Source organism: Devosia sp., assembly GCF_028290625.1.
Taxonomy (GTDB): domain Bacteria; phylum Pseudomonadota; class Alphaproteobacteria; order Rhizobiales; family Devosiaceae; genus Devosia.
Genome location: NZ_JAQGJM010000008.1, coordinates 169,818 through 283,997, shown reverse-complemented (window position 1 = coordinate 283,997; position 114,180 = coordinate 169,818). Strand labels below are relative to the sequence as shown.

105 protein-coding genes (2 of these 105 running past the window's edge) are annotated in these 114,180 nt (G+C 63.5%); 38 read left to right on the top strand and 67 right to left on the bottom strand.

Annotation, left to right across the window (positions count from 1 at the left end; translation table 11 throughout):
* Together JWR51_RS03495 and JWR51_RS03490 are read right to left on the bottom strand one after the other, a co-directional pair.
* A protein-coding gene (locus JWR51_RS03495; RefSeq protein ID WP_299743711.1) for a CHASE3 domain-containing protein crosses the window boundary here: on the bottom strand, positions 1-302 show its beginning. 1,120 nt of this gene lie to the left of the window's left edge; the window shows 302 of its 1,422 coding nt (coding positions 1-302); the start codon lies at positions 300-302; its stop codon lies beyond the left edge, outside the window.
* A 94-nt stretch (positions 303-396) separates the two neighbouring features.
* Entirely contained in the window at positions 397-1,152 is a 756-nt protein-coding gene (locus JWR51_RS03490) for a Crp/Fnr family transcriptional regulator (RefSeq protein WP_299743709.1), read from the bottom strand.
* A gap of 104 nt (positions 1,153-1,256) precedes the next feature.
* Between JWR51_RS03490 and JWR51_RS03485 the strand changes: the two genes are divergently transcribed.
* Entirely contained in the window at positions 1,257-1,619 is a 363-nt protein-coding gene (locus tag JWR51_RS03485; protein WP_299743707.1) for a hypothetical protein, read from the top strand.
* Positions 1,620-1,621: 2 nt separating this feature from the next.
* On the opposite strand, the gene JWR51_RS03480 is transcribed toward JWR51_RS03485, so the two are convergent.
* Positions 1,622-2,194, bottom strand: a complete 573-nt coding sequence (locus JWR51_RS03480) for an RNA polymerase sigma factor (protein WP_299743842.1) — start codon at positions 2,192-2,194, stop codon at positions 1,622-1,624.
* Positions 2,195-2,207: 13 nt separating this feature from the next.
* Positions 2,208-2,429 carry a NepR family anti-sigma factor gene (locus tag JWR51_RS03475; protein ID WP_299743704.1) on the bottom strand — a complete coding sequence of 74 codons (222 nt, stop codon included), beginning with the start codon at positions 2,427-2,429 and terminating at the stop codon, positions 2,208-2,210.
* 147 nt (positions 2,430-2,576) lie between these two features.
* Here JWR51_RS03475 and JWR51_RS03470 point away from each other — a divergent pair, with 147 nt between their 5' ends.
* From JWR51_RS03470 to JWR51_RS03460, 3 genes are all read left to right on the top strand, one after another.
* Positions 2,577-3,371 carry a response regulator gene (locus JWR51_RS03470; protein ID WP_299743702.1) on the top strand — a complete coding sequence of 265 codons (795 nt, stop codon included), beginning with the start codon at positions 2,577-2,579 and terminating at the stop codon, positions 3,369-3,371.
* Positions 3,372-3,497: 126 nt separating this feature from the next.
* Positions 3,498-3,662 (top strand): DUF1328 domain-containing protein, encoded by a 165-nt coding sequence (locus tag JWR51_RS03465; protein WP_299743699.1) that lies wholly within the window; start codon positions 3,498-3,500, stop codon positions 3,660-3,662.
* 113 nt (positions 3,663-3,775) lie between these two features.
* Positions 3,776-4,750, top strand: coding sequence for a PAS domain-containing sensor histidine kinase (locus tag JWR51_RS03460; RefSeq protein WP_299743696.1), 975 nt, complete (start codon positions 3,776-3,778; stop codon positions 4,748-4,750).
* Here JWR51_RS03460 and JWR51_RS03455 read toward each other — a convergent pair.
* Positions 4,747-5,532, bottom strand: coding sequence for a YdcF family protein (locus JWR51_RS03455; RefSeq protein WP_299743693.1), 786 nt, complete (start codon positions 5,530-5,532; stop codon positions 4,747-4,749). The two genes, JWR51_RS03460 and JWR51_RS03455, sit on opposite strands and share 4 nt — an antisense overlap.
* Positions 5,533-5,684: 152 nt before the next feature.
* Here JWR51_RS03455 and JWR51_RS03450 point away from each other — a divergent pair, with 152 nt between their 5' ends.
* The 6 genes from JWR51_RS03450 to JWR51_RS03425 all read left to right on the top strand — a co-directional run bounded on the left by JWR51_RS03450 (position 5,685) and on the right by JWR51_RS03425 (position 10,580).
* A complete protein-coding gene (locus JWR51_RS03450) occupies positions 5,685-6,482 on the top strand; it encodes an amino acid ABC transporter ATP-binding protein (protein WP_299743691.1) in 798 nt (265 codons plus the stop codon).
* A 90-nt stretch (positions 6,483-6,572) separates the two neighbouring features.
* Positions 6,573-7,319 carry a transporter substrate-binding domain-containing protein gene (locus tag JWR51_RS03445; protein ID WP_299743688.1) on the top strand — a complete coding sequence of 249 codons (747 nt, stop codon included), beginning with the start codon at positions 6,573-6,575 and terminating at the stop codon, positions 7,317-7,319.
* 229 nt (positions 7,320-7,548) lie between these two features.
* Positions 7,549-8,397 (top strand): ABC transporter permease subunit, encoded by an 849-nt coding sequence (locus tag JWR51_RS03440; protein ID WP_299743685.1) that lies wholly within the window; start codon positions 7,549-7,551, stop codon positions 8,395-8,397.
* On the top strand, positions 8,397-9,131 hold the full coding sequence (locus JWR51_RS03435) for an ABC transporter permease subunit (protein WP_299743682.1): 735 nt from the start codon (positions 8,397-8,399) through the stop codon (positions 9,129-9,131). Before JWR51_RS03440 ends, JWR51_RS03435 begins: the two co-directional genes overlap by 1 nt.
* Before the next feature lie 7 nt (positions 9,132-9,138).
* Positions 9,139-9,429 carry an MTH1187 family thiamine-binding protein gene (locus tag JWR51_RS03430; protein ID WP_299743679.1) on the top strand — a complete coding sequence of 97 codons (291 nt, stop codon included), beginning with the start codon at positions 9,139-9,141 and terminating at the stop codon, positions 9,427-9,429.
* A gap of 8 nt (positions 9,430-9,437) precedes the next feature.
* The gene (locus JWR51_RS03425) at positions 9,438-10,580 is read left to right on the top strand and encodes a M14 family metallopeptidase (RefSeq protein WP_299743676.1); all 1,143 of its coding nucleotides are present in this window, start codon (positions 9,438-9,440) and stop codon (positions 10,578-10,580) included.
* Positions 10,581-10,774: 194 nt separating this feature from the next.
* Here JWR51_RS03425 and JWR51_RS03420 read toward each other — a convergent pair whose 3' ends face one another.
* The 5 genes from JWR51_RS03420 to JWR51_RS03400 form a co-directional block, all read right to left on the bottom strand.
* Positions 10,775-13,159, bottom strand: a complete 2,385-nt coding sequence (locus tag JWR51_RS03420; protein ID WP_299743674.1) for a bifunctional diguanylate cyclase/phosphodiesterase — start codon at positions 13,157-13,159, stop codon at positions 10,775-10,777.
* Between the two features lie 104 nt (positions 13,160-13,263).
* Positions 13,264-14,760: an ATP-binding protein gene (locus JWR51_RS03415; protein WP_299743672.1), complete on the bottom strand. Its 1,497-nt coding sequence runs from the start codon at positions 14,758-14,760 to the stop codon at positions 13,264-13,266.
* Positions 14,761-15,012: 252 nt separating this feature from the next.
* Positions 15,013-16,224 carry a mannonate dehydratase gene (uxuA, locus tag JWR51_RS03410; protein WP_299743670.1) on the bottom strand — a complete coding sequence of 404 codons (1,212 nt, stop codon included), beginning with the start codon at positions 16,222-16,224 and terminating at the stop codon, positions 15,013-15,015.
* A 60-nt stretch (positions 16,225-16,284) separates the two neighbouring features.
* The gene (locus JWR51_RS03405) at positions 16,285-16,644 is read right to left on the bottom strand and encodes a DUF4326 domain-containing protein (RefSeq protein ID WP_299743668.1); all 360 of its coding nucleotides are present in this window, start codon (positions 16,642-16,644) and stop codon (positions 16,285-16,287) included.
* On the bottom strand, positions 16,641-17,255 hold the full coding sequence (locus JWR51_RS03400; RefSeq protein WP_299743665.1) for a trimeric intracellular cation channel family protein: 615 nt from the start codon (positions 17,253-17,255) through the stop codon (positions 16,641-16,643). Before JWR51_RS03400 ends, JWR51_RS03405 begins: the two co-directional genes overlap by 4 nt.
* Positions 17,256-17,331: 76 nt before the next feature.
* On the opposite strand from JWR51_RS03400, the gene JWR51_RS03395 reads away from it, so the two are divergent.
* Positions 17,332-17,952, top strand: coding sequence for a hypothetical protein (locus JWR51_RS03395; protein ID WP_299743662.1), 621 nt, complete (start codon positions 17,332-17,334; stop codon positions 17,950-17,952).
* Between the two features lie 133 nt (positions 17,953-18,085).
* Here JWR51_RS03395 and JWR51_RS03390 read toward each other — a convergent pair whose 3' ends face one another.
* The 8 genes from JWR51_RS03390 to JWR51_RS03355 all read right to left on the bottom strand — a co-directional run bounded on the left by JWR51_RS03390 (position 18,086) and on the right by JWR51_RS03355 (position 24,593).
* Complete coding sequence (locus JWR51_RS03390; protein WP_299743660.1) at positions 18,086-18,415, bottom strand: cupin domain-containing protein; 330 nt, start codon at positions 18,413-18,415, stop codon at positions 18,086-18,088.
* A 2-nt stretch (positions 18,416-18,417) separates the two neighbouring features.
* Positions 18,418-19,176, bottom strand: coding sequence for a 2-dehydro-3-deoxy-D-gluconate 5-dehydrogenase KduD (gene kduD / locus JWR51_RS03385; RefSeq protein ID WP_299743839.1), 759 nt, complete (start codon positions 19,174-19,176; stop codon positions 18,418-18,420).
* The gene (kduI, locus tag JWR51_RS03380) at positions 19,173-20,015 is read right to left on the bottom strand and encodes a 5-dehydro-4-deoxy-D-glucuronate isomerase (protein ID WP_299743657.1); all 843 of its coding nucleotides are present in this window, start codon (positions 20,013-20,015) and stop codon (positions 19,173-19,175) included. Before kduI ends, kduD begins: the two co-directional genes overlap by 4 nt.
* A gap of 212 nt (positions 20,016-20,227) precedes the next feature.
* Complete coding sequence (lpdA, locus tag JWR51_RS03375; protein WP_299743654.1) at positions 20,228-21,637, bottom strand: dihydrolipoyl dehydrogenase; 1,410 nt, start codon at positions 21,635-21,637, stop codon at positions 20,228-20,230.
* A 19-nt stretch (positions 21,638-21,656) separates the two neighbouring features.
* Positions 21,657-22,289 carry a LysE family transporter gene (locus JWR51_RS03370; RefSeq protein WP_299743652.1) on the bottom strand — a complete coding sequence of 211 codons (633 nt, stop codon included), beginning with the start codon at positions 22,287-22,289 and terminating at the stop codon, positions 21,657-21,659.
* 302 nt (positions 22,290-22,591) lie between these two features.
* The gene (locus JWR51_RS03365) at positions 22,592-23,083 is read right to left on the bottom strand and encodes a hypothetical protein (RefSeq protein WP_299743649.1); all 492 of its coding nucleotides are present in this window, start codon (positions 23,081-23,083) and stop codon (positions 22,592-22,594) included.
* A gap of 59 nt (positions 23,084-23,142) precedes the next feature.
* Complete coding sequence (locus JWR51_RS03360; RefSeq protein WP_299743647.1) at positions 23,143-23,592, bottom strand: hypothetical protein; 450 nt, start codon at positions 23,590-23,592, stop codon at positions 23,143-23,145.
* A gap of 242 nt (positions 23,593-23,834) precedes the next feature.
* Complete coding sequence (locus tag JWR51_RS03355) at positions 23,835-24,593, bottom strand: SDR family oxidoreductase (protein WP_299743644.1); 759 nt, start codon at positions 24,591-24,593, stop codon at positions 23,835-23,837.
* A 43-nt stretch (positions 24,594-24,636) separates the two neighbouring features.
* Between JWR51_RS03355 and JWR51_RS03350 the strand changes: the two genes are divergently transcribed.
* A complete protein-coding gene (locus tag JWR51_RS03350; protein ID WP_299743641.1) occupies positions 24,637-25,305 on the top strand; it encodes a hypothetical protein in 669 nt (222 codons plus the stop codon).
* Between the two features lie 12 nt (positions 25,306-25,317).
* Here the strand turns inward: JWR51_RS03350 and odhB are convergent, their stop codons facing one another.
* The 9 genes from odhB to JWR51_RS03305 form a co-directional block, all read right to left on the bottom strand.
* Positions 25,318-26,622, bottom strand: coding sequence for a 2-oxoglutarate dehydrogenase complex dihydrolipoyllysine-residue succinyltransferase (gene odhB / locus JWR51_RS03345; RefSeq protein WP_299743639.1), 1,305 nt, complete (start codon positions 26,620-26,622; stop codon positions 25,318-25,320).
* A gap of 97 nt (positions 26,623-26,719) precedes the next feature.
* On the bottom strand, positions 26,720-29,719 hold the full coding sequence (locus tag JWR51_RS03340) for a 2-oxoglutarate dehydrogenase E1 component (RefSeq protein WP_299743638.1): 3,000 nt from the start codon (positions 29,717-29,719) through the stop codon (positions 26,720-26,722).
* A 196-nt stretch (positions 29,720-29,915) separates the two neighbouring features.
* Complete coding sequence (gene sucD / locus JWR51_RS03335) at positions 29,916-30,824, bottom strand: succinate--CoA ligase subunit alpha (protein WP_299743635.1); 909 nt, start codon at positions 30,822-30,824, stop codon at positions 29,916-29,918.
* 8 nt (positions 30,825-30,832) lie between these two features.
* On the bottom strand, positions 30,833-31,204 hold the full coding sequence (locus JWR51_RS03330) for a cupin domain-containing protein (RefSeq protein ID WP_299743633.1): 372 nt from the start codon (positions 31,202-31,204) through the stop codon (positions 30,833-30,835).
* 4 nt (positions 31,205-31,208) lie between these two features.
* Entirely contained in the window at positions 31,209-32,402 is a 1,194-nt protein-coding gene (gene sucC, locus JWR51_RS03325) for an ADP-forming succinate--CoA ligase subunit beta (RefSeq protein WP_299743631.1), read from the bottom strand.
* Between the two features lie 139 nt (positions 32,403-32,541).
* On the bottom strand, positions 32,542-33,504 hold the full coding sequence (gene mdh / locus JWR51_RS03320; protein WP_299743629.1) for a malate dehydrogenase: 963 nt from the start codon (positions 33,502-33,504) through the stop codon (positions 32,542-32,544).
* A gap of 115 nt (positions 33,505-33,619) precedes the next feature.
* Complete coding sequence (gene zapE, locus JWR51_RS03315) at positions 33,620-34,774, bottom strand: cell division protein ZapE (protein WP_299743627.1); 1,155 nt, start codon at positions 34,772-34,774, stop codon at positions 33,620-33,622.
* A gap of 139 nt (positions 34,775-34,913) precedes the next feature.
* Entirely contained in the window at positions 34,914-35,477 is a 564-nt protein-coding gene (locus JWR51_RS03310) for an AprI/Inh family metalloprotease inhibitor (RefSeq protein ID WP_299743625.1), read from the bottom strand.
* A gap of 198 nt (positions 35,478-35,675) precedes the next feature.
* Positions 35,676-35,903, bottom strand: a complete 228-nt coding sequence (locus JWR51_RS03305) for a hypothetical protein (RefSeq protein WP_299743622.1) — start codon at positions 35,901-35,903, stop codon at positions 35,676-35,678.
* Between the two features lie 191 nt (positions 35,904-36,094).
* Between JWR51_RS03305 and JWR51_RS03300 the strand changes: the two genes are divergently transcribed.
* From JWR51_RS03300 to JWR51_RS03285, 4 genes are all read left to right on the top strand, one after another.
* A complete protein-coding gene (locus JWR51_RS03300; protein ID WP_299743619.1) occupies positions 36,095-37,201 on the top strand; it encodes a microcin C ABC transporter permease YejB in 1,107 nt (368 codons plus the stop codon).
* A complete protein-coding gene (locus JWR51_RS03295; protein WP_299743617.1) occupies positions 37,198-38,337 on the top strand; it encodes an ABC transporter permease in 1,140 nt (379 codons plus the stop codon). The genes JWR51_RS03300 and JWR51_RS03295 overlap by 4 nt, the downstream gene beginning before the upstream one ends.
* A complete protein-coding gene (locus JWR51_RS03290; protein WP_299743613.1) occupies positions 38,334-39,923 on the top strand; it encodes an ABC transporter ATP-binding protein in 1,590 nt (529 codons plus the stop codon). The genes JWR51_RS03295 and JWR51_RS03290 overlap by 4 nt, the downstream gene beginning before the upstream one ends.
* Before the next feature lie 89 nt (positions 39,924-40,012).
* Entirely contained in the window at positions 40,013-41,863 is a 1,851-nt protein-coding gene (locus tag JWR51_RS03285) for an extracellular solute-binding protein (protein ID WP_299743610.1), read from the top strand.
* Between the two features lie 135 nt (positions 41,864-41,998).
* Here the strand turns inward: JWR51_RS03285 and JWR51_RS03280 are convergent, their stop codons facing one another.
* The 4 genes from JWR51_RS03280 to JWR51_RS03265 all read right to left on the bottom strand — a co-directional run bounded on the left by JWR51_RS03280 (position 41,999) and on the right by JWR51_RS03265 (position 51,806).
* A complete protein-coding gene (locus tag JWR51_RS03280; RefSeq protein ID WP_299743607.1) occupies positions 41,999-46,357 on the bottom strand; it encodes a translocation/assembly module TamB domain-containing protein in 4,359 nt (1,452 codons plus the stop codon).
* The gene (locus JWR51_RS03275) at positions 46,354-48,252 is read right to left on the bottom strand and encodes an autotransporter assembly complex family protein (protein ID WP_299743604.1); all 1,899 of its coding nucleotides are present in this window, start codon (positions 48,250-48,252) and stop codon (positions 46,354-46,356) included. Before JWR51_RS03275 ends, JWR51_RS03280 begins: the two co-directional genes overlap by 4 nt.
* Before the next feature lie 414 nt (positions 48,253-48,666).
* Positions 48,667-50,616 (bottom strand): MacB family efflux pump subunit, encoded by a 1,950-nt coding sequence (locus tag JWR51_RS03270; RefSeq protein WP_299743601.1) that lies wholly within the window; start codon positions 50,614-50,616, stop codon positions 48,667-48,669.
* Positions 50,616-51,806 carry an efflux RND transporter periplasmic adaptor subunit gene (locus JWR51_RS03265; protein ID WP_299743598.1) on the bottom strand — a complete coding sequence of 397 codons (1,191 nt, stop codon included), beginning with the start codon at positions 51,804-51,806 and terminating at the stop codon, positions 50,616-50,618. Before JWR51_RS03265 ends, JWR51_RS03270 begins: the two co-directional genes overlap by 1 nt.
* 320 nt (positions 51,807-52,126) lie before the next feature.
* Here JWR51_RS03265 and JWR51_RS03260 point away from each other — a divergent pair, with 320 nt between their 5' ends.
* From JWR51_RS03260 to JWR51_RS03245, 4 genes are all read left to right on the top strand, one after another.
* Positions 52,127-52,900, top strand: coding sequence for an SDR family NAD(P)-dependent oxidoreductase (locus tag JWR51_RS03260; protein ID WP_299743595.1), 774 nt, complete (start codon positions 52,127-52,129; stop codon positions 52,898-52,900).
* 203 nt (positions 52,901-53,103) lie between these two features.
* Complete coding sequence (locus JWR51_RS03255) at positions 53,104-55,350, top strand: ATP-binding protein (RefSeq protein ID WP_299743592.1); 2,247 nt, start codon at positions 53,104-53,106, stop codon at positions 55,348-55,350.
* Positions 55,347-56,003: a response regulator transcription factor gene (locus tag JWR51_RS03250; RefSeq protein ID WP_299743590.1), complete on the top strand. Its 657-nt coding sequence runs from the start codon at positions 55,347-55,349 to the stop codon at positions 56,001-56,003. The genes JWR51_RS03255 and JWR51_RS03250 overlap by 4 nt, the downstream gene beginning before the upstream one ends.
* An 18-nt stretch (positions 56,004-56,021) precedes the next feature.
* Entirely contained in the window at positions 56,022-56,156 is a 135-nt protein-coding gene (locus JWR51_RS03245; RefSeq protein WP_299743588.1) for a hypothetical protein, read from the top strand.
* Here the strand turns inward: JWR51_RS03245 and JWR51_RS03240 are convergent.
* Positions 56,137-57,171, bottom strand: coding sequence for an Ldh family oxidoreductase (locus tag JWR51_RS03240; RefSeq protein WP_299743586.1), 1,035 nt, complete (start codon positions 57,169-57,171; stop codon positions 56,137-56,139). The genes JWR51_RS03245 and JWR51_RS03240 overlap by 20 nt on opposite strands.
* 77 nt (positions 57,172-57,248) lie before the next feature.
* Here JWR51_RS03240 and JWR51_RS03235 point away from each other — a divergent pair, with 77 nt between their 5' ends.
* The 4 genes from JWR51_RS03235 to JWR51_RS03220 all read left to right on the top strand — a co-directional run bounded on the left by JWR51_RS03235 (position 57,249) and on the right by JWR51_RS03220 (position 61,338).
* Positions 57,249-58,151 (top strand): aromatic ring-hydroxylating dioxygenase subunit alpha, encoded by a 903-nt coding sequence (locus JWR51_RS03235; protein WP_299743583.1) that lies wholly within the window; start codon positions 57,249-57,251, stop codon positions 58,149-58,151.
* A gap of 236 nt (positions 58,152-58,387) precedes the next feature.
* Entirely contained in the window at positions 58,388-60,145 is a 1,758-nt protein-coding gene (locus JWR51_RS03230; protein ID WP_299743580.1) for a Rieske 2Fe-2S domain-containing protein, read from the top strand.
* Between the two features lie 2 nt (positions 60,146-60,147).
* On the top strand, positions 60,148-60,795 hold the full coding sequence (locus JWR51_RS03225) for a glutathione S-transferase family protein (RefSeq protein WP_299743577.1): 648 nt from the start codon (positions 60,148-60,150) through the stop codon (positions 60,793-60,795).
* 12 nt (positions 60,796-60,807) lie between these two features.
* Complete coding sequence (locus tag JWR51_RS03220; protein WP_299743574.1) at positions 60,808-61,338, top strand: AAA family ATPase; 531 nt, start codon at positions 60,808-60,810, stop codon at positions 61,336-61,338.
* A gap of 143 nt (positions 61,339-61,481) precedes the next feature.
* Here JWR51_RS03220 and JWR51_RS03215 read toward each other — a convergent pair whose 3' ends face one another.
* The 4 genes from JWR51_RS03215 to epmA all read right to left on the bottom strand — a co-directional run bounded on the left by JWR51_RS03215 (position 61,482) and on the right by epmA (position 64,609).
* On the bottom strand, positions 61,482-61,958 hold the full coding sequence (locus JWR51_RS03215; RefSeq protein ID WP_299743572.1) for an SRPBCC family protein: 477 nt from the start codon (positions 61,956-61,958) through the stop codon (positions 61,482-61,484).
* Positions 61,955-62,299: a helix-turn-helix transcriptional regulator gene (locus tag JWR51_RS03210; RefSeq protein ID WP_299743569.1), complete on the bottom strand. Its 345-nt coding sequence runs from the start codon at positions 62,297-62,299 to the stop codon at positions 61,955-61,957. Before JWR51_RS03210 ends, JWR51_RS03215 begins: the two co-directional genes overlap by 4 nt.
* Positions 62,300-62,504: 205 nt before the next feature.
* Positions 62,505-63,563 (bottom strand): lysine-2,3-aminomutase-like protein, encoded by a 1,059-nt coding sequence (locus tag JWR51_RS03205; RefSeq protein ID WP_299743566.1) that lies wholly within the window; start codon positions 63,561-63,563, stop codon positions 62,505-62,507.
* Positions 63,560-64,609, bottom strand: a complete 1,050-nt coding sequence (gene epmA, locus JWR51_RS03200; protein ID WP_299743836.1) for an EF-P lysine aminoacylase EpmA — start codon at positions 64,607-64,609, stop codon at positions 63,560-63,562. The genes JWR51_RS03205 and epmA overlap by 4 nt, the downstream gene beginning before the upstream one ends.
* Before the next feature lie 148 nt (positions 64,610-64,757).
* Here epmA and efp point away from each other — a divergent pair, with 148 nt between their 5' ends.
* Positions 64,758-65,327 (top strand): elongation factor P, encoded by a 570-nt coding sequence (gene efp, locus JWR51_RS03195; protein ID WP_299743564.1) that lies wholly within the window; start codon positions 64,758-64,760, stop codon positions 65,325-65,327.
* On the opposite strand, the gene JWR51_RS03190 is transcribed toward efp, so the two are convergent.
* Both JWR51_RS03190 and JWR51_RS03185 read right to left on the bottom strand, forming a co-directional pair.
* Positions 65,324-65,548, bottom strand: a complete 225-nt coding sequence (locus JWR51_RS03190; RefSeq protein WP_299743561.1) for a DUF2934 domain-containing protein — start codon at positions 65,546-65,548, stop codon at positions 65,324-65,326. The genes efp and JWR51_RS03190 overlap by 4 nt on opposite strands.
* A 57-nt stretch (positions 65,549-65,605) precedes the next feature.
* Positions 65,606-66,097, bottom strand: coding sequence for a ferritin-like domain-containing protein (locus tag JWR51_RS03185; RefSeq protein ID WP_299743558.1), 492 nt, complete (start codon positions 66,095-66,097; stop codon positions 65,606-65,608).
* Positions 66,098-66,280: 183 nt separating this feature from the next.
* On the opposite strand from JWR51_RS03185, the gene murB reads away from it, so the two are divergent.
* The gene (gene murB, locus JWR51_RS03180; protein ID WP_299743555.1) at positions 66,281-67,288 is read left to right on the top strand and encodes a UDP-N-acetylmuramate dehydrogenase; all 1,008 of its coding nucleotides are present in this window, start codon (positions 66,281-66,283) and stop codon (positions 67,286-67,288) included.
* On the opposite strand, the gene JWR51_RS03175 is transcribed toward murB, so the two are convergent.
* Positions 67,285-69,219 carry a DUF5054 domain-containing protein gene (locus JWR51_RS03175; RefSeq protein WP_299743552.1) on the bottom strand — a complete coding sequence of 645 codons (1,935 nt, stop codon included), beginning with the start codon at positions 69,217-69,219 and terminating at the stop codon, positions 67,285-67,287. The two genes, murB and JWR51_RS03175, sit on opposite strands and share 4 nt — an antisense overlap.
* Here JWR51_RS03175 and JWR51_RS03170 point away from each other — a divergent pair.
* Both JWR51_RS03170 and JWR51_RS03165 read left to right on the top strand, forming a co-directional pair.
* Positions 69,218-69,379, top strand: coding sequence for a hypothetical protein (locus JWR51_RS03170; protein WP_299743549.1), 162 nt, complete (start codon positions 69,218-69,220; stop codon positions 69,377-69,379). The two genes, JWR51_RS03175 and JWR51_RS03170, sit on opposite strands and share 2 nt — an antisense overlap.
* 31 nt (positions 69,380-69,410) lie before the next feature.
* Positions 69,411-70,547, top strand: coding sequence for an acyltransferase (locus JWR51_RS03165; RefSeq protein WP_299743546.1), 1,137 nt, complete (start codon positions 69,411-69,413; stop codon positions 70,545-70,547).
* Here JWR51_RS03165 and JWR51_RS03160 read toward each other — a convergent pair.
* Genes JWR51_RS03160 through JWR51_RS03125 form a run of 8 tightly spaced genes read right to left on the bottom strand, consistent with a single transcriptional unit; the run spans position 70,544 to position 79,416 of the window.
* Positions 70,544-72,208 (bottom strand): Na/Pi cotransporter family protein, encoded by a 1,665-nt coding sequence (locus JWR51_RS03160; protein WP_299743543.1) that lies wholly within the window; start codon positions 72,206-72,208, stop codon positions 70,544-70,546. The two genes, JWR51_RS03165 and JWR51_RS03160, sit on opposite strands and share 4 nt — an antisense overlap.
* Positions 72,209-72,227: 19 nt before the next feature.
* Complete coding sequence (locus tag JWR51_RS03155) at positions 72,228-73,046, bottom strand: inositol monophosphatase family protein (protein ID WP_299743833.1); 819 nt, start codon at positions 73,044-73,046, stop codon at positions 72,228-72,230.
* Positions 73,046-74,047, bottom strand: a complete 1,002-nt coding sequence (locus JWR51_RS03150) for a LacI family DNA-binding transcriptional regulator (protein WP_299743540.1) — start codon at positions 74,045-74,047, stop codon at positions 73,046-73,048. The genes JWR51_RS03155 and JWR51_RS03150 overlap by 1 nt, the downstream gene beginning before the upstream one ends.
* Positions 74,044-74,802 carry a glycerophosphodiester phosphodiesterase gene (locus tag JWR51_RS03145; RefSeq protein ID WP_299743537.1) on the bottom strand — a complete coding sequence of 253 codons (759 nt, stop codon included), beginning with the start codon at positions 74,800-74,802 and terminating at the stop codon, positions 74,044-74,046. Before JWR51_RS03145 ends, JWR51_RS03150 begins: the two co-directional genes overlap by 4 nt.
* The gene (locus tag JWR51_RS03140; protein WP_299743533.1) at positions 74,799-75,857 is read right to left on the bottom strand and encodes an ABC transporter ATP-binding protein; all 1,059 of its coding nucleotides are present in this window, start codon (positions 75,855-75,857) and stop codon (positions 74,799-74,801) included. The genes JWR51_RS03145 and JWR51_RS03140 overlap by 4 nt, the downstream gene beginning before the upstream one ends.
* A complete protein-coding gene (locus JWR51_RS03135) occupies positions 75,857-76,699 on the bottom strand; it encodes a carbohydrate ABC transporter permease (RefSeq protein ID WP_299743530.1) in 843 nt (280 codons plus the stop codon). Before JWR51_RS03135 ends, JWR51_RS03140 begins: the two co-directional genes overlap by 1 nt.
* 2 nt (positions 76,700-76,701) lie before the next feature.
* Positions 76,702-78,006, bottom strand: a complete 1,305-nt coding sequence (locus tag JWR51_RS03130; protein ID WP_299743527.1) for a sugar ABC transporter permease — start codon at positions 78,004-78,006, stop codon at positions 76,702-76,704.
* A gap of 60 nt (positions 78,007-78,066) precedes the next feature.
* On the bottom strand, positions 78,067-79,416 hold the full coding sequence (locus JWR51_RS03125) for an extracellular solute-binding protein (protein ID WP_299743525.1): 1,350 nt from the start codon (positions 79,414-79,416) through the stop codon (positions 78,067-78,069).
* A 368-nt stretch (positions 79,417-79,784) separates the two neighbouring features.
* Here JWR51_RS03125 and JWR51_RS03120 point away from each other — a divergent pair, with 368 nt between their 5' ends.
* On the top strand, positions 79,785-80,501 hold the full coding sequence (locus JWR51_RS03120; RefSeq protein WP_299743522.1) for a class I SAM-dependent methyltransferase: 717 nt from the start codon (positions 79,785-79,787) through the stop codon (positions 80,499-80,501).
* A gap of 149 nt (positions 80,502-80,650) precedes the next feature.
* On the opposite strand, the gene JWR51_RS03115 is transcribed toward JWR51_RS03120, so the two are convergent.
* The 10 genes from JWR51_RS03115 to JWR51_RS03070 all read right to left on the bottom strand — a co-directional run bounded on the left by JWR51_RS03115 (position 80,651) and on the right by JWR51_RS03070 (position 93,658).
* Positions 80,651-81,298, bottom strand: a complete 648-nt coding sequence (locus JWR51_RS03115; RefSeq protein WP_299743519.1) for a ThuA domain-containing protein — start codon at positions 81,296-81,298, stop codon at positions 80,651-80,653.
* Complete coding sequence (locus JWR51_RS03110; protein ID WP_299743516.1) at positions 81,295-82,995, bottom strand: acyltransferase; 1,701 nt, start codon at positions 82,993-82,995, stop codon at positions 81,295-81,297. Before JWR51_RS03110 ends, JWR51_RS03115 begins: the two co-directional genes overlap by 4 nt.
* The gene (locus JWR51_RS03105) at positions 82,992-84,002 is read right to left on the bottom strand and encodes a hydroxyacid dehydrogenase (protein ID WP_299743513.1); all 1,011 of its coding nucleotides are present in this window, start codon (positions 84,000-84,002) and stop codon (positions 82,992-82,994) included. The genes JWR51_RS03110 and JWR51_RS03105 overlap by 4 nt, the downstream gene beginning before the upstream one ends.
* Positions 83,999-85,852, bottom strand: a complete 1,854-nt coding sequence (locus JWR51_RS03100) for a DUF2264 domain-containing protein (RefSeq protein WP_299743510.1) — start codon at positions 85,850-85,852, stop codon at positions 83,999-84,001. Before JWR51_RS03100 ends, JWR51_RS03105 begins: the two co-directional genes overlap by 4 nt.
* On the bottom strand, positions 85,853-86,887 hold the full coding sequence (locus JWR51_RS03095) for an oligopeptide/dipeptide ABC transporter ATP-binding protein (protein ID WP_299743507.1): 1,035 nt from the start codon (positions 86,885-86,887) through the stop codon (positions 85,853-85,855). It lies immediately after the preceding gene.
* Positions 86,884-87,927, bottom strand: coding sequence for an ABC transporter ATP-binding protein (locus JWR51_RS03090; protein ID WP_299743504.1), 1,044 nt, complete (start codon positions 87,925-87,927; stop codon positions 86,884-86,886). The genes JWR51_RS03095 and JWR51_RS03090 overlap by 4 nt, the downstream gene beginning before the upstream one ends.
* Positions 87,902-89,026 (bottom strand): ABC transporter permease, encoded by a 1,125-nt coding sequence (locus JWR51_RS03085; RefSeq protein ID WP_299743830.1) that lies wholly within the window; start codon positions 89,024-89,026, stop codon positions 87,902-87,904. Before JWR51_RS03085 ends, JWR51_RS03090 begins: the two co-directional genes overlap by 26 nt.
* Before the next feature lie 14 nt (positions 89,027-89,040).
* Complete coding sequence (locus JWR51_RS03080; protein ID WP_299743502.1) at positions 89,041-90,030, bottom strand: ABC transporter permease; 990 nt, start codon at positions 90,028-90,030, stop codon at positions 89,041-89,043.
* A 246-nt stretch (positions 90,031-90,276) separates the two neighbouring features.
* Positions 90,277-92,199, bottom strand: a complete 1,923-nt coding sequence (locus JWR51_RS03075; protein ID WP_299743499.1) for an ABC transporter substrate-binding protein — start codon at positions 92,197-92,199, stop codon at positions 90,277-90,279.
* 457 nt (positions 92,200-92,656) lie between these two features.
* Positions 92,657-93,658, bottom strand: coding sequence for a LacI family DNA-binding transcriptional regulator (locus JWR51_RS03070; protein ID WP_299743496.1), 1,002 nt, complete (start codon positions 93,656-93,658; stop codon positions 92,657-92,659).
* Between the two features lie 357 nt (positions 93,659-94,015).
* Between JWR51_RS03070 and JWR51_RS03065 the strand changes: the two genes are divergently transcribed.
* A complete protein-coding gene (locus JWR51_RS03065; protein ID WP_299743493.1) occupies positions 94,016-98,221 on the top strand; it encodes a response regulator in 4,206 nt (1,401 codons plus the stop codon).
* Positions 98,222-98,280: 59 nt separating this feature from the next.
* Here JWR51_RS03065 and JWR51_RS03060 read toward each other — a convergent pair whose 3' ends face one another.
* The 3 genes from JWR51_RS03060 to JWR51_RS03050 form a co-directional block, all read right to left on the bottom strand.
* Positions 98,281-99,624, bottom strand: a complete 1,344-nt coding sequence (locus tag JWR51_RS03060) for a cytochrome c (RefSeq protein WP_299743490.1) — start codon at positions 99,622-99,624, stop codon at positions 98,281-98,283.
* Between the two features lie 66 nt (positions 99,625-99,690).
* Positions 99,691-101,943 (bottom strand): molybdopterin cofactor-binding domain-containing protein, encoded by a 2,253-nt coding sequence (locus JWR51_RS03055; RefSeq protein WP_299743487.1) that lies wholly within the window; start codon positions 101,941-101,943, stop codon positions 99,691-99,693.
* Positions 101,944-101,953: 10 nt separating this feature from the next.
* The gene (locus tag JWR51_RS03050) at positions 101,954-102,412 is read right to left on the bottom strand and encodes a (2Fe-2S)-binding protein (RefSeq protein ID WP_299743485.1); all 459 of its coding nucleotides are present in this window, start codon (positions 102,410-102,412) and stop codon (positions 101,954-101,956) included.
* A 278-nt stretch (positions 102,413-102,690) separates the two neighbouring features.
* On the opposite strand from JWR51_RS03050, the gene JWR51_RS03045 reads away from it, so the two are divergent.
* From JWR51_RS03045 to soxA, 6 genes are read left to right on the top strand one after another with little or no spacing between them, the layout of a single operon-like run.
* Positions 102,691-103,005 (top strand): c-type cytochrome, encoded by a 315-nt coding sequence (locus tag JWR51_RS03045; protein WP_299743482.1) that lies wholly within the window; start codon positions 102,691-102,693, stop codon positions 103,003-103,005.
* Positions 103,002-104,276, top strand: a complete 1,275-nt coding sequence (locus JWR51_RS03040) for an NAD(P)/FAD-dependent oxidoreductase (protein ID WP_299743480.1) — start codon at positions 103,002-103,004, stop codon at positions 104,274-104,276. Before JWR51_RS03045 ends, JWR51_RS03040 begins: the two co-directional genes overlap by 4 nt.
* 17 nt (positions 104,277-104,293) lie before the next feature.
* A complete protein-coding gene (soxX, locus tag JWR51_RS03035; RefSeq protein ID WP_299743477.1) occupies positions 104,294-104,689 on the top strand; it encodes a sulfur oxidation c-type cytochrome SoxX in 396 nt (131 codons plus the stop codon).
* A 1-nt stretch (position 104,690) separates the two neighbouring features.
* On the top strand, positions 104,691-105,167 hold the full coding sequence (locus JWR51_RS03030) for a thiosulfate oxidation carrier protein SoxY (RefSeq protein ID WP_299743474.1): 477 nt from the start codon (positions 104,691-104,693) through the stop codon (positions 105,165-105,167).
* A 9-nt stretch (positions 105,168-105,176) separates the two neighbouring features.
* Positions 105,177-105,497, top strand: coding sequence for a thiosulfate oxidation carrier complex protein SoxZ (gene soxZ, locus JWR51_RS03025; RefSeq protein WP_299743471.1), 321 nt, complete (start codon positions 105,177-105,179; stop codon positions 105,495-105,497).
* Positions 105,494-106,282 carry a sulfur oxidation c-type cytochrome SoxA gene (gene soxA / locus JWR51_RS03020; RefSeq protein ID WP_299743468.1) on the top strand — a complete coding sequence of 263 codons (789 nt, stop codon included), beginning with the start codon at positions 105,494-105,496 and terminating at the stop codon, positions 106,280-106,282. Before soxZ ends, soxA begins: the two co-directional genes overlap by 4 nt.
* Here soxA and JWR51_RS03015 read toward each other — a convergent pair.
* The 3 genes from JWR51_RS03015 to JWR51_RS03005 form a co-directional block, all read right to left on the bottom strand.
* Positions 106,279-106,860, bottom strand: coding sequence for a nucleotidyltransferase family protein (locus JWR51_RS03015; protein WP_299743465.1), 582 nt, complete (start codon positions 106,858-106,860; stop codon positions 106,279-106,281). The two genes, soxA and JWR51_RS03015, sit on opposite strands and share 4 nt — an antisense overlap.
* Entirely contained in the window at positions 106,860-107,981 is a 1,122-nt protein-coding gene (locus JWR51_RS03010) for an XdhC family protein (RefSeq protein WP_299743464.1), read from the bottom strand. Before JWR51_RS03010 ends, JWR51_RS03015 begins: the two co-directional genes overlap by 1 nt.
* A gap of 105 nt (positions 107,982-108,086) precedes the next feature.
* Entirely contained in the window at positions 108,087-109,079 is a 993-nt protein-coding gene (locus tag JWR51_RS03005) for a substrate-binding domain-containing protein (protein ID WP_299743461.1), read from the bottom strand.
* A gap of 273 nt (positions 109,080-109,352) precedes the next feature.
* Between JWR51_RS03005 and JWR51_RS03000 the strand changes: the two genes are divergently transcribed.
* On the top strand, positions 109,353-110,093 hold the full coding sequence (locus JWR51_RS03000; RefSeq protein WP_299743458.1) for an ATP-binding cassette domain-containing protein: 741 nt from the start codon (positions 109,353-109,355) through the stop codon (positions 110,091-110,093).
* Between the two features lie 4 nt (positions 110,094-110,097).
* Positions 110,098-111,096, top strand: coding sequence for an ABC transporter permease (locus JWR51_RS02995; RefSeq protein WP_299743455.1), 999 nt, complete (start codon positions 110,098-110,100; stop codon positions 111,094-111,096).
* Between the two features lie 40 nt (positions 111,097-111,136).
* Here JWR51_RS02995 and JWR51_RS02990 read toward each other — a convergent pair whose 3' ends face one another.
* The 4 genes in view from JWR51_RS02990 to JWR51_RS02975 are tightly spaced (at most 31 nt apart) and all read right to left on the bottom strand, a layout consistent with a single transcriptional unit that may run on beyond the window.
* Entirely contained in the window at positions 111,137-112,039 is a 903-nt protein-coding gene (locus JWR51_RS02990; protein WP_299743452.1) for an NAD(P)-dependent oxidoreductase, read from the bottom strand.
* 31 nt (positions 112,040-112,070) lie between these two features.
* Positions 112,071-112,727, bottom strand: a complete 657-nt coding sequence (gene otnC / locus JWR51_RS02985) for a 3-oxo-tetronate 4-phosphate decarboxylase (protein ID WP_299743449.1) — start codon at positions 112,725-112,727, stop codon at positions 112,071-112,073.
* The gene (otnK, locus tag JWR51_RS02980; RefSeq protein WP_299743445.1) at positions 112,720-113,988 is read right to left on the bottom strand and encodes a 3-oxo-tetronate kinase; all 1,269 of its coding nucleotides are present in this window, start codon (positions 113,986-113,988) and stop codon (positions 112,720-112,722) included. Before otnK ends, otnC begins: the two co-directional genes overlap by 8 nt.
* Positions 113,989-114,006: 18 nt before the next feature.
* Positions 114,007-114,180, bottom strand: partial view of a LacI family DNA-binding transcriptional regulator gene (locus tag JWR51_RS02975; protein ID WP_299743443.1) — the final stretch only. It continues 849 nt past the right edge of the window; only the last 174 of its 1,023 coding nucleotides appear in the window; its start codon lies beyond the right edge, outside the window; its stop codon occupies positions 114,007-114,009.

Below are 114,180 nucleotides of genomic sequence, written 5' to 3'. Positions count from 1 at the left end.
CTTGTGTCGATGGTGGACGACGCCCGCTCGTAGGGCTCCAGATAGTCTTCGTTGCCGGTCAGCAGGTAACCACGCTGATTGCTCTCGGCTTCGCTGAGCGCAATAGTCAATTCGCGCGCCTGGTTGCGAACCTCGTAGCTGCGCAGCACGTCGTTCATCTGGCTATCGACGCCCTGCACCAGGAACAGCGCTGACAGGCCCGCTACCACCACCAGGGCCAGCGACACAAGCGTGGCAAAGTGCTGCCCAGCCTTACGAACGGGCCTGACTGCCGGCTGTGCTGAACTGGTCGTCGTGCTCATGCGCTCCGCCCGTTGCGCCCCAACTTTGCCGTCTCGTGGCCCAAGCATAGCTGCCGTGTAGCCGGTGCCAATGGCCGTTTTGAGGCCAGTGATTTCAAATCAGCGGCCGCTTGCGCTCGGGCAGGCCGTCCCATTCGGCGATCTGCATCAGCCCGTCCACGTCAAGCACTTCGCAGGCGCGATCATGCCAGCGGATCAGCTTGCGGTCCGCCAGCTTGCGCAGCGTCTTGTTGGTATGAACGATCGACAGCCCGAGGGTATCGGCGACATGCGATTGGCTGATCGGAATGTGCAGCGTCCGGCTGCCATCCAGCCCCACCGCCGCCGCCCGCTGATGCAGGAACGCGATCAGATAGGCCGCCCGTTCCATCGCCGTGCGCCGCCCCAGGCTCAGCAGGTGATCGTCCAGCATGCGCTCCTCGCGCGAGGCCAGCCAAGTGATATCGAAGCCCAGCCCCGGATGGTTGCGGAACAATTCGTCGAGCCGGTCACGCTGGAAGACGCACAGCACCACCGGCGATAGCGCCTCCACCGAGTGCTCCATCTCCCCGATGATCGACCCCTGCAATCCGAGCAGGTCGCCTGGCAGCATGTAGTTGAGAATCTGCCGCCGCCCGTCCGGCAGGGTCTTGTAGCGGAACGCCCAGCCCGACAGCAGCGTGTACATATGTGCGCTATGCGCACCTTCGGCCAGCAGCGTCGTGCCGGTCTCGGCTTGCAATTCCCCGGCCTTGAACGATGAGATGAACTTGAGTTCGGCCGGCTCGAACGCCCGGAAATGCGGCATGGCGCGCAGCGGGCACTCTTCGCACGGCACGCGGCGGCCGGGGCTGGGCAGCACTATGCTCACGCTCTGACCTCGACCGCGTAAAAGCGTACGGTCATGTCATACTTAAATGACAGTTCACGCCCTTGAGGCGCATGAGACGGTTCAACATTGGCGCGGAATCTTTCATGCTTACTGGCCAAACGGTCCTCATCGTCGAGAGCGAATTCCTGATCGCGCTGGATATCCAGCGCTGTCTGGAGGCATTTGGCGCCACCCAGACCGTGTTTGCGCGCAACCCCGCCGAGGCGCTCGGCGCCATCGACCGCTGGCCCAGTTTCAGCCTGGCTTTGGTCGAGGTCCGTCACCAGCATTGTGACGATGCCGCCTTGCTGCGCGGGCTGAAAGATGCCGGCATCAAACTGGTCCTGCTGACCGCCGACACCACGCTGCGCCGCGGCCATTCCGACTTTCCCGCCGCGCCCGTGGTCATGAAGCCGTTCCTGGAGGAAGACTTGGCGAGCGCCCTGAAGCAGGCGCTCGCCAGCTGATCTCAGAATGAGTGATTGTGGGTCGTCACCTGCGTCGCCACGGCATCGGGGCCGTAATCGGCTTCACCGCTGACCTTGAGGATATCCTGCAACCGCGTGCGTGCCCGGCTCACCCGGCTTTTCATCGTACCGACGGCACAATCGCAGATTTCGGCAGCCTCTTCATAGGAGAACCCCGAAGCCCCGATCAGGATCACCGCTTCGCGCTGGTCGTCGGGCAACTGGGCCAGCGCCTTCTTGAAGTCCTGCAGATCCATCGAACCGTATTGCGGCGGATGCACCGACAGCCGCTCGGTGAACGCCCCGTCGCTATCCTGCACTTCACGGCCACGCTTGCGCATCTGGCTATAGAATTCGTTGCGCAGGATGGTGAACAGCCAGGCCTTGATATTGGTGCCCATCTCGAAGCTGGTCTGCTTGGCCCAGGCCTTCATTACGGTGTCCTGCACCAGATCATCGGCCTTGTCATGCTTACCCGTCAGCGATACCGCGAAGGCGCGCAGGCTGGGCAGTGTGGACAGCATCTCTCGCTTGAACGAAGTTGGTTCGGCGGCGATTTTTTCGACGCGCGTCATCTCTGTCATGGCGCTATTCCCCGCCACGAGTTGCGTCTTTGGATTTCTGCGCCTGCTCGGCGCTATCGAGTTTTTCGAGGAGATCGAGCAATTGCTCGGGCACGCCCTCGTCCTGAACCGAGCCGTAGAGTGCACGCAGCCGCGAGCCGATATCCGTATTGGGACCCAAGCCGTCGTCCGCCCGCCCCGCCTGCACCCGCGTACGCTGCTGGGACACAATGTCTTCCTTTATCATACCGTGAAAACCGCCAGATGTGTTTTGATTTGCCCGCATTCAAGCTGGAAATGCGCCCGCCGCAAAAAAGTTCCCTCGCAGAGTGGAACTTTCGCCCTGTCCTATCGTTAATCGGTTTCGCATAGCGTCACTGGGGAGTTAGTTTACATGACTTTGTCAACGCGGATCGCTCCGCACCTGCCGTATTTGCGGCGGTTCTCGCGGGCCACCACTGGCTCGCAAACGTCCGGCGATGCCTATGTGGCCGCCACCCTCGAAGCGCTGATCGCCGATATTTCGCTCTTCCCCGAAGCGAGCAACGATCGCATCGCGCTCTATAAGCTATTCTCGGCGCTGTTTTCCTCGTCAGCCGTGCGCGTGCCCGAACCCACCTCGTCCTATGCGTGGGAAAAGCGGGCCGCCGCCAATTTGGCCAACCTCGCCGCCCGTCCGCGCCAGGCTTTCCTCCTGGTCGCCGTCGAGGGTTTCACCCACCCTCAGGCCGCTGAAATCCTGTCGGTATCCGACAAGGAATTCGGCTCCCTGCTCGATGAAGCGTCCGTGGAAATCTCGCGCCAAGTTGCGACCGAGATCATGATCATCGAGGACGAACCCTTGATCGCCATGGACATCGAGCAGCTTGTCGAAAGCCTCGGCCATAAGGTGGTGAGCGTTGCCCGCACCCACAAGGAAGCCGTCAACCTGTTCAACCAGACCCAGCCGCGCATGATCCTGGCCGATATCCAGCTCGCCGATGGCAGCTCGGGCATCGATGCGGTCAACGACATCCTCAACCACCATTCGGTGCCGGTCATTTTCATCACCGCCTTCCCCGAGCGGCTGCTGACTGGTGAACGCCCCGAGCCCACATTCCTCGTCACCAAGCCGTTCAATCCGGACATGGTCAAGGCTCTGATCAGCCAGGCGCTGTTCTTCGATGAAGGCTCGCGCACCGCGGCCTAAGAGACCCGCACGATCACGTTTTGCAGAAGGCCGGGATTTCCCCGGCCTTTTTCATTGCCCCTCGGAACCGCCCGCTAGCGCCGCCCGTTGTTCTCCCACACTTGAAGCGTACGGTAGGAGACACAAATGCTGTACTACGCGCTTGTCTTTCTGGTGATCGCGCTGATCGCCGGCGTTCTCGGGTTTGGCGGCATTGCTGGCGCGTCGGCCGGCATCGCGCAAATCCTGTTCTTCCTGTTCCTGGCCTTCCTCGTCATCTCGCTGATCATCGGCTTTGTCCGGCGTGTCTAAGGTTAGCCATGCTCAGGCCGATATCCTGACCTCTTACGCCATGAGCGGCTTCGCCTCCCGGCGAGCCGCTTTTCTTTCCAGCGTCCAGCCTGTTTTAGTCGAGGTTCTGGACCATGCCCCAGCTATCGGCCGATAATCCACCACCCAGTCGGCTCCGCGCATTGTCGATCGGCCTGCGCGCCCGGGGCGTTGCCATCCTGCATCAGGATGCCGAGGGGCGTTACGATCTGGCGGAAAACCTGCCGCTGGCCTGGCCCGCCGATATCATCGGCAAGACCGATGCCGAAATCCTGCCGCCCCTGCTGGCCGATCACATCACCAGCGCCCGCCGGCAATGCGTGGCCACCGGCCTTGAGCAGATCATCGATTTCGAACTGCCCGAGCCGACGCGCCGCCGCCGTTTCGAAGCCCGCTTCAGCCCCGATACCCCCGGCGTGGTCATCACCCTGTTCGACATTACCGACGAGCGCAATCGCGAGGTCGCGGTCACGACGCTGCTGCGCGAAGTCAGCCACCGCTCCAAGAACCTCTTGGCCATCGTGCAGTCCGTCGCCATGCAGACCGCCCATCATAGCGGAGACATCAAGGACTTCCTCGACAAGTTCCGCGGGCGCCTTCACGCCCTCTCCAGCACGCAGGACCTGGTCACCGAGAGCAATTGGCGCGGCACCCATTTCCAGACCCTGGTCATGTCCCAACTCGCCCGCGTTAGTCCCGCCGTGCTCAAGGACACCCGCATTACCGGCGACAACCCCCTGCTCGGCCCCAATGCCAGCCTGCACATTGGCCTGGCCATCCATGAACTGGCCGCCAATGCCGTCATCCACGGCGCGCTGGCCGAGGAACAGGCTGGCCATGTCTGGGTCAACGCGCAGATCGAAAAAGCCGCCGGCCTGCCCGAACAGTTGATCATCGAATGGCAGGAAACCGGCATCGACACCCAGCAAGTCCGCCAGGCGCCCCGCTTCGGCACCATGGTGCTCGAACGCATCGTGCCCCTCTCTGTCGGCGGCAGTGCCCATTTCGAGATCGACGATGACAAGGTGCGCTACCGGCTGGCCGTGCCGTCCGATCAGTTCGAGCCTTAGGGCCCGGGAAAAATCTCGTCGATTTTTCCCGTCCAGTCATACACAGCCAGCCCGACCCATTCGCGAATTGCGGTTGTCGTGGTCATCAGATTGTCCACCGGATTGGTGACGTCCACGCCAAATCCCTCCAACCCGCTACTGCGATAATCGGTTGGCCAGGACAGAACCTCAATCCCCGCTTTGCGGAACAGCCCCATCGAACGCGGCATATGAAACGCCGACGTGACCAACAGCTTGGGGCCCTCGATCCCCGCCAGCAGGCTCTTGCTGAATTCGGCATTTTCCTCGGTATTGCGCGCCTGGTTCTCCAGCACCTGCCGATCCTGCGGGATACCCATGCCAAGGAAAAACCGCTGCGCCGTCTCCGCCTCGGGCTCACCGCCATCCATCAGCACCGCCATGCCGCCACTGATGACGATCTTGGCCTCGGGATAAAGCTGCGCCAGCCGCAGAGTCTCGGCAAAGCGGTCTCCCGCCAGATTAAACTCGCTGATCTGCCGCGCCGCGCTGATCGGCCCGTTCGTGGCCCCACCCAGCAGGATGATGGCGCCGACATGTTCCGGCCAAGCCGGACGCTCGAACCGCTCTTCCAGCGGCCGGATGAGCAAGGCCCCGGTCGTCGTGAAGCTCGACACCGCCAGCACCAGCACGCCGAGCACCGCGACAATGACACCGGACTTGCGGAATCGGATCGCTAGCAGCAGGCCCAACACGATCAGCAACAGCGACGCCGCCAGAGGCTGCGCCACGGTCCAGAATATTTTGGCGACGATCAGGAACATGGCTCATCCATAGCTAACCCACAGCGCGGTTTCTCTATCATGCATTTGGTGCTTGCTATCTCCCCCGCTTTTGCTTTTCTTGGAGCGGGAACGATTGCCAGCCGAAAAAATGAGCAATCCCCATCAGGAATGGCGACAGGCAGACTTTGAGTATGACGCAATCGGCGCCGGAAACGGCGAGCAAGCCCAATGTCGTGTCCATCCGCGACCTGCATAAATCCTTCGGCGAGCTCGAAGTGCTCAAGGGCATTTCCTTTGACGCCCGCGAAGGCGAAGTCGTCGCGCTGATCGGCTCGTCCGGCTCCGGCAAGTCCACCCTGCTGCGCTGCATCAACATGCTCGAAGTGCCCAACCAGGGAACCGTCGCCATCGACGGCGAAGAAATCCGGCTGCGCGGCAAGGGCCATGACAGACGCATCGGCGACGAGCGCCAGATCCACCGCATCCGCTCCGAGCTCGGCATGGTGTTCCAGTCATTCAACCTCTGGGCGCACATGACCATCCTCGAAAACGTCATGGAAGCACCCTTGGTGGTGCAGAAGCGCCCCCGCCCCGAAGTCGAGGCCGAGGCTCTGGCCATGCTGGCCAAGGTCGGCATTCGGGAAAAGGCCGGCGCCTATCCGGCCCAGCTCTCGGGCGGACAGCAGCAGCGCGCCGCCATCGCCCGTGCCCTCTGCATCAATCCGCGCGTCATGCTGTTCGATGAGCCCACCTCCGCGCTCGATCCTGAGCTGGAAGTCGAAGTGCTGCGCGTCATCAAGATCCTGGCCGATGAAGGCCGCACCATGGTGCTGGTCACCCACGATATGGAATTCGCCCGCTCTGTGTCCGATCGGGTCATTTTCCTGCATCAGGGCCTGATCGAAGAGGAAGGCACCCCCGATCAGGTATTCGGCGCCACGCGCTCGCCGCGCCTCAAACAGTTCCTCAATGCTGCCAACCACGAGTGACTTGCCCACGCGATCACTGCGGCTCAGCCTTGGCGACAAGCCCGGTCAACGGGCGACCATAAGAAAAGTCATTCAACGGAGAACCACATAATGAAGAAGATCCTCCTCGCCGCAGCGGCCATTCTGGCCCTGTCCGGCGTCGCCCAGGCCCAGGATACCGTGCGCATCGCCACCGAAGGCGCCTATGCGCCGTGGAATTTCCTCGACGACGCCGGCAAGCCGGCCGGCTACGAAATTGACCTGGCCAATGCCATCTGCGCCAAGGCCGGCTTCACCTGCGAAATCCTGACCAATGAGTGGGATTCGATCATTCCGAACCTGGTCGCGGGCAACTATGACGTGATCATGGCCGGCATGTCGGTCACCGACGAGCGCAAGCAGACCGTCGATTTCGCCGATGAGTACAAGCCCGTCGATCCATCGCGCTTCGTCGCCCTCCCCAACGCAGGCATCGACTTTGCGGCCCTCAAGGGCAAGCGCGTCGGTGCCCAGGGCGGTACCATCCAGGAAGGCTACGCGCAGGAGCATTTCGCCGCTGACAACACCGTCGTCGCCTTCGGTACTGCCGACCAGGCCATGGCCGATCTGGCCGCCGGCAATCTCGACATCATCCTGGCCGATGGCGCCTATCTCGAACCCATCGTGGCCACCGGCCAAGTCGAGTTCGTCGGCGAGCCCGTGGAAATCGGCGGCGGTGTCGCCCCCGCTCTGCGCAAGGACGAAGGCGAGCTCAAGGGCAAGATCAACGAAGCCCTGACCGCGCTGAAGGCCGACGGCACCGTCGATACCCTGATCGCCAAGTGGTTCGACGGCGCCGGCCCGTTCTACAAGAAGTAAGCTGTGGCCCCATCCCACCCCTCATCCGCCCTACGGGCACCTTCTCCCCCAAGGGGAGAAGGTGGCTCGGTGGATGAGATAAACTCGAAACCCACCCTCGCCCCCTTGCGGGAGAGGGTGGCTTGCTCCGCGTTCAGCGGGGTAAGCCGGGTGAGGGGTTCTATCCACTCACGAAATTGCTAGCTTCGACCTCAAGCCCGAATATCACCACACCGAGACCCCACGCCCAATGTTCGATTTCCTGCCCCAATGGATGCGCGACGGCCTCGGCGACGACGTGCTCTTCTGGCTGGGCTATCTGACCAATGGCAAGCACCTGACCTGGTATGCGAGCCTGCAGTTCACCGTCTTCGCCGCCGTTTTCGGCAGCCTCCTCGCAGTGACGTTCGGCCTCCTCGGCGCTACCCTCAAGAACTCCACCTTTCCCCCCGCGCGGCTGATCGGCACTATCTATGCCTCGATCGTGCGCGGCGTGCCCGATGTGCTGTTCTTCATCTTCTTCCCGCTGGCCTTCGAGCAGAGCGTCGAATGGGTCATGGCCAGCCAGGTCTGCACCCCCGAAACCCTCGCCGCCCAATCCGCCGCGTGGCCCCCCTGCAAAGAAGCCAACTGGCTGCTCAGCACCCCCGAATATCTGGTGATGGCAAGCGTTTCCCTCGGCATCATCTACGGCGCCTTTGCCACCAACGTGATCCACGGCGCCCTGCGCGCGGTGCCCAAGGGCCAGCTCGAAGCCGCCCGCGCCTATGGCATGAGTGCCAGCCAGGTGCTGTGGCGCATCCATATCCGCCAGATGTGGGTCTATGCCCTGCCCGGCCTCTCGAATGTGTGGATGCTGATCATCAAGGCGACCTCGCTGCTGTCGCTGCTGCAGATCGCCGATATCGTGCTCTGGGCCGATCGCCTCGGCGCCCCCAATTTCCTCAAAAGCGTGGGCCTGGTGCATGACGACTGGCGCTGGCGCTATTACCTGGTGCTGTTCGTGTTCTACATCCTCGTGACGCTGGTTTCCGAAAAGGGCTTCAACGTGTTGATGCGCTGGGCCGGCCGTGGCATTTTGGACGAGAGCCGCCGCTGATGGACATTTTCCTCAACGAACTGGCCGCCTTCGCCCCCGCCGCGCTCTTCAACATCTATTTTGCCGCCGCCTCGATTCCCGTCGGCTTCGTGCTGGCGGTGCTGTTCGCGCTGGGTAAAGGCTCGCCCAATCCGTGGATTTCGCGCCTGTCGCGCGCCTATATCTATGCCTTCCGTGGCTCGCCTTTGTTCATCCAGTTCTTCATGTTCTATTCGCTGGCACTGTCGCTCAATATCAGCCTGTGGAAGCCTTGGGGCGTATCCGGCTGGGTGCTGCACCCGCTCTTCATCGGCCCCGTCGTGCTGATCCTCAACACCGCCGCCTATTCGGCCGAAATCTTCTACGGCGCCCTGCGCGCGGTGCCGCGCGGCGAAACCGAAGCCGCCCGCGCCTATGGCATGAGCCGCTGGCAGCAGTTCCGCTCAGTTACCTGGCCCAACATGATCCGCCTGGCCTGGCCCGCCTACACCAATGAAGTGGTGTTCCTGTTCCACGCCACCGCCATCGTCTATTTCGCCCTGCCGGTCATCGACAACCAGATGGACCTGCTGGTCACCGCAAAGTCGCGCTTCGAAAAGGACTACAACACGTTCCTGCATTTCTCGGTCGCGGCGCTGTATTTCCTCGCCGTGTCGCTGGTGGTGTTTTTCCTCTTCGGCCTGGTCTACAAACGCCTGATGCGTCACATGCCCGTGCAGCCGCGCATGCGCTTCGCCCCCAAATGGATCAGGTAGCCCCATCATGAAGATCATCGCCGATCTGTGCATCGTCCCGATGGGCGTCGGGCCATCGGTATCGCGTTACATCCGCGACGTGCGCGATATCATTGAGGCCTCCGGCCTCGTCCATGTCATGCACGCCAATGGCACCAATATCGAAGGCGAAATGGCGGCGGTCACCGCCGTGGTGGAAGCCTGCTGCGCCCGGCTGACCGAGCTTGGCGTCGAACGCGTGTTCTGCACCCTGGTGTTCTCGACCCGCACCGACAAGCCCCAGACCATGGCCGACAAACTCGCCGCCATCGCCGATTAGAGACCGTCATGACCTTCACGCAGCACCAGACCACCCTCATCGGCGACGCCCCCGGGACGGCCACCACGCTCTATAGCTACACCGCCGGCCCTGCCGACGCGGCCATCAAGGTTCACCTGCAAGCCGCGCTCCATGCCGATGAGCAGCCCGGCACCATGGCCTTGCATCACCTGCTGCCCATGCTGCGCGATGCCGATGCGGCCGGCCAGCTCAAGGCGCGTTTCGTGGCTTTCCCCTCGGTCAATCCGCTCGGCCTCGCCAATGGCTCGCTGCGCCACCATATCGGCCGCTACGACACCCAGACCGGCCTCAACTACAACCGCCGCTGGCCCGATCTCTATCCCGCCATCGCCGATGCCATTGCGGGCAAACTGACCAGCGACGCCGCCACCAATACCAGGCTTATCCGCGCGGCAGTCGCCGCCTTCATCGCCACCCAGCGCCCCACTTCGGCCGCTCAGCAGCTTCGCCTCATCACCCTGCAGTCCGCCCACGACGCCGACATCGTGCTCGACCTGCATTGCGACGACGACAGCCTCAAACACATTTTCACCTCGCCCGAACTGATGCCCGGCCTGCAGGATCTCGCCGACTGGTTCGGCTCCGAGGCCACCCTCACCGCCGAAGACAGCGGCGGCGGCTCTTTCGATGAGGTCCTGCCCCTGCTCTACCGCAAGGCTCAGCGCGCCAATCCCGGTTTTCCCATCTCCATGGCCTCGGAAACCGCCACCCTGGAATATCGCGGCCAGGCCGATGTGTTCGATGCCATCGGCCATGCCGACGCGCAGGCCCTGTTCAATTTCTTCGCCGACCGCGGCCTGATCGCCGCCGATCCCGGCCCGCGCCCAAAGCCTGCCCCAGCGCCAGTTCCCTTCGAAGCCACCGAAGTCCTGCGCGTCGATGCGCCGGGCCTCCTCGCCTACCACGTCGCCTTGGGTGACCGGGTCACCAAGGGCCAACCCGTCGCCGATCTCATCGCCATGGACGGCCCCGAAGCCTTCCTCTCCCGCCGCCCGATTTTGGCCGGCACCGACGGCTTCATCCTGTCCCGCGCCTCCGCAAAGTACGTGAAGCGCGGGAGTTCGATTGCCAAGATTGTGGGGACGGAGCCGTTGCCCACAAGGACGGGTGGATATTTGCTGGAAGACTAATGTCAGACCGGTGAGAGGTGGTTCCCCACCCACAAGAGGGAGGGAGAAGTAGGTCCTCTCCCCACTCACTGTCCTTCCCGCGGACTTGATCCGCGGGCCACTCTCCGCTCACACCGTGTTGAAAAAGGCCCGCGGATCAAGTCCGCGGGAAGGCCGGTGGGTGGGGTTAGCCCAAGCGACCAGCCGGACCGGCCCTACCCCGCCAACTGTGTCAAAACCGCCTCCGCCTCCGCCTTCACCAGCCGCGCCCGCGTCGGCACCGTGGTCAGCAGATAGTGCGGCAACTCGATCGCATCCAGGGGCCGGGCGAAATAGAACCCCTGCAACTGATGACAAGCTATCCCACTGAGGAACTCAGCCTGCTCCCTGGTCTCCACGCCCTCGGCGGTAATCTTGAGCTTGAGCGTCTTGCCCAGCGACGCGATCGCCTTGAGAATATCGCGCGCCACCGGATCGGTGCTGGATGCCTCGACGAACGAACGGTCGATCTTGATCTTGTCGAACGGGAACTTCAGCAGATAGCTCAGGCTGGAATAGCCCGTGCCGAAATCGTCCATGGCGATGGTGACGCCGAGCGCGCGGATTTCCGCGAGCTTCTCGGTCACTTCGTCGAGGCTCTCCATCAACAGCCCCTCGGTAATCTCAATCTCCAGCCGCTCCGGCGCGATGCCCGATAGCGACAGCGCCCGCTCGACCACCAGCGCGATGTCCGAGCGCCGAAAATGCTTGGCCGACAGGTTGACCGCCACCGTCAGGTGATCGGGCCAGGTCGCGGCCGCCATGCAGGCCTGCAGAATGGTCCAGTCGCCGACCTCGACGATCAGGTTGGATTGCTCGGCGATCGGAATGAATTCGGCCGGTTGCACCAGTCCGCGGATCGGGTGGTTCCAGCGCACCAGCGCCTCGAATCCGGTCGGCTGGCCATCCACGGCCGATACCAACGGCTGGTAATGCAGCACCAATTCATTATTGCCGATGGCGTCGCGCAGTTCCACCTCCAGCAGGCGCCGCTCGCGCGCCTCGCTGTCCATCTGGCTCTCGAAAAACCGGAACACGCTGCGCCCGTCCGCCTTGGCGCGATACAGCGCCAGGTCGGCGTTACGCAAAATCTCGTCGGGACGCGTGCCGTTTATCGGCGCAAGCGCGATGCCGATGCTGACCCCGATCGAGACGAACTCACCGTCGATATCATAGGGTTTCTTGACGTCCTCCAGCAGCCGCGCCGCGACCGTGGCGACGTTCTCGGCCATCGCGTCGTTGGGCAGGATGATGGCGAATTCGTCGCCGCCCAGCCGCGCCACCACATCCGTATCGCGTACCGACCGCTGCACGCGTCGGGCCACCTGCACCAAAAGCTTGTCGCCGATCATGTGGCCGCGTGTATCGTTGACCGATTTGAACTGGTCCAGATCCAGATACAGCACCGAAAACGGCGCGCCATAACGCTCCAGCCTTGCGACCGCCTGGTTGAGCTGTTCGGTAAACTTGGTGCGGTTGAGCAGCCCCGTCATCGGGTCGTGATGCGCCAGCTTGGTGATGCGCCGCTCGGCGATCTTGCGCTCGCTCACGTCCGAGCCGGTGCCGATATAGCCGAGATAGACGCCGCTATCGTCGAAGGCCGGTTTGCCAGTCAGGTTCCACCAGCATTCCTGCCCGCCCGCCGTCACCCGCAATTCGACATCCTGGAACGTCTGCCGGTCCGCCACGTCGAACTCGACCTGCGCCATCAGCGGGTCCTCAGGCGGGGTGATGCAGGCCAGGAAATGCACGAAATCGGCGCCCAGCAGCGCCTCCTCGGTCACCCCGGTGGCCGCCGTGAAGCCGCCCGAAATCCGGTTGATCCGCCCGCTCTCGTCAAAGCCCCAGATCCAGTCCGAAGTATTCTGTTCGAATTCGCGCAGTAGCAGCCCGATGATCTGGCGCTTTTCCTGCACCTGGCCTTCGGATACGCGATGATCGATGAACGAGCGCGCATGGCGAAACGCAATCGCCATCATGATGATCGAAAAGCCCGCCAGCAGCGGCACCTGCACCCACAGGTCGGGCACGCTGTGCAATCCCGCCACCGACCAGAATGCCCCCACCAGCAGCGGCAGCGTGAAGGCGATGAAAGCCTGCGGATAATTGACCATCGCCATCATCGAGATGCACATCAGCCCGCCGACGCCGATCGTGGCAGCGCTGCGCACCAGCGCGCTGTCCCCGACCGGCAAGATGTTGAGCGTCGCGCCCCATAGCCCGCCCAGCGCGATGGCAAAGCAGATGGCCTTGATGACAGCGGCGAGCGGAAACCCCAAAGTGGTCGGCGGCGCTGATCGGCGCGCCATCACCGTGGCCGCACCATAGATCAGGTTGAGCGCCAAAAGGCACGCCAGCAGCGGCGCAAACCGCGCCGTGCCCCAAGTCAGTATCAGGAAGATGGCGCTGACCACCAGTGATCCCGCCAGCAGCGCCGGCGTCGTCTGGCCCACCGAGCGCAATTGTTGCCGCAACAGCTTGTTGCGGACTGGAACCGCCAGTTTATCCGCGCCAATCAGCCGATCGATCATTCCGTTGACCGACGAAATCAGGCCAAGCATGACTGACAGTCCTGGGACACTCATGACAAGACCATGCCGCACAGCGTTTAATATTGCGTATGCACAATGATCGGGACTTCTTGCCAGCCTTACAACAATCGCAGTTAACGCCTGTTAATTTCGGATCGCTTCCCACCGCCGCCGCGTGCCGCCTTCAGACCCGTGATCGCCGCCTTCACCCGGGCCGCGTCGAGCGGCTTCATCACCACCCCATCGGCGCCTGCAGCCAGGGCCCTGGTGCGTTCCGACAGTATCGAGATCATGAAGACCGGGATCGCCGCCGTCGCAGGGTCCGATTTCAGCGCCGCCAGCACGTCCCAGCCATCGAAACCCGGCATCAGGATATCGAGGAAAATCGCCGTCGGCCTCACCGTCCGCGCAATCTGCAGCGCCGATTGCGGCGCATCGGTGCAGATCGGCACATAGCCCTCCTTGAGGAACAGCCGCTCGGCCAGTTCCAGGAAATTGCGATCGTCATCGACCACCAGCAGCCGCTCGCGCGTATCGTCGATGACGACCGCATCGGCCAACGCCACGCTGGGCACGCTGGTCTCCGCATCGATTTCGTCGAGGAATGCCTGCTCGTCCGCGCTCGGGCCCCGATGCATCACGGCCGGCAGTGTTTCCTCCGGCGTCGCCTGCGCGACCCTGATCGGCAGGCGGATGACAAAGCGGCTGCCTTTGCCCAATTCACTCTCGACCGAAATACCACCACCCATCAGCCGGCACAGGTTCTGGCTCAGCGCCAGCCCCAGCCCGGCGCCACCATGGCTCGCGCCCATTCTGGTGAACCTGGAAAACAGCACGCGCTGCTGCTCGCGTGAGATCCCGATGCCGGTATCGGCCACCGCCACCTCGATCCCGTCGCCCTCGCGCCGCACCGACAGCGTCACCCTGCCGTTCCGGGTGAATTTGGTCGCATTCGACAGCAGGTTGAAAATCGCCTGCCGCAGCTTGCCTGCGTCCAAGTGGACCGTGCCCAGACTGGCCCCGCGCTCGACCACCAGCACATTGGCATTTTGCGCCGCCAGCGGCCGCGCCGTCGCCTCCAGCTGGTCGATCAGCGTGTTGAGGTCGACATCGGCCAGGTGCAGCGCCATCTTGCCGGTCTCGATCCGGGAAATGTCCAGGATGTCATTGGCCATCGCCAGCAGCTGCTTGCCCGCCGCGCTGATCCGCTGCAGGTCGGCAATCTGCTGACCGTGCCCGTCCAGTTCAGCGTCCTGCAACAGCATTTCCGAATAGCCAAGCACCGCATTGAGCGGCGTGCGCAGTTCATGGCTCATCTTGGCCAGGAATTCCGACTTGGCCCCATTGGCCCGCTCGGCTTCGTCCCTCGCTGCCGCCAGCTTGTTCGCCCTGTCCTGCTGCCGCTCGATCTCCTCGATCAGCTCGGCCTGGCGCCTGGCCATGCGCACATAATGGCCCACCATCACGATCACGCAGACACCAGCGCCCACCACCGACAGCACGAGCCACCGCGAACCGACGCCGCCATACACCACCGCGAAACCCAGATTGACCACGCTCGCCAGCGCCAGCAGCGCATGGGCCCACGGCAGCAGCTTCGGCAGCGCCCGAAATTTCGCCAATGCTCCCATAAGCCGTCTCGCTACCCGCTCGGCGCGACATTGGCCCCAACCCTTTTAGAACTCGTAAAGGATTGGTTGCAGAGTGAAGTGACTGGGGATTGCGGTGAAAACCGCCCCTCATCCGCCCTTCGGGCACCTTCTCCCGCAGGGGGAGAAGGGAAAGAACCGAGTCTCCTCAGTCGTTACCCCTCTCCCCTTGCGGGAGAGGGACAGATCATTCTGCGTTCAGCAGAATGATCTGGGTGAGGGGTTGCGATGCCCCTAAACCCCCAATACCCCATGCTCCAGCGCCGCCATCACGCCGCGCAGTTCCGCCAGCCCCTTCATCCGTCCGATGGTCGGATAACCAGGCTGCGAGCGCCGGCCGAGATCGTCCAGAATATCCTGCCCATGGTCCGGCCGCATCGGGATGATGTGATCCGCCCGCCCCGCCGCCTTGCGCTTTTTCTCCTCGCGCACGATCGCCGCGATCAGCGCCACCATGTCGGTATCGCCGCCCAAATGCTCAGCCTCGTAGAACGAGCCCACCATATCGCTGTTGTCGCGCTTGACGTTGCGCAGGTGCAGGAAGTGCACCTTGTCGCCCAGCCGCTCCATTATTCCCGGCAGATCGTTATCCGGCCGCGCGCCCAGCGAGCCCGAGCACAGCGTCATCCCGTTGGCGGGGTTGTCCACCGCGTCCAGCATGGACTTGTAATCAGCTTCCGTCGACATCACCCGCGGCAGTCCCAGCAGTGCGAACGGCGGATCATCCGGATGGCAGCACAGCCGCACCCCGAGGTCTTCTGCCGTCGGCACTACCGCCTCAAGGAAATCCACGAAATTGGCCCGCAGCCGCTCGGCCGAAATACGATCGTATTCGCTCAAATGCTGCCGCACGTCGTCGAGGCTCATCGACTCAGTCGATCCGGGCAGCCCCATGGTCACATTGCGCGCCAGGGCCTTCTTGCCCGCCTCGTCCAGCGCCCCAAACCGCCGCGCGGCCTCATCTGCGATGGCATTGGTATAGTCGGCGCCTGCGCCGGGCCGGTCCAGGATATGGATATCGAAGGCGGCGAAATCATTGATGTCGAAGCGCATGCAGGAGCCGCCGTTTGGCAGGTTCCAGCGCAAGTCGGTGCGGGTCCAGTCCAGCACCGGCATGAAATTGTAGCAGATCACTTCGACGCCGCTGTCGCGCAGGTTGCGCATTGAAATCTTGTAGTTCTCGATATGGGCGCGCCACTCGCCCTTCTGCTTCTTCATGTCCTCGGTGACGGGCAGGCTTTCCACCACGTCCCAGGTCAGCCCCGATGCCGTGCCGTCCTTGCGCGTACCGATTTCACGATGCCGCTTGGCGATCTCCTCGGGGCTCCACACCACCCCGTTGGGCACATGGTGCAGCGCGCTGACCACGCCCACGGCGCCGACCTGGGTGATATCGTCGATCGAGGTAATATCGGCTGGCCCGAACCACCGCCACGTCTGTCGCACGACAAAGACTCCATTCTTGTATGGTAGTGCTTTGCCACACCGGCCTGCGCCGATAAAGCGCTATTCGCCGTTTGCCAGCGCGATCAGCCTATCGGCATGGCACGGTGTGCCCGCCTTGCACCAGCAGGCCAGGTTCCGCCCCGCCAGTTCCGCCTTGATGACCGCCAGCTCCGGCGGTGGTCCCGGCGACAATTCCGGATCGAGCGTCCCGTTCACCCAGCGCCCATAGCGCCTGACGGCCTCCGCCTGGGCCGCGCCCTTGCCCACGCCCAGTTCCGCCATCACCTCGGCAATGGTGAACGGGTTGCCCCACTTGCCCGGCCGAGCCACGCTCTGTGCCGGTAATCCATTGAGCGCCAATGAACTGCCCTGCAGGTCGAACCCGGCCTTTCTCGACAGAACCAGCCGCTGTGGTTTCATCGCAAATCCTTGTCATAGACGAATTTCGGCATCTCCCATTTGAAGAAGATCGCCAGCACCCGCATGGTAAACCCGATCGCGCCGGCCACCACGATCATCACATCCGCATGCCCGCCCCACTGCAAGCCAAAGTAATAGATCGCGCCCGTCACCGCCGAGCACGTGGCGTAGAGCTCGCCACTGAACACGAGTGGAACGTCGTTGCACAGTACATCGCGCAAAATCCCGCCGGTGATCCCCGTCAGCATGCCCGCCACGATGACGATCATCGGATGCACGCCCATCGCCATGCCCACATTGCAGCCGATAATGGAAAACACCACAAGGCCCAGCGCATCCAGTAGCAGGAACGGCCAGCGCAGCCGGTCGACCACCCGCGCAATGGCAATGGTCAGCAACGCCGCCCCGCAACTGATCAGCAGCAGGTAGGGATTTTCCACCCAGCTCAGCGGGTAATGCCCGAGGATGATATCGCGCGCCGAGCCACCTCCGAGCGCCGTCACGCAGGCCAGCACGCAGACCCCGAACCAATCCATCTTGCGCCGCCCGGCAGCCAGCGCCGCCGTCATCGCTTCGACGGTAATGGCGACATAGAAAATCACGGTGAGCATGAACTATCCTTGGCGTGGAAACCGGGTTGCCGCCGCTCCGTTACCAATGGAGAGTTCGACGTCTTAGGAGTTGGTCATGCGAAAACCCCAGAGCGTCAAGGCCCTTGAAACCTTCGGCCGCGTCCGCCTGTCGGAAAACTTCTTCATGCGCGATTTTCTCTATTCCGAAATCGCCATCATCAACGGCTTCCAGAACCTCCCCGACGATCCCGATCTCGCCATCGCCGCCGGCAAAGTGCTCTGCGAAACCCTGCTCGAACCGCTACAAGCCCGCTTCGGCCGGCTCTCGGTGCGCTCGGCCTATCGCTCGCCCGAGGTCAACCATTTCGGCAATATCAACAGGCTGAACTGCGGCAGCAACGAAGGCAATTTTGCCGGCCACATCTGGGACCGTCGCGACGCCGCCGACCGCATGGGCGCCACCGCCTGCATCATCGTCAACCGCTTCATCCCCTACTACGAACGCACCGGCGATTGGGAAGCCATGGCCTGGTGGGTCCACGACCACTTGCCTTATTCCGATATGGAATTCTTCCCCAAATTCGCGGCTTTCAACCTGCAATGGCGGGAAGAGCCGATACGGGGGATTTACAGTTTCATCCCGCCGAGGCGTGGGAGATTGACGGAGCCGGGGAAGGCGAACTGGGCGGGGAAGCATGAGCAGGCTTACGCCGCGATGCTGGATGAAATTGGGTAAGCCTCAAGACTCCCCACCCACTGTCCCTCCCGCGGACTTGATCCGCGGGCCCCTCTCAACACGGCACAAGCGGCCAAAGGCCCGCGGATCAAGTCCGCGGGAAGGGCGGTGGTTTGGGTAGATCGCATTCTAGCTAAAGAAAATCCGCCCGCGCCGGCGTAAACACATCCACCAACCGCCCCGCCTCCAGCGCCTTCACTCCATGCACCAACCCGCTGGGGACAATGAAACTCCCCCCGGTCCCCACAACCTGGGTCACCCCGTCAATGGTCACCTCAAAGCTCCCCTCGGCAACATAGCTCACCTGCACATGCGGATGGCTATGCAGCGCCCCCACCGCACCCGCCTCGAACCCGAACTCCACCTGCATCAGCTCCGGCGTGTGGATCAGCACTCGCCGCCGATTTCCCGTCGCCACTTCGATCCAGGCCGCATCACCCGCCTGCGCAAAAACCTTGTCCATGCTCACCTCGCCAACCAGCCCCCGTCCACCGGCACCACAGCGCCGTGCATATATCCCGCCGCCCGCGACAGCAGGAATACCGCCGCGTCGCCGATATCGCTCGGCTCGCCCCAGCGCCCCGCCGGTATTCGTGCCAAAATCCCTGCCGACCGATCGGCATCCGCGCGCAGCGCCGTGGTATTATTGCTCTCGATATAGCCGGGCGCGATGGCGTTCACATTGATCCCGCGCGCCGCCCACTCATTGGCCAACAGCCGCGTAACGCCCAAAACACCGTGCTTGGACGCCGTATAACTCGCGACCCGAATGCCGCCCTGAAAGCTCAGCATCGAGGCGATATTGACGATCTTCCCCGCCCGCCCTGCGGCCAGAACTTTGCGTCCAAACGCCTGGCACAAAAAGAACATCGCCTTGAGATTGACGTCCATCACCTCGTCCCAATCGGCCTCGGTGAAATCCACCGCGTCGACGCGCTTGATGATACCGGCATTATTCACCAGCCCATCGATCGGCCCATGCGCCTCCCAGGCCCGTTCGAACATTTCCGGCGCGCCGCTCGACAGGTCCGCGCTCACCGGCACGAACTCCGCGCCAATCGCCGCCATCAATCCCGCCGTCTCATCCAGCGATGAGCGTCCAACGCCGATCACCCGTCCACCGGCCCGACCGATCGACACCGCAATCCCTTGCCCGATCCCGGTATTGGCGCCCGTCACCAGAACCGCCTTGCCCTCAAGGCTGAACGCCGACAAATCCATCAGCGCAGTTCTTCCATCGCCACCTTGTCAACGTCGGTATAGTCGACATTGTCGCCCGCCATCGCCCAGATGAAGGTATAGCTTGCGGTCCCCACCCCCGAATGGATCGACCAGGACGGCGACAAAACCGCCTCCTCGTTCTTGACCATCAGGTGCCGCGTCTCGTCATATTCGCCCATCAGGTGCACCACCCGCGCGTCATCGGCGAGATCGAAGTACAGATACGCCTCGCTGCGCCGGTCGTGATAATGGCTCGGCATGGTGTTCCACACCGATCCCGCCGCCAGCGTCGTCATCCCAACCACCAATTGGCAGGTCTTGGCGCCTTCAGGATGGATAAACTGGAAGATCGAGCGTTCATTGCTCGTCGCCTGGCTCCCCAGATCGACCCGCTTGGCATCGTCGATCTTGATGAGTTTGCTCGGATGGCTCGCATGCGCCGGCGCGCTGATCAGGTAAAACTTGGCCGGCTCGTCCGCATCGTCCGAAGCAAAGCTCACCGCCTTGGCGCCCATTCCCACATAAAGCATATCCCGCGCCGCCAGCTTATGGCTCGCGCCATCGACGCTGATGCTCCCGGCCCCACCGATGTTGACCGCGATCAGCTCCCGCCGATCCAGAAAATTGGCCGTCCCAGTCGGCTTGATCGCCTCCAGCGCCAGCGCGGTGCCACCGGGCGTCGCCCCGCCGATGGCCAGCCGGTCATAGTGCGAATAGGTCCAGTTCACCCCACCCAGCGTGAACAATTCCTCGATCAAAAAGTGCTCGCGCAGCTCGTCGGTATTCATCGTCGCGGCGCTGACCGGGTCGATGGCAAAGCGGATTTCGAAATCGGTGGTCATGCGGAGCTCCTCAGCGCGTGCCCCGCCCTTCTAGCCTGCGGCCATCTGGTATGGAAGACGGAGGGCGCAAGAAACTCTCACCCATCCCACCCACCGGCCTTCCCGCGGGCTTGACCCGCGGGCCTCTCGCCGCTTGTGCCGAGTGGAAAGCGACCCGCGGATCAAGTCCGCGGGCAGCACCGTGGATTGGCCTTCAGGGGGGGTTCTCCTGCCTAAATATGGATCGCGCCATCCTCGAGCGACAGTGCCGCCTCGCGCACCGCTTCCGACAGTGTCGGATGCGCATGCGTGGTCCGCGACAGGTCTTCGGCCGAACCCGAGAACTCCATCAGCACCACCAGTTCGTGGATCATCTCGCCGGCATTCTTGCCCACGATATGAGCGCCCAGCACCCGGTCGGTCTCGACATCCGCCAAAATCTTGACGAAGCCCTGCGTCGCCAGCATCGCCTTGGCGCGGCCATTGGCGGTGAACGGGAACTTGCCGATCTTGTAGTTGATGCCCTCGGCCTTGAGTTCGTCCTCGGTCTTGCCGACCGTGGCGATTTCCGGATTGGTGTACACCACCGCCGGCATTGCCGCGTAGTTCACATGCCCGGCCTGCCCATTGAGAATCTCGGCCACCGCAATGCCCTCGTCCTCAGCCTTGTGCGCCAGCATCGGCCCGGCGATCACATCGCCAATGGCATAGATGCCATCCACCGAAGTCTTGAACTGCGCATCGACGCGCACGCGCCCACGCTCGTCCAGCGCCACGCCGACGATATCCAGCCCCAGCCCGTCGGTGAACGGCTTCCGCCCGATCGCCACCAGCGCCACGTCGGCATCCAGCAGCTCCATGTCGCCGCCCTTGGCCGGCTCGATCCGCACCTTGAGCGAGCCATCATCCTGCTTGTCGATGCCCGCGACCTTGCTCGACAGCTTGAATTCCATGCCCTGCTTTTGCAGCATGCGCTGGAATTGCCGCGCCACTTCGCTGTCCATGCCCGGCAAAATCCGGTCGAGGAACTCGACCACGGTCACCTGCGACCCCAGCCGCGCCCAGACCGAACCCAGTTCCAGCCCGATCACGCCCGCGCCGATCACCAGCAGGCGCTTCGGCACCTTGTCCAGGTTCAGCGCCCCGGTCGAAGTCACGATCTGCTTCTCGTCGATTTCGATTCCCGGCAGGTTGGCGGAAACCGACCCCGAGGCGATGACGATGTTCTTGGTCTCAATCTCGGTGCGTGCGCCATTCTCGGGCGTCACGAATACCTTGCCCGGCGCCGCAATGGTGCCGATGCCGCGGAACGTGGTGATCTTGTTTTTCTTGAACAGATAATCCACCCCGCCCACATTGGCGGCCACCGTGTCGATCTTGTGGTTCATCATCTGTGGCAGGTTCAGCACCGGCGCCGGAATATCGATCCCCAGCGCCTTGAAGCCGTGGCCGGCCTCCTCGAACATTTCGCTGGCATGCAGCAGCGCCTTGGAGGGGATGCAGCCGATATTGAGGCAGGTGCCTCCCAGCGTGCTCCACTTCTCCACCACCGCAACCTTCATCCCCAGTTGGGCCGCACGGATTGCCGCGACATAGCCGCCCGGACCCGAGCCGATGATGGTGAGATCGAACGCGTCTGCCATGATGGAAAGCCCCAAACTGCTAGTGCTGCTGTGCCACTGCTACACGAATGGCCAGTAAAATGAATGTAATGCCGGTGACACGATTAAACCACCGGCCCAGACGGAAAAAGCCCTGTCGCACGCTAGCCGTCGTAAAGAAAATCGACACCAGCGCAAACCAGGCAAAAAGCATCATGCTCATGCACAGCACATAGAACACCTTGATGTCGCCGCCGGTATGCGCGGACACGAGCGTGGTGAACAGCGCGAGGAAAAACAGCACCGCCTTGGGGTTGAGCAGGTTGGTCAAAAAACCCAGGCCGAACGCCGCCCAATCGCTGCGCCGCGCCTCGCTCTCATCCCCAATGATCGGCGGCGTCGGCGCTGGACTGCGCAGCGCCGCGATCGCCAGCCACACCAGATAAGCGGCGCCCGCCCATTTCAAAATGTTGAACAGCAGCAGCGACTGCCCCACGATCACGCCAACGCCCAGCAGCGTGTAACTGCCATGCACCAGGATCGAGGTGGCGATCCCCGCCGAGGTGAACAAAGCCGCCCGCCGATCCTGCGCAATCGATTGCCGCAGCACCATGGCGAAATCCGCGCCCGGAATGACCGCATTGATGGCGAATGCCAGCATCAGGCCGGCAAATTCAAACCATGGAAAGCTCATCGGACCACCGCGCAGTTATGACGATCCATACCTATACGGGGCGTCGCTGGGGCGAAAGCCGAAATCCGGCGGTCTCATCAGCCCATTCTGCACGTAGAAAGCGGATGGGGCACTCCAGCCGACTGCATTTTCTCTCCAGCCGCTGGCGCTCCTGCTTACCCAAATCTCACACCTGTCCTTCCCGCGGGCTTGACCCGCGGGCCACTGGCCGCTTGTGCCATACCGATAGAGGCCCGCGGATCAAGTCCGCGGGAAGGCAGGGGGTGGGGATGAATCGCGTGCTGATGCTAGAAAGCCAGCCGCTACCTTGCACACCCGGCAAAAGTGAACACATCGCCCGGATCGGCGTCATTAAACTCGCGCCGATAGCTCGAATACCACATCGCCGAGGTCAGTTGTGGCAACAGGATCTGCAGCGGTGCCGGCGCCAGATCATTGCTCGCCAGCACGCTGATGCCGTTCACCATCTCGGTATAGACCACCGCTTCCCACAGGCGGCAGGTCTGCACCTTCTTGGCGTCGGCCTTAGGATCGCAGGGGCCTTCCAAAGCGCCCCAGGATTGCGCGTAACCGTTCGGCTGCCACACGTCGCCGCGCAGCACCACGCCGGATTTGGGCAGGGTCATGGTGAAGGCGGCGGTCTGGTTGACCATCGCCGAAACCGGCACTTCATGAAATTCGATGATCCAGTCGCTGCCCGGCTGATCGTAGCGCGCATTCACCAGCGGGCACTCTGCTCCCAATGCCGGCGCGATCACTCCCGCCACCACCAACAACGCCCCCAACAGCCGCATCGCCGCCCTCCCCGCGATGATGAGCTTATCGCATCGGCGCCGTCCGCCAAGTCATGCTTTCACTGCGAGGCGATTTCCTGGGCCTTTTTTAATGGGCCCGACAACTGTTTATCGATATCCATCGCCCCGCCCTCGACCTCGGCCAGGAAGTTGCGACAAAACTCCTCCTTGTCCCCGGCCTGGTTATAGGCGGCCATGATCTGCGCCCCGCCATAAGTCTCGGCCGTTTCAAGCTGCCCCGGCGCGCCGCCACCCAGCCGCTCGATCACCCGGTCGGCTAGGTCCAGAAATCCCACATTGCGCAGATACCAGTTGTCGCCGGCTTCCTCATAGGCGCCGTCAAGCCCGGTGGTTTCGTAGCAATGCGAGGTCATCGCCGAAACGATGGCGGCCGAGGCGTGAAACGCCATCAACTCACCGACCAGCTTGGCGTCGCCGTCCTGCCCCTTGGCCACCCCGCCCGTCAGCACCACCATCGCCACGCATGCAACCGCTCTCAAACCCGTCAACCAAACCACTCCGGAACACTCAACCCGCGCCATAGCACCTTTAGGGGGCTGATACCGGCAAAACCTTGCCCGCTTGTTGCTGTGCACCGGTTGGGCCATCACTTTTGCACGAGATAATCGGCAAATTCGCCTAGCCGAATCGATGTAGCGGCCTCCCTGCCGCCCAGCGCCCCTCCCTTCGCTGCCCCTTGCGGGGAGGGGTCTCTTCAACGAACGCAAGACCGACGGCGGCAACCAATCGCCTAGGGCGCGATCCCCCGGCCGCCCGTCACATTGATCACCGAGCCGGTGGTGTAACTGGCCTCATCCGACAGCAGCCACAAAATCGCCCTCGCCACCTCCTCCGCCGTGCCCGGCCGCGGGATCGGCAGCGATGGTCCAAGCCGGCTTGCCCGGTCCGGATCGCCACCCGCCGCATGGATATCGGTGGCTATAATGCCCGGCCGTACGCCATTGACCCGAATACCGTCGCCCGCCACTTCCAGCGCCAGCCCGACGGTGAAGCTGTCGATGGCGCCCTTGGCCGCCGCGTAATCCACATAGGTATTGGGTGCGCCCAGCTTGGCCGCCGCTGACGTCACATTGACGATGGCCCCGCCCTGCCCGCCGAACTTGGTCGACATCCGCCGCACTGCGCGCCCGGCGCATAGGATCGACCCGAACGTATTGACCGCGAAAATCCGCTGCAACCGCGCCAGGTCCAAATCCTCGACCCGAATGCTGGGCTCGATCGTCCCAGCGTTATTGACCAGTCCCGCCAGCCTCCCCATGCGATCGGCCGCGGCGAAAATATGGTCGATATCCGCCTCCAGCGTCACATCGCCCCGCACCGCCACGGCCTCGCCACCCTTGCCATGGACCGTCGCGCAAACTCGCTCCGCCGCTTCGACATTGCCCGCATAATTGACGATGACCCCATAACCCCGCTCCGCCGCCAACACCGCCGTCGCCGCGCCAATCCCGCGCGACCCGCCGGTAACGATCAGAACCTTGTCAGACATCGCCAAATCTCCCTGGATGTGTACAGTCTAGGACGTAATGTTGATGGGCGCACCCCTCTCCGCACCTCCCCAGGGTCGAGATGCAGCCGCTTTCGTCGTCGCCAAAAGGATCTGCGTTCCGATGCCCCACTCCACGACACGCTTGAGCTGTGCCTGCGGCCAGTTCCACCTTGAGGTCATCGGCGAGCCGCTCATCAACGCGGAATGTCATTGCACGAGTTGCCGAGAGGCTGGCGCCCGGCTCGCTTCCGTACCACCAGCCTTTCCACTCCAGGAAGCCAATGGCGGAACCCACTATCTGCTCTACCGAAAGGATCGCGTTCGCTTTCCAGACGGCACCCAAAACCTCGTCCAGTTTCACCTGACGCCGACCTCGCCCACCCGGCGCGTGCTCGCCAACTGTTGCAACACCCCCATCTTCACCGAATTCAAGAACGGCCACTGGCTGAGCCTCTATGCCGGGCTCTGGGCCGGGAAGCCTCTGCCCCCGCTCAACCTGCGCACCCAGACCGGCGACCTGCCACCGGGTACTGAGCTCACTGGCGATATCCCCGCTGGCGCAATGGCAACCGCCGGGTTCTACGCCAAGTTGCTCGGCTCCTGGATCGCCATGGGCTTTCGGGTGCCAACCATCGCCGTCACCGGCGATATCAAGGCCCGACAGCCGCCCAAACAAAAAAAGGCGCGGTCACCCGCGCCCTTTCAAAAATGAATGTGTCGACCGTTACAGGTCCAGCACCAGCCGCTCCGGCGCCTCAAGGCTTTCCTTGACGCGCACGAGGAAGGTAACAGCTTCCTTGCCGTCGACCACGCGGTGATCATAGCTCAGCGCCAGATACATCATCGGCCGTACGACCACTTCGCCATTCACGGCAATCGGCCGCTCTTGGATCTTGTGCATGCCCAGAATGCCCGACTGCGGCGCATTCAAAATCGGCGTCGACATCAGCGAGCCATATACACCACCATTGGAGATGGTGAAGGTGCCGCCCTGCATATCGGCCATCGACAACTGTCCGTCGCGCGCCTTCTTGCCAAGCACGTTGATCGACTTCTCGATCTCGGCGATCGACATCGTATCGGCATTGCGCACGACAGGCACGACCAGGCCCTTTTCGGTGCCCACGGCCACGCCAATGTGGGCGTAGTTCTTGTAGATCAGGTCGTCGCCATCGATCTCGGCATTGATCGAGGGGATTTCCTTGAGCGCATGCACCACGGCCTTGGTGAAAAAGCCCATGAAGCCGAGCTTGACGCCATGCTTCTTCTCGAACAACTCCTTGTAGGAATTGCGCAAATCCATCACCGGCTTCATGTCCACCTCGTTGAAAGTGGTCAGCATGGCGGCGGTGTTCTGGGCATCCTTCAGGCGGCGCGCAATGGTCTGGCGCAGCCGGGTCATCTTGACCCGCTCTTCGCGCGATGCGTCGTCGGCAGCGACCGGTGCACGTGGCGCGGCGGGAGCTTTGGGGGCCTCGACGGGCTTCGTGACTTCAGCGACCGCGGGCACCGCAGCCTGGGCTGCAGGCGCAGCCGGCGGCGTCAGCGGACGGCTCAAAGCTGCCAGCACGTCTTCCTTGAGCACCTGCCCGCGCTTGCCCGAACCTTCGATTTCCGAGCCGTTGATGTCGTTCTCGTTGATCAGCTTCTGCGCCGCCGGAGCCGGTGGCATCGTGGTGCCATTGACCGGGGCTGCGCCGGCCACAGCCGGCTTGATCGGCTCAGGGCCAGCGGCATTCGCCGCCGGAACGGCCGCCTTGGCCTCGACCGGCTTGGGTGTCACCACCGCACCGGCACCACCGATGGCGCCCAGCAATGCGCCGACGTCAACCGTGTCGCCCGGATTGGCCGCAATGGCTTCCAGCACGCCGGCTGCGGGGGCCGGCACTTCGATGGTGACCTTGTCGGTCTCCAGCTCGACCAGTGGTTCGTCGGCAGCGACGGTGTCGCCCACCTTCTTGAACCATTGCCCGATCGTGGCTTCGGTAACGCTCTCGCCCAGGGTCGGCACCCGGATTTCGGTCGACATAATTGGCAGGTCCTTTTTTTATGTCTCAAGCGCCCCTGAGCGGGACGCTACAAATTAGCGCGCAATGATGGCACTTTGAAGCGCCATCATTGGCTTGTTAGCTGGCATACGCCTCATCGAGGAACGCTTGCAACTGGGCCAAGTGCGTGCGCATCAGGCCCGTCGCGGTCGAGGCCGAGGCCGGCCGGCCGACATAGCGCACGCGCTGACCGTTGCGGCCCATCTGGTCGAACACCCATTCCACATAGGGCTGGATGAACGCCCAGGCGCCCATGTTCTTCGGCTCTTCCTGGCACCAGACGATGTCTGCATTGGGGAAGCGGTTCAATTCGTCCAGCAACGCCTTGGCGGGGAACGGATAAAGCTGCTCCAGCCGCAGCAGATAGACATCGTTGATGCCCTTCTTCTCGCGGTCCTCCAAGAGGTCATAATAGACCTTGCCGGTGCAGACCACGACGCGGCGGATCTTGTCGTCGCTCGCCAGCCGCACCGTCGTCTTGGGCGCGCCGGGCGCTTCGGCATCGTCCCACAATAGGCGATGGAAGCACGAATCCGGCCCCATTTCGTTGAGGCCCGAGGTGGCTCGCTTGTGGCGCAGCAAGCTCTTCGGCGTCATCAGGATCAGCGGCTTGCGGAAATCGCGGGTCACCTGGCGGCGCAGGGCGTGGAAATAGTTCGCCGGCGTCGTGCAGTTGGCAACCTGCATATTGTCTTCCGCGCAGAGCTGCAGGAAGCGCTCGGGACGCGCGGAGGAATGCTCCGGGCCCTGCCCTTCATAACCATGCGGCAGCAGCATCACGAGGCCGCTCATGCGGAACCACTTGCGCTCGCCCGAGGAGATGAACTGGTCGATCACTACCTGCGCGCCATTCACGAAATCGCCGAACTGGGCTTCCCAGATCGTCAGCGCCTTCGGTTCGGCCAGCGAATAGCCATACTCAAAGCCCAGCACCGCCTCTTCCGAGAGCATCGAGTTGATGACTTCGTAGCGGCTCTGGTCTTCGGAGAGGTTATTGAGCGGCGTATAGGTGTGGTCGTCCACCTGGTCGTTCAGCACCGAATGGCGCTGGCTGAAGGTGCCGCGTTCCACGTCCTGGCCGCTGAGGCGCACCGGGTGCCCCTCGGTGACCAGCGTGCCGAATGCCAGCGCTTCCGCCGTCGCCCAGTCGATCCCCTCGCCCGCCTCGATCGCAGCCAGGCGATTGTCCATGAACCGCTTGACCGTCTTGTGGACGTTGAAATCGGCCGGCACATAGCTCAGCTTGGCGCCCAGCTTGGCCAGCGTATCGATCGCCACGCCGGTATCGCCGCGGCGCGGGCCTTCCTGCTCGGCCGGACGCAGGTCCCTCCAGGCACCATCGAGCCAGTCGGCCTTGTTGGGGCGATAGTCCTGCCCAGCCTGGAATTCGCCTTCCAGATGCGCGCGCCAGCCGGCCTTCTGCTCTTCGAGCTGCTCGGCCGTCAGCAAGCCTTCGGCGATCAGCTTTTCCGAATAGATCTCCAGCGTCGTCTTGTGCGCGCGGATCTTGGAATACATCATCGGCTGGGTGAACGAAGGCTCGTCGCCTTCGTTGTGCCCGAAGCGGCGATAGCAGAACATGTCGATCACCACCGGGCGACCGAACTTCTGGCGGAATTCCACGGCGATCTTGGCGGCGAACACCACCGCTTCCGGGTCATCCCCGTTCACATGCAGCACCGGCGCTTCGATCATCTTGGCCACATCGGTCGGATAGGGCGAAGAGCGCGAATAGAGCGGGCTGGTGGTGAAGCCGATCTGGTTATTGATGACGAAGTGGATCGAGCCGCCCGTACGATGGCCCTTGAGGCCCGACAACCCCAGGCATTCGGCGATCACGCCCTGCCCGGCAAACGCCGCATCGCCATGCAGCAGCAGCGGCAGCACCATGGAGCGGTCCGGCTTGCCGTCGGTGGCAATATTGATCAGCTTGTTGTCCGGCGAGATATGCTGGTCCTGCTTGGCGCGCGCCTTGCCCAGCACCACCGGATCGACGATCTCCAAATGGCTGGGGTTCGCCGTCAGCGACAGATGCACCTTGTTGCCATCGAACTCGCGGTCCGACGAAGCGCCCAGGTGATACTTGACGTCGCCCGAACCTTCCACGTCCTCGGGATAGTAAGCGCCGCCCTTGAACTCATGGAACAGCGCGCGGTGCGGCTTGTGCATCACCTGCGTCAGAACGTTCAGCCGCCCGCGATGCGCCATGCCCAGGACGATGTCCTTGATGCCCATGGCGCCGCCGCGCTTGATGATCTGCTCCAGCGCCGGGATCAGCGATTCCGAGCCATCGAGGCCAAACCGCTTGGTGCCGGTGAACTTGACGTCGAGGAACTTCTCAAAGCCCTCGGCCTCGATCAGCTTGGACAGGATCGCCTTCTTGCCCTCGGGCGTGAAGGTGATTTCCTTCTCCGGTCCCTCGATACGCTCCTGAATCCACTGCTTGGCTTCGGGATCGGAGATATGCATGAATTCGATGCCGACCGTGCCGCAATAGGTGCGTTCCAGGATCGCCAGCATTTCGGGGATCGTGGCGTATTCCAGCCCCAGATAGTTATCGATGAAAATCTTGCGGCTGAAATCAGCCTCGGTGAAGCCATAGCTGCGCGGATCGAGTTCCGGCGCCGGCTCGTCGGCCTTGAGCTTGAGCGGGTCGAGATCGGCATGCAGATGCCCGCGCATGCGATAGGCACGGATCATCATGATGGCGCGGATGCTGTCGCGCGTCGCCTGCAGCACATCGGCCGCCGTCGCTGCGGGAGCGCCAGTGGCTTCGGCCTTCTTGGCCATGACCTTTTCGGTCTTGATGGCGATTTCGCCCCAGTTGCCGTCCAGCGCGCTGACCAGTTCGCCATTGGCGCTCTGCGGCCAGTCCTTGCGGCCCCAGCTCGGGCCATCAGCGCTCTTCTTGGCGTCGCTACCGGTATCGTCCAGCTTGCCGAAAAAGCTCGCCCAGGTCGGATCGACGCTGGACGGATCAGCCTTGAAGCTGGAATAGAGTTGCTCGATGTAGTCGGCGTTCCCACCATAGAGGAACGAGGTCAGCAAGAACGTGTCGTTCTTTTCCTGTCGTGTCATCGCTTTTTGTCGCGAGGCCCACGCCCCGCCATCCTTCTGAACGGGCCGGGTAACTCCGGCCACATGCGGTCATTGCGTTTGAACCGGATACTGCCCGCACATCCTTAGTATCCTGTTACCGGCCACAACGCGCCGGGTGCGCGTTGCCTATCATTCAATTGTGACCGCAATGATGAATTGCATCACACGGTCGAGTTTAACCCTTCAAGACTTCGGCAAGGGTCTTGCCGATGCGTGCCGGCGACTTGGACACCTTGATGCCCGCCGCTTCCATCGCGGCGATCTTGTCTTCAGCGCCGCCCTTACCACCCGAAATTACGGCGCCAGCATGGCCCATCGTGCGCCCGGCCGGTGCCGTCAGGCCCGCGATGAAGCCGGCCATCGGCTTCTTGCGGCCCTTCTTGGCCTCGTCGATCAGGAACTGCGCGGCGTCTTCCTCGGCGGAACCGCCGATTTCGCCGATCATGATGATCGATTTCGTTGCTTCGTCGGCGAGGAACATTTCGAGGATATCGATGAACTCGGTGCCCTTGACAGGGTCGCCGCCGATCCCGACAGCGGTGGTCTGGCCAAGGCCTTCATTGGTGGTCTGGAACACTGCCTCATAGGTAAGCGTGCCCGAGCGGGAAACAATGCCCACCGACCCCTTCGAGAAGATCGAACCCGGCATGATGCCGATCTTGCATTCTTCCGGCGTCAGCACGCCCGGGCAGTTCGGCCCGAGCAGGCGAGACTTGGAGCCTTCCAGCCGCGCCTTGACCCGCACCATGTCGAGCACCGGAATGCCTTCGGTGATGCACACGATCAGCGGAATTTCCGCCTCGATGGCTTCGATGATGGCTGCGGCCGCCCCCGGAGGCGGCACATAGACGACCGATGCCGTCGCGCCAGTGCGCTCCTTGCCCTCGGCGACCGACGCGAACACCGGCAGCGATGCCGAAGCATCCACGCCGCTGGTCCAGGTCTCGCCGGCCTTCTTGGGGTTCACCCCGCCCACCATCTGGGTGCCGTAGTAGGCCAGCGCCTGTTCGGTGTGGAACGTCCCGGTCTTGCCGGTCAGCCCCTGCACGAGAACCTTGGTGTCTTTATTGACCAGAATGGACATGGATTTTCCTACAGTCGATTGAGTTCGGTGACGGTCAGCGCGCTTGTCGCATTGCCGGTATTGAGCGTCGTCGAAGGTTCCACCATGAGCACGATCGGCTCATGGGTCAGCGCGCGTGGCCTGTGCTCGGTGGCCTTGGGCACGACGAGGAATTCGCCCTCGCCCAGTTCCACCACGCCGTCGCGAAAATCGATGGCGATGCGGCCCTTGAGCACGAGGAACGCTTCGTCCTCTTGCTCGTGCGCGTGCCAGTCAAAGACTTCGCCGAACTTGGCGATCTTGACTTGGCTGTCGTTGACATCGCCGGCGATATGGGGCTGCCACACACCCTTGATGCCAGCCTCGGCCGCCTCGACCAGGTTGATCTTGCGGGGGGCCATCGGCCTAGCCCTTCACCGCCGCCACGATCTTCTGTGCGGCGTCATCGAGATCGTCAGCCGAAATCACGTTCAACCCGCTCTGGTTGAGGATTTCCTTGCCTTCCTTAACGCGCGTGCCTTCCAGCCGCACGACGAGAGGCACCTGCAGTCCGACTTCCTTGACTGCGGCGATCACGCCCTCGGCGATGACGTCGCAGCGCATGATGCCGCCAAAGATATTGACCAGGATGCCTTCAACTGCCGGATCGGCGGTGATGATCTTGAACGCTGCCGTCACCTTCTCCTTGGTGGCGCCGCCGCCAACGTCGAGGAAGTTCGCCGGCTCCGCGCCATAGAGCTTGATGATGTCCATGGTCGACATGGCGAGGCCCGCCCCATTGACCATGCAGCCGATGTTTCCATCCAGCGCCACGTAGGCCAGGTCGAACTTGGACGCTTCGATTTCCTTGGCGTCTTCTTCGCTGAGGTCGCGCAGCTCGGCCAGCTCGGGATGCCGGAACGCCGCGTTGTTGTCGAAGCTGACCTTGGCGTCGAGCACGCGCAGATGGCCGTCGGTCAGAACGATCAGCGGATTGACTTCGAGCAGGCTCATGTCGGTCTCGACGAAGGCCTTGTAGAGGATTGGGAACAGCTTGGCCGCATCGACCTTGGCGTCGCCATCGAGCTTGAGCGCGGCGACGATCTCGGCCACGTCCTTGTCGGTCACGCCGGCCAGCGGATCGATATCCACGGCGATGATCTTTTCCGGGGTATCATGGGCGACGGCCTCGATATCCATGCCGCCTTCGGTCGACACCACGAACGACACCCGCCCGGTGCCGCGATCGACCAGCAGCGAGCAATAGAGTTCGCGGGCGATATCGGCGCCGTCTTCGATATAGAGGCGATTGACCTGCTTGCCGGCCGGGCCGGTCTGCTTGGTCACCAGCGTATTGCCGAGCATTTCCTTGGAGAACGCAACCACGTCCTCGATTGTCCGGGCCAGCCGCACGCCGCCTTTGGCATCGGGACCGAGTTCCTTGAACTTACCCTTGCCGCGCCCGCCCGCATGGATCTGGCTCTTGACCACATAAAGCGGCCCTGGCAGCGACTTGGCCGCCGCGGCCGCCTCGTCAGCGGAGAAAATCGCGACGCCGTCAGCCACCGGCGCGCCATAAGCCTTCAGCAGCGCCTTGGCCTGGTGTTCGTGGATATTCATTCAAAGTCCCCTTGGATGGGCCTGGTGCACCGGTCAACACCCTATCACCGGGTCATTCCCGCAAAGGCGGGAACCTCTGTTGGCGATGCCAAAAGAGAAACGGAGGTCCCCGCTTTCGCGGGGATGACTCCGCGGTTTGTCACTTCAGCTTCGGCGCAATGACCTTGCACGCCTCGATCAGCCCCTCGACAGCCCCAACGGACTTGTCGAACGCCTTCTGTTCAGCACTATTAAGTGAAATTTCGATGACTTTCTCAGCGCCACCGGCCCCGATCACCACCGGCACGCCCACATAGGTGCCCTTGACGCCATATTGGCCATCGAGGAACGCCGCTGCCGGCAGCACGCGCTTCTTGTCCTTGAGATAGCTTTCCGCCATCGCGATTGCCGAAGTGGCCGGCGCATAGAAAGCCGAGCCGGTCTTGAGCAGGCCGACGATTTCGGCGCCGCCATCGCGGGTACGCTGAACGATGGCGTCGAGCTTTTCCTTGCTCATCCAGCCCATCTTGACGATGTCGGTCAGCGGAATGCCCGCAACGGTCGAATAGCGCACCAGCGGCACCATGGTGTCGCCGTGGCCGCCCATCACGAAGGCATTGATATCTTCGACCGAAACCTTGAGTTCGTCGGCGATGAAATGCACGAAGCGCGAAGAGTCCAGCACGCCCGCCATGCCGATCACCATGTTGGTGGGCAGGCCCGAGAACTTCTGCAGCGCCCAAACCATCGCGTCGAGCGGGTTGGTGATGCAGATGACGAAAGCCTTGGGCGCATACTTGGCGATACCCGCGCCAACCTGCTCCATCACCTTGAGGTTGATTTCCAGCAGGTCGTCGCGGCTCATGCCCGGCTTGCGCGGCACGCCGGCGGTGACGATCACCACATCGGCGCCTTTGAGGTCTTCGTATTTGGAGGTGCCGGTGATCTTGGCGTCATAGCCTTCGACCGGGGCGGACTGGGAAATATCCAGAGCCTTGCCCTGCGGCACGCCGTCGACAATGTCGAACAGCACGATATCGCCCAGATCTTTCATGGCCGCCAGATGAGCCAGAGTTCCACCGATCTGCCCCGAACCGATGAGAGCGATCTTTTTGCGCGCCATAAGCCTCAATCTCCGACTGCGTTGATTTGGCGCACCTCTTAACCCTGTACCCATTTCAGGGCAAGTGAACCCTTCGTCTTAAAGGGCTTTGCAGCCATGCCCATGGGTCAAGGCCCTATGCCGGTTCGGCAGCCCCCGCGTCCCGCAAGCCCTGTGCCAGATAGTCTTCCGACTGCATTTCGATCAGCCGCGACACGGTGCGCTGGAACTCGAACGCCGTCTTGTCGTCGCTCGCCAACTGCTCCAACGGCACGGCGAAGCTGGCCCCCAGCTTCACCCCGCGATCATAGAGGTTGTCGATCAAGAGGATAAACCGCTTGGCCCAGTCGCTGCGCGTCCGGTCCATTTGCGGCACATCATCGATGATGATCGAATCGAACGCGTGCGCGATCCTGACGAAATCACGCGATCCCAGCGGCTTTTCGCAGAGGTCAGCAAACCCGAACCGCGCCGCCCCCAGCGCCGCCAGCGGCACGGCGATTTGTCGTCCGATGCTCTCGACGCTCGCCGGCGCGCCCGCCTCGCCCCCGGTGATGCGCAACCACAGCTTGTCCATTGCCGCCCGCGCCGCCGGACCGGTCCCAAAGTAATAAACATCCTGCCCGGCAAATTTCAGCCGCCGATAATCCCGCGCCGCCGGCAATTCCGCCACCAGCGTACGCTCTTTCAAAAGCTTGATGAACGGGACGAACAATTCGCGATTGAGCCCATCCTTGTAGAGTCCATCCGGCGCCACATTGCTGGTCGCCACCAAAGTCACCCCGGCCACGAACAGCTTGTCGAACAGCCGATACAGCAGCATCGCATTGGTGATGTCGTGAACATGGAATTCATCGAGGCACAACAGCCGAAGTCCCGACTTGATAATCGGCTTGACCACCGCCTCGATCGGGTCGCCATCGTCGCCCTTGGCTTTCGCCTTCTTGCGAAACGCCGCGATCCCCGCATGGATCTCATCCATGAATTCGTGGAAATGCACCCGCCGCTTTTGGCCGATGGGCACATTGGCAAAGAACAGGTCCATCAGCATGGTCTTGCCCCGCCCGACCTCGCCGAACAGATAGAGCCCCTTCACGGGCTCCGGCTTGTCCCTCAGCCGCGCAAGAAATCCCGCACGCTTGCCGTTTGCCAGCCCCTCGGCCACCCCATCGAGCAACCGCGCCGCCTCCCGCTGCGCCCCGTCCCCCACAAACGCCCCCCGCTCCACCAACGCCGCATAAGCAGCACTGACGGGTCCTTCAGTTCGAGGAGAAGTTTCTTGAATGGTCACTACGACGCTGCAGTTTGGGAGATTTGGCTCAGGCCGAGTCGAAAACGGTGGTTCGCGAGAACCGGAGCGGAGCGTACTTTTGTACGTGAGCACCGGAAGCGCAGTGAACCGCCGTTTGCAGACCGGCCTCAGTCAAATCCTAGCGCTGCATGGTGATGGCTTGGCCGCCGCCGAGCACACCAATGTAACGGCCGCCGCTTGGCGTGAGCGAACCGGCAATATTGCCATTCACATCATAGAGTTGCAGCTGCGAGCCGACCTGCTGCCAACCGGCAACTGCGGCCAGGCTCGGCAGGGCACAGCCCGGAGCCGAGGCACGATAATAGTTCGAGCCTTCCTTGAGCGTCAGTGGCAGGTTGAGGCGGCACTGGCTGGTGCCCGCCAGCGCGGTCCACACACCTTCGGGGCCAGCACTGACCATGCCGGGCTGGGCAATCGGCGCCAACTGGCCATTGACCATCGCGGTCTGCGTCGCCGCGCCATTGACCGGCGGCAGCGTATTGAACCCGCTTGCTGGCTGCGCGGCAACGCCACCCAGCACCGGCTGTCCGGATAGGCCCGGCGCCGGGGCGCCAGTCGCGCCGATTGCGGGCAAGCTGCCCTGCGCCACGGTCGAACCCTGCACCGGACGCAGCGTCGAGGGCGCCTGAATGGTATTGAGACCAGCCGTGTTGGACGCCGTCGAGCACCCGACGACAGTCATTGCCATCATCACCAAGCCAACTGCTGACAACGATCCGCGCATCCAAACCATCATCGGCTTGCTCCTGCCTAAGGCTTAATAAAGGTTAACATTTAGCCGGCTTATAGCCAAACCACACCACATGTTCAATCGTCGAACCTATCGAACTCAGCAATGCCTGTGAATGTGGCCCATTTTGGGGTCAATGCCCGCCAAACTCTATGGTTCCAGCATTTCGCGCAACAAGTCGTCCGCCAGCACTCGCGCGTCCGCCGCTTCCTCCTCGGGCACCTGCACCGGCACGCCCTTGGGACCGAACACCCCCGGCAATCCCGGAAGGCCGCCCTCGCCGCTTTCCAGCGGATGAAAGCCATGCGCCTTAAGCGCCACCACCAGCACCCGCGCCATTGACGGGTCCTCGACCTGGGCGATGATTTCAAAGCTCATGAATTGCCTCCGCTTGGACTATTCGATCCTGACCGGCACGCGTCCTGGCCGCAACCCCTCACGCGTGCATCGCTTGCATTCCCCCCGCTTGCATGGTGCATTCGCCAGCAAGCCGTTTCACCGCAAGGTGATTTGCCGCTCGGTAGGCAGGACTTAGGGTACGCGGCGACACGCTCGTCAAAGGGAACGGAATGGGCGCCTATATACTTCGCCGCCTGCTGCTGATGATCCCGACCGTCTTCGGCATCATGGCCATTTCCTTTCTCGTCGTGCAGTTCGCCCCCGGCGGCCCTGTCGAACAGGCCATCGCCAATATGAGCGGCGCCCAGAACTCGATGACCCAGCGCGTCACGGGCAGCGATACCGGCGATTTCACCGACGCTGCGCCCCAACAAGCCAATGCCGCCAACGGCTCCACCTATCGCGGCTCGCGCGGCCTGTCGCCCGAACTTATCGCCCGCATCGAAAAGCAGTTCGGCTTCGATAAACCACCGCTCGAGCGCTTCGGCATGATGCTGTGGAACTACCTCCGCTTCGATTTTGGCGACAGCTATTACCGCGACATTTCGGTGGTCGACCTGATCAAGGAGAAGATGCCGGTCTCGATCTCGCTAGGCCTGTGGATGACACTGATTTCCTACGGCATTTCCATCCCGCTGGGCATCAAGAAGGCCATCACCGAAGGCTCGCGCTTCGACGTCTGGACCTCCACCGTCATCATCGTTGGCTACGCCATTCCGGGGTTCCTCATCGCCATCGCCCTGATCGTGGTCTTCGCCGGCGGCAGCTTCTGGTCGCTATTCCCCTTGCGCGGGCTGACCTCGACGGGATTTGACAGCTTCCCCTGGTATCGCCAGGTCATCGACTATTTCTGGCATCTGGTGCTGCCCATCATCGCCATGGCGCTCGGCGCTTTCGCCACCACCACCATGCTCACCAAGAATTCGTTTCTCGACGAGATCGGCAAGCAATACGTCACCACCGCCCGTTCCAAGGGTCTCACCGAAAACCAGGTGCTCTACCGCCACGTTTTCCGCAACGCCATGATGCTGATCATCGCCAGCTTCCCCGGCGCTTTCGTCGGCGCCTTCTTTGGCGGCTCGCTGCTGATCGAAACCATCTTCTCGCTCGACGGCCTTGGGCGCCTGGGATTCGAGGCCATCACCAGCCGCGATTATCCCGTGGTCTTCGCCACGCTCTATGTCTTCTCGCTGCTGGGCCTGGTCATCGGGCTCATCTCGGATCTCGCCTATATGTGGGTCGACCCGCGCATCGATTTCGAAAGCCGCCAGGTATGAGCGAGCTCGCCGCCGAGGCCGGCGCCACCAAACCGCGCGCCGACTGGCTGTCACCGATGAACCGGCGCCGCCTCGACGCCTTCCGCCGCAACCGCCGCGGTCACTGGTCGCTGTGGATTTTCCTCGTCCTGTTTGTCATCACCCTGGGCTCCGATTTCATCGCCAATGACCGGCCGATCCTCGTCAGCTACAAGGGCGAATTGCTGACCCCCGCCTTCGTCGATTACCCCGAGTCCAAATTCGGCGGCTTCCTCGCCTATACCAACTACAGCGACGAGTTCATCGCCGACGAGATCGCCGCCAATGGCTGGATGCTGTGGCCGCCCATCCGCTTCAGCTACAACACCGTGGACAGTTTCACCCCTCAGTCTGGCGCCGTCGCTCCCAGCTGGATGATGAGCCGCGACGCTCGCTGTGCCGGCTATCCCCTGCTCGCCGCCGACCCCGGCTGCAATTGGGGGACCTATCACTGGCTGGGCACCGACGATCGCGGCCGCGACGTGCTGTCCCGCCTAATCTACGGCTTCCGCATCTCCATCCTGTTCGGCCTCGTGCTGACGGTCCTGTCTTCCATCATCGGCGTCGCCGCCGGCGCCGTGCAGGGCTATTTTGGCGGCTGGACCGACCTGCTGTTCCAGCGCTTCATCGAAATCTGGACCTCGGTCCCGGCGCTTTATCTCCTGCTGATCATCTCCAGCGTCATTGCCCCCAGCTTCTGGGTGCTGCTCGGCATCCTGCTGCTATTCTCCTGGGTATCGCTGGTCGGCATTGTCCGGGCCGAATTCCTGCGCGGCCGCAATTTCGAATATATCAACGCCGCCCGCGCGCTGGGCGTCTCCAACCTCACCATCATGTGGCGCCACCTGCTGCCCAACGCCATGGTCGCCACCCTGACCTTCGTGCCCTTCATCCTCTCGGGCTCCGTCGCCACGCTGACCTCGCTCGATTTCCTCGGCTTCGGCCTGCCCGTCGGCTCCCCCTCGCTGGGCGAATTGCTGGCGCAGGGCAAGAACAATCTCCAGGCCCCCTGGCTCGGCCTCACCGGCTTCTTCACCATCGCCATCATGATGACCCTCCTCGTCTTCATCGGCGAAGGCGTCCGCGACGCCTTCGATCCAAGGAAGACACCGGCATGACCGCGCCGCTCCTCTCTATCCGCGATCTGACCATCGCCTTCGGCCCCAGCACCGCGGCTAGGTCGGTGTCCTTCGATATCGCCCCCGGCGAAACCGTGGCGCTGGTCGGCGAGAGCGGGTCGGGAAAATCCGTCACCGCATTGTCGATCCTCAAGCTGCTGCCGCCCACCGCGGCGCTCTCCGGCCAGGTCAACTTCAAAGGCAAGAACCTGCTCTCCGTCTCCGCTGCCGAACTACGCGCCGTGCGCGGCAACGATATTTCGATGATCTTCCAGGAGCCGATGACCTCGCTCAACCCGGTCCACACCATCGGCCGGCAAGTCGAGGAAGTCCTCGCCATCCACAAGGGACTGCGGGCCAATGCCGCCCGCGCCCGCACCATCGAACTGCTCGAACAGGTCGGCATTCCCGATCCGGCCAGCCGCCTTGCGTCCTACCCGCACCAGCTTTCGGGCGGTCAGCGCCAGCGCGTCATGATCGCCATGGCACTCGCCAACGAGCCCGACCTGCTCGTGGCCGACGAACCCACCACCGCGCTCGACGTCACCGTCCAGGCCCAGATCCTGCTGCTGCTCAAGCAACTCCAGCAGCGCCTCGGCATGGCCATGCTGTTCATCACCCATGACCTTGGCATCGTCCGGCGCATCGCCGACCGCGTCTGCGTCATGACCCAGGGCGAAATCGTCGAGACCGGCCCCGTCGCCCAGGTCTTCGATAGCCCGCAGCACCCCTATACCAAGCGCCTGCTCGCCGCCCAGCCCAAGGGCCAGCCGCCTCTGGCCAATACCGAAGCGCCACTCGTTGTACAAGCTACCGACATCCGCGTCTGGTTCCCCGTCAAGGCCGGCCTGCTGCGCCGCACCGTCGGCCACATCAAGGCCGTCGACGGTGTCGATGTCGCCATCCGCCAGGGTGAGACGCTCGGCGTCGTCGGCGAAAGCGGCTCGGGCAAATCCACGCTGGGGGCGGCGCTGCTGCGGCTGATTTCCTCCAAGGGCCGCATCGTCGTGCTCGGCAATGAAATCCAGCAAAAATCCTGGCGCGCCATGCGCCCGCTCCGCGCCGATATGCAGATCGTCTTCCAGGACCCCTACGGCTCGCTCAGCCCCCGCCTTTCGGTCGCGGGCATCATCGGAGAGGGCCTTGAGGTGCACGCGCCCAGTATCGGCAAGGCCGAGCGCGAAGACCGGGTCATCAAGGCGCTGGAGGAGGTCGGCCTGCCGCCCGAAACCCGCTTCCGCTACCCCCACGAATTCTCCGGCGGCCAGCGCCAGCGCATCGCCATCGCCCGCGCCATGGTGCTGTCGCCCAAATTCGTTGTGCTGGACGAGCCCACCTCGGCGCTCGACGTGTCGATCCAGGCCAACGTGGTCGACCTGCTGCGCGAGCTGCAACAAAAGCACGGCCTCACCTATATGTTCATCTCCCACGACCTCAAGGTCATCCGCGCCCTTGCCAATACGCTGATCGTCATGCGCAATGGCCGCATCGTCGAGCAGGGCCCCGCCGCCGATATCTTCGCCTCCCCGCAGGAAGACTATACCAAAGCCCTCATGGCCGCGGCCTTCGATGTCGCGGTGATCTGACGCGAAAACTTGAGCGCATCGCCTCTATACATCCCCTCCATTCCCCCTAAACTGCCGTCACAAAACCGCCATCCGCCCGGGAGCGCCCCATGAAATTCGCAGCCCTCGCCGCCTTCGCCCTTATGCTGCTCGCCCCCGCTCTGCCCGCGCTTGCTCAACAGGACAAACCCGACACCTGGCTGCATGCCAGCTCAGCCATCGGCGAGCCAAAATATCCCGAAGGCTTCGCCCATTTCGACTACGTCAATGTCGATGCGCCCAAGGGCGGCACGGTGCGTATGGGCGCACTGGGGGGCTTTGATACCTTCAATCCCATCCTGCCCAAGGGCGAGGTGGCCGGTGGTCTTGGCCTGATCTACGAAACTCTGATGACCCCCTCGCAGGACGAGGTGCTGACCGATTATGGCCTCTTGGCCGAGGCGTTGAAATTTCCCGCCGACTATTCCTCGGTCACCTTCCGCATGAACCCCAAGGCCAAATGGAACGATGGCGAACCGGTCACCGTCGCCGATGTGATCTGGTCGTTCAACACCGCCAAGGAGTTGAGCCCGCAAATCGCCCAGTATTACGCCAATGTCACCGGCGTCACCGAGACCGCTCCCGGCGAAGTCACCTTCACCTTCGATCAGACCGGCAACCGTGAACTGCCCAAGATTCTCGGCCAGTTGATGATCCTGCCCCAGCACTGGTGGGAGGGCACCGACGCCAAGGGCAATAAGCGCAATATCGGCGCCTCCACGCTGGAACCGCCGCTTGGCTCGGGCCCCTACGAGCTCGCCAGCTTCGAAGCCGGCAAGACCATCAGTTACAAGCGCGTCGAAAACTATTGGGGCAAGGATCACCCCACCCAGGTCGGCGAGAACAATTTCGATCAATATCGCATCGAATATTTCCTCGACCAGACCGTCGAATTCGAGGCTTTCAAGGGCGATCAGTTCGATTGGTGGATCGAGCCCTCCGCCCGCGGCTGGGCCACCGGCTATGACATTCCCGCCGTCAAGGATGGCCGCATCATCAAGGAACTGTTTCCCCAGACCTATAACGGCTCGGGCATTATGTGGGCCTTCATCCCCAATCTGCGCCAAGCGAAATTCCAGGACCCGCGCGTTCGCGAAGCCCTCAACTATGCTTTTGATTTCGAGGAACTGCAAAAAACCCTGTTCTTCAACCAGTATCAGCGCATCGACAGCTATTTCTTCGGCCTGCCGTTCCGCTCGTCGGGCCTCCCCGAGGGCAAGGAACTCGACATCCTCAATTCGGTGAAGGACAAAATCCCCGCCAGCGTCTTCACCACGCCCTATACCAATCCCGTCAGCGGCGACGCGCAAAAATTGCGTACCAACCTGCGCACCGCACTGGGCCTGCTCACCGAGGCCGGCTACCACCTCGACGGCAACCGCCTCATCGATGCCAATGGCACGCAGCTCAGCTTCGAGATCCTGCTCGATAGCCCCACTATCGAGCCGGTCGCCACCAACCTCACGACCAACCTTGCCCAGATCGGCATCAATGCCACCATCCGCATCGTCGATGGCCCGCAATATATCAACCGCGTCCGCAGCTTCGACTACGACATGATCTACGAGGCCTGGGCGCAGTCCTTCTCGCCCGGCAATGAGCAGCGCTATTTCTGGGGCTCGGCTTCGGCCAAGGAAGAGGGCTCGCAGAACTATGCCGGCATCGCCGATCCCGGCGTCGACGCCCTGATCGACAAGGTCATTTACGCCGCCGACCGCGACACCCTGGAAGCCGCCACCAAGGCACTCGACCGCGTGCTGCTGGCCAACCACTACGTCGTCCCCAGCTACACGCTGCGCACCGCCCGCGTCGCCCGTTGGGACCGCTTCAGCCACCCCGAACCATTGCCCGAATTCGGGATCGGCTTCCCCACCACCTGGTGGTACGACGACGCCAAGGCGGCCAAGGTGGGTGGGCAATAGCGGGGGCACGCCCTCGTGGTTCGAGGCTCGCAAAGAGCTCGCCCCTCACCATGAGGGCTACTCCTGGACCGAGTTCTCAACAGCCCTCATGGTGAGGTGCGCCGCTTGGCGCCTCGAACCACGAGGGCGTGGCACTCAGTAGTCACTCTCATAAAACACGCCGAGGCTGGAATTGCCGTCCTGCCCGGCGGCGCCCTGCACCTTGAGATCATTGGTGACGTCCAGATTGATCGTCACCTTGCTCTGCCCGTTAGCGCCGGCCTGCACGCCCAAATACACATTGTCCTGGATATAGGTCCCCGCCTGCACGGCGACATTGCCCTGAGCGTCGGTGACCACATCCAGATCGTCCAGCCCCGCGGCGCCGCGTAGGCTATCGAGCAGCGAGGGGTTCGAGCCGCCGCCGACCAGTTCAGCCGCGGCTCCCGCCAATTTTGCCAGTTGCAGCGGCGACAATTCGCCCATTCCGCGCTTGAAGATCAGCCGGCTCAGCACTTCGTCCTGCGGTAGCATCGGGGTCGAGGTGAAGCTCACATTGATATCCGAAACCCGGCCGGACACGGTGACGAACACCGTGATGCCCTCACCCTCGGTGCGCGCCACGAGGTTCAACTCAGGGTCGAGATCGCCCACCAGCGTCACGGTGCCGCTGTCGAAGGTCACCCGCTGGCCCAGGATCGCCAACCGCCCGCGGTTGAGCGAGAAAGCGCCTACCGGCTGGATGTCGCCGATCGGTCCGGTGAGCCGCACCGAACCGCCAACTTCGGCGTCAAGTCCCCGGCCGCGAATGAAAATCTGGTTTGGGGCGTTGACGGTGATGTCGAGGAGGACACCACCGGGGCGGGTCTGGGGGACCGGGGCGCCGGCGGCATCGACGCGGGCGCGAACAAGAGTTTGCTCGACTTGCGGGGGTGCGTCGACATGCTTGACGTCGATCATCGTGGCGCCACCGCCGAGGCTTTCGGGCACGGTGATGTCGGCCTTTTCTACCAGTACGTTGCCGCTCAGGAGGGGGTTGCCGGTGAGGTTCCCGGTCAGTGCCAGATTGCCCTGCACGGTGGCCACGAACATATTGCCGTCAGCGTAACGCGCTGAATTCAAAGCCAGTTTTACGTTTGCGGGGAAACCGCCGCTGAGTCCAATCGAGCCCGATGCCGCCACCGAGCCGCCAGTCGCGAGCCCGGCCGTAAGGCTGTCGATCACCAGATTATTGCCGCTGAGACTGGCCGAGCCGGTGATGCCGTGCAGCCGTAAATTCAGTTCGGGGTCGATGTAACCGGCGTTGCTGGTTGACACCCGTCCACCGAATTTCGGCGCCGCGATGCTGCCAGACACCTGCGCGTCAAGGCTCACCGAGCCGCTCAACTGACCACCGCGATCGGCTACGAAACGCTGCGCTAATGCTAGCGGCGCGTTACCCTTGAGCGTCACATTCAGCCCGTTCCCGCTCAACGGCACTCTGCCCGAGCCGCTGATGGTCAATCCACCATTCCCGTTCGCCGACAAACTCGCCAGCGACACGGTCTGGGCGGCATAGGTGCCGGTTGCATTCAGGCTCAGCGGCGCGATGCCAAAGTCCTTGATCGCCGCCGCATTGATGCCTGCACCACGCGCTTCGAACGCCACTTTGGGGTCGCTGCCGCTGCCGGTGATCGTAGCGCGGCCGTCCAGTGTTCCGGCCAGCCCCAGGCTTGGGACGACCGCATTGGCGATCGACAGCGGTAGTTGGCTGATGTCGAGCGCGATGTTCAGCGCCTCGCCCGCCGAACCGCTGGCGGTGATGCTGCCCGAGCCGACATCGAACCGCACGGCATCGAGCGACAGCGTCGAGCCCGCCACGGTGAGCACCGTCGGCTTGGCCAATCGCGCCGAGAGTTGTCCCTGGTCCAGCTGCGCCCGATCGAGCGCCAGGCGATAGCCGCCGGTGATCGCGGCCAGCGATCCGGCGACATCGACATTGGTGCCGGTCGCCAGATGGGCTTGCGCGTCGAATGCCGTGGCGACGCCGGTCAGGCTCCTTTGATATTGCTGGCTCGCCTTGGCGGTCAGCGTATCGATGGTCAGGCCGGCGGCATGCACCGCGCTTGCCGTCACCGTTCCGTCGATTTCCGGCACGCCGAACGCATCGCTGGCGCCCGCCTGGATATCGGCCGCGCCGACGCTGATATCGTTGACAACGACATTGCGCAACGTGCCCTTGACGGTCGCGTTCTGCCGCTCGCCATCCGGCGTCATTTGTACTTCCAGATGCACTTCGCCCTTGGCATCGAGCAGGGCCAGCGCTGCCGCCACCGAGATGTCCGGGGAGTCCACATAGAGCGAGCCATCGACCAACCCGGCTGTGTCGCGGTTGAAGCCGCCGGTCACCCGCGTTCCAGCCGCCTGGAAGTCGATATCGTTCAGCGCCTGGCCGCCATCGCCGAGATCGACCTTAGCCACGAGGCTGGTCTTGAACCCGTCGAGCATGCCGTCGCCGGTGATATTGCCCGTCAGCCCGCTCTTGTCCGAGCGCCCCGCAAAAGTCAGCGTGCCCTGGCGGAAATCGCGTCCCGCCAACTGCCCCGCCGCCAAGCCGGCATTCAGGTTCAGGTCCAGCACCCCGTCCTGGCCTTTGGTCGTGCCGACCACCTTGACGGCGCCCTTGCCCTGATCGCTCAGTAGCGCCAGATCGGCGAGGTCGAGATTGAAGGTGAAATCCGCCACGGCGCTCGAATAGCTGCCATCGGCCAGCAATTGCACCTGTTGATTGCCCAGCTTGAAATTCTGAGCTGTCAGCCCCGCCTCGGTCCGCGCCACGCGACCCGACAGCGCCACGGTGCCGGCCAGAATGCCGTCGGCGATCTCATCGTCGATCTTGAGGTTCGTGCCGGTTCCGTCCAGCGTCAGGTCAAACCCGCCGGTCAGCGGGCTAAGCGTGCCATTGGCCTTGAGCGACAGGCCACCATTCAAATCACGCCCGGCCATTCCCGAGAACGGCGCGATGCTGCTCGTCTCGACCGCCACGTCGCCCCTGAATTCGGGGCCATCCAGCACCCCGGCCAACCCCGCCGTCAGCGCCTTGCCGACCAGCCGGAACTGCGCGAGCTGTACCGGCTCGCCCGCATTCCACAGCCCGGCAATACCCAGGCCTATACTGTCACCCAGCGCCGCCTTGACCTCGTCCGCAGCCTCGATGCCCGCGATGGTGCCGTCGCCGTTGAACGTCAGCCGCCGCTTTGCCGGATCGCTCAGGTTGGCCGCCACGCCGCCCAGCGTCAGCGCCATGGTCTGCGCTGCGAAATCGCCGGTGGTCAGGCCCTTCACGTCGAGCGTCGAACTCCAGTTTTCCGAATTGTCCTGTCCGAAATTGATCGCCACCTGTGCGCCATTGACGCTGACCGGCGCGCCCGGCACCGGCAGCAATACCGGCGTTCCGGCTGGGTCAGCCACCACGGCGTTGAGCGTCAACTGGCGCAGGAAATTGTCCGGCGTCGTTTCCGCCGCGCCTTCGAGCAGCAATTGCCCGCCACTCAGCTTCAGGCCCGAAATCGAAAGCCCGCCGCCCGTGCGCACCAGCGCGTTGGCCGTCAGTGCCGACTCGGCGCCAAAGAACGGCTGGTATTGCGGCGCCATCAGGCTTGATACTGGCCCGCGCAGATCGGCCGCGATGGCAAAGCCGTCTGCTGTCTGGTTCACCGTCGCGCCGCCGCCCAAAGCCGTCTGCCCATTGGCCTTGAGCGTCAGCGTGGTCTGCAGGTCAGCGACCGGCCCCTTGCCGGCGATCGCCAGTTCGACAGCAGGCTTTCCCTCGATATTGAGCAGGTTGGCCATCACCCCATTGGGCGGTTCGGTCAGCGTCACGCCCACATCCACGACGTTGTCGGCCTTGGTATAATTGGCCATCAGTGCCAGCGTGCCGCCCGGCCCGTCCAGCCGCACGATATCGAGCTTGGAGGTCAGGTTGCCCCCCTCCAGCGTCAACGCACCGTTGAGCGAAATCGCCGAACCCAGCCCGAACACGCCCGCGCCGAACGTCACCTTGGGGATCGACAGTTGTTCCAGGATCACCGCCACCGGAAATTCGGGAATGGTTAGCGTTCCCGCTTCCGCGGGCGGCAGATCGACGCCCTCGGCGGGCTTGGCATTGCGCAGATAATCGATCGAGTCCGCCGTCAGCGACTTGACCTCGAGCCGCCCCAGGAACAGCGCCCCCTGGTTCCAGGTCAGCCGCGCATTATTGACCCGCAGCCACACCCCTTCGGCATCCGAAATGGTGATTTCGCGAATGGCGATATCCGAACCCAGCGCGCCTTCGATATTGCTGAGCCGGATCTGCCGCTCCGGCGTCGAGAGCCGGTCCTGCACGAAGCTAGTGAGCCAGTCCTTCTGCTCGTCCGGGCTCATCGTCATCACGTCCTGCGCGACGATGACGGCTGGCACGGCGACAGCCAGCCCCAGCACGACGAGCACGAGAACAACCAGCCGCCGCGGCAGCGATATGAGGCGCGAAATCAAAACGACTGTCCTATGCCGACGTAAATTGCATAGTCGGGATCGCCGGCGCGCTTGTTGAGCGGGATGGCGATATCGGCCCGCAATGGCCCCAGCCCGGTATAATAGCGCACGCCGATGCCGGCCCCGAGCCTGAGGTCCTCAAGGCCGGGGAACCGGTCAGCCGCCACATAGCCACCGTCGATGAAACCGACGACGCCAATATCCTTGGTCACCTTGGCCCGCGCTTCCAGCGAGCCTTCCAGCAGATAGCGCCCACCGGTGACATTGCCGTTGCCGTCATCGACGCCGATGGATTTGAAACCATAGCCGCGCACAGAGCCACCGCCGCCAGCGAAAAACAGCTTGTCGGGCGGGATTTCCGACAGACTTGGCCCGACGAGTGCGCCGGCCTTTAGCCGTGCAGCCAGCACGAATTGATTGTCTTCGCCAAAGCCAAAGTAGGTCCGCCCTTCCAGCGTCAGGCGGGCAGCCGGATTGCCGTAGTTGAATTCGTAGAATGGCTCGACATTGGCCGAGGCGAAAATGCCGCCGGTCGGATCGACGGCGTCGTCACGCCCGTCATAGGTTATGCCGCCATAGAGGCCCGCCAGCGAGAAATCGCGGGTGCCGAATACGTCATCGAACCGGCTGCGCTCATATTCGACGCCGCCCTCGAAACTGATCTGGTCGGTCAACGTATGGTTCAACCCCAGCCGCCCATTGATCGAGGTTTCGGTATAGGTCGGATAGAGCGTTCTCTCCGCCGAAATGGCCGCGATCAGGTCGGTATCCGGCGTGAACACGCCCGGCTTGGTGAAGGTGCCGCCGAACTGATAGTCGAATTCTTCGGTATCGATCGGGAAGGCGATGCTGGCGATCTTGGCATCCAGCCGCAGCCGTTCGGCATGCCCGAACAGATTGCGCCACAGATGAAAGCCCTCGATCCCCAACCCGTCGATGGTCGAATAGGTCGCGCCGACGCCAAAGCGCCGCCCCGGCAATTCCTGCACGATCAGATTATAGGGTAGCAGCCCGTCCGAGCCGATCGCATCGGCCGCCTGCATCCGTGCCGCGCTGAACACTTCGAGCCGATCCAGCCGCTTTTGCGCCAGCTTCAGATCGTCGGGATCATATTCCTGGCCGGGCGAGATCCCGGTCTGCCAGCGCACGAAATCGGCGTCCATGTTCTCGGTGCCGCTGACCACGATATCGCCGAACGCCGCCTTGGCGCCCGGATTGACCGTGATGGTCACATCGACGGTCGAGCTGGCATGGTCGGCGACCACTTCGCGATTGGCGATCTCGGCCTTGGCATAACCCTGCTGCCGCCACGCCTCGAGCGCCAATTGCTCGGCCTTGAGCACGACGCTGGAGCGCGCGATCTCGCCGCTGCCAAAGCCTTCGCTGGAGGGTGGCTCGACAAAATCGCCCGGATCATTGGTGAGGGGCGCCTGGTTGACGACCTGCACCCGGTTAAACTTGAACAGCGGCCCCGGCGTCACCACGATCGCCACTGCCACTGGATCGGGCAGGTTCACATCCGGCGCCAGGCTTGAGGCTTCCACCCCGCCGACGCGAATGCTGATGCTGCCGCCGTAATAGCCCTCATTATAGAGCGCCGCCAGAATGCGCCGGTAGTCGCCGCGCGCCTTGGCCAGCAATCCCGCCGCGCCCGAGGCCGGCTCCCCGGCGTCGGCCACCAGTGCCGAGGCATTGCGCACCACGCCTTCGGCGGACCCGATCTGGGTCACCGAAACATCGACCGTATAGGGCTGCGGATCGGCGATCACCGCGTCGGCATCCTTGTCCGACTGGTCTTCGAACAGCTTGATGCCAAAAATTTCAAAAGCTGAAGCCTGCGGCGTCCAAGCGACGCTCGCCAGCGGCAGGGCGATGCCAAGCGCCCCCAAACTCAATACTATCCGCGCCAGCTTCAGTGGACCGTTCCCGTCGCTCGTTCCGCCCCTACCCGCCATTGGCGAGGACTGCCACTCTGCCTCATCGAGCCAGAAGATTCAGTTAAACTTGACTCTAATCGAACGCACTGACGCCGTGCGCGGCTAGAACGCGTTCAACTCTGTGGCAAGTTTAGGGCTACCCCAAGGCAATGAACACCCTGCCGGTCACAAAGTTTCGGTGTCGGGGCGGGATCGTTGCGGATGGGGAACAGTTGGGGGGAAGCCAGCCACGAAGACAAGTATAGCTCGGGCAGCAATGTGGCCGCACCCTCGGTCTTCCCGCGGACTTGATCCGCGGGCCTCTCGCCGCTTGTGCCGGATTGAGAGCGGCCCGCGGGTCAAGCCCGCGGGAAGTGCGGTGGGCGGCGAACCTCACTCCCGCGCTAGGGCCTCCACCGGGTCCAGCCGCGCTGCCGATCGGGCCGGCATGAAGCCGAACACCACCCCGATCAGGCTCGATGACACGAATGCCAGGATGATCGTTTGCGCCGAATAGGTCACCCGCGCGCCCGCCATCAGCGAAGTCAACGTCGCCCCCAGCCCGAACGAGAGCGCCACCCCCAGCGCTCCGCCCACAAAGCACACCAGCACCGCCTCGATCAGAAACTGCCGCAGGATATCGCCGCGCCGCGCGCCAACCGCCATGCGAATGCCGATCTCCTTGGTGCGCTCGCTGACGCTGACCAGCATGATGTTCATCACCCCGATCCCGCCCACCACCAGCGAGATCACCGCGATGGTGGAAATCAGCAGCGTCAGAGTCTGCGCCGTCGACTCGATAGTGTCGCGGATGGTGGCAGTATTTTGCAGGAAGAAGTCGGTCTTGCCGCTATGCAGGCGCGTCAGCAGCGCAGTGATCTCGTCCTCGGCCTGGTCCATATCGGCATCGTCGCTGACCCGCACGGCGATTGAACTCAGATAATTCTGCCCCAGGATGCGATCCATTGCGGTCGTATAGGGCAGGTAGACATTGGCGCTGTTATTGCCCGGCCCGAACCCGGTCACCGTCTCCACCACCCCGATCACCCGCACCGGCACCTTGTCGAGCAGGATCACCTGACCAATCGGGTCCTCGCCATTGACGAAGAAGGCGGAGGCCGCGTTCTGGTCGATCACCGCCTCCTGCGTTCGTTGGATCACGCTCTGCGCCGAGAACGGCACGCCCTGGGTGAAGGTGCGCCCATTGACCCGGAAATAGCTGTCGCCCACCCCGGTGATCGAGGCATTCGAGGACGTATTGCGGAACAGCACCGTGGCATTGGACGTCACCTGCGGGCTGACGCTGTCGGCATAGCTTTGCGTCGCGATCGCGTCGGCATCCGAGGGCAGCAACGTCTGGATGCGCGCGCTGCGCCGGTCACCGAAGCCGGTCCCCGGATAGATGTTGATCGTATTGGTGCCGAGCGAGGAGATATTGCTCAGCACCGTCTCCTGGCTGCCCTGTCCCAAAGCCACCACGCTGACCACAGAGGCAATGCCGATGATGATGCCCAGCATGGTCAGGAACGTGCGCAGCTTGTGCGCCACCATGGCCCGCATCGCCATGCGCAGCGCCTCGCCGGCCCGCGAAACCCCCTCGCGCCAGCGCGCGACTTTGCGCATCGGCTCCTCGGCGCGCACCGCCCCAAAGGTCTCGGTGTTCCGCCGATCGGCAATGATCGCCCCGTCGGAAATCTCGATCACCCGCTCCGCTTGCGCGGCGATCAGTGGGTCATGCGTCACGATGATGATGGTGTGGCCGTCCCTATGCAGCTCGGCCAGCAGGGCCATCAATTCCTTGCCGCTCTTGGAGTCCAGCGCCCCCGTGGGCTCGTCGGCCAGGATCACCTCGCCGCCATTCATCAGCGCCCGCGCTACGCTGACGCGCTGCTGCTGCCCGCCCGATAGCGCCCCGGGCCGATGGCTTAGGCGGTCGCCCAGGCCCAGCCGCGTCAATAGCGAAATCGCTCGCTTGCGCCGTGCCGCCGGCTGCGCTCCGGCATAGATGGCGGCCATTTCCACGTTTTCGACGGCGTCGAGATCGGTCAGCAATTGATAACGCTGGAAGATGAAGCCGAAATGCTCGCGCCGCAGTTCCGCCAGCGCGTCCGGGCCCAGTCTGCCCACTTCGCGCCCGGCGAATTTGTAGGTGCCCGCGCTGGGTCGATCGAGGCACCCCAGGATGTTCATCAGCGTCGATTTGCCCGAGCCCGACTGGCCCATGATGGCCACCATCTCACCCGCAAAAATATCGAGGTCGATGTCCTTGAGCACGGTGACGGTTTCCGGCCCGGTCTGGAACCGCCGGCTGAGGCCCCTTATCGCGATGATCGGATCGGCCATCAGGGCCGCCCGCCGAACACGCCCGGTCCGCCAAATCCGCGCTGCCCGCCGCCCGTTGGCCGCGCCGCCGCGGTCGTCGTACCGCTCTGGATCACTTGGTCGCCTTCGCTCAGCCCATCGGTGATTTCGGCGCTCACATTGTTGTCCAGCCCCACCGTCACCGGCTGCGGCTTGGTGGTCTGCGTCTGCGGATCATAGACCAGCACCATCGGCTTGCCGTCGCGATCCTTGCGCAGCACGCCCGAGGGCACGACCAGCACCTTCTCGGCCTCGTCGAGCACGATGGTCACCTGCGCGGTCATCGAAATGCGCAGCCGGTGGTCCAGGTTCGGCACATCGAACAGCCCGTTGTAATAGATGGCGGCGTCCGTCGTGGTGGTCTCGGAATTAATCGATGTCGGCGCCGGCTCCACCGCGCGCAGCTTGGCATCGATCTGCACGTCGGGCTCGCCCAATATGGTGAAATAGACCCGCTGTCCGGGCGCCACGCGCACCACGTCGGCCTCGGAAATCTCCGCCTTGATCACCATCGTGTCCAGGTTGGCGATCTTGACGATGGTGGGAATCTGCTGCGACGCCGTGACCGTCTGCCCCTCATCCACCAGCAGCGCCACGATGGTCCCGTCATTGGGCGCCACGATCTTGGTACGGCTCAGGTTGAGCTGCGCGCTTTCCACCTGCAGCGTCGATTGCGCGATCTGCGCATCCAACCCGTCGATCTGAGCTTCCGCCGATTCCACAGCCGCCTGCGCGGTCTCGAAATCGGTCTGGGCGATGAGGCTCTGCTGGAACATCTGCGTGGCGCGCGTCAGCGCCGCCTTGACCTGGGCCAGGTTGGCCACCTGCGCCCGCTTCTGCGCCTGGATACCGGCCAGTGCCGCCTCCGCGGCCTTGACCGCATTCTCCTGGTTCAGCGAGTCGATCTGGGCAATCAGGTCGCCCTTCTTGACGTTCTGCCCCAGCACCACATTGACGCTATCGATCCGGCCCGACACTTCGGCGCCGACGCTAACCAGCGAGGCCGCCTCCAGCACACCCGATGCCAGCACCGTCTTTTCGATATCGCCCCGCTTGACCGCGACCGTATTGGGCACGCTCGCTGCCTGCGGCGCCGCAAAATGCCACCACGCGGCGGCCGCAAGGCCACCCACTATCACCACGGCTAGCAGCAGGCGGACAAAAATCTTCAAACCCGGACACTCCCATTCGTCTGGCAATATAGGGACGATCCGGAGGTTCGTAACGTTAGGACTTGGAAAGCTGCATTGCCATTCGGCAAGCTTCCTACTCGCCGCACCAATCCCCCTCACCCGGCCTCCGCTTTGCTCGGCCACCCTCTCCCGAGGGGGAGAGGAATCTTGAAAACCCGGCGCTCTCTTATTCTTCTCCCACCGGGGAGAAGGTGGCCCGAAGGGCCGGATGAGGGGGAGTTCTCCTCCGCATTGCACCCTTGACTGCTCCAACGCTCCAGCCCAGTTTGCCGCCAATCCCTCCGATCCGGACTCGCCCTATGTACAAGACCCTCGACCCCGCTGGCTTCACCGTCTTCATCACCGGCGCCACCTCCGGCTTCGGCGCCGCCGCCGCCCGCCGCTATGTCGCCGCAGGCGCCCGTGTGATCGCCTCCGGCCGCCGCGGCGATCGCCTCGCCGATCTCAAGGCTGAGCTGGGCGAGCGCTGCCACACTATCGAACTCGATGTCCGTGACCGTCCCGCCCTCGAAGCCGCCATTGCCGGCCTGCCCGCGCCCTTCGACGCGGTCAATATCGTGCTCGCCAATGCGGGCCTGGCGCTGGGCCTGCAGCCCGCCGCCGAAGCCAGCCTCGATGATTGGGAAACCATGGTCGATACCAATATCCGCGGCCTGATGGTCACCATCCGCGCCCTGCTGCCCGGCGTCATCGCCCGGGGCGGCGGCCACATTGTCACCCTGGGTTCGGTGGCCGGCGAATATGCCTATCCGGGCGGCAGCGTCTACGGCGCCACCAAGGCCTTTGTGAAGCAGTTTGCCATGAACCTGCGAAGCGACCTGCAGGGCAAGAATGTCCGCGTCACCAATATCGAGCCGGGCCTGACCGAAACCGAATTCTCGCTGGTCCGCTTCAAGGGCGACGACACCAAGGCGGCCGCCCCCTATGCGGGCACCACGCCGATGAACGGCGACGACATCGCCGAAGCCATCTTCTGGGCTACCACCCTGCCCGCCCACGTCAATATCAACCGCCTCGAAATGATGGCGACGACCCAAGCCTGGGGCCCTTTTGCGATTCATCGGGAGGGGTGAGGCTTCTCTCCACCTCTCCCTTGGGGGAGAGGTCGACCCTCTTGGGTCGGGTGAGGGGGCCTTCCCCACACACCTCACCCAGTAAAGGCCCCCTCACCCGGCCTTCGGCCGACCTCTCCCCCAAAGGGAGAGGTGAAGACCGCCCTTAACAATCCCCTAACCATTTAGTTGCACCGGAAAAAAATCCCCCCTCATATGCGAGGATGAAACCCGCCGCCGCCTCGCCCGGTCTGCTGCTCGTCGCCGTCGTGCTGCTCTGCGTGGTGCTGACGTGGGTGACCTTTGCGGCGGCCACCAGTATGCCCCGCATGGGCCTGACGCTGCTCGCATCCCCCGATGGAAGCGTCGTCACTATCGCGGGCGTGGACCTGAACGCGCGGATCGACAATCCGGGCATCGTTCCGGGCGCCCGGCTGCGGGCCATTGGCACGGTGCCCGCCCCCGGCAGCGCCCCCGCCGACCCGATCCTGCTCGAGGCCGACGACGTCCGCCCCGAGCCTGATAGCCTCGACACCTATGCGGCGCTCGACGCCTTCTATGCCCGTCAATCCATGCTGGCGGCCATCGTGGCCCAACCCCGAGTAACGCTCTATCTCGTCAACCCGCTGACCGGGGCCGATTACACCGTCGTCGCCTATCCCAAGGGCAGCCCGTGGTGGACACTGCCCAGCGGCTTCTGGGTGCAATTCCTGACCGGCATTGCGGGCACGCTGATCGCCGGCTGGGTCTGGGCGCTGCGGCCACGCGCGCTGGGGCCCATCATGTTCGCGCTGACCGCCGTGGGCCTGATTGGCGCCACGACGACATCGGCCATCTACGCCAATCGCGAACTGGCTATCAACGGCGACTGGTTCGCCGCGATGATCCCGATCAATCACGCCGGCTCGCTCATGTTCGGCCTCGCCATAATTGGCCTGTTCCTGTGCTATCCGTGCCGGCTGGTTCGCCCGCGGTGGCTGCTGATTCTGCCGCTGGTGCTGCTGGTCGCCATGGGGCTCGACCTGGCCGAAATCGGCGCCGGCCCGGCCCAGCTCTATCTGTGGGTCGCGGTGGAAACGCTGGCCATTTTCATCACCATCGCCGCGCAATGGTGGTCGACCCGTCGGCATCCGTCGGACCGCGCGGCGCTGGGCTGGATCGGCCTGTCGGTGATCGCCGGCGCCGGCAGCTATACGCTGCTCGGCGCCGCGCCGGTGCTGCTGCACCTGCCCTTCGGCGTGCCGCAGAGCCACGTCACCGGCGTGCTCGTCGTCATCTATGTCGGCCTCGCGCTCGGCCTGCTGCGCTATCGCCTGTTCGAGCTGGGCCGCTGGGCCTACCGCATCCTGTTCTATACCGTGGGCGCGCTGCTGCTGCTCACCTTCGACGCCGTGCTGGTGATTGCGCTCGATCTCGACAGCGCCCCCGCTTTCGGGCTGGCGCTCGTTGCGGTTGGCTTTCTTTACCTGCCGCTGCGCGATTGGCTCTGGCGGCGCCTGATGCGCAGCCGCCAGATCGAGGATCATCAGCTTTTCGCCGCCGCCATCGACGTGGCCTTCGCCCCCTCGCGCCAGGACAGCGCCATCCGCTGGCGCAACCTGCTGGCGCGCCTGTTCGACCCGCTGGAGCTGGCCGAAGCCGAGGCCGATATCGCCCAGCCGAGCCTCCCCGGCGATGGGCTGACCCTGTTCCTGCCAGCCATTGCGGGCGCCCCTGCGCTCCGCCTGGCCTATCCGTTCGCCGGCCGTGGCCTGTTCACGCCCGAACACCTGCAACTCGCCAATCAACTCGTTACCCTCACCGAACACGCCGAAGCCGGCCGCGCCGCCTATACGCGCGGCGTCGGCGAGGAGCGCCGCCGCATGGCCCGCGACCTGCACGACGATGTCGGCGCCCGCCTGTTGACCGGCCTGCACACCGCCGACGCCGCCACCCGTCCCATATTGCAGGCCGCACTTTCGGACATCCGCGCTATCGTTTCAGGCCTGTCCGGCGATGAGGCCAGTCTCGACCGCGTCCTTGCAGAAACCCGCCATGAGACCGCACGTCGCCTTGAAGCGGCCGGCATCGCACTCGATTGGCCCGTCAATGACATGAGTGGCGACGCCATCCAGCTCGATTATCGCCTGCACAAGGCGCTGACCTCCTCGGTGCGCGAAATCGTCTCCAACGTCATCCGCCACGCCGAGGCGAGCGCGCTGGCCGTCAGTCTCTACCTCGACGACGATCACCTCACGCTTCACTTCGCCGATAATGGCATCGGTCTCGCCACTACCGCCTTGGCGGGCGAAACCCAGGGCTTTGGCCTGCGCAATCTGCGTCACCGCATCGAGGATGTCGGCGGCCGGCTGACGCTGACCAATACCGGCAAAGGCACCGCCATCGGTATCGACGTCCCGTTGCGCGCCGCCGTGTCCACCCCGGATCGGGGGCTGTCAGCCCTGCCCGAAGCGCTAGGGTCTGCTCCATGAACAGTTCACCCCAAACCGGCCTTTGCCTGCTGGTGGAAGACCAGCCGCACACGCGCGACTGGATGCTCGGCGTCCTCGCCAGCGCCTTTCCCGGCCTGCGCGTCGCCACTGCCGGCACGCTGAAGGCCGCCCAGCAGTGGCTCGATGCCAATGGCACCAAGCTGACGCTGGCCGTCGTCGATATCGGCCTGCCCGATGGCTCGGGCGTCGATATCGTGCGGCGCCTCGCCGCCGAGTTTCCCAATGCCCTGCCCGTCGTCGCCACCATTTACGACGATGACGCCCACCTGTTCGAGGCCATCGCGGCCGGCGCCCGTGGCTATGTGCTCAAGGACGAGGAAGCCAACCTCCTTGTCGGGTACCTCAAGCGCATCGAAAGCGGCGAGCCGCCGCTCTCCCCCTCCATCGCCCACCGCATGCTGGCCCATTTCCGCGGCCCCGCATCGGCGCCCGCCGACGCAGCCGGGCTCAGCCCGCGCGAGACCGAAGTATTAACCCTCTTGGCACGTGGCATGACCGTATCGGAGGCCGCCACCCGTCTCGGCCTTCAACCCCAGACCGTGGCGTCCTATGTCAAGGTGATCTACCAGAAGCTCAACATTTCGAGCCGCGCGGAGGCCACCCGCGAGGCGCTGAAACGGGGACTGGCGTGAGGCTTTAGGAGTTTAGTAATGCGTATCCTGTGGACCGTACTCATCATGGCCGCGCTGGCGGTCATCATCTTCTTGCCCAAGGACTTCACCCTGTCCGAAGTCCCGAGACTCGTTGCCCAGGGCGGCGTCGTGGCTACAGCCCCAAAAACCTGATCGTATCGGGATCGACCGGCGCACCCTCGGCCTCGCGCCGCTCCGCCTCCGCCCATTCCCGGTCCCCCGGCGCCATCACCACGCCGCCCGCCCGCGCCGGCGCGCCGCGCAGGCTCTCCAGATAGCGCGTGATCATCATCCCGAATATCTCGCGCCCGACGAACTTGTCGGGGTCCACGATCATCACGAAGTGTCCCATGTTTCGATGGCTGGAAATATCACCGCCGCCGAACATCGGGATGAAATCGGTGTCTAGCGTCGTGCCCGTCAGCAGCGCCGAGAATAGCGTCGCCACCCCGGCCAGCCCTGCGCCCTTATAGCCGTAGCCCTGCCCGCCCAGTGGCAGCAACATCTCCACCGCGTGCGGATCGGTGACCATCTGCCCGGCCGCATCCGCGGCCACGCCCTCGGGCAGGTCGACGCCCATCGAGCGATGCAGCAGCACCCGGTTCATCGGGATCGATGAGGTCGCCATATCCAGCAACCACGGCTTCTGTCCCGGCACCGGCGCGGCGAAGGCGAGCGGATTGGTGCCATGAAACCGCGCCGCGCCCTCATGCAGCGCCACCATGGAATCGGTATTGGTGGTGGCAAAGGCCACGAACCCCGCCTCGGCCCCCGCCAGCGCATAAGCCCCCGCCGCCCCCAGATGGGATGAATGCGCGATGCCGACGCCGGCCACGCCACTGGTCCGCGCCAGCTCGCAGCCGACTTCGACCGCCTTATAGGCCGCGTAGTGCCCCAGCCCGTCGTCGCCATCCACCATGGCGCTGCCCGGAGCGCGAATATCCACTTTCAGCTCGGGATTCTTGTTCAGCCGCCCGCCCGCCAGCATGGTGCAATAATGCTCGACCAGCCTGATGCCATGGCTATCCACGCCAACCCGCGAAGCGTGCAGCATGGCTTTGGTGGCCGCCTGCAGCGACGCTTCGCTGGCCCCCGCCTGCCGCAAAGCCTCCGCCACCCGCACTTCCAGTTCCGCCAGCGGAAACCGCGCTGCTTCACCCACAGCCATCTCATCCTCCAAGTTTATACTGGCAACGCCGCGCGACCCGTTTAATGTGACATCACACCTGCCACGAGATAATGCCCATGACCACCCCATCCCCGATCGACGCCGTCACCCGCGACCTCTGGCAGGTCATCGCCGCCGTAGACGAGACACCCGTGGGCGTGGTCAGCACCACGCTGCTGCTCGACCAGCGCCTCGCCTTTTCCCGTGACAGCGAGGGCAATCCCGTCGTCTGGCTGCGCACCAATGAGGAACACGGCGACGAAATCGACCTGGCCACCGTGACCGCGCGTCTGCCCGTCATCATCGGCTATGGCTATATCTGGACCAGCTTCGGCAACCCGCCCGATCACCTGTTTCCCATCCCCGAATACGCCGAGAGCGACCGCGTCAACATGAGCTGCGGCTCCATTGGCGTCGGCTCGTCGGCCCCGCGCATCGTCGAAAACTTTCTCGACATGGGCCATTTCCCCTATGTGCACACCGACATTCTGGGCGCCGAGCCGCATACCGAGGTCAAGGAATACGACGTCGAAGTCTCCGAGGAACGCGACGAGGTTTTGGCCACCCGCTGCCGCTTCTTCCAGCCCCGCGCCGCGCTCAGCGCGACCGAGGGCATCGAGGTCGAATATATCTACCGCGTGCCGCACCCGTTCTGCTCGGTGCTCTACAAATCCTGCCCCGAGGATGTGAGCCGCCAGGACGTCATCGCCATCTTCCTGCAGCCGATGACCGCCGAAACCACCCGCGCCCACTTGCTACAATCGATGATCGACAGCACCTCCACCATTACGGACCTGCGCCGCTTCCAGCAGACCATTTTCGGCCAGGACAAGCCCATCCTCGAAAACCAATACCCCAAGCGCCTACCGCTCGACCCCCGCGCCGAAACCCCGATCCGCGCCGACAAATCCGCCATCGCCTACCGGAGATGGCTGAGCCAGAAGGGGATCACCTACGGCACGATCCCAATGGCGAGCTGAGGATTGAGGGCAAGCCGACCAGAAATGGCCCGATATCGCCCCGCCCACCGACCTTCCCGCGGACTTGATCCGCAGGCCACTCTCCACACGCGTTACATGCCGATAGAGACCCGCGGATCAAGTCCGCGGGAAGCGCCGGTGGGTGTGATATTCCCCCAAGCCGCCCCGTACGCCAGGGTAGCTGTCCTAAACTCCAATGATCGTGGCGCGATCCGACCGACCCCGGATCAATGACAATGACGCTCTCCACCACCGACACCACCTGGTACCCCGTCGCCTCCAGCACGGACCTGCCCCTCCGCCACGTCTTTCACGGCCAGCTTCTCGGCCGCGAACTCGCGATCTGGCGCGCCGACGACGGCAATGTGAATGTCTGGGAAAATCGCTGCCTGCACCGTGGCGTGCGCCTCTCCATCGGCATCAACGAGGGCGGCGAACTCAAGTGCCAGTATCACGGATGGCGCTACGCCAACCGCTCCGCCGGCTGCACCTACATCCCCGCCCACCCCGCCGACGCCCCAGCCCGCCGCATCACCAATACGACCTATCCCGTCGTCGAAGCCTTCGGCCTCGTCTGGTCCGCCAATAACGGCGCCGGCGAGTTTGCGCCCTTCGCTGATGCAGAAGCCGGTGACTGGTTCGCGCTGCGTCCTGTGCCCGTTAACGCCCCGGCAGATGCCGTGATCGAGGCGCTGGAACAATTCGCCTTCGCGCCGGCGGATGATGATTTCAGGGCGGAGACAGTCGCCGAGCGCCTGCCGGGCTTGGGCATTCGCATGACCGCCCGATCGGTCAAAGGATCATCCTCGGCAGTGTTTTTTGTTCAACCTGTCGATGCTGGTCGTTCGGTAATTCGGGGCCTGCTGGAGGGCACGCCTGAGGACGCGATTGAGCGGCTGCACGACCACAACGCCACCCTCACCGCCCTCCGCGACCGCCTCGAGCGCGCTGCCGCCCGCAAACCAGCCCCCGAGCCCCTCACCCCGAGCTTCGAAAAAGTCTCCGTCGAACTCTCCACCATGCCCGAAATCACCATCGGCAGCGCCCTGACCCTGCGCGCCGTGGTCAAGCGAAAATGGGCCACCGCCGCCGGCATCACCGCCTTTGAACTGGCCGCGCTCGACGGCAATCACCTGCCCACATTCCAGCCCGGCGCCCATATCGACGTGCACCTGCCCAATGGCCTCAGCCGGCAATATTCCATCACCAATGGCCCCGGCGAACTCCTCAGCTACACCATCGGCGTCAAGCGCGACCTCGCCTCCAAAGGCGGCTCCGAAGCCCTGATCGACAGTGTCCGCGAAGGCGATGTGCTGGCCATTTCCGAGCCGCGCAACAATTTCCCGCTCCGCCGCGACACCATCCGCACCGTGCTGATCGCCGGCGGCATCGGCATCACGCCCATCCTCTCGATGGCGCGGTTCCTCGCCAAGTCCAACCTGCCCTACGAGCTGCACTACATCGTCCGCTCGCAAGACCAAATCGCCTTCCGCGACCAGATCGACGCCCTGGGCGCCAATGTCACCCTCCATATCGGCCTGCCCCGCGCGGCGATCGCCGAAACCATCTCCAAAACCCTTGGCGCCCATAGCTTCGCCCAGCACGTCTATATCTGCGGCCCCGGCTCGCTGCTCGAAACCGTGCGCAGCACTGCCGCCGATCTCGGCTGGCCCGACGAGGCGGTGCACTACGAATACTTCCGCAACGACCGCGTCATCGACGACAGCTCGGCCTTCGAGGTCGAACTCGCCCGCTCCGCCATGACGCTGCACATCCCCTCAGGCAAGACCATCCTCGAAGTCATGCGCGAGGCCGGCCTCCAGGTCTCTTCCTCCTGCGAACAGGGCGCCTGCGGCACCTGCCTCACCGGCGTCATGGAGGGCACGCCCGACCATCAGGACGTCTATCTCAACGCCAGCGAAAAGCGCGCCAACAACTGCATAATGACCTGCGTCTCCCGCTCGCTCACCCCGCGCCTCGTGCTGGATATCTGACCATGACCATCATCCTTTACGACTTCGAACTCTCCGGCAATTGCTACAAGCTGCGCCTGCTGATGAGCATTCTGGGCGTCCGCTATGACATCATTCCGGTCGATTTTTACCCCGGCCGCCAGCACAAATCCGATTGGTTTCTCAAGCTGAACCCGCTCGGCCAACTCCCGGTTCTGGTTGATGATGGGCTCGTGCTGCGCGACAGCGGCGCGATCCTGGCCTATCTGGCGCGCAAGTACGATCCCAGCGGCCTGTGGTTCCCCACCGAACCCGCCCAGCTTTCCGAAGTTTTGCAGTGGCACGCCTTCGCCGACGACATCACCGCCACTGCCTCGGCAGCCCGCCTGGCGCTCGGCATGTTCTACGATTTCGACCTGCCCAAGGTGCAGGCCGGCGCCCACCGCCTGTTTCGCCTGATGGACGAACACCTCTGGTTCGGCGAACGCGAGGGTCGCGACTGGCTTTGCGCCGCCCCGCACCCCACCACTGCCGATATCGCCTGCTTCCCCTACGTGATGCTCAGCGAGGAAGGCGGCATTTCGCGCATGGATTACCCCGCCATTCGCCGCTGGACCGACCGGGTGCGGCGCATTCCCGGCTTCATGGTGATGTCGGGGATATTCCCGGCTGGGCGCGCCGCCGCGGAATAGCCGGAGCGAGGAATGGAGAACTTCGTCGTCATTTCCGGCTGCTCGAGCGGTGGCAAGTCCACACTGCTCGCCGAGCTTGGCCGGCGTGGCCACACCGTGGTGGAGGAACCGGGGCGCCGTATCGTGCAGCAGCAACTGCAAAGCGGCGGCACAGCGCTGCCCTGGGCTGACACAGAGGCCTTCATCCGCCGTGCCATGGCGATGGCCCTGGCGGATCGCGCTGCCGTCGCCTCCCATGCCGGCTTGGTTTTCTTCGATCGCGGCCTGATCGACGCGGCCGCTGGCGTCGAACGCCTCACCGGCGAGCTCACACTGGCGCCGCTCCGTGCAGCGCACCGCTACCACCACCGGGTCTTCCTCACCCCGCCCTGGCCCGAAATCTACGTCACCGACCCCGAACGCCGCCACGGTCTCGCCGAAGCCGAGGCGGAATACGCTAATCTGCTGCAGGTCTATCCGTCGCTCGGCTACGAGCCGATCATCCTGCCCAAGATCAGCGTCACCGAGCGCGCCGATTTCATTGAGCGGGTCCTGGCGGAATAGAGCGTTCTATGAACGCCTCAGCTCCCACCGGCAAAACGCCCAACCTCCACCCGGTCATTCCCAGTGGGCGGGAACCTCCGTTTACTGCGCACGGAAGTGCAACAGAGGTCCCCGCCTGCGCGGGGATGACCCAGTGGGCGCTATTACGCCCCCGCTTCTACCCGCCTGGCCAACTGCTCGATCACCGTGCCCCAACCGTCATAGAAGCCCATTTCGGCGTGCATATTGCGGTCGGCATTGTCCTTGTGCATCACCTGGGCAAGATATTCGGTGCCTTCGGGATGGTCCGCCAGCGTGATGATCGCCGTCATAAACGGCTGCGCCGCCGGGCGCCAGCCGCCCAGCAGTGCGTTGGTGAAAACGATCCGCTCGCCCTCGACGACATCGAGAAAGCAGCCGCTCAGATGCGGGCCGAACGGGCCATCATTTTCGCTGATCTGGGTCATGAACCCGCCGCCAGCCCGCAACTCCATCTCCACCACCTTGCATTTGGCCGGTTCCGGTACCCACCACTGCTCGAAGCTGCGCGGATCGCTCCATGCGCTCCACACCCGCGCACGGGGTGCCTTGATGACGCGCGAAATCGTCAGGTCGGTGTCGGGGTTCAACATGAAGTTCATTTTTGTGTCTCCTTGTCTTGCGTCTTGAGCACGAATTGTTCCAACCGGTCGGTGCGTCCCTCCCACAGAGCGCGCTGGTCGCTCAACCAGGTCTCGATCGTGGCAAAGCGCTGCTTGTCGATGGCGCAAGTGCGCACGCGACCTTCCTTGCGGGTCTGGATCAGCCCGCTGCCTTCCAGAGAATGGATGTGCTTCATGAACGACGGCAGCGCCATGTCGAAGGGTTTGGCCAGATCGCTGATACTGGCCGGCCCCTGCCCCAACCGTCCCAGCACCGCGCGGCGGGTGGGATCGGCGAGAGCCTGGAAAATGCCGTCGAGTTGGTGTGATTGCTGAGCCATAAAGCTAAGTATCAGAGTGCAATAGTTAGCGCAAGAGCTAAGTGACATTGGGTAAGGAGCCCCCTCATCCGCCCTTCGGGCACCTTCTCCCACGAGGGGAGAAGGGGGCTCCGTGGATGGGCAGAAGGGGTGGAGCCGAGAGTTCACAGTCGTCCTCCCTCGCCCCTTGTGGGAGAGGGACAGACTCGACGCGTTCAGCGGAGGGTCAGGGTGAGGGGTTCGGCGGGTACTGATGCACGCCGCCGCGGAAATCGCTGACTTCGTAGCCCCCGTCGGGCAGCGCCTCGATACTGCTCGCGCCGATGTCGGCCTTGCCATATCCCCCCGGAATATCCAGGATATAGGTCGGCTGGCAGAGCCCCGATATCGTCCCGCGCAGTGCCGCGACTAGCTTCTGGCCTTCCTCGATGCTCAGCCGGAAATGTGATGTCCCCGGCGCCAGGTCGGGATGGTTCAGGTAATACGGCTTCACCCGGTTTTCGACGAAGGCCCGCATCAGCGCTGCCAATGTCTCGACATCGTCGTTGACGCCGCGCAACAGCACCGACTGGCTGAGCATCACGATGCCCGCATCCACCAGCCGCGAACAGGCACCCTGTGCCGCCTCGCCCATCTCGCGCGGATGGTTGGCGTGCAGCGCGATGTAAACCTGCTTGCCGCAGGACTTGAGCGCCGCGATCAGCTCGGCATCGCAGCGCTCCGGCTCCACGACGGGCACCCGGGTATGGAACCGCACGATCTTCACATGCGCAATCTGCGCCAGCCGCTCCATCATCGCTCGCAGCCGGCGCGGTGACAGCACCAGTGGATCGCCGCCGGTCAGGATCACTTCCCAGATCTCGGTATGGCTTTCGATATAGCCAAACGCCGCCTCCAGCGCCTCGGGCGCCAGCGTGCCCAAGCCCTGCGGCCCCACCATTTCGCGGCGGAAGCAGAACCGGCAATAGACCGGGCACACATGCACCGCCTTGAGCAGCACCCGGTCAGGATAACGGTGCACGATGCCTTCGACCGGCGAATGCGCGAGATCGCCAATTGGATCGGCCCGCTCGTCCGGCGTCGTCACAAGCTCGCGCGGATCGGGCACGAATTGCCGGGCGATCGGATCGTTGGGATCGTCCCGATTGATCAGGGATTCCATCGTCGGCGAAATCGACAGCGCGTATTTTTGCGTGACCGCCGCGATGCTGTCGCGATCGCCAACCTCGATCAGCCCGGCCTCAACCAGCTCGTCGGTACTCTTGATAGCGCGGTGCAGCGTCATGCCCCTGCCTCCACCACGGGTGCCCACATAACCCAATCGATTTTCGGCGCGCCCGTCGCCAGCATTACCACGCGGTCAAATCCCATGGCGATCCCACTCGCCTCGGGCATGATCGCCAGCGCGGCCAGAAAATCCTCATCGAGGGGATAAGCCTCGTCATAGAGCCGCCGCTTCTCATCCATTTCCAGACCAAACCGGCGGCGCTGCTCGTCCGCGTTAGTCAATTCGCCAAACCCATTGGCGAGCTCGACCCCGCAGGCATAAACCTCGAACCGCTCCGCGACCCGCCCGTCGCGCCCTGATTTTCGCGCCAGCGCCGCCTCAACCGAGGGATATTCGTCGAGAATCGTCACCCGCCCGATCCCCAGTTGCGGCTCGACCTTTTCGGTCAAAACCAGGCTGAACAGATAGGACCACGTGTACTCATCGGGCACGCTTATCCCCTTCGCGCGCATCTGCGCCGCGAGGGCCTCCGCGTCGGTGGAGCCATCCGCGTCCATGCTCGCCAGCAGGTCAATTCCCGCATGGCGTTCAAAGGCTTGCACCACGCTCAGCCGCTCAGGCTCGGCAAACGGATCGCATTCGCGGTCGCGATAGCGCAGCACGCTACTCCCCGCCCCTGCCGCCGCCAGACGCAGCATGGCTGCACAATCGTCCATCACCGCCTCATAACCCTCACCCACCCGATACCATTCCAGCATGGTGAATTCGGGACTGTGCAGCGGCCCGCGCTCCCGGTTGCGCCACACATGGCCGAGGCTCGCGATCCGTTGCTCACCCGCCGCCAGCAGCTTTTTCATGGTGAATTCGGGAGAGGTATGCAGATATAGCGTCTCGGCCTGCCCATCATTGCCGATGGAAGTGGTTGAAAACGCATGCAGATGCGTCTCATTGCCGGGCGAGCGCTGCAGCCCGGGCGGGTCCACCATGAGGAAATCCTGATCCACCAGAAACCCCCTGATGGCGGCCTCGATAAAGTTGCGCGCCAAAAGGATCGGCCGCCGGTCGGCATGAACCGCAGGCGTCCACCACGGCGATTGCGGGATTGTGGCCAACAGCTTTGCTCTTTCGTGCTCGGGACTGGCAGTTTCGGCGGAATTGAGGTATCGGGGCACCCAACACCAATTAGTGCGCCCGGATCGTCTCTGTTGCCGCTCCTTTAGGCCGCCGCCACCGCTTGAACAAGGAAGAATAATGGTCAAGGTCATCGCCTCCTCGCTGCGCAAGGGCCATGTCGTCGAACAGGACGGCAAGCTGCACATCGTGCTGACAGCCGAGAACGTGCACCCCGGCAAGGGCAATTCCATCACCAACGTCAACATGCGCCGCATCCAGGACGGCGTGAAGGTCGTCGGCCGCTGGCGCACCGTCGAGATGGTCGAAAAGGCCGATGTCGACGAGCGCGAATACGATTATCTGTATGGCGACGCCGAAGGCTTCCACTTCATGAACCCGGAAAACTTCGACCAGATCACCGTGAGCGCCGACGTGCTCGGCGACGACAAGGCGTACCTGCACGATGGCATGAAGGTCTATCTCAAGACCTTCGAGGGCGTCGCTATCGCCTTGGCGCTGCCACAGCGCGTCACCGCCGAAATCGTCGAGACCGAGCCAGTGGTCAAGGGCCAGACGGCATCCTCGTCCTACAAGCCCGCTCTGCTCGACAATGGCCTGCGCGTCATGGTGCCGCCCCATATCGGCGCCGGCACCCGTATCGTGATCCTGACCGAAGACAATTCGTATGTGGAGCGCGCCAAGGACTAAGTGTCCTTGTCGATTTCCTTGGCGACTTCCAGCCAATGGGCGACGGCGCGTCCCTGTGGCGCGCCTTCGGCCAGCCACTGGTCATAGGCCATCTGGCGCATATGCATGTCCTTGGCGCGCAGCCAATAGTGGAAGCTGCGCCCCTCTGGGCGGCCATCGTGTTCCCATAGAAAATATGCCGTCCGCCTGATGGCTTCTGCCACTGCCGTATTCTTGCGCATTGTGCCTGTCGCATGACTGGAAAAATGGCGCGGAGGCTTGCTCCGCGCCAAATGAACTTAAGCTGCCTTGCGGTTGGCGACAGCAGTGGCGACCTGCGTCAGCTTCTTGTCGGTGGCGACTTCTTCCTTAAGCGTGGCATCGAGCAGAGCCGCCGCCTCGGTCAGGCCCAACTGGGTGGCCCAGGTCTTGAGCGTGCCATAGCGGGCGATTTCGTAGTGCTCGACCGCCTGCGCGGCCGACACCAGGCCGGCGTCCAGTGCGACAGTGCCCTTGAAGTCCTCCATGATGGACTTGCCTTCTTCCAGAATGCCCAGAATGGCGTCGCAGGTTTTGCCGCGAGCCGGCTTGCCGATCAGCTCGAACACCTGCTCCAGCCGATCGATATGGCCTTGGGTTTCTTCAGCGTGCTGCTCGAAACCGGCCTTGAGCTCCGGCGCGGTCGCAGCCTTGGCCATCTTGGGCAGGTTCTTCACGATCTGCTTTTCGGCGTAGTAGATGTCCTTGAGGGTATCGAGAAAGAGGTCGTCGAGGGTTTTTTCTTCAGCCATGTGTTTGCACTCCAGTGGTAGTGGGGTGACGCTGGTCAGTGAACGAAAATCCTCAAGCGAAGTTCCGACTTCATCAGTGACTCCTACCGTACAGTTTGGCCCACCTCGCGCTGCCGATTGCGCGGCCACCATTTCGGCGGTATCCCGCATTAGCGGTGATGGCGCCGCTCAGCAGGACCGCGCGTGACCACATTTTCACTGATCCAGGGCATGGACCTGACCCCCGCCAACAGTTTTGGTCTATCCGCCAGCTCCCGCTTCGGCGCGATCATCACGAGCCCAGACGAACTCGCGGCGGCCTATGAACATGCCCGCGCGCACGGCCTGCCCGTGCATGTACTTGGCGGTGGCAGCAATGTCATCCTGTCGCCGCAGTTTGATGGCCTGACCTTGCTGATGGCGCTCAAGGGCAAAACCTTGATCGGACAGGCGGGTGGCCACAATATTGTCGAGGCCGCAGCCGGTGAGACCTGGCACGATTTTGTGGTCTGGACGCTCGACAATGACCTGCCCGGACTTGAGAACCTGGCGCTGATCCCAGGCACCGTCGGCGCCTCGCCGGTGCAGAATATCGGCGCCTACGGGCTCGAGCTGGCCGACCGCTTCGACAATCTCACCGCCTTCGATACGCAGAGCCAGGCATCGCGCAGCTTCAGCGCGGCTGAGTGCCGCTTCGCCTATCGCCAGAGCGTCTTCAAGGCCGAACCGGGCCGCTATATCGTCACCAGCGTCCGCTTTGCCCTGCCGACACAATGGACGCCGATCCTCAACTATGCGGGGCTCAACACGCTGCCCAGCGACGCCTCGCCCCACGCCGTCATGGAGCAGGTCATCGCCCTGCGCCAAAGCAAGCTCCCAGACCCCAAGAAGATCGGTAATGTCGGTTCGTTCTTCCACAATCCCGTGGTGCCCTCGGACATCCACGTGACAGTCCGTGCTGCCAATCCCGCCGCGCCCGCCTATCCGCAACCTGACGGCAGCATGAAACTCTCCGCCGGCTGGCTGATCGAGCAATGCGGCCTCAAGGGGGCGCGCGAAGGCCAGGTGGGCGTTTCCGAACGCCATGCGCTGGTGCTGGTCAACCACGGCGGCGGCACCCGCGCCGAAGTCGAGGCCTTGGCCGCGCGGATAAAGGCGGCCGTGTTCGAGCGTTTCGGCATCGGACTGACCGCCGAGCCGGTGTTCTACTAGTCGCCGATTTCCAGCACGATGCGGCTCTTGAAGTCGCCTTCCCACCACATCGGGAAATTGGTGCCCCATTTGTTGTTGTGGAGGTTAAATCGCACGCCTTGCGACAGGTCCGGCGGTTCGGCTGCGAACGGCATGAACGGGCTCGTGGCAGGCGCCACCAGTGCCGTATCCAGTGGGATCGCGGTGAGTGGAACGTCGCCAGCCTGGTTGCGGACAGCGGCGACGGCCTGAAGTTGCCCGCCGCCCTTGCGGGCGATCCGCGCCCCATCCTGCCACAGCCCCAGCTTATGATAGTCCCATGCCGCGCTGCCTTGTGGCGTCAGCGTGATGAAACTGGCCTCCGGCATCCGATTGGCCGGCTTGTCGCGCATGACCCAGCTCAGTTCGATCCGTCGCCCATCCAAAGCCCGCACTGTCATTTCTACCTGCCGCGGCGCGCCTAGCGTCTCATGGGCCTCCCTCGGCAGCGTTCCGATCGCGGTTGCGCCCGCCACTCCGGCGAGACGCGGCGCAAACACCGCATTGTGGGCAGTCTTGGCGTGTTGCAGTCCCGGCTTGTCGTGGTCCAGAATGGCCCATTCGATCCGGTGCTGCAGATAGCTGTCGAGATGCTTTTGTAGTTCGGCACTGTCATAGCTCTCGTAGCGATAGCCCAGCAGTGAGCCATCGCTTCCGGTGAGACCAACACCGTCCGGCCGCGTGATCGAAACCACGTCGCCGGTCGCGGCGTCCAGCGCCACTACCCAGCCGTCCACCTGAAGTTTGCTCGCTGGCTCAAGCGCCTCCGATGGCACTGACCCCACGTCCAGTTCAGCCAGCGCCCGCTGCGCCTCGCCCCGGTCCTCGTGCCCAAGCCCTGCAACCGCCGCATCGATATAGTGCCGCTGTTCGGCCCACGAGGCCTCCGCATAGGCAAATCGATAATCGGCCTGCCGCGCTGTCTCGAAGGCCGGCCGGTCCCAGGCCGACTCGTCGCGCAGATAGGTCTTGATATCGACGCCGCAGGTGTGCTCAGCCACCATGGCCAGCCCGCGTCCGAACGCCAGCCGCTCCGGCGTCAGATCGCCCGCCGCATAGCCATCGTAGAGCCGCTGCAACTGCCGGAATTTTGCGATCTTGACCGGATCGCTGCCCGCGCCGTGGATCCAGCTATCGCCGATCTCCAGATCGATGACGGGAAACTCGTCCCGACGCGCCCACATCGCTGCGCCGAACGCATCGAGCGTCGACGCCTTGATCGTCACGCCGGGATGCGCATGCGCGAGCGCCCGATAGGCCTCCACGGTCTGCCCGACGCTTTGCGGCCCGATATTGTCGTTGGTATGGGCAAAGCTCAGCCCAATCTCAGGCCCCGCCGGAAAATCGGTTTCGCCATAGGACGCCTGGTACATCACCACGACCTCGTCGCCATTGGGCGCGCGCCAGCGGAAAATGGGCGGCAGGTCCGGCACCGGGCTCGCGGTATTGACGCCCAGATGCAGGAACCTGATCCCCGCCTCCGCCAGCAGCGGCACCATGCCCAGCGTGTGGCCGGGCACGTCGGTCATCTTGGCCGCGATCGTGGTCTTGCCGAAGCGCCGGTCCAGCTCCTGCGCATAGCTCAGCCCGGCGCGGAACAAAGCCAGCGACATCAGCTCGGTATGGGTGGTGTAGGGCAATCCATGCCAGACGATCAGTCCACGCTCGATGGCCCGCTCCAGCCGCGCCACTTTGGCGGCGTCCTGGCTGTTGAGATGGTCCCAGATCAGCCAGGCGCCCGTGGTCCACGCGAAGGCCGGGGCGGCGGGATTCTCGGCATAGAAGTGCTCGGCGGTGTTGAGCGCCTGCGGAATGAACTGCTCGTGATATTGCCGCCGCACTTTTTCGGCATGGTCGGTAAACCCGATATCGAGATGGGTCTTGAACACCAGATGGATGGTTTTGTCGGTCATGGCCCGCCTCGCACTGTCTATTGCCGCCCGCTCTATCGCGATTCTGGTGGCGCCGTCGCAACGTTGCGATAAATACGAAACCGATCCGCCGGCGACGCATTACCCTCAGGCGCGCGAATTTTGCAAAATTGGTCTTGCTCGCGCCATCGCCGACCATTAGCCAACCGTACAGCACACCCGAGGATGTAGGCGTGACTGAACTCAAACGTCTGCATTCGCTCGACGCAGCGCGTGGCATCGCCGCGCTGGCCGTTGTGGTTTGGCATTGGCAGCACATGTATCTGATCGGTGGTGGCAAGCTCACCGACCGCACCGTGCAGCCGTTCTACGAGCTGCTGTTCCCGCTCTATCAATACGGCTGGCTGGCGGTGGAGTTTTTCTTCACGCTCTCAGGTTTCGTGTTCTTCTGGCTGTATGGGCAGGCCATCAGCCAGCAATCGCTGGGCCTGGGAAAATTCTGGCTGGCGCGGTTCTCGCGGCTTTATCCGCTGCATTTCATCACCCTGATCGTAGTCGCCCTGCTGCAGGTCAACCTGATGAGCCGTGGCTATGACAGCTTCGTCTATGGTGGCACCACCTGGCCCAATTTCGGGCTCAACCTGCTGTTTTTGCAATATTTCGTCCCGGGTTGGACCTTCAATGGCCCTGAATGGTCGGTCGGCGTCGAGATCCTGCTTTACGTGCTGTTCTGCTTTTATTGCCGGCTGCTCAAGCCGCACTGGATTGTGCCTCTGCTTGGCGCAGTGATCGTCGGCCTTTGGGTCATGCAGACGCAATGGGCACTCGGACGCGGCATTATCGGCTTCTTCGCGGGGGGCGTCGTTTATGAAGCCTGGCGCCGGCTGCGCGACCGACAGTGGATGGCGCGGCTGGTCACGCCGCTGTTCGGCCTGACGGTGGCCTTGTGGCTCTATGCCCTCGTCGAAGCAGGGTACCACCCACTGTCAAACTGGCTGAGCAGCCTTGGGATTATCGGCTGGTGGTGGGTCGAAATGATCTTCCGCCTCGGGCTCGTGCCGCTGACCGTTTTCGCCCTCGCCCTGCACGAAAGCCATGGCGCAAAATTCTGGCAAAAACTGTCACCCATCGGCGACCTGACCTATGCGCTCTATCTGTGGCATTTCCCGCTGCAGCTCGCCATCGCCTCGGCGGTGATGCTGGGCGGCGTGCCGCTGGCGCCGATCCAGAGCCCGCTGGGCTTCGTGGCGTTCTTTGCCGTGCTGATCGCCATCTCCATCGCCAGCTATCGCTGGATCGAGCGCCCCGCCCAGACCTGGATCCGGGACCGCGTCTCGGCCCGTCGCGTCGCGGTCGAAGACCCGGCCTAAGCCTTGCCGCTCAGGCGGCTATCCAGCAGATCGCCACTGGCGCGCAGGATCGGATAGGCGACGCTGGCGAACAGCGAGTTGATGGTCTTGAGCGCCCGCAGGGTTTCCAGATGGATATTGCTGGTCTCGATGCTGTCGCTGGCTCCAGCCTGTAGCCGCAGCAAATGCTGGCCGTGGCTGGCGCGTTCGGCCCAGCCCATGGCTTCCTTTTCCGACAGCAGCTTGCGCGCCGATTCCCGATCCTGCGACACCAACACGTTGAGCGCCAACTGCATGTTTGCCATCACCCGGTGATGAAGTTCGTTGAGTTCGCGCCAGCCTTCCGCCGAGAATGACAGCTTTTGGTCGCGCCGCCGTTCGGCCAGCCGCAGCAAGGTTTTGGAAATGGCGTCGCCGACATATTCCAGATTGATGGCAAAGCTCGACAGGTCATGCGCACGCCGCACCTCGTCAGGGTCGTCGCCGAACTGGATTTGCGCTAGGTAAAGCTTGATCTCCTGCTGGGCCTGGTCGACCGCATCCTCCATCTGCCGCGCCTGGCGGATTTTCTCGCGGTCGCCGGTTTCATACAGCTCCATCAGCGGCGCTAGCATGCGCTCGATGATTTCGGCCATGCGCAGCAATTCGCGCGTCGCGCTGGCCAGCGCCAGATCGGGCTGGCTGACCACCTTCTGGTCGAGCGCGCTGGTGGCACCGGCCAGCGGATTGGCCATTTCCTCGGCCGTCAGTTTCGGCTTGATCAGGCGTTCCATGAGCGTCGCCACGACGTCGGTCAGCGGCAGGCCAACCAGCAGGACAGCCAAGTTGAACGCCAGGTGTAGATTGATCACCTGCCGGGCCACGTCACTGCCCAGCCAGGATAGGTCGGGATTGAGCAAGTGATAGGCCAGCAGCACCGCGACAGCACCCAGCCCGCGGAACAGCAATTGCCCATAGGCAATCCGCCGCGCTTCGGTGGTACCGTTGCCGGTCAGGCCCATCCCCGCCAGCGTCCCACCAAGATTGGCGCCCAGGATCAGCGATATGCCAAGCTCGATCGGCATCACGCCCTGCGCCGCCAGCGTCACGATCAGCAGCGCCGAAGCCACGCTGGAATGTACCAGCCAGGTGAACGCCGCCCCGATCAGGAACGCCGTGACGAAGTCGCCGCTGAGATAGTTCACAATCACCGGCAGTTCGGCATTGCCGCGCAGCGGCGCCGTCGCCTCGCCGATCATCTGCAGCGAAATCAGGATCAGCGCGATCCCGATCAGGATGCGCCCGAACTGGCGCTGTTCGCGCGCCGTACCCTTGAAGAACAGGCCACCACCGGCGAGCAAAAGCAGGGGCACTAGCCAGGTCAAATCCACCGACAGCACCAGCACCACGATCGAGGAGCCGAAATAGGCACCCAGCATCAGCGCCAGCCCCGTCGCCACGCTCATGATGCCGATGCCCGCAAACCCGGCGGCCAGCACGGCCACCGCGGTCGAACTCTGCAATAGCAGCGCGATAATCGCACCAATCCCTGCCGCCTTGACCTTGCTGCCCCGGCTTTCGCGCAATGCGCGCCGCAGGGCCGGTTCCTGGCTCCGCTCGACACCGGTTCGGACCATTCGGACCGCCCATAGCAACAGTGTCGCAGCGCCAGCAAGATGCAAGATCAGCAGATAGATGTTCATCCCGGAAGTGGTCCTCGGTTCATGGCAGGGGGACGCAATCGGCACCGGCAATATCGGCGAGGAATGCGAATTGGGCAGCAAGACCGGCGGCGCCGGCAATAATGGGCCCACCTTCATTAAGCGACGCAGCAAGTGGCGGCATTGCGACCATGGCCCCCGCTTCACGCGCAATCAAGGCCCCCGCCATCATGTCCCAGCCGTTGAGATGCTGTTCGTAGTACAAATCGGCGATCCCGTCGGCCACGCGAACCAGGCCGATCGCCGCTGCGCCCATGCGACGGTAGTCAATGCCCAGATCGTAAAGCCGTTGCGAGACGCCCTGATACACCGCAAAGTCGGTGCGGCGCGAATGGCCCAGAATGGCAATCGCCCGCGCCGGATCGGTTACGGACGACGCGCGGATCGCCTTGCCATCCTTGAAGGCGCCCTGCCCTTTGACCGCCGAATAGACCTTGTCCACCGCCGCGTCATAGATCACCCCGACGCGGATTTCCCCGTCGGCCACATAGGCCATCGACACACCCCAATGGCGGAAACCGCGGATATAATTGGTGGTGCCATCGATGGGATCCACGACCCAGAAGCCAGGCCCGCTCGGCGTTCCACCGCCTTCTTCACCCATGAAGCCGTCATCGGGGAACAGGCGCGCCAGCGTGGTGCGGATGGTGTCCTCCGCCTGCCGGTCGGCAATGGTGACGAAGTCCTGCAGGCCCTTGTTCTCGACATTGAGCGCGCCGCTGTCGCGGAATGCCGATGCGGCGCGTCCCACCTGGCGCGCCAGATCGATCGCGGCGTTGACGCGCGCCGAAAGGCCCGGGGCTTTGGTTTCGGCCTCAATCACGCGGTCTGCCTCTTGATCAGGGAAACGGGGGTAAATTCCACCCGTGCGGTCATTGTCGGATCGGCCATGCGGCTGGTCAGAAGGTCGATGGCCTGCTCGGCCTGGATATCGCAGGGCTGCAAGATCGTCGTCAGCTCATAGGCACCCCACCCGGCCTGCGGGATGTTGTCATGCCCGATAATGCGCAGTGGAGGTGCGCCGCGCGATTTGCGCTGTCGGGCAAGGCCGTCAATCACCCCGCAGGCCAGGTAGTCGTTGATGCAGAACAGGCCATCGATATTGGTGCCGTCAAGTTTCTCGGCGCCATCGAAGCCGTGTGCATAATCATTGCGCTCTATGGGCAGCACGTCGGCCACTACGCCCATCGCCTTGCAGCGGGCAAGGAACGCCTCCATGCGTCGCCGCGCTGTATAGGACACGCCAGCCGCCCCCATCACAGCCGGACGCTTGGCGCCACCGTCGATCAACTGCATCGCGGCGATCTGCCCGGCGGCCTTGTCGTCGGAGACCACTCGGTCCACCAGGGGAATGTCATCGCCCTTGTTGATGAGCACGATGGGCACGCCATTGTCGGCGAACTCTTCGCACAGCGAGGTCGGGGGAGCATCCGACGTGACCAGCACACCGGACACCGCATAATGCAGCAATTGGGCAATGACTTCGGCCTGGTCCTCCGTATCGGTCGGCAGCAGCACCGGCCGGAAATTACGCGCCAGCAGCGCCCGCGAAATCTGCTCGATCTGCAAATTGCGGAACGGATTATCGAGGCCCGCCGCGACGACGCCGACGAAATCAGAGCGTTGATTGGTGAGGCTCCGCGCCAGGTAATTGACACGGTAACCCAGATGCTTGGCCGCCTCATGCACCTTGGCGCGCGTTTCGGCTGAGACGCTGGCATTGGGCGTGAACGTGCGCGACACCGCCGCGCGCGACACCCCGGCGCGTCGCGCCACATCGAACGAAGTCACCTTGCGCGAACGGTTTTCGGTGTCGCTCATGATGCCTTGGCCTGGTTCTGGAATAAATCGGGCAGGTCGGTGCAAATTCCCAACACGGGCAGCATGACGATATCGGCGATGATATCCGGCCGCTCCTCATGCCATAGCACGATGCCCCTGCCGGCACTGCGCGCCCTGGCGATCAGCGCCGCATCCACCAGGTCCTGCGGTCGCGGCCCGGCATTTTCCCAGCACAGGTGAATGATGTCGGCTCCGGCGCGGTCGGCCAGCGCATGCGGATCGTGTCCCACGCGCACCAGCACCGACAGCGGATAATCGCAGCCGCTGTCGCGCAACTCGCGCACCTGCGCCACGTCGAACGAGCCCAGGCAGGCGAAACGCTGCTCGTTTGCCAGCAATTCCTGCCACACCAACTGGCCGGTGCCCGCTGCCTTCAGTTCCACATAGAGCCCGCAATGGGTCTCGCGAGCCAGCGCCGCGACTTCGGCAAAACTGGGCACATCCGGCACGACGGCGCGCAATTCGGAAAAGCTGAGCTTGGAGATGTGCAGGTCCTGCCCAAACACGCGCTGCAGGTGATCGTCATGGCTGACCACGCAAATGCCGTCCGCCGTGAGCTGGGTGTCCAGCTCCCACATGCGGGCGCCCATATCTGCCGCCAGTTGAAACGCCGCCAGCGTATTTTCGCGCTTGTGGCCGCTCGCGCCGCGATGTCCGATGGTCATCGGCAATTCGGCCGCCGTAACCGGCCAGCCATAGCGCAGCGCTAGTTCATGCACATAGGCCGGGATCATAGCCGCGCTCCGTCTTCGCCGAACACCATCACCTTGGCGCCGCTGGCGCTCCAGGCAACCTCGTTGCCCACCGCGATATCGCCGCGCACCGGCTGGATCGAGCGCAGCATGCTGCCATCGGCCAGCCGCACGTCATAGAGGTTCTCGCGGCCCTGGGTTTCCACGAACGCGATTTTGCCCGGGATAGCGATATCGCCGAGCGGTCCAAAATCCTCGGGGCGAATGCCCAACGTCAGCTTGCTGCCATCGGCGGGGCTGAGCGTGCCCGCCGGCAGCGGCAAGCGAATGTCGGAATTGTCCAATGCGAAGCCGCCGTCTTTGGCGGTACCGCGGAGAAACGCGATCGGCGGATTGCCCAGGAACCCGGCCACAAAGGCCGTACGCGGATTGTGATACATCTCGGTCGGCGTGGCTAATTGCACGATTTCGCCCGCATTCATGATGGCGATGCGGTCGCACATGCTCATCGCCTCGACCTGGTCGTGGGTGACAAGTATCGCCGTGATCCCGGTTTCCAACTGGATGCGGCGGATTTCCGAGCGCATTTCCAGCCGCAGTTTCGCATCGAGGTTGGCCAGCGGCTCGTCGAGCAGCAGCACATCGGGCTTGCGCACCAGCGCCCGGGCCAAGGCCACGCGCTGTTGCTGGCCGCCCGACAGTTCCGCCGGACGCCGCCCGAGCAGGTTCTCGATATGCACAAGCGCGGCGATCGCATCGACCTCGCGCTTGATCTGGTCGGGCGCGACCTTCTTGACCTGCAGCGGAAAGGCGATGTTCTCCGCCACCGTCATATGCGGATAAAGCGCATAAGACTGGAACACGACCCCGACGCTGCGCGCCTGGCTGGGCAGATCGGTGACATCGCGGTCGCCGAACAGGATGCGCCCACCAGTGACCTTGTGGATGCCGCAGATGGCAAACAGCGTCGTGGATTTGCCGCAGCCCGAGGGGCCGAGCAAAGCCAGCATTTCGCCATCGGCAACTTCCAGCGTCAGGTCCTCGATGACCTTGGTGGTGCCGAAACTCTTGGAGAATTTATCGAGCAGAATCCGCATCAGCCCTTCGAGCCCCCGCCATAGATGTTCATGAGGTGCTTCTGGAAAAACAGGAACAGGATCAGCACCGGGATGATGTAGAAAACGCCGACCGCCTTGAACAAGGACAGGTCGAAATTGTTGTCGTCGGCGATCAGGCTGGCGAGATAGACGCTCAGCACCTGCGCCTTGGCGCCGGGCGCCAGCACCTGCGGCAGGATATATTCGCTCCAACTGGAGAGAAACGCGAACAGCCCCAGGGCCATCAGCGCCGGCCGCACCTGCGGCAGCACCAGCCGGCGGAACACGGTGAAGCGCGACGCCCCATCGGCGATCCCCGCCATTTCGATTTCCCACGGCACGGTGTCGTAAAAGCCCTTCATCAGCCAGATGCCGAGGGGCATTTCCAGCGCTGCTTTGACCAGGATCACGCCGATCAGGGAATTATACAGCCCCACCATCTGCAGCACGAGGAAGATAGCCACGATCAGCGTGACCGATGGGAACGCATGCAGCACCATGACGCCGGCGAGGAAGAAGCCACGCCCCGGCACGTTGAGGCGGCTGAGCACATAGCCGGCGGTCGAGGACACCAGCAGCACGATGATCGTCACCGTGGTGGCGAAGACCAGCGTGTTGAGTGCCACCGGCCAGATGCTCGGCCGATTGCCGCGTGCCTGCCACAGGAAGTCCCAGTGCCGGAAGGTGATCGCATTGGGAATGAGCGAGCCGGGCGCGGAGTCGGTGATCGTATCGATGAAAAAGTAGAGATACATCACGATCAGCGGCAGGCTGACGATGGCCAGCGCCAGGATCACCGGCCAGCTCTTGAAATTCGCCGAAACTTGGGTTTGCGTGGCCATATCTATTGCTCGATCAGCGGTTTGGCGACCAGCGCGTTGTAATTGAACACCCGCAGATAGATCAGCGACAGCGTGACCCCGATCACCACCAGCACCAGCGATAGCGCCGTGCCATAGCCGTATTCGAGGTTGCCCGCATAGTTGTTGAGCGCGGTGTGATAGGTCATCAGCGACCACACTTCGGTGGCGCCGCCCGGCCCGCCCTCGGTCGACAACAGGATCAGGTCGAACGAGGCCAGCAGCGACAGCGTCTGGTAGCAGGTGACGAACAGGATCGGCCAACGCATCTGTGGCAGGATGATGTAGCGGATCTGCTGCCAGCGGCTCGCGCCATCCACCTCGCTGGCATAAAACTGCGATTTCGGAATGGCCCGCAGCGCCGACGAAAACACCAGCATGCCCATCGAAGCGCCCACAAAGCCATTGATCAGGATGACGAACACCCAGGCATTGGTCGAGCTATCCAGCATCCAGTTTTTCGGCGCCACGCCGAACTGCCCGAGGAACATCGAGATGAACCCCGTGTCCCAGGCTAGCCATTTCCACATCAGCACATAAATGACCGGCGGCGTGATGCGCGGCAAAAGCCAGATCGAGCGGAAAATACCGCCCGTCGTCTCGGGCATATAATAGGTGGTGATCGCCAGGAACATCGCATAGCCGGTATTGAACAGCACCAGCACGATGGCGACGTAGAACACCGTATTGATCAGCGTTCGCAAGGTATCGGGCGTCGACACCATGCGGCGGAAATTGTCGGTGGTCCAGGTCCAGCCCGAATAGCTGGAGGCGGCGACCGCGTCGCGCTCCGCTGGCGTCACCTCGACGCCCAGCGCATCGAGCCCAGCCAGAAGATCACCCTCGCTTTCATAACGGGTATCGAGCAGCGAGCGGTTGAACTGCTCGGAGATCTGCTTGACCTCCCGCGTGCTCGGCCGAGCATCCAGCCCCTTGATCATCCGCTCGGCTTCACGCCGCGTCGGAAACACCTCGCCCAGATGGGTGCGCATTTCTGTGATCGCGGATGCGTCGACGCCGGCGCTCTCCAACGCCGTGAGGCCCCGTTCGTCGATCACATAGCTCGGCTGGCTCAGCCGTTCGGCCAGCTCGGGAAATCCATAACTATCGCCCAGCCGTTGCAGGGAGCTGGGACCAATCTGATAGGCTCCGCCGGTAATGCCGGTCGCGGTACTCATATTGGTGAACGAGAACACCGCCGTCAGCGCCACCGGCACGAGGAAAAACAACACCACCAGCACAATTGCCGGCGTCAGCAACATCAGGCCGAGCGATCTGGAACTGTTCATCGAGGCCTCCTGCTGCCGGGAAGGACCGGCGGGATTGCTCCCGCCGGTTGGATGGCGCGACTAGCGAATGATGATCGCGTCGCCAAGGCCGCTCTTGAGCGTGGTTTCGACATCGGCGATGGCCTGGTCGACCGTCTTGGTGCCGGTCCACGATGCCTGCAGGCCCGCCCACATCGCATCCCAATAGACGCCGAAATTGGCGTTGTTCGGCATGGCAGTGGCATAGGGCAGCAGGCGCTGGCTGGCCTCGGAGGCCCAGCGGTTGTCGCTATAGAGCGCCAGCGTCGTCTCTTCCTCGGAAATGCCGAGATGGGCCGACTTGATGGCGTGCAGCACGTTGATCTGCGGCTCGGACGCGATGGTGATCAGATCGGCGGCGATCTGCACCAGCTCTGCGTCCTTGTTGGCAGTCAGCAGGTAGACCAGCGGATGGGTCAGCGTATTGGCCTTGCCCTCGGCATCGCCAGCCGGGATCAGCGAGAACTGCACATTGCCGAAGAAATCCTGCATGCCTTCCTGGTTGACGTAACGGGCATAATGCCAGGTGCCGCCATGCCAGATGCCAGCCTTGCCGGCGCCGATATCGGCCCACCAGGTGGCGTCGTCCATGCCGATATGGTTCTTCTTGGTGACGCCCGCGGCGACCGCATCGACGAAGAACTGGTAGAACTTGGTCATCGCGGCCTTGTCGAACACCAGCTTGCCGTTCTCCTCCAGCGTACCGCCGAAGCTGCGGTAAAACTGCCAGTAATCGGGACCATTGGACGGGCGCGGATAGAAGCCATAGCCGGGCTGCACGACGCCGGCGTCCTGCATCTTCTTGGCGTCTTCGATGACATTGGCCAGCGTATAGCCGCCGTCCTGGATCTTCTGCGGCAATGCATCGAGATCGGCATCGGTGTAACCGATAGCCAGCATCGAAGGCCGCCAGAAGAAGAAGGGCCGCGACTCGGCATCCTGCGGAATGCCATAGACGCTGCCGCTATAGGAGGCGATTTCCATCAAGTTCGGATAGATGGCGCTAAGCGGCCAGGCATCGAGATCTACATAGTCCTCGACCGGCACGATCAGGCCCGACTGCGCCCAGGGGGCAATGTCTTCATGGCCGGACACCACGATATTGGGTGGATTGCCGGCTTCGGCCGACAGGGTCAGCGCCTGCTTGAAATCGGGCCAACCCGGATAGGTGGTCTTTTCGACCGTGATGTTGAGCTCTTCGCCGCGAATGGCGGCTTCACGCTCCAGAATGTCGGCCGCGATATCGATCGCATCGACGCGATAGACGTCGTTTGGCCCGGTGCCGCCAGCCCAAACGCTGATCGTCACGTCCTTGGCCAGAGCCGGGCCGGCGAGTGCCGCCGTCACGGCAACAAGTGCGGTCGCCCGCATCAAACCTCTTAGAATTGTCATCCGTATTCTCCCATTGAGCCGTCAGGTGGCTGGTCCCAGAACAGCCACCCATCAAGCTGATGCCGGCCGCAAACTCCTCTGGCGCAAGTCCAGCTTATGGTGCTGTAGGGGCCGTTCATAACGGCCTCGTGACATTTTGCGCACGTGTACAAAGAAATCCCGTCTCATGCGGAATTGATCCTTTGCACACGTGTACACTGACACGCCGGACCGGGCCGGTCAATTGCCCGGTCGCGCGCCTATCCTCCGGCCATCGGCAACAATGTCCGTGGATTTTGTGCAGGACTTTCGCTTTGGCCAAGGGCACATCGGCTGGTTGAAAGCCGCTGTCCGGGTTAGTGTCGCCGGGTATTGCGAGCGGCGAGACCATGACAGCTTCGATCTATCCCAGCGATTTCTACAGCAACCGCCGCGCCGGCACCGCCCACGCCGCCGCGCGGATTCTCTCGGCCCTGCCCGCCAGTCTGCCCCGCCGCGCGGTCGCTGATATCGGCTGCGGCACCGGCACCTGGCTCGCGGCCGCTTTGGCCGATGGTGCCGCAACCGCCTTCGGTATCGAAGGCAACTGGGTCACGTCCGATCAGCTCGATGATCCCCGCATCGTCTTTGCGCCCCAAGACCTGGAGCAGCGCTTCACCGGACCCCGCGTCGACCTGGCCATGTCGCTCGAAGTCGCTGAGCACCTGACCCCCGACCGCGCCGGGAGCTTCGTTGCCGACCTTGTCGCGCTCGCACCCGCCGTGCTGTTCAGCGCCGCCATTCCAGGCCAGGGCGGCGTCAACCATCTCAACGAGCAATGGCAGGGCTATTGGGCCGCCCACTTCGCCAGCCACGGCTACAAGCCGTTTGATGTCGTTCGGCCCACCATCTGGACCGACGAGCAAATCCCTGCCTGGTACAAGCAGAATGTGGTGCTGTATCTGGATGCGGACACCGCCGCACAACTGGGCCTCGCCGCGACGCCGCCCGCGCTGCTCGACCGCGTCCATCCGCTATTCTGGGAACGCGCCAATCGTGAACTCAAATATGCCGGGGCGCTACCGGAGTCGGAATATCTGAAAAGACAGGCTGCTGGGACGTTGTAACCTATCCATCAGTCAACTCCCTCCCCCTTCGCGGGGAGGGATCAAGGGTGGGGGGAAGTTTAGCCCGGTACCGACATTGTGGCTCCGAACACCCCCACCCATCCTCCCCGTCAAGGGGGAGGAGTCGGTCTGGTGATGGCTAGAAAATCTCAGTCCCGCGCCGCCCACAGCAGGCCGCGCCTGAGAATTTCGCGCGCCTGCGGGAGCGCCAGTTCATCCGCTGTGTGCCCGAGCGACGAATAAAACACCCGCCCCTGCCCATGCATGGTGGTGAACACCACCGGCATCACCACATCCTTGCGCCACGGATGAAACTCACCGGAAAACGTCGTCGTCGCCAGCACTTCGACCGCCGGGTCATAGTTCAGATAATACTGCTCGGACGTATGCTCGAAACTCTCGATCCCCGCCATGATTGGATGATCGCCGCGCGTCACATCGACCCGGTAGGTTATGATATTGCCCGGATGCGACACCCAATAGCAGCCCGCCGCATAGCGGAACGGCACGCTTGAGCGAAAACTGGTGGCCAGCCCCATATGAAACCCGGCCAAACCCGTGCCCGCCTGGATCGCGCCCACCAGTCGCGCCATCAGCTCCGGCGCCAGCACCCCATCGGTGATCACCGGCACCACCAGCGCATTGTCCGCGATACCCTCGGCGCCCAGCGCGTCGTAATCCGGTGTTACGGTGACCGAAAATCCCTCGGCCTCCAGCAGTTCGCGCACCACATTGGCGCTGCGTTCCGGCGTATGCAGCTCCATCCCGCCCCAGACGACGAGCGCCTTGCGCCTCACAACCCCATTCCCACGGCGCGAGTGCGATGCACGCCCTTGGGCACGAACGGGAAAGCATCGGCGAAGCCCAGCAGATCGGCGGCCAGATGCACCACCGACAGCCACATCTCGGTACCCTGCAGGCTGGTCACCTGCCCATCGGCAAAGGCAAATCCTTCACCGGGCACCCAGCGTTCTGCCGCCCGCCCGATGATCGCATGCGCGATGGCCTCGGCCTCGGCGCGGCGATAATCGGTCTGTTGCAGGCACAGCCGCAGCGGATGGATAGTGTCGAGCAGATTGCACGCCGTGTAGGTCGGCCCGGAAAAGCCGCCGTAATTGCGATAGTTCAGCAGCACCGAATTGATCGCTGCCTCCGCTTGCGGCACCGGCAGGCCGAACTGCGCATAAGTGCCGCGCGTCAGCCGATAAAAGCCATTGACGGGCTGCAGCAATCCTTCGGCCTCGGTGGTCGAGCCCCACAGTCCGGTGGCGCGATCCTGCTTCAGCGCCAGCCAGCCGAACAGCGTCTCGCGACTGCGGCCCGTGGTGAAATAACGGGCGTTGAAATACAGCGCCGTGCCGATGGCGTCGACGGCCGCGCCAGCGCCCCAGGCCCGCTCCCGCCAACTCAAGCCGTCCAGCCAATCGCAGAGTGCATTGGCATCAAGATCCTCGACCGCCCCGATCCGCTGTCGCGGCTGGCTGCCCAAGCATTCTAGCGCATAGCCGACCGCCAGCACGTTGTAGAGCGCCAACCCGTTGTCGCGCACCGCCTGCCCGGGGGCCGGCGGCTGGAACGGATCGGGGAACAGGCCCGTCGCCGCGTCCTGCACATCCTGCAGTTGCGCAATGGTGGCGGGGACATCGAGCCCCTCTGGAAGTGCGTCAAACGAGGTGGCAATTTCCACGGCATCGCACAGGTGCCGGATGCTCTGCTTGGCTTGGCCACTGGCCTCGAACGACAGGTACGAACCATCCCGTCGATGCCGTGCCAAAATGTCCGGCCACTGGTTTTTCGCCATCTCGCCAAGACGCTTAAGGGCCGCCTCGCTATCGGCCTGCACCTGCTTTCCGGCCGCCAACTCACCCCGCCGCCGCACGATTTTGGCGGGCACACCAGCCACGATCGACATGGGCGGCACGTCCTTGCTGACCACAGCCCCCGCCGCGATCACTGCACCCTTGCCGACGGTGACGCCATCGAGGATGACGGCATTGGCGCCGATCCACACGTCATCCTCCACCACGATGCCAGCGCTGTAGTGTTTCTGCGCGTGGATCGGCACGTTTGGATCATCGAAACCGTGGTTGAACCCGACGATGGAGGCATGCGAGGCGATGCGCACGCCATCCCCGAACCGCACCTTGCCCGAAATGCAGGCATATGAATTGACCGTGGAATGCGCGCCGAATTCGATGTCGCCACGCACCAGGGCATGGCCGGCAATCCAGCTATGCTCGCCCAGCACCAGATGGCTGGTAAAAACCGCTGCCTCCGCCGCCACATAGGCAGTCGGCGCAAAACTGGCGCCTGCCGTCAGCGCCAACCGCTCCTTGCGCGCAACATGCTCGGGGCTGGCGATATCCTCGGGCGTGCGGTCCCAAGTCAGCCATTGTAGCCGCGCCTGGTGATCGGCGGCCTTGATATCCTCCTGCGCGGACGACAGCGTGCCAAGGCGGGAAAACGGGCTTTCGTCATGGCTCAGCAGGGTCATGCAAGGCGCTCCAGGATCGCCGGTTCGATAGCAAATTCCAGCGGTTTTCCGGCGACAAAGCGCTCGACTTCCTCGACCACCATCTGGCCCAGCCGCAACCGCTCGGTGCCGACGGCCCCGGCAACATGCGGCGTCAGGAACACATTGGGCAAGTGATAAAGCGGAGAATCCTGCGCCGGAATCTCCGGATCGGTGACGTCGATCACCGCATGGATGCGCCCGGTTTGCAGTTCGGCGATCAGCGCATTTTCGTCAATGATGGCGCCCCGCGCCGTGTTGATGAACGCCGTATTGGCGCGCATCAGCCCGAATTCGCGCGCCCCAATCATGTGTCGCGTCGATGGCAGCGATGGAGCATGCACCGAGACCACATCCGAGCGCCGCATCAGCGTATCGAGATCCACCAATTGCACGCTTTGCGTGATCGGATCGCTGGCCGACACATAGGGGTCGCTCAGTAGCACCTCGAAATCGAAGGCTTCGAGAAACTTCGCCACCTTGCGGCCGATGCGCGACGCGCCGACGAGCCCAATGGTGCGGCGATAGTTGCCGATCGGCTCGTCCATCATCGCATAGGTGGAGCGGCGGCTGGGATCGGCGCGATAGAGATCGCGCAGTTGGAACACGTGCTTGTTGGCGAAAATGATCGCCGCGAGGGTGAATTCGGCGACCGGCACCGCATTGGCATCGGCCGCATGGGTGACGGTGATGCCGGCGTCGTAGACGGCCGCGTCCAGCGTGTACTTCACCGTGCCGGCCGCATGGGCAATCAGGCGCAGCTTGGGCGCTGCGGCGACAACTTCGGCGCTGATCTGGGGACAGCCCCAGCCGGTGACCAGAATATCGAGGTCGCGCAGGATGCGCCGTGCCTCGGGGGTCGAAAAATCCTCGATCGGAGTGGGCGACACGACCTCGCAACATGCCGACAGCCGCGCCAGCGAGGCCTCGTCGAACACATATTTGGTCTTGTCCGCCGCCATGGCGAAGGCGAGCTTGGGTGCCATCAAAACCTCTCCGCCACCAGAATGGCGCTGACGTCTATGCCCTCGCGGGCAAACAGGGCTTCGAGCGCCGCAAGGTCCGGCGCATGGGGTGGCCTCGTCAGCGCGGCATCGGCTTCCGCTCCCGCCGGCAGCGCCATCGCCGCCGTCATCAGCACCGTGGTGCCGACCGGGATTTCACCCCGCAACTGCGGCACCAGGGTCTTCGCCACGATCAGATTGGTGTTGGGATAGGCCTTGTGCGCCCGTCCGTCGCGCTGGCCGGCCAGATCGACGATGGCGCTGACATCGGTTGGGCTGATGGCCGCGCCGCGTCCGGCTTCCTCGATGGTGCGATCCGCATTGAGGTCAGCCCGCGCAATGGCAAATCCGCCCTCGGTGGCGTGCAGGACGCGCGGCGTGGTGATCCGATGCACGCGGATATGCCAGAGATTGGCTGGGATGAGCCAGGTTTCGACCGTCACATCGCTCCAGGGTTTCCAGCGCGCGAACAGCGTATTCTCGGCGATCTGCGCGACCTCGTTGGCCTCGCGCACCCGGTAGTGCCGCCCATCATCCGAGAAGGCCAGCGCACCGTCGAAGGCGCCCATGTGGTAGGCGCGTTCGTCCACTTCCACCGAGAAGCCGTAGCGCGACGAATAGACGAACTTGGCGTATTTCTCGGCGCCCGCCCGCATCTGCCAATTCTGCTGGCCGCTCGACAGCGCCACCACATTGCCCCGCGTGTGCATCATCACCATGCCAGGGTGCTTGAGCGGCAGCGGTTTCTTGCTGGGCTCGACAGGCACTTCCGCCGCCGTCCAGAACGGATGGTCCGCCGCCAGCGCCAGCGGCAAAAAGGCCTTGAGCGCCCAATAGGGCGAGCCGGCCGAATTGTAGCTCTCGGACATGAACAGGTTGGGATAGCCGTAGCCGATGCTGAGAACGCTGTCGCGATTGGCGATGGGCTTGTCGGCCCACCAGCGCAGGTGGCGCATGAACTGGCCTTTGATCTCGCCCCAGGGCAGCGCCTCGACATCAGCAAACGCCAGCGCCCCCCAGAACCCGCCACAAGCAAACCGATAGGTCAGGCTGCGCCCGAAGGCGAGCACGCCACCATCCTCATCGAACCAGGAGCGAATGTCCTGCGCGAACAACACCGCGCGTTCCTTGTAGCGCGCCACGCGGGCCTCATCGCCCCGCGCCAGCTTGGCGTAGATCAGCCCATAAAAGTGCATGGCGAAGGGAATGTAATGATCGATCCGCCGCACATTGCCGTCTCGATACCAGCCCTCACCAAGATAGAAGCCATCCAGCTCTTCGAGGTATTTATCGGTCAGCGAGCGGTCGAACTCGACCCCGCATTCCTCCAGGCCCAGATCGACCAGTATGCGGAAGAACTTCCAGTTATTGTCGGCATAATCGAACTGCCGCGCATGCTTGAGATAGGCGGCGAGATTGTCCTTGGCCTTCTGTGGTAGCGGCTCCCAAACAAGCTGCGGCACCATACGCATCGTGAAACCGATCGCCGCCAGCTCGACCATGCGCTGGTCGGTGGAATTGACCGCGCCCCAATATTCGGGATGCTCGGGATCGGTGCCATTGGCGAGGCCACGCCGGTAGAGTTCCCAATGCTCAAACTTGCCGCCGCCCGCCGCCAACGGCGTCAGCCCCCAGAGTGGGCGGGCAAAGCCTTCGAGGTCCGCCGCCGCCCGGTCGAAATGCGCCGCCGCCGCGTCTAGCCGCACCCGCGCGCCGCCCTCGGAAAAATACGGCAGCAGCGGCGCGAACAGGTCGTTCAGGCCCGTTTCGACATCGGCGCGCGACTTGAGTGGATTGCCGGCCAGTGGATTGGCACTCAGCGGATCATAGGTCATTTAGGCATAAGTCCCGGTGGCGGGCGCTTCATAGGCGCCCTTGAGGTCTAAACTTTCGGCGAAATGGCACGCCGCTTCCTGTGCCGTGCCATTGATGGGGCGCAAAGCTGGGCGTTGGGAGCGGCAAATGTCCTGCGCATAGCGGCAGCGGGTGTGGAACGGGCAGCCGACCGGGCGATTGCCCAAGTAGGGGATTTCGCCCCGCACCTCGACGTTGCGCCCCTTGCGGCGCAGCGGATCGGCTATCGGCAGGGCTTCCAGCAGCACTTCGGTATAGGGATGGCGCGGCCGCTCGAACAGCATTTCGGTGGGCGCATTCTCCACCACATGGCCCAGATACATCACCACCACCCGGTCAGCGATGTAGTTCACCACGCCCAGATCGTGGCTGATGAAAATGTAGGTGAGCCCGAAATCGCTCTTGAGGTCTTCGAGCAGGTTGAGAATCTGCGCCTGGATCGACACGTCCAGCGCCGAAACCGCCTCGTCAGCGATCACCAGTTTCGGATCGAGCACCAGCGCCCGGGCGATGCCGATGCGCTGCCGCTGCCCGCCGGAGAAGGCATGCGGATAACGCCCGACGCCGTCGGCGGCGATACCCACCTTTTCCAGGGTAGAGACCACCCGGTCTTCCAGCTCGCGGCCCTTGGCAATCTTGTGGATGCGCAGCGGCTCGGCGACGATATCGAACACCCGCATATTCGGATTGAGCGAACTCATCGGGTCCTGGAAGATCATGCGGATATCCTGCCGCCACGGCTTGATCTGCCGCTTGTTGAGCGCTGTCAGTTCGACCGGCTCGTGGCCCTTGGGATAATAGGTCACCGTGCCCGCCGTGGACGGCTGCGCCTTGATGATGCAGCGCCCCAGCGTGGTCTTGCCACAACCGCTCTCGCCCACTACCGCCAGCGTTTCACCCGCCTCGACGGTCAAGCTGACATCGCTGAGGGCATCCAGCGTCCGGCTTGGTCCGAACAGGCCCGAATTCAGCGAATAGCTCTTCGACAGGTTGTCGACTTTCAGCAGCGTGCTCATGCGTTCGCCTCCGCCAAGGCCGGCGCCTGCGTGAGCAGGTGACACCGCGCAATATGATCGTCGCCCACCACCGTCCGCTCCGGCCGGATCGTGGCACAGGGCTCGAACGCGTGGGGACACCGGCTGGTGAAGGCGCAGCCTTCGGGCCGGTCCGAGGCCGAGGGCACCGTGCCCTTGATGGGCGACAGCCGCACCCGGTCGGCCTTGCGCGCCATCTTGGGGATCGAGGCCATCAGCGCCCGAGTGTACGGATGCTGCGGCGACCGGAACACGTCATAGACATTGCCCTGCTCCACCACGTCGCCCAAATACATCACCGCCACCTCGTCGGCGATTTCCGCGACAACGCCCAAGTCATGGGTAATGAACAGCATCGCCATGCCGTAGTCCGCCTGCAGTTGCCGCAGCAGGTCGAGGATTTGCGCCTGTGTCGTCACATCCAGCGCCGTCGTCGGCTCGTCGGCGATCAGCAGGTCCGGCGTGCAGGCCAGCGCCATGGCGATCATCGCGCGTTGCCGCAGCCCGCCCGATAGCTGGAACGGATAGGCATCCGCCCGCTCCCGTGCGCCCGGAATACCGACCTGATCGAGCAGCGCCACGGTGCGCTCGCGCGCCTGCTTCTGGTTCAGCCCTTCGTGGATCAGGATCATCTCGTCGATCTGATCGCCAATGGTGTGCACCGGCGACAGCGAACTCATCGGCTCCTGAAAAATCATGGCGATCTTGTTGCCGCGCACCCTGCGCAGCGGCAGGCTGTCCTGCTTGAGCGTGGCGAGATCGATCGTCGGCTCATCCTTTTCGGAGAACAGAATCTTACCGGTGCGAATGTTGGCGTTCTGGTCGAGCAGACGCAGGATCGCCCGCGCGGTCACCGACTTGCCGCAGCCGCTCTCGCCCACAAGGCACAGCGTCTTGCCGGCGGTGAGGGTGAGGTCGACCTGGCGCACCGCCTCGATATCCGCCTCGTCGGGGGACGAGAAGGTGATGGACATGTTTTCGATGGAGAGGAGCGGTTTATCGGCCATGGGGATCAGCGGCATCGCGAAGGCCGTCTCCGAAGAAATTGAGCGACAGGATGACCACCACGACGCAAATGCCCGGCGTCAGTAGCCAGGGTGCGGTGGCGAGGGTGCGGATGTTCTGCGCGTCCTGCAGCAGCGTGCCCCAGCTGACGATGGGCGCCTGCAGGCCCAGCCCGAGGAACGACAACGCCGTCTCGGCCAGGATCATGCCGGGCACCGCCAGCGTCGCCGCGGCGATGATGTGGCTCATGAAACTGGGCACCATGTGCCGCGTGATGATGCGCCAGTCGCTGGCGCCATCCAGCTGCGCCGCGGTGACGAAATCCTCCGTCCGCAGACTGAGGAACCGTCCGCGCACCACCCGCGCCAATTCGGTCCAGCCGATCAGCGACAGGATGACGGTGATGGCGAAATAGGTCTGGATCGCCGACCAGTCCTTGGGCAAGGCGGCGGCGAGGCCGAGCCACAGCGGAATGGTGGGCATGGAGCGGATGAACTCGATCACCCGCATCACCACGCTGTCAAACCAGCCGCCGTAATAGCCGGAAAAGCCGCCGATGATGATGCCGAAGAACAGGCTGAGCGTGACGCCCGCCAGCCCGATGGAGAGTGAAATGCGCGTGCCATGGATCAGCCGGCTGAGCAGGTCGCGGCCGAGGCGGTCGGCGCCCAGGATATAAAGCGGCGTCTTTGGATCGGAAACGCCGAACAGCTTGACCGAAAGCGGGATGAAGCCGGCCAGCTTGTAGGGCTCGCTCGGGGCGAAGAACTGCAGCGGGATTTTCACCTCGGGATCAATAGTGAAGGTCCGCCGCATCGCCTTGCGGTCGACGGTGGATTTGTAGCCGTTGACATAGGGCCCGAACGACCAGGAGCCATCCTCGTTGCTCGAAATGAACTGGATGCCCTGCGGCGGAGCATAGGTGTAACGCGGATTGTAGGCGCCCGGCTCAACTGGGGCGAGAAACTCGGCGAGCAGCGCCACCAGATAGAAGGCGGCGACGATCCAGAGGGCAACCAGCGCCAGCTTGTGCTGCTTGAAGCGGCGCCACATCAGCGCCCTCTGGCTCTCGCGCACGGGCTTTTTGACAATGGCAGGCATGGCGATATCGGTCATGGTTTCGGTGACCATCACTTGCTCCCGAAGCGGATACGGGGATCGATCCAGGCCAGCAGCAGGTCCGAGATCAGCGTGCCGATGACGGTGAGGATGCCGAGCAGCAAGATGATGGCGCCGGCCAGGTACATGTCCTGGGAGGTGAGCGAGCGCAGCAGCAGCGGGCCGGCGGTGGGCAGGTTGAGCACCACCGAAACGATCACCGAACTCGATACCAGCGCCGGCAGCAGCCAGCCGATGGTGGAGACCAGCGGATTGAGTGCCACGCGCACCGGGTATTTCATGATGGTGCGGAACTCGCTCAGCCCCTTGGCGCGGGCGGTGGTCACATAGGGCTTCTTCAGCTCGTCGAGCAGGTTGGCGCGCAGAATGCGGATCAGTTCGGCCGTGCCCGCCATTGACAGCACCAGGATCGGCGCCCAGGCGTGGGCGGCAAAGTCGGCGATGCGACCAAGGCTCCAATGAGCATTCTGGTATTCGGGCGAAAACAGCCCGCCAATGGTTTCGCCGAACCAGATGAAGCTGAGATACATCAGGATCAGCGCGAAGAAGAAGTTCGGAATGGCGAGGCCCAAAAAGCCCCCGATGGTCGCCAGATAATCGCCCAGCGAATATTTGCGCACGGCGGCGTAGATACCGATAGGCAGCGCCACCAGCCACATCACCACGACAGCCAGCCCTTCGAGCAGGATCGAATTGCCCAGCCGCCCCCAGATCAATTCGCTGACCGGCGCCTTCCATTCGAAACTGCGGCCGAAATCGCCATGTACGAGGCCACCGAGCCATTTCCAGTATTGCACCAGGTAGGGTTCGCCGAAGCCATATTGCTGGCGCAACGCCTCGATGGCAGCCGGATCCACCCGATCACCATCAGCGCTGAGCTGAGCCACATAGGTGGTCAGATAGTCGCCCGGCGGCAACTGAATGATGGCAAAGGCGATGAACGACACCGCCCAGATGGTGAACACCATCGATATCAGCCTGTTGGTGATGAAACCCAGCATGGGCGTGTTCCTAATTTATTTGTCGATCTGTCAGTCGACACCCTCCCCCTTGCGGGGAGGGATCAAGGGTGGGGGATGTTTAGCCCCCATCGTGAAATCCGGGCTCCGCACACCCCCACCCATCCTCCCCCGTCGAGGGGGAGGAGCCGCATCGTGGGCGTGGCAAAACTCTGCCACCGTCAATTCTCAACCCCTCGCGGCAATTGGGAGCGCCGCGAGGGGCGGGAGGGATCCGTTAGAGGGACTTTACTCGAAGTACCACTGGAACGGATCATAGGGAGCCGGCGTCGGGAACAGGTAGGCCTGCTTCAGCGTGTCCGGAATGTTGTGCAGATTGTTCTTGGCCAGGTAATAGCCGTCGCCGGGCAGGTTGATGCCGATGACCGGGAAGTTCTCCTTGGTGATCGCCAGGATCTGCTTCATCAGGGCACTTCGCTTGTCGGCGTCGCCCTCGGCGCGGAGCTGGGTATAGAGTTCCATCTGCTTTTTCGCCCAATCGGCGGGCTCTTCGGCGATTTCCGGCGTCGTGCCGTTATACCAGGCCTGCCAGCGGAAGGCCCACACGCTTTCCGGGCTGAAGGGGAAGTAGTAGCGCGGCTCCTGCATGACTTCGAGGCCACCGTCGCCGGTCCAAATCTGCGCGTCATAATCGCCGGTCGGCCGCTTGTCGTAATAGAGCGTGCGATCGATACTGTTGATCTCGACCTTGATGCCCACCGCAGCGAGCTGCAATTGCATCATCTCGAGCATGTCTACCCATTCCGGATGCAGCGCGGCGATGGTGTCGATAGTGACCACCAGCGGCGAACCATCGGGCATGGTGTAGAAGCCGTCGGCGTTCTTGGCACCGAGCCCGGCTGCCTCGAAATGCTTGGCGGCATCCTCGGGATCGAGCGTGGTATATTGCGTGCTCATTTCCTCGTCATAGAACGGCGATTCCGGACGCGGCGCCACCTGCGATGGCGTGCCCTGGCCGGTAAAGGCCACGTCGATGATTTCCTGGCGGTCGATGGCCTCGGAAATGCCGATGCGGAAATCCTTGTTGCCGAACACGGCGCGCCGCGCCGGATCGGGATGGTTCAGGTTGAACTGCAGCACCATGGAATTGGAGAACGAGGATACTTCCGTGCCCAGGTGATAGCCGCCCGCCTCCTGCCCATCGAAGAAGATGGGCTGGTTGATGATGGTGTTGATATGGCGATCCTGGAAATCGATCTCGCCATTGAGCGCCATCAGCGTCAGCTCTTCCAGCGAATCCGACACGCGCATTTCGAGCGTATCGATATAGGGCAACTGGTTACCCTCGGTATCGACCTTCCAATAGTAGGGATTGCGCTCGAAGGTGACGCGGGTGCTGTCGCCCTTCAACGGCTCCTTGACCATCCAGGCATTCATGAAGGGCAGCTCGGGATTGGCCCAGCGAATGGTTTCGGTGGCCCAGGAGCAACGATCCTGCATGTAGAGCTCCCAGGTCTCGAACCCGGCAGCCTTGGCATCGGCCGCAGCGTTCGGATTGGTCTTGGGATAAAACTGGCCGCAATAGTCCTTGCTCAGCGACACGATGGTCAGGCCGTTGATGCTGGCCAACTCGTCGAGCAGCACGCCATTGGGCTTTTCGAACACGAATTTGAACGTGGTGTCGTCCACCACCTCGATGCTGACCGGGTTCTGCGGGCTCTTCACGAAGCCGCCGCCGCCCGCATAGGTGGGTTCATGCAGCAGATCGACCGCGAAGGCGATGTCGGCGCTGGTGAAGGGCTTGCCATTGTTCCACTTGAGCCCGGCGCGCAGGTGGAAGGTATAGGTCTTGGCGTCCTCGCTGATTTCCCAGCTTTCGGCCAGATTGGGGATGACCTTGTTCCATTCACGGTCATAGCGAACCAGCCCGTCATAGCCCACGGTGCGCCCGATCCAGGCGTTGTCGAGCCCGCCACGCAGCCCCGAATGCCAGGTGCCGCCGTATTTACCGACGGTTTCGACCGGCGTCACCACCAGCGGATTGGTGGGCAGGCGTTCGGCGACTGGCGGCAACGTGCCGTCCGCCACCAATGGATCGAGTATGGGCGATTGCTGCTGCGCCAGCGCTACGGTGCTCAGCATCAGAACGGCGGTGAGTGCGCCGGTAACGACGCGGCCGGCATATGCGCCATGCCAAAGTCGGCTGTTCATCATGAAAATCCTCTCCCTCGCGGCCGTCTGTTCCCCGGCCCGGCGCCTTGTGGCACGTCGAGCAAGTTAGCCGCCAATTTGCGCTTTCGCAAGTATTTTGCGCAAATCACGCAATTTACGCAATTTTGCGTGATTTGCGTTGGGGAGTCAGCGGGATAGGGTGTGGACGGGCGTGGGATTGGACGGGGAGTATAGCTAAGAGGCCGAAAAATCGTGCTCGGGCCCGCGCCCCATCAACAGTTCTGACACCCAAACTCGCTTTGGCGAACATGCGTTTCTCACACTCGGTGTCATTCCGGCGCGAGCCGGAAGCCATCCCGAGTTACCCTCACGGCCGCAAGGTGACGGTGTCCGACTGCCAGACCTCGCGGCGCATGGCGCGATCTCAGGAGACGGACCCCGGCCTTCGCCGGGTGACACCGTGGGTGGGATAGTTTGGGTATTGGCAGAACTGCCCTTAAACCGAAAACACCGTCTCCCCCGCCACAATCGACACCCCAACCTCCAACTGCTGCACGGCCCGCTCTCCCTCCATATGCTGCGCCAAAAGCCGCACCGCGCCCCGTCCGATGGCTTCGCGATCCACCCGCACAGTGCTCAGCCGCGGCGTCGCCATCCCCGCAATCGGCAAGTCGTCAAACCCGATGATCGAGAAATTGGCCGGCAGCGAGCTGTCGCTGCCGTACAGCCCCTCCAGCATTTCCACGGCCGCGATGTCGTTCCAGCTAAACATCGCCGTCACGTCGTGCTTGCCCGCCAGCAGATCCGCCAACAGGTCGGCCGTCGCCCGCTCCGCCGTATTGATAATGCTCCCCACCGCCCCCGGCGTGGCCGCGATCGCCGCCTCGAATCCCCGTTGCCGCTGCAAAATGGTGGGCCGATACTGATGCGTATAGTGCAAAATCCGCCGATGCCCGGCGTCCAGCAGCCGCTGCGTCGCCAGGAACGCGCCGTAGAAATTGGATGGCGCCACCGAACTCAGGCGCATTTGCGGATCGCTGCCATTGACCAGCACCGCCTGCACATTGGCCTCGGCGCACCAGGCCGCCAGCCCGTCCCAGGCGTCGATGCCGGCCAACAGCACGCCATTGGCATCGGCCTGTGCGATCTGCCGCTTGATCAGGTCCAGCGTCACCGCCGACTCGTTGACCAGCCGCACGTCCAGCAGCATGCCCGCCTCGGCGGCCGCCGTCTTCATGCCTTCGACAATGCCGAAATAGAATCCAGACAGCCCGCTGGTAGCGCTGCCCAGCGGCACCAGGGCCACGGCCCGCTTGTCGGTGGTGATGCCCACCGCGTGCTTGCTCTTATAGCCCAGGGTCCGCGCCATCCGCTGCACGTCCTGCCGCACCGCCGGGCTGATGCCGATCTCGTTGGCGAGCGCCCGCGACACCGTGCTGACCGATACGCCCAGCCGCTCGGCTATATCTGCCTGGTTTGCACGCCGCGTCGGGGCCATTGCCTAAACCTGTCCATCGGGATCAAATGTTCCTCTTGCAATATTTGCGTTTTTTGAGGTGTACAAGCGGAAATGCTTGGGTGGGAGCGGCTTGTCTTCCCTGGCGGAACTGCGGACTATGATCCCATAGACCGCCTGATCGCCTGCGATTCTCGCGGAACAGCGCCCTGACCCGTCAATCCAATGATGCAAGACAACGCGATATCGTTTTCTACGCCCAAAGCCGGCACGCAAGCAGAAGTAGTGATTCTTCGTCCGCGTGATAGCGGACAGACGATTGCCCACCAACAGCCACTCAGTGGAGAGGGCCAGCGGATCATGCAACAGTGGAGCAACGCTGAACGGGATGCGCAGGCCATGCCGCCGGTCGACGCCGCCACGCGGGTGCGCTGGCGCGGCATGCTCGGCACGTTGGCCGAAACCATGGGCATGTGCGACGGACGCATCTGGAGCCTGTCCGGCAGCGAGGCCGAAGTCATCATCGCCTATGGCTCGCCCCTGCCCGGCGAAGGCATGCGCGTCGCCGTCAAGGGCTCCAAGCTGCTGTATCAGGACGTGGCGCGAGAGCGCTCGACGCTGGATGTGGCCAGCCCCCAATGGTCCGGCAGTTCCGAGGCCGCCCAGGGCATCAAGGATTATCTGGGCCTGCCCATCACCTGGCCGAACGGCACGGTATTCGGCGTCATCGAGGTTCTGACGGCGGAACTGCGCACGTTCACCTCGCTGCACCGGCGGCTCGCGACGCAGGTGCGCGACAATATCGAAGACCATCTGCGCAATATCGCCGCCCTTGCCGAGCGGACCCAGATGGCAGGCGAAAACCGGCGGCAACGCGAAATCGGCCTTTTGGCTGCCGATATGGTGGATTTTGGCGCCTGGGACTACGAGATCGGCGCCGACCTGCTGCAGGGCGACGCCGGATGGCATCGCCTGCTTGGGCTCGACGGCGCCGAGGCGCCGGCGTCGCTCAAGGATTTCAAGCGCCTCATCCACCCCGACGACACGGCGCGCATCACCGACGACAACCTGCTCGGGCTGACCGAAGATGCCGGCGGCGCGGCGAGCAGCGTGGTTTTCCGCCTAGTGCGGCCCGATGGCGAAACGCGCTGGGTTCGCTCGTCGGCGCGGGTGTTGGATGGCACGCCGGTGCGCACGGTCGGCGTGATGGTCGACGTCACCGATAGCCATATGACGGACGCGGCGCTGCGCCAGGGCCGGGTGGCCCTGCTCGAGGCCGAGGGCGTCATCAAGGATGTGCGCGAACGCCTGCAACTCGCCGCCGGCACCAGCGGGCTGGGCATCTGGGAATTCAATATCGATACCGGCACGCTGCAGGGCGATGCCAGCCTGAGCGCCATTTTCGGCGTCAAGCCCGGCAGCCTGACCGGTCCCAACGTTTTCCATAGCCGGGTGCATTCCAAGGATCGCCACCTGCTCGATTTCAATTCCATGGCCCAGCATGCACAGGCGCCGCTGGAGCTGAATTTCCGCGTTGTGCGCCCCACCGGGGAAATCCGCTTTGTCTCCTGTACCGTGCACCTGAGCGAAGCCACGGCGCTCCTGCCCAAGCGGTTGCGCGGCTTCGTGTTGGACGTGACCGAGGCGCAGCGCGCCAATGAGGCGCTCAACCGCACCAAGGCGGCGCTGCAAGGCACCGAAAAGCTGGTGCGGCTGGCCAATTGGCGTTTCGACCGCGCCACCCAGCAATTTTTCGCCTCGGACATGCTCTATGAGCTGAACGACAGCGACCCCGACGCCCCGGCGCTGACCCAGGCGGACCTGGAACAATTGCTGTCGCCGCAGTCCCAGGATGGGACCACCAACGCGGTGCAACATTGCCTCAAGACCGGCAAGCCCTATGCGCTGGACGTGCAATATCTGCGGCCCGACGGCACCAGTTTCCTCGCCAATGTGCGCGGCCATGCCGAGCGCGACGCCGGGGGCGCCATTATCGGCGTCGTCGGCACCTTGCAGGACATGTCCGAGCGCGAGGAGGCAAGCGCCCGCGTGGCGGCCCTGGCGCGGGCCTTGCCGCTCGGCGCGATCTACAGTTTCGAATGGACTGACGCTCATTTCGTCCTGACCGATGCCAGCGCCGGCATCGAGGCGCTGATTGGCGTGTCAGCCGCGACCCTCTTGGCCGATCGCGACGCCTTCCCCAAGACCATGGCCAAATCCGAGCGGCGGTTCTACCTGCACGAATTCGAGCGCGCGCGTCAGTCCGGCGAAATGTTCGACTGCCGGTTCAATGTCACGCGCCCCGATGGCACGGTCATTTGGCTGCACAGCCGCGCGGTGCCGCATGTTCGCCCGGACGGCACCACCGTTTGGGACGGCGTGCTGCGCGACATCGCCACGGAGCGCCAATCGAGCGACGCGCTGCGGCAGGCCGAGCAGAAAATGCTCGCCATGGAGCAGGCCAAGGAAGACCTGCTGGCCACCATGAGCCACGAAATCCGCACGCCGATGAACACGGTGGTCGGCATGACCCGGCTGGCGCTGCAAACCGAATTGGCGCCCAAGCAGCGCAACTATCTCGACAAGATCGACACCGCCACGAGGAGCCTGCAGGCGATTGTCGGCGACGTGCTGGATTTCTCCCGGATCGAGGCCGGACGGCTGGAGCTGGACGATAGCGAGTTCACGCTGGAGGCGGTGCTCGACGCCGTGTCCGCCGCCACCGCGCTGCGGGCCGAGGAAAAGGGCATCGAGCTGGCCTTCGCCGTCGGCGCCGACGTGCCGCGCAGCCTGCGGGGCGATCAACAGCGCTTGTCGCAGGTGCTGGTCAACCTCGTGAGCAATGCCGTCAAGTTCACCGAAACCGGCGAAGTCGTAGTCTCGGTGGATCGCCTGCCGGAAGATGACGGGGCGCCGCTGCTGGAATTCAGCGTCCGCGACACCGGCATCGGGCTCGATGCCGAGCAGATCGCCGGCCTGTTCCGTCCGTTCGAGCAGGCAGCGTCGCGCGGCTCGCCGCGCCATGGCGGCAGCGGGCTTGGCCTGAGCGTTTGCAAGCGGCTGGTGGAACAGATGGGTGGCACCATGGTCATCGAAAGCTGGCCCGGGCGCGATACGACGTTCCGTTTCACCATCGCATTGCAGCCCGCCGACGAGGCAATCGCGGCCCCCGCCACAGCGTTAGGCAATCGCCGCGTCCTCATCGTCGACGACAATGCCAGCGCCCGCACCATCCTTTCGGACATGCTGGACGGGATGGGCATGACGCCGCAAACCGTCGCCTCGGGCAGCGATGCGCTCACCGCCCTCAACACCGCGGCGGAGGCGGCTGAACCCTTCGACCTGGTGCTGATCGACTGGCGCATGGCGGGCATGGACGGGCTCGAACTGGCCCGCCGCCTGCGCGCCGACATAGCGCTGAAGAATTTGCCAGTCATATTGATTGCGACCACCTACGGCCGCGAGGACTTGCTGCGGCGAGTGGATCAGCTTGGCCTGCAAGGGCTGCTGATCAAGCCGGTGACGCAGTCCATGATGCTCGATGCTTTGACGGATATTTTCGCGCCCGCCGGCGATGGCGCCCGCGCCGGCCTGCTGCCGATCGATGACGCCGCCGCCCAGGCCAAGGCGGCGCTAACCGACCGGCGCGTGCTGCTGGTGGACGACAATGCGCCCAACCGCGACACCGTCACCGACCTGCTGGAACTGGCCGGGGTGACGGTCGATACCGCCGCCAGCGGCGGTGAGGCGCTGGAGCGGCTGGCACGCCGTGCCTATGACGCCGTGCTGCTGGACATACAATTGCCCGACATGGCCGGCCGGGAAGTCACGCGCCGCATCCGCCGCAATCCGGCCTGGACGCGCCTGCCCATCGTTGCGCTGACTGACGATGACGCGATTGAGGATCGCGACACCGGACGCGGCGCCGGCATGACCGCCCACCTCATCAAGCCGGTCGAGGAGACGCAGCTCTATCGCGTCCTGGCCGACATCTTCGCCGGCACACGGCCGGTCGCCACCGTGGTCGCGCCCGATTTCGACACTGCCTTGCGGCGCCTGCACGGCGATGCGGAGCGCCTCGAGCGCCTGCTGCGCGGCTTCGTGCGGGACTTCGCCGATATCCCCGCCAAGCTGGGCAACCTGATCGGCACCGAGGACCTGCCCGAAACCGAGGCGCTGGCACAACTGGTCAAGGCTGCCGCCACCACCATGGAGGCGCGCCAACTCACGGCCGCCGCCAGCGAACTGGAGCATGCCGCCCGCGATGGCGATCGCGATATCGACACGCTGGCACTCGAGTTCCGAAAACATCTGCAGGCCGTGCTCGACGCCATCGGCGTCAGGCTGGCGCTCGGCACCCAGCCCACCTCGCCCCACTCGGGCGGCGATCGCGAGACCGCCCTGGCTCTGATCGCCACCGTGGAACCGCTCGTCGCGCGCGGCGACGATGCCGCCGACCCCATGCTGAAGCAGCTCTCGGCTTTGCTCGACGGGCAAGTGGAAACCGCCATGATCGAAGCGGTCCGCAGCGCCTATGACGACGTGAAATTGCCGGCCGCTTTGGCTGGCCTCGCCCGGCTCAAAGCCGGCCTGGTGCACGGTTAGCCACCGCTGTTCATCGCCCGACGGGACAGCGCTGCCCCACCGCCCTGTCGGATTCCGAATTACCGCATATTGAGAATGATCACGTGATCGCTGGTCGGGTCGGTATCCTCGCGCAGCTTGGCCACCTCCGCCGCCGTCACCGCGGGCGCATCATTGCCCCAGCTCGAGCGAATGAACGTGGCAATCTCGGCGATCTGATCGTCACGCAGCAGCACCCGGAACGGGGTCATGCGGTAGGAGTCGGGAACTCCGTCCACCACCATGCGACCGGCCCCGTTGAGCAGGATATTGATGATCGACTCCGCGTTGTGCCCGATCACTGTTGGATTGCCCGCCAGCGGCGGCTGCAACGCCCCACGCCCCAGCCCGTCGCGACCATGGCAGTTCGAACACTGGGTGATGTAGAGCGAAGCCCCCGGTGCGGTCATGTCATTGCCGGCAAACGCCACCTTGGTGGCATCGTCATAGGTCCATTGCGGATCGGCGCCGTGTGGCGGCAGCGATTTCAGGTAAACCGCGATGGATTTCAAATCCTCATCGGTCATGAACTGCGTGCTGTTGTTGAACGCTTCCAGCATGGTGCCGAACACGGTGGCATGCTTGTTGCGACCGGTCTTGAGCAGCTGCACGATATCGTCTTCGCTCCAGCGGCCCAGGCCCGTCGCCTGGTTGCCGCGCAGGTTCGAGGCATGCCAGCCATCGAGCAAAGCACCCGACAGATACGCATCGCCACTGTCGTCCAGTGCCACTTCCTGGATCGCCAGGCCCCGCTCGGTATGGCAACTGCCGCAATGGCCTGCGCCCTGCACCAGATAGGCGCCGCGGTTCCATTCCGCGCTCTGCTCCGGCTTGTTCTCGTAAACCTTGGTCGGGGCAAAGGCGGCGTTCCAGAACGCCAGCGGCCAGCGCATATTGAGCGGGAACGGAATACCGGTTTCCTGATTGGGCTTGGCCACCGGCTCCACGGCGAACATGAAGTAGTCGTAGAGCTTCTTGATGTCCTCGTCGGTCATCTTGGAATAGGAGGGATAGGGCATGGACGGATAGAGGCGATGTCCATCCTTGGCGACGCCGCGGCGCACCGCATTGTCGAAATCGGCCAGCGTGTAATTGCCGATGCCGGTTGCCTTGTCGGGGGTGATATTGGTCGCATACATCACGCCCAGCGGGCTGCCCATCGGCAAGCCGCCCGAAAACGGCGCTTCCCCCGGCAGTGAATGGCAGGCCACGCAATCGGCTAGCCGGGCCACATAACTGGCCTCCTCGACCGGATATTGCGGCGCGGTAATCGCCGCGACCTCATCGAACGGGCTGGATGGCCGCTGGTTGAGCAGGAACGCCAAGCCCACGAACAGCACGATGCCGACGACAATGATAATGCCGATAATACGCAGGATTTTCACGGTATCCCCTTCGCCGTGATGAAAACCAAACCTGCGGCCGCTGGGGCCGCCGGCATCTATCGCAACCTAGGACCAGCTCATGTCCTGCGTGCGGAACGGCATCTGGCGAATGCGCGTGCCGGTCGCCTGGAAGATGGCATTGCCCACTGCCGGCCCGATCACGCCCGCCGGCGGCTCGCCGATCTCGTTAAAGCGCGGGTTGTCGCTGAGGCCGCCAAAGTGCACGTTGATCTGTGCCGGCATGTCGGCCATGCGCAGCATCGGATATTCGTCGAAATTGCCCTCAACGATCTGGCCGTCCTTGATGTTGAGCCCTTCATTGACCGCCATGTTCAGCCCGAACATGGTCCCGCCTTCAAGCTCGGTGCGCACTGCGTCCTCGTTGACGATGCGGCCGGTATCGAAGGCCAGGTCGATCTGCAGGATTTTCAGCACGCCTTCCTTGCTGACCTCGACCTTGGCGACGGTCGCCACCGTCGTGCCGGCATCGGCCTTGCCGCCCATGCCCCAATTGGCAATGGCCACGCCACGGCCCTGCCCCTTGGGCAGCGCTTCGCCCCAACGGGACTTGGCCTTGACCTCATTGAGGCACTTGGCCCAGCCGATATCGGCCCATTTGCCAAAAATCTGCAGCCGGTATTCCATCGGATCCACGCCCGCCGCCACCGCGCATTCATCGAGAAAGGTCTCGATGAAGAAGGCATTGGAATTGTAGCCGGGGCCGCGATACGGCCCGGTCAGGATATGGAACGGAACCGTCTGCGACTCGATCTGCACATTGGGCAGCAGCGCCGTAATGGCGGTATCGTTGATGCCCGAAACGAAGAAACCCGGACCACCCGAAACCCGCCCTTGCAGCGCCGTCGGATATCCATCATCACCCAAAGCAGCCCAAAGGCGCCCCGCCATCAGCGGACGATAGCGCCCCTGACGCGTGGCTTCCTCACGCGACCAGATCACATGCACCGGTCGGCCCGGGAAATGCTTGGCCACGGCCACAACCATGCGCGCATCGTCGGAGAACACGCGCCGGCCAAACCCGCCACCCACAAAGGTCTGGTGGAAGAACACGTTTTCGGGCTTAACCCCGGTCTCGTCGGCCGCCACCATATAGGCCATCTGCGAATGCTGCGACGGATGCCAGAAATCCACCCGCTCGGGCGTGACCATGGCCGTGCCGTTGAGCGGCTCCATCGGCGCCTGCTCGCAATAAGGGGTTAGGTACGTGCCCTCGACAGTCTTCCTGGCGGCCTTGAAGACACCATCGAAATCGCCGGTGCTCACTTCCACCTTCTCGCCCGGCTTGTCGAGCGCGGCGATGGCGGCATTGTTCATCTGCTGGGTGGTTTTCCACTGCGCGCCCGGGCCGTCGTCCCATTCGACCGGCAGCGCATCGAGCGCCGTGCGCGCCTGCCAATAATGCTCGGCGATCACCGCCACCGCATGTTGGGCGGTCGACACGCCAAACGGGAATGGTGGCTTGAGGTCGGTGGGAACATTGTCGCCCGGCTTGACGGCGACCACGGCCAACACGCCCGGCATCGACTTGACCGCATCGGCATCAAAGCTCTTGAGCGTGCCGCCCATCACCGGCGACTGGCGCAGCGCCGCATAGACCATTTTGGGCACGATGACGTCGACGCCATAGATCAGGCTGCCATTGACGATCTGCGGAAGCTGCACCTTGCCGGGATGCTTCTTGCCCAGGAACGTCCATTCCGAACGATCCTTGGGCTTGGGCTCCTCGGCCAACTGAATGGCCGCCGCCGCCTGCACGAACTCCCCAATGCCGCTCGACTTACCCGAAGCATGGTTCAGCACGCCCTCGGTGATGGTGATTTCACCGGCCGGCACGCTCCATGCGGCCGCGGCCGCGGCCTTGAGCCGCTCACGCGCGCTGGCGGCAACCTGCATATAGGTGTCCATGCGCGCCGGCCCGGTCGAGCGGCCGCTGAAATAGGCCAAAGCCCCGCCCACATTGGCGTTCGAGTAGACATTCTCCTCCAAGTAATCGCGATTGGTGGAGGCATATTGCGGCTTGATCTGGTCCCAGACCGGATCAAGCTCTTCCTTGATATAGGCGGCGATCTGGGTGAGCGTGCCGTTGCCGATATCCACCGCCGTAGCGCGCACGATGACGCTGCCATCGGCATTGATGGTCAGCCAGGGGGTGAATTCGACGCTGCCGGCCGGGTTGGCCAGGTCCCACGGCTCGGCATCGACAATGGCGGCCTGCGCGCGCGTGCCGATCACCAGGGCGCCACCCAGGGCCAGCGAGGAGATGATGAAATTGCGCCGCGTCGTCTTGATCTCGTTCATGACCGCCTCCTCAAGCTTTCATCATGTCGGCGGCTTTGTGGATCGCCGCCCGCACGCGCGTGTAGGTGCCGCAACGGCAGATATTGGACACGTATTGATCGATATCCGCGTCGGTTGGATTGGGGATTTCGTCCAGCAGCGCCGCGGCGGCCATCAGCATGCCGGTCTGGCAATAACCGCATTGCGGCACGTTGAATTCGACCCACAGCTTCTGCAGCGGATGGCTTGAATCGGCGCTCAGTCCCTCGATCGTGGTGATCTTGACGCCCTCGGCGGCTTCCAGCGGAAACTGGCAGGAGCGCGTCGCCACGCCATCGATATGCACCGTACAGGCGCCGCATTGAGCAATGCCGCAGCCGAACTTGGTTCCGGTCATCCCCAGATGGTCGCGCAATACCCAGAGCAATGGGGTCTGCGGATCGGCATCGACCTCGGTCGCCTTACCGTTGATCATCAAATTAACAGCCATAAAAACCTCCTCAACAGGCAAACATCGCAGGTCATATTTTGCCCCAAGCTTAGAACCGTTCTTAGTACCGATCCAGATTTGCGACCTTTGATTTGCCAATAAGCGTCAGTGGAAATAGCGCTCTTTGCAGATGATGACTTGGCGCGTAAACTGCGTTATTGATTGAATACTTCCGATATGTTCAATTGAACATATCGACGCTTGAGCAACAGTCCTAACACCCTGGCCTCCCCCATCGCATTGGGCTAGGGTTTCGCTGCCTCGGGAGGGGCATCGGCATGCGCATAGCCTTGATAGCCCTGATTTTTATGGCGCCTATATCACTCGGCGCACTTCCCGCCAGCGCGCAGGAAACCTCCCCCGGCGGACAATTGGCGCAGGCCTGCACCAGTTGTCATGGCCTGCAGGGCCGCAGCGTCGGCGCCGTGCCCAGTCTGGCCGGACGACCCGCAAAAGACCTCGTGGCATTGCTGAAAACCTTCCGCGATGCCCCCAACGAAGCCACCATCATGAACCGCATTGCCCGCGGCTATACGGACGGCGAGATCGCCGCCTTGGCCGCCTATTTCAGCGCCATGAGCTCCACACCATGATCAAATTATCGCGCCGCGATTTCGTCGCCGCAGCCGCCGCCGGGCTGGCCGCCCCCATGCTGATGTCCGGCCCCGCCCGCGCCGCCACTGCGGCCAAGGTCGTGGTTATCGGCGGCGGCTTCGGCGGCGCCTCGATCGCCCGCTATCTGCGCCGCAACAGTCCCGACCTGTCGGTGACCCTGGTCGAGCGCGACAAGCAGTTCACCACCTGCCCCTTCAGCAATGGCGTCATCGGCGGACTTTGGTCCATCGCCGATGTCACCTTTACCTATGACAGTATCGCCGCCGCCGGCGTCACCGTTGTGCATGATACCGCCACCACCATCGACGCCGACAAGAAACTCGTCACCTTGGGCGGAGGCACCGTGCTGCAATATGATTATCTGGTGGTCTCCCCCGGCATCCAGTTCGTCTGGGACAGCATCGAGGGCTACAGCGCCGAGGCCGCCGAAATCATGCCGCATGCCTGGCAGGCCGGCCCGCAGACCACGCTGTTGCGCAACCAGCTCGAAGCCATGGACGATGGCGGGCTGGTGGTCATCGGCGTGCCCGCCGTGCCTTTCCGCTGCCCGCCCGGCCCCTATGAGCGCGCCACCCTGATTGCCAATTACCTGACCCAGTCCAAGCCCAAGTCGAAGATCATGATCCTCGACGCCAATGAGAGCTTCGCCAAGCAGCCCCTCTTCGAGGAGGCCTGGGAAAACCTCTATCCGGGCATGGTGGAATGGATTCCCGGCTCACAGTCCGGCATCGTCATGTCGGTGGATACCGCCAGCATGACCGTCTCCACCAGCTTCGACGACTACCAGCCGGCGGTCGCCAACATCATCCCCGCTCAGCGCGCCGGCAAGATTGCCATCGATGCCGGGCTCGACGCCGGCCAGGGCTTCTGCTCCATCAATCCGGCGACCTTCGAATCCACGGTCCACAAGGGCGTCTATGTACTCGGCGACGCCACCATTGCGGGCGCCATGCCGAAATCGGGGTTCAGTGCCAATAACCAGGCCAAGGCTTGCGGCGCCGCCATCCTGGCCGATATCGCCGGAACCGAGTTCAGCCCCGCCAAGTTGATCAACGTCTGCTACAGCTTCGCCAAGGCCGACTATGCCTTCGAGGTGGTCGACGTGTTCGAGGTGGCGGGCGACACTATCAATCTGGTGTTCGATGACAACCGGTTCACCCCCGTTGGCGCGCCCGACGAAGTCCATCAAACCGAGGCGAAATACGCCCATTCATGGTACGAAAACATCACCGCCGAAATGTTCGGCTAGCCGCCAGTCTGGCCGCCATGCTGCTGGCACCCGGCATGGCGTTGGCACAGGCCGGCATCGCCCAGCCGCTGACCGATGTGCCGGGCGACGCCACGCGCGGCAAGGCCGTGGCGGTCAATTCGGACCTCGGCAATTGCTCGATCTGCCACCACATTCCGGTGCCCGAAATCCCCGACGGGGCCAACGGCGATATCGGCCCGCCCCTGGATGGCGTCGGCTCAAGGCTCACCGCCGCAGAACTGCGGCAGCGCATCGTCAATCCCACGACGCTCGATCCGAATACGCTGATGCCGGCCTATTTCGCCACCGAGGGGCTAACCCGGGTGCAGACAAAATACGCCGGCAAGACCATTCTGACGGCCCAGCAGGTGGAGGACTTGATCGCCTTCCTGCTGACCCTGAAAGGCAATTGAGATGACCGATCAAAGCGATAGCGCGAACTGGAGCCGCCGCGGCGTTCTCGCCGGGCTCGGCGCCGGCGTCATGCTGTTGGCCATGCCGGTGCGCGCCGACGACGCCAGCGTCGCCCAAGCCATCACCGACACCTTTGGCCACACGCCACGCCGGGACGGCAAGATCACCCTCAAGCTGCCCCCTCTCGCCGAAACCGGCAATACCGTGCCGCTGACCGTGACCGTCGATAGCCCGATGAGCAACACCGAGCGAGTCAAGCGCGTCGTCGTCTTCGCCAATCGCAACCCGCGCCCGCTGATCGCCATCATGACCTTCGGCCCCAAGGCGGCGACCGCCGAATTCAGCACCAATATGCGCCTGAGCGGCACGCAGGACGTCATCGCCATGGCCGAACTGAGCGACGGCTCCGTGTGGCAGACGCAAGTGCGCGTCCTCGTCACCGTTGGCGCCTGCGACACCCTGCAATTGCGGTACTAGGAGACACTTATGCCCAATACCCGCATCCGCGTCCCCAAGACCGCCAAGGCCGGCGATGCCGTGGAAATCCGCGCCATCATCCAGCACCCGATGGAAAACGGCTTCCGCCTCGATAGCCAGGGCACCGCCATTCCGGTGGAGATCATCACCGATTTCACCTGCACCTATGACGGTGGCGAAGTGTTCAGCGTCAAGCTGGAGCCCGGCCTGTCGGCCAACCCCTATTTCTCGTTTTATCTGAAAGCCACCAAATCCGGCCCGGTCGACTTCCGCTGGGTCGACCAGGACGGCACCATAACCACCGCCACCGAGCAGCTCGACGTGACATGAACCGCGCCCTCGTCGCCATTTTGGCCTGTGCCGGCATCGTGGCAACTTTCGCCGCGGTGTTCGCGTCCGACCAGGTGCCGACGCAGAAGCCCATTTCCGGCTATGACTTCATGACAACCGAAGTGCAGCAATTGCAGGACGATGATTTCGCGAATCCCGGCCTGCTCTGGGTCGAAGAAGGCCAGACTATCTGGGACGATACCAAGGTCGCCTCCGGCAAATCCTGCGCCAGTTGCCACGGCGATGCGGCAACCGCCATGCGTGGCGTCGCCACCCGCTACCCCGCCTACTCAGCCGAGGCCGACCACGTCATCAACCTCGAACAACAAATCAACCAATGCCGCCGCGAGCGCCAGGGTGAGTCGGATTTCCCCTACGAATCCGAGCCCCTGCTCTCGATCACCGCCTTAGTCTCCGCCCAGTCCAAGGGCCTGCCACAGTCCGTGGCGATCGTCGGCCCCGCCGCCGAAAGCTTCGAACGCGGCAAGGCCTTCTTCTACCAGCGCCGCGGCCAGCTCAACCTCTCCTGCGCCAATTGCCACGAACAGCACGCCGGCGACCACCTGCGCGGCGAGTCGATCAGCCAGGGCCAAGTCAACGGCTTCCCCATCTACCGCGCGCTCTGGCAAACCATGGGCTCCACCCACCGCATGTTCGCCTGGTGCAACGAAGCGGTGCGGGCGGAGCCCTACCCGGCGGGGTCGCAGGAATATGTCGATCTGGAACTGTTCGAACGCTGGCGCGGCCAGGTGCTGAAGATCGAAACACCGGCGGTTCGCCGCTAGCCCAGATTGGCAAAATCCCCCGGCGTGTCGAAATCGGCCAGCACTTCGGCCGGTGCGTCGATCAGACAAGCGCTGGCCAGCAGCGACCTTGCACCCTTATCCCCCTCCAGCCGCGTGAGCGCATCAAAATGCACCCGCGCAAAAGCCGCCGGCGGACTGGGTTGCCCGGCTGGCAAACGCGACGCAACGACGTTCATGTCATTGCCAAGCGCCCCGGCAACCGTCTCCAAGTGCCCCATAGTCACAAACGGCATATCAGCCAGACACACCAAAATCGCCTTCGGGTTCCGCCGCGCCAACGCCCTCACCCCCAGCGCCAGCGACGACGCCTGCCCCCGCCCGCTATCGGGATTGACCACGACCTCAAAGCCCCTGCCCGCGAACGCCGCCTGCAAAACCGCATCGCCCTGCCGGCACATCACCAGCTTGCGCGCAAACCCCGCCCCAGCCACGGTATCCGCGATATGTAGCCCCAGCGGCTTGCCCCGCAGCGGCGCCATCAGCTTGCTGCCCTCGCCAAACCGCTGCGACAGGCCGGCAGCGAGCACCAGCAGCGCCGTGCCGCCCAGTTCGGCCACTAGCCGTCCAGCCGCATGCGTGCATCGGTGATTTCCGCCAGCACCGACAGCGCCAGCGACGACGACGTGCGGGTCGGCCCGAAAAACCCGATCGGCCCGTGCAGGCGCTCGATCCGCTCATCGGCAACACCCGCCGAATGCAATCGCGTCACCCGCGCCGCATGGGTGCGCCGGCTCCCCAGCGCGCCGATATAGAATGGGTCATAGCTCAGCGCCGCCTCCATCAGCCGGCTTTCCTTGAAGCGGTCATGCAGCAGGAAAATGACCGCCGTATAGGGATCGACCGGCAGCGCCGGCATGGTGGCGCCATTGAGCACCGTCACCTCGGCCCCCAACTGCACCGCTGCAGCCGAGCCCGCATCGGCGGTCATATAAGCGCACACTGGCAGTCCCGCCGCACGGCCCAGCCGCGCCACGGCCACCAGTTCTGGCCCCTCCCCGATCAGGATCAGCTTGGTCAGCGGATGATAATGCCGCACGAAGTCAAAACCCTGCCACTCGCTGCGGTCGCGATTGCCGGACCCTTCACGATAATGCGCCGCGCCGGCCGTCGGATTGAACGCCACCGAAAACGGCGTGCGCGCAGCCAGCGACGACAGCGCCAGATCAACCAGTTCGGCCTTGGGCCGCACATGCACATGCACGTCGATGCTGCCCCCACAGGGCAGCTTGATATCGAGAAACGGCGAGCCGGTGCCGAAGCGCAGCACCTCGTCCTTGTCGGCCCCGATAGCCCGGATCGCCTCGCCCGCCACCGCCGCCTCGACGCAACCGCCCGACACATAGCCGCAATAGCGGCCATCGGCCAATACCGCCATCTGTGCCCCGAGCGCCCGCGGCGCCCCGCCCGATATTTCGACGATCGTCAGCAGCGCGCCGTCAATGCCCTGCGCCCGCCCCATCTCGAGCAATTGAAACACCGAGGCCGGATCGTCCGGATCGAGCCCCACGTCATAGGGCCCGCCGATTTCGGCCTCCCGCCGCAGGGTCTCGAGACTGGCTCCACTGTGACGGCCCGCCGGAGCAGTTTCGCGCTGGGTCAGGATATCGGACATCCCCAATTGGTAAGCCGAGCGGCCACAGTTGGAAAGATCGGCGACCTGCCATTTGCCAATGATCAATATTCGATTTCCATCAGTAGGATGGATGCCACCCCCGCCAACGAAATCAGGGCGCACCATGGTGGCGCGCCCTGACATAACTCCAACAGAGATCAGGCAAATGCCTTACTTCTGGATGCAGGTATCCGTGGTGTCCTTGGTGCATTCATCAAGGCCGGTGAATACTGGGTCTGCAACTGGCTTACCTTCGATCAGGTCGATCATGACAGATGGAGCCTTGTAGCCCATTTCGAACGGACGCTGGCCGACCAGGGCCGTCACGAGACCTTCCTTGGCGATGGCAACCTCGTCGCCGATCGTATCGGCAGCGCCGATGGCGAAGTCGTTGCTGGCAATGCGGTCAGCCAGGGGCTTGAACAGGTCGCGATAGGGCTGCGGAGCCCCAAACAGCGGCCAGCCGCCCATGATGCCGAACGCATCGAGCTCGGGATTGGCGGCCAGGATATCACTCATGGCCTGAACGCCCTTGGCGCCATCGTCATTGGTGAACACCGGGCAACCGGCAACTTCGGTCCAGCCGCCTTCGCCAGCCAGAGCCGCCAGGCCCTTCTGGCCAGTCAGGGCGTCGCGCATGCCCTGCGCACGCTGCAGGATATTGTCGGCAGCGGCATTGCCTTCGATAGTGCAGATGGTGCCGCCATCTGGCTTGGCAGCCTTGATGTATTCACCGATCTTCTGGCCCATCAGATAGTTGTCGGTGCCCAGATAGGTCTTGCGCAAGGCGACATCAGCCTTGGTCAGGTCGGCGTCCAGCGTCATCACCGGAATGGTCGGTGCGGCGCTCTTGAGCGTGTTGGCGATCAACGGGGCGTTCGAGGGCGAGATGGCGACGGCCGCCGTATCAGGCTTGCTCAGAATGTCCTGCAGGATCTGCGCTTCGCCGGCTTCATCCGAAGTGGATGCGGGGCCCGTGTAGAAGCATTCGTATTCGCTGTCGGCGTTTTCGGAATTCCACTTCAGGCAGCCCTGGTGGATGGCTTCGAAGAACGGGTTGTCGAGGCCCTTGACCACGATAACCAGTTGCTTCTTGGCAGCAAAGGCCTGGCTTCCGCTCAAGGCGAGCGCGGCCACGGCCACAAATAGAACGATCTTTTTCATGTTTCCTCCCGATGATTTGCAGAAACCGTCCGCAGCTCGAAACTATTCGATACTACGGCCTCCTCGGTCTCCGGCGCACAGCTAATATCGCCCCGCTATCGCCGTCAACGGAACAATAGGTTTATTTTTCAAGCGTTAAGTTGACGCCTGCTCGCCCATTTGCATAAGCTGGGCGACGTCTTCATCCTGGGAGGAGAAGCCGGATAGCTTAGTCGCCTGCCAAACCCGCCATCTTGAGCGGGGCCGGTATCGTGCGCGCAGAGGGACTTGAGAGTGGCGATACTGGAATTGGCGAACATCTCCAAACATTTCGGCGCCATCCAGGCGGTCAACGACGTGTCGTTTTCGCTGGAAGCGGGCGAAGTGGTGGGGCTGATGGGCGACAATGGCGCCGGCAAGTCGACGCTGGTCAAAATGATCGCCGGCAATTTTCCGCCGAGCGAAGGCACCATGCGCATGGACGGGCAACCTTTGTCGCTGCATCGTCCGGTCGACGCCCGCCGCCATGGCATCGAAATCGTCCACCAGGACCTGGCGCTGTGCAACAACCTGACGGCCGCCGCCAACGTATTTCTGGGCCGCGAAGTGCATCGCTGGTTCGGCCCCCTGCGGGTGCTCGATTATGCCCGCATGTACAAGCGCGCCGGCGAAATCTTTGCCGAATTGAAATCTGAGACAAGGCCGCGCGACCTGATCAAGAGCATGTCCGGCGGCCAGCGCCAGGCCGTCGCCATCGCCCGCACCAGGCTCTCTGACGCCAAGGTCGTGCTGATGGACGAGCCCACAGCCGCAATCTCGGTGCGCCAGGTGGCCGAGGTTCTCAACCTGATCCGCCGGCTGCGCGACCAGGGCGTGACCGTTGTGCTGATCAGCCACCGCATGCCCGACGTGTTCGACGTGGCCGACCGGGTCATCGTGCTGCGGCGCGGGCGTATGGTGGCGGACCGCAGGATCGCTGAGAGCTCACCCGAAGAGGTCACCGGCCTCATCACTGGCGCAATCGAACGGGTTTAGGCACATGACAATCACACTCGATCAGACCATCGCGCAAAAAACCCACACGCCTCTGGCCCTGATGCTGCGCAGCCAGGTGTTCTGGGTGTTCGTCGCCATCCTGGCAGCCTGCATATTCCTGTCATTCGCAACGGACTCGTTTGCCACCTCCAAGAACATCTTCAACATTACCCGCAACGTCACCTTCACCGCCATCATCGCGCTGGGCATGACCATGGTGATCATCATCGGCGGCATCGACCTGTCGGTCGGCTCGGTGTTGTGCCTCTCCTCGATGATGCTGGCGATCACCATGCATGCCGGATATGGCTTGGAAATCGGCATCGCCGTGGCCATCGTCACGTCGTTGGCGGTGGGCGCCTTCAACGGGGTGCTGATCGCTTATCTGGGGTTTCCACCCTTCGTGGTCACGCTGGGCATGCTGTCGATCGCGCGAAGCCTGGCCATGGTGGCATCCAACAATACCGTGGTGTTCGAATTTGGCCCCGATCACGCGCGCCTGCTCGACCTGGGCGGCGGCGCCTGGCTGTTCGGCATCGCCAATCCGGTTCTGTACATGATCGCGCTGGCGATCATCGTCGGCTTCATCCTGCGCTGGACCAAGTTCGGCCGCCATCTCTACGCCATCGGCGGCAATGAACAGGCCGCAACGCTGACTGGCGTCCCCGTCCGGCCCATCAAGGTCGCCGTCTATATGATATCGGCGCTGTCGGCCGGCATTGCGGGCATCATCCAGACCGGCTGGCTGGGTGCCGTCACAACCAATATCGGCACCGGCATGGAACTACAGGTCATCGCCGCCGCCGTCATCGGCGGCGCCAGCCTCGTCGGCGGCGTCGGCACCGCCATTGGCGCCCTGATCGGCGCTGCACTGATCGAAATCATCCGCAACAGCCTGGGCCTTTTGGGCATCAATGCCTTCTGGCAAGGCGCCTTCATCGGCGGGTGCATCATCATCGCCGTGGCCTTCGAACGGGTCCGGCAGTTGCGCTCTTCGGAGTGACAGGATCAGGAGCGGAGCTCTCGCGAGCTCCGCTCTGGCTTTACTCCATCCCGCCCCCATTGAGCTGATCGATATACCCCGGCAACATCGGCACATAGTCCGCCGCTCCACCAGCCGCGATCGCCACGCCGTAAGAATTCTTCACCGCATTGCCCACGCTGTTCACCAGCCCCGCCCCGTTAGCCATCGATTCCAGATAGCGCAAATCCTTGAATGCATTGGCCAAGCTGAACTTGTGCGCTTCGCGGTCGCCCTCCAGTGTGAACTTCATGAACGTCTGGTAGAACCCGCAATCCATCCGCCCACCGCGAATGACAGAGTCAAACCGCTCCGCCGAAATCCCCACCCGGTCCGCCAGCGCCAGCGCCTCGGCGTAAATCGCCCCATAGCCCAGCGAGATGAAATTGTTCAAAAGCTTCATCCGGTGCCCATCGCCGATCCCGCCGATATGCACGATCTTGCCAGCCCAAGTCGCCAGGATTGGCTGTAGCCGCGCGAACACCGCGTCCTCCGCACCCACCATCGTATCCAGCGTGCCCTCCCAGGCCTCCTTGGGCGTACGGCTCAGAGGTGCATCGGCATAATCAATGCCAGAGGCCTTGAGCTGGGCAGCAATCACGACGGTCGAGGTCGGATCGGAACTGGAGCAATCCACCACGATCGAGCCGGGCTTGAGATTGGCTGCAAGCCCATCGGGCTCACGCATCAATGCCTCGACTTCAGTCGAGCCGGTGACGCAGAGGAACACGACGGTCGACGCCTTGGCCAAGTCGGCTACCGAGCCGGCCTCAGTCGCGCCACGCGTGATCAGATCATCGAGCGGGACACGATTGCGATGCGCCATGGCGGTCAGCTTATAGCCCTTCTCGACGATATTCTTGGCAATGCCATGGCCCATCATGCCAAGGCCGATAAAGCCGATGGTTTCGCGTGCGTCAAACATAGAAATCCTCCGTAAGCAGCGACTTCGTCGCCTATTTGAGATTGTAGCGTTGCCGCAATTCGTCAGCCTGTTCCGGCGTCAGCGGCTTGATCGGCATGCCGCGCAGCATGAGGAACAGCTTGGCCGTCTCCTCCAACTCCTCGGTGGCATATTGCGCATTGGCCAGCGTCGTGCCCGCCACCACCGGCCCGTGATTGGCCAGCAGCACCGCATGATGCGCCCCCGCCAGCTTGCCCACCGCGCGCGCCAGGCTCGGATCGCCCGGCGGCAGATACGGCACCAGCGGCAACCGCCCGACCCGCATCACATAGTAGGCCGTCAACGGCGGCAACAAATCGGCCGGATCGAGCCCCTCGATCACGCTGACCGCCACCGAATGGGTCGAGTGCAAATGCACTACCGCGCCCGCATCGGCGCGCTCGCCATACATGGCCAGATGCAGCACTGCCTCCTTGGTCGGCTGGCCGCCGCCGATATGCTGGCCTTCTGCGTCAAAGCGCGAGAGTTGCGCCGGGTCGAGATTGCCCAGCGATGCATTGGTCGGCGTCATCAGCCAGCCGCCATCGGCCAGTTTTACGCTGATATTGCCGGTCGAACCAAAGGTCAGCCCCCGGTCGAACAGCGACTTTCCCACCTTGGCGATCTCGTCACGGGCCAGGTTTTCCGCGTGGCGGATGGAGTCAGTCATCGAGCATATCCCATGCGGTCACGAAGAAATCGGGCGCACCAAAGTTACCCGATTTGAGCGCAAGAGCCAGATCGGGTGCGCCGATGCTACGCGTCCAGGGCACGCCGGGCGCGATTTCCGGCCCAATCTGCAAGGCCCGCGTGCCGAGGGCTTCCACCACCGCGCCGGAGGTTTCACCCCCGGCGACGATGAAGCGCGAAAACCCCGCATCGCGCAGCATAATGCTGACCTCGGCCAACAAATGCTCCACCAGCGTGCCCGCGCGTTCCCGACCGAGTTGCTCCTGCACGGCCTTGACCGCCTCGGGAGCGTCGCTGGAATAAATCAATGGCGGTCTTACCCCCGCATTGGCGATAACCCACTCGGCGATGGACGCTGCGGTCTGCGCACCCGATGCCACTTCAAGCGGCACGATCCGCAAGGCCGGGCTCCCCGCCGCGATGGCAGTGGCGACCTGCCCGCGCGTCGCCGCCGAACATGATCCGGCCAGGATCACCGAACGGCCCTTGGGCGCCTGCATCCGTGACGGCAGCGGCGTCGTGCCTATGCGGCCCTGACGCCGGAAATTGTCCGGCAGCCCCATGGCAATGCCCGAGCCGCCGGTGATCAGCCGCGCATCGGCGAGCGCCGCGCCCAGCACCCGCAAATCCTGGTCCCGCACCGCATCGGCAATCATCAAGCGATGCCCCGATTTCTGCGCCGCATCAACCGCGGCGCGCACGGCGTCGGCGCCCTGCTCGATCACAGACAGCGGGATCAGGCCGACCTTGCCCTTTGCTTGCCTCTGCAGCACCCGCACCAGATTGGCGTCATGCATCGGGGTCAGCGGATGATCCTTCATCGGCGAGTCTGACAACAGAACCTGCCCGACGAACAGGTGCCCCATGTAAATCGACCGCCCCGCCGCCGGGAAGGCGGAGCAGGCAATGGCGATGGGCGCATCGAGCAGCTCGAGCAGTGCCTCGGCGACCGGGCCGATATTGCCCGCGTCGGTAGAGTCGAAGGTCGAGCAATATTTGAAGATGACCTGCTCCGTCCCGCCTGCCAGCAGCGCCCGCGCGGACGCCAGCGACAGCGCCACGGCCTCGTCCGCCGGAATGGTGCGCGATTTCAGCGCCACCACCACCGCCTCCGCATCGCCGAAATCCGTCCCCTCCGGCGGCACGCCGATATATTGCACGGTCTTCATGCCGTTACGCGCCAGCATCAGCGCCAGGTCGGTGGCCCCGGTCAGGTCGTCCGCGATAGCTCCAAGCAGCATCCAAAAATCCTCGAATAGTCAGGCGGTCGCGCCCGCAATGATCTCATAGCCGGTGTCGATGATTTCAGGCATTTCCGGCCGCTGGCGCTGTCCCAGCAGCTTCTCGATCGCCGTCTTGCCGATCAGGAAACGGTTGGAGCGCACGGTGGATAGCGGCGTCGGCAGCGCCTGGCCGACATCGAGCCCATTGAA

Excerpts from the sequence above, each read along its gene's own strand:
- JWR51_RS03340 (WP_299743638.1), bottom strand. The coding sequence starts at position 29,719 with ATGACACGACAGGAAAAGAACGACACGTTCTTGCTGACCTCGTTCCTC.
- lpdA (WP_299743654.1), bottom strand. The coding sequence starts at position 21,637 with ATGGCAGACGCGTTCGATCTCACCATCATCGGCTCGGGTCCGGGCGGC.
- efp (WP_299743564.1), top strand. The coding sequence starts at position 64,758 with ATGGTCAAGGTCATCGCCTCCTCGCTGCGCAAGGGCCATGTCGTCGAA.
- JWR51_RS03240 (WP_299743586.1), bottom strand. The coding sequence starts at position 57,171 with ATGGCTGTGGGTGAAGCAGCGCGGTTTCCGCTGGCGGAACTGGAAGTG.
- JWR51_RS03415 (WP_299743672.1), bottom strand. The coding sequence starts at position 14,760 with ATGGGAGCATTGGCGAAATTTCGGGCGCTGCCGAAGCTGCTGCCGTGG.
- JWR51_RS03430 (WP_299743679.1), top strand. The coding sequence starts at position 9,139 with ATGAAGATCATCGCCGATCTGTGCATCGTCCCGATGGGCGTCGGGCCA.
- JWR51_RS03100 (WP_299743510.1), bottom strand. The coding sequence starts at position 85,852 with ATGACCTATGATCCGCTGAGTGCCAATCCACTGGCCGGCAATCCACTC.
- odhB (WP_299743639.1), bottom strand. The coding sequence starts at position 26,622 with ATGTCGACCGAAATCCGGGTGCCGACCCTGGGCGAGAGCGTTACCGAA.
- JWR51_RS03045 (WP_299743482.1), top strand. The coding sequence starts at position 102,691 with ATGCGCATAGCCTTGATAGCCCTGATTTTTATGGCGCCTATATCACTC.
- JWR51_RS03245 (WP_299743588.1), top strand. The coding sequence starts at position 56,022 with ATGCGTATCCTGTGGACCGTACTCATCATGGCCGCGCTGGCGGTCATC.
- mdh (WP_299743629.1), bottom strand. The coding sequence starts at position 33,504 with ATGGCGCGCAAAAAGATCGCTCTCATCGGTTCGGGGCAGATCGGTGGA.
- sucC (WP_299743631.1), bottom strand. The coding sequence starts at position 32,402 with ATGAATATCCACGAACACCAGGCCAAGGCGCTGCTGAAGGCTTATGGC.
- JWR51_RS03310 (WP_299743625.1), bottom strand. The coding sequence starts at position 35,477 with ATGACTGTCGTCGGGTGCTCGACGGCGTCCAACACGGCTGGTCTCAAT.
- otnK (WP_299743445.1), bottom strand. The coding sequence starts at position 113,988 with ATGCTGCTTGGAGCTATCGCGGACGACCTGACCGGGGCCACCGACCTG.
- JWR51_RS03250 (WP_299743590.1), top strand. The coding sequence starts at position 55,347 with ATGAACAGTTCACCCCAAACCGGCCTTTGCCTGCTGGTGGAAGACCAG.
- JWR51_RS03090 (WP_299743504.1), bottom strand. The coding sequence starts at position 87,927 with ATGCCGCTGATCCCCATGGCCGATAAACCGCTCCTCTCCATCGAAAAC.
- JWR51_RS03080 (WP_299743502.1), bottom strand. The coding sequence starts at position 90,030 with ATGCTGGGTTTCATCACCAACAGGCTGATATCGATGGTGTTCACCATC.
- JWR51_RS03355 (WP_299743644.1), bottom strand. The coding sequence starts at position 24,593 with ATGTCTGACAAGGTTCTGATCGTTACCGGCGGGTCGCGCGGGATTGGC.
- JWR51_RS03400 (WP_299743665.1), bottom strand. The coding sequence starts at position 17,255 with ATGCTCACCGTGATTTTCTATGTCGCCATTACCGTCGAAGCGATGACG.
- JWR51_RS03145 (WP_299743537.1), bottom strand. The coding sequence starts at position 74,802 with ATGATCCCGGCCTATGTGCATGAACTAGCGCTGCGCTATGGCTGGCCG.
- JWR51_RS03125 (WP_299743525.1), bottom strand. The coding sequence starts at position 79,416 with ATGACAATTCTAAGAGGTTTGATGCGGGCGACCGCACTTGTTGCCGTG.
- JWR51_RS03485 (WP_299743707.1), top strand. The coding sequence starts at position 1,257 with ATGCTTACTGGCCAAACGGTCCTCATCGTCGAGAGCGAATTCCTGATC.
- JWR51_RS03030 (WP_299743474.1), top strand. The coding sequence starts at position 104,691 with ATGACCGATCAAAGCGATAGCGCGAACTGGAGCCGCCGCGGCGTTCTC.
- kduI (WP_299743657.1), bottom strand. The coding sequence starts at position 20,015 with ATGACCACCGATTTCGAAATCCGCTTTGCCATCGACCCGGTCAGCGCC.
- JWR51_RS03110 (WP_299743516.1), bottom strand. The coding sequence starts at position 82,995 with ATGACCCTGCTGAGCCATGACGAAAGCCCGTTTTCCCGCCTTGGCACG.
- JWR51_RS03465 (WP_299743699.1), top strand. The coding sequence starts at position 3,498 with ATGCTGTACTACGCGCTTGTCTTTCTGGTGATCGCGCTGATCGCCGGC.
- JWR51_RS03220 (WP_299743574.1), top strand. The coding sequence starts at position 60,808 with ATGGAGAACTTCGTCGTCATTTCCGGCTGCTCGAGCGGTGGCAAGTCC.
- JWR51_RS03160 (WP_299743543.1), bottom strand. The coding sequence starts at position 72,208 with ATGAACATCTATCTGCTGATCTTGCATCTTGCTGGCGCTGCGACACTG.
- JWR51_RS03390 (WP_299743660.1), bottom strand. The coding sequence starts at position 18,415 with ATGGACAAGGTTTTTGCGCAGGCGGGTGATGCGGCCTGGATCGAAGTG.
- JWR51_RS03260 (WP_299743595.1), top strand. The coding sequence starts at position 52,127 with ATGTACAAGACCCTCGACCCCGCTGGCTTCACCGTCTTCATCACCGGC.
- JWR51_RS03095 (WP_299743507.1), bottom strand. The coding sequence starts at position 86,887 with ATGAGCACGCTGCTGAAAGTCGACAACCTGTCGAAGAGCTATTCGCTG.
- JWR51_RS03235 (WP_299743583.1), top strand. The coding sequence starts at position 57,249 with ATGACCACCCCATCCCCGATCGACGCCGTCACCCGCGACCTCTGGCAG.
- JWR51_RS03150 (WP_299743540.1), bottom strand. The coding sequence starts at position 74,047 with ATGAGCGACACCGAAAACCGTTCGCGCAAGGTGACTTCGTTCGATGTG.
- JWR51_RS03330 (WP_299743633.1), bottom strand. The coding sequence starts at position 31,204 with ATGGCCCCCCGCAAGATCAACCTGGTCGAGGCGGCCGAGGCTGGCATC.
- JWR51_RS03305 (WP_299743622.1), bottom strand. The coding sequence starts at position 35,903 with ATGAGCTTTGAAATCATCGCCCAGGTCGAGGACCCGTCAATGGCGCGG.
- JWR51_RS03285 (WP_299743610.1), top strand. The coding sequence starts at position 40,013 with ATGAAATTCGCAGCCCTCGCCGCCTTCGCCCTTATGCTGCTCGCCCCC.
- JWR51_RS03270 (WP_299743601.1), bottom strand. The coding sequence starts at position 50,616 with ATGGCCGATCCGATCATCGCGATAAGGGGCCTCAGCCGGCGGTTCCAG.
- JWR51_RS03215 (WP_299743572.1), bottom strand. The coding sequence starts at position 61,958 with ATGAACTTCATGTTGAACCCCGACACCGACCTGACGATTTCGCGCGTC.
- JWR51_RS03175 (WP_299743552.1), bottom strand. The coding sequence starts at position 69,219 with ATGACCGACAAAACCATCCATCTGGTGTTCAAGACCCATCTCGATATC.
- JWR51_RS03050 (WP_299743485.1), bottom strand. The coding sequence starts at position 102,412 with ATGGCTGTTAATTTGATGATCAACGGTAAGGCGACCGAGGTCGATGCC.
- JWR51_RS03055 (WP_299743487.1), bottom strand. The coding sequence starts at position 101,943 with ATGAACGAGATCAAGACGACGCGGCGCAATTTCATCATCTCCTCGCTG.
- JWR51_RS03395 (WP_299743662.1), top strand. The coding sequence starts at position 17,332 with ATGCGAAAACCCCAGAGCGTCAAGGCCCTTGAAACCTTCGGCCGCGTC.
- otnC (WP_299743449.1), bottom strand. The coding sequence starts at position 112,727 with ATGACTGACTCCATCCGCCACGCGGAAAACCTGGCCCGTGACGAGATC.
- JWR51_RS03135 (WP_299743530.1), bottom strand. The coding sequence starts at position 76,699 with ATGGCCACGCAAACCCAAGTTTCGGCGAATTTCAAGAGCTGGCCGGTG.
- JWR51_RS03070 (WP_299743496.1), bottom strand. The coding sequence starts at position 93,658 with ATGGCCCCGACGCGGCGTGCAAACCAGGCAGATATAGCCGAGCGGCTG.
- JWR51_RS03445 (WP_299743688.1), top strand. The coding sequence starts at position 6,573 with ATGAAGAAGATCCTCCTCGCCGCAGCGGCCATTCTGGCCCTGTCCGGC.
- JWR51_RS03130 (WP_299743527.1), bottom strand. The coding sequence starts at position 78,006 with ATGAACAGTTCCAGATCGCTCGGCCTGATGTTGCTGACGCCGGCAATT.
- soxX (WP_299743477.1), top strand. The coding sequence starts at position 104,294 with ATGCTGCTGGCACCCGGCATGGCGTTGGCACAGGCCGGCATCGCCCAG.
- JWR51_RS03190 (WP_299743561.1), bottom strand. The coding sequence starts at position 65,548 with ATGCGCAAGAATACGGCAGTGGCAGAAGCCATCAGGCGGACGGCATAT.
- JWR51_RS03420 (WP_299743674.1), bottom strand. The coding sequence starts at position 13,159 with ATGCTTGGCCTGATTTCGTCGGTCAACGGAATGATCGATCGGCTGATT.
- JWR51_RS03170 (WP_299743549.1), top strand. The coding sequence starts at position 69,218 with ATGGCCCGCCTCGCACTGTCTATTGCCGCCCGCTCTATCGCGATTCTG.
- JWR51_RS03005 (WP_299743461.1), bottom strand. The coding sequence starts at position 109,079 with ATGAAAAAGATCGTTCTATTTGTGGCCGTGGCCGCGCTCGCCTTGAGC.
- JWR51_RS03365 (WP_299743649.1), bottom strand. The coding sequence starts at position 23,083 with ATGCGGCTGTTGGGGGCGTTGTTGGTGGTGGCGGGAGTGATCGCGCCG.
- JWR51_RS03040 (WP_299743480.1), top strand. The coding sequence starts at position 103,002 with ATGATCAAATTATCGCGCCGCGATTTCGTCGCCGCAGCCGCCGCCGGG.
- JWR51_RS02995 (WP_299743455.1), top strand. The coding sequence starts at position 110,098 with ATGACAATCACACTCGATCAGACCATCGCGCAAAAAACCCACACGCCT.
- JWR51_RS03480 (WP_299743842.1), bottom strand. The coding sequence starts at position 2,194 with ATGACGCGCGTCGAAAAAATCGCCGCCGAACCAACTTCGTTCAAGCGA.
- JWR51_RS03405 (WP_299743668.1), bottom strand. The coding sequence starts at position 16,644 with ATGAAACCACAGCGGCTGGTTCTGTCGAGAAAGGCCGGGTTCGACCTG.
- soxA (WP_299743468.1), top strand. The coding sequence starts at position 105,494 with ATGAACCGCGCCCTCGTCGCCATTTTGGCCTGTGCCGGCATCGTGGCA.
- JWR51_RS03475 (WP_299743704.1), bottom strand. The coding sequence starts at position 2,429 with ATGATAAAGGAAGACATTGTGTCCCAGCAGCGTACGCGGGTGCAGGCG.
- JWR51_RS03435 (WP_299743682.1), top strand. The coding sequence starts at position 8,397 with ATGGACATTTTCCTCAACGAACTGGCCGCCTTCGCCCCCGCCGCGCTC.
- JWR51_RS03350 (WP_299743641.1), top strand. The coding sequence starts at position 24,637 with ATGGGCGCACCCCTCTCCGCACCTCCCCAGGGTCGAGATGCAGCCGCT.
- JWR51_RS03255 (WP_299743592.1), top strand. The coding sequence starts at position 53,104 with ATGAAACCCGCCGCCGCCTCGCCCGGTCTGCTGCTCGTCGCCGTCGTG.
- JWR51_RS03075 (WP_299743499.1), bottom strand. The coding sequence starts at position 92,199 with ATGAACAGCCGACTTTGGCATGGCGCATATGCCGGCCGCGTCGTTACC.
- sucD (WP_299743635.1), bottom strand. The coding sequence starts at position 30,824 with ATGTCCATTCTGGTCAATAAAGACACCAAGGTTCTCGTGCAGGGGCTG.
- JWR51_RS03140 (WP_299743533.1), bottom strand. The coding sequence starts at position 75,857 with ATGCGGATTCTGCTCGATAAATTCTCCAAGAGTTTCGGCACCACCAAG.
- JWR51_RS03450 (WP_299743691.1), top strand. The coding sequence starts at position 5,685 with ATGACGCAATCGGCGCCGGAAACGGCGAGCAAGCCCAATGTCGTGTCC.
- JWR51_RS03065 (WP_299743493.1), top strand. The coding sequence starts at position 94,016 with ATGCCGCCGGTCGACGCCGCCACGCGGGTGCGCTGGCGCGGCATGCTC.
- JWR51_RS03460 (WP_299743696.1), top strand. The coding sequence starts at position 3,776 with ATGCCCCAGCTATCGGCCGATAATCCACCACCCAGTCGGCTCCGCGCA.
- JWR51_RS03085 (WP_299743830.1), bottom strand. The coding sequence starts at position 89,026 with ATGACCGATATCGCCATGCCTGCCATTGTCAAAAAGCCCGTGCGCGAG.
- JWR51_RS03440 (WP_299743685.1), top strand. The coding sequence starts at position 7,549 with ATGTTCGATTTCCTGCCCCAATGGATGCGCGACGGCCTCGGCGACGAC.
- JWR51_RS03185 (WP_299743558.1), bottom strand. The coding sequence starts at position 66,097 with ATGGCTGAAGAAAAAACCCTCGACGACCTCTTTCTCGATACCCTCAAG.
- JWR51_RS03210 (WP_299743569.1), bottom strand. The coding sequence starts at position 62,299 with ATGGCTCAGCAATCACACCAACTCGACGGCATTTTCCAGGCTCTCGCC.
- JWR51_RS03205 (WP_299743566.1), bottom strand. The coding sequence starts at position 63,563 with ATGACGCTGCACCGCGCTATCAAGAGTACCGACGAGCTGGTTGAGGCC.
- JWR51_RS02990 (WP_299743452.1), bottom strand. The coding sequence starts at position 112,039 with ATGTTTGACGCACGCGAAACCATCGGCTTTATCGGCCTTGGCATGATG.
- JWR51_RS03455 (WP_299743693.1), bottom strand. The coding sequence starts at position 5,532 with ATGTTCCTGATCGTCGCCAAAATATTCTGGACCGTGGCGCAGCCTCTG.
- JWR51_RS03230 (WP_299743580.1), top strand. The coding sequence starts at position 58,388 with ATGACGCTCTCCACCACCGACACCACCTGGTACCCCGTCGCCTCCAGC.
- soxZ (WP_299743471.1), top strand. The coding sequence starts at position 105,177 with ATGCCCAATACCCGCATCCGCGTCCCCAAGACCGCCAAGGCCGGCGAT.
- JWR51_RS03470 (WP_299743702.1), top strand. The coding sequence starts at position 2,577 with ATGACTTTGTCAACGCGGATCGCTCCGCACCTGCCGTATTTGCGGCGG.
- JWR51_RS03120 (WP_299743522.1), top strand. The coding sequence starts at position 79,785 with ATGACAGCTTCGATCTATCCCAGCGATTTCTACAGCAACCGCCGCGCC.
- JWR51_RS03295 (WP_299743617.1), top strand. The coding sequence starts at position 37,198 with ATGAGCGAGCTCGCCGCCGAGGCCGGCGCCACCAAACCGCGCGCCGAC.
- JWR51_RS03300 (WP_299743619.1), top strand. The coding sequence starts at position 36,095 with ATGGGCGCCTATATACTTCGCCGCCTGCTGCTGATGATCCCGACCGTC.
- JWR51_RS03425 (WP_299743676.1), top strand. The coding sequence starts at position 9,438 with ATGACCTTCACGCAGCACCAGACCACCCTCATCGGCGACGCCCCCGGG.
- JWR51_RS03370 (WP_299743652.1), bottom strand. The coding sequence starts at position 22,289 with ATGAGCTTTCCATGGTTTGAATTTGCCGGCCTGATGCTGGCATTCGCC.
- JWR51_RS03225 (WP_299743577.1), top strand. The coding sequence starts at position 60,148 with ATGACCATCATCCTTTACGACTTCGAACTCTCCGGCAATTGCTACAAG.
- JWR51_RS03290 (WP_299743613.1), top strand. The coding sequence starts at position 38,334 with ATGACCGCGCCGCTCCTCTCTATCCGCGATCTGACCATCGCCTTCGGC.